This window comes from Kitasatospora sp. NPDC088783 (genome assembly GCF_044750705.1).
In the GTDB taxonomy this organism is placed as follows: domain Bacteria; phylum Actinomycetota; class Actinomycetes; order Streptomycetales; family Streptomycetaceae; genus Kitasatospora; species Kitasatospora fiedleri.
This window is the reverse complement of the sequence record NZ_JBIVKJ010000001.1, coordinates 637,968-750,946: the sequence shown is the minus strand read 5'-3', so window position 1 is coordinate 750,946 and position 112,979 is coordinate 637,968. Positions and strand designations below refer to the sequence as shown.

At 74.8% G+C, this 112,979-nt stretch carries 104 protein-coding genes, 3 tRNA genes, 2 pseudogenes and 1 riboswitch (1 of these 110 only partly in view); of the genes and pseudogenes, 58 read left to right on the top strand and 51 right to left on the bottom strand.

Features of this window, described 5'->3' with window-relative positions; all coding sequences use genetic code 11:
• Positions 1-364 carry the 3' portion of an SDR family NAD(P)-dependent oxidoreductase gene (locus ACIP60_RS03280; protein WP_111551992.1) on the top strand. It extends 398 nt beyond the left edge of the window, so the window shows 364 of its 762 coding nt (coding positions 399-762); its start codon lies beyond the left edge, outside the window; it ends in the stop codon at positions 362-364.
• Between the two features lies 1 nt (position 365).
• Here ACIP60_RS03280 and ACIP60_RS03275 read toward each other — a convergent pair whose 3' ends face one another.
• The 5 genes from ACIP60_RS03275 to ACIP60_RS03255 form a co-directional block, all read right to left on the bottom strand.
• Positions 366-1,556 (bottom strand): ribonuclease inhibitor, encoded by a 1,191-nt coding sequence (locus ACIP60_RS03275; protein ID WP_400679445.1) that lies wholly within the window; start codon positions 1,554-1,556, stop codon positions 366-368.
• 98 nt (positions 1,557-1,654) lie between these two features.
• A tRNA-Cys gene (locus ACIP60_RS03270) sits at positions 1,655-1,727 on the bottom strand.
• Between the two features lie 11 nt (positions 1,728-1,738).
• Positions 1,739-1,811, bottom strand: a tRNA-Trp gene (locus ACIP60_RS03265).
• A gap of 25 nt (positions 1,812-1,836) precedes the next feature.
• Positions 1,837-3,267 (bottom strand): SDR family oxidoreductase, encoded by a 1,431-nt coding sequence (locus ACIP60_RS03260; protein WP_400679443.1) that lies wholly within the window; start codon positions 3,265-3,267, stop codon positions 1,837-1,839.
• Positions 3,268-3,390: 123 nt separating this feature from the next.
• Positions 3,391-3,465, bottom strand: a tRNA-Val gene (locus ACIP60_RS03255).
• 234 nt (positions 3,466-3,699) lie between these two features.
• Between ACIP60_RS03255 and ACIP60_RS03250 the strand changes: the two genes are divergently transcribed.
• Positions 3,700-4,713, top strand: coding sequence for an SDR family oxidoreductase (locus ACIP60_RS03250; RefSeq protein WP_400679440.1), 1,014 nt, complete (start codon positions 3,700-3,702; stop codon positions 4,711-4,713).
• 37 nt (positions 4,714-4,750) lie between these two features.
• A complete protein-coding gene (locus ACIP60_RS03245) occupies positions 4,751-5,122 on the top strand; it encodes a low affinity iron permease family protein (protein WP_100839363.1) in 372 nt (123 codons plus the stop codon).
• 107 nt (positions 5,123-5,229) lie between these two features.
• On the opposite strand, the gene ACIP60_RS03240 is transcribed toward ACIP60_RS03245, so the two are convergent.
• Entirely contained in the window at positions 5,230-6,876 is a 1,647-nt protein-coding gene (locus tag ACIP60_RS03240; protein WP_400679437.1) for an alpha-amylase family protein, read from the bottom strand.
• Complete coding sequence (locus ACIP60_RS03235; protein WP_400679434.1) at positions 6,873-8,702, bottom strand: alpha-glucosidase; 1,830 nt, start codon at positions 8,700-8,702, stop codon at positions 6,873-6,875. Before ACIP60_RS03235 ends, ACIP60_RS03240 begins: the two co-directional genes overlap by 4 nt.
• Positions 8,703-8,993: 291 nt before the next feature.
• Here ACIP60_RS03235 and ACIP60_RS03230 point away from each other — a divergent pair, with 291 nt between their 5' ends.
• Positions 8,994-9,143 carry a hypothetical protein gene (locus tag ACIP60_RS03230; protein WP_400679950.1) on the top strand — a complete coding sequence of 50 codons (150 nt, stop codon included), beginning with the start codon at positions 8,994-8,996 and terminating at the stop codon, positions 9,141-9,143.
• 99 nt (positions 9,144-9,242) lie between these two features.
• Here the strand turns inward: ACIP60_RS03230 and ACIP60_RS03225 are convergent, their stop codons facing one another.
• The 4 genes and pseudogenes from ACIP60_RS03225 to ACIP60_RS03210 all read right to left on the bottom strand — a co-directional run bounded on the left by ACIP60_RS03225 (position 9,243) and on the right by ACIP60_RS03210 (position 12,848).
• Entirely contained in the window at positions 9,243-10,061 is an 819-nt protein-coding gene (locus ACIP60_RS03225) for an SDR family NAD(P)-dependent oxidoreductase (RefSeq protein ID WP_400679432.1), read from the bottom strand.
• A 308-nt stretch (positions 10,062-10,369) separates the two neighbouring features.
• Positions 10,370-11,209, bottom strand: coding sequence for an alpha/beta fold hydrolase (locus tag ACIP60_RS03220; RefSeq protein ID WP_400679430.1), 840 nt, complete (start codon positions 11,207-11,209; stop codon positions 10,370-10,372).
• Between the two features lie 131 nt (positions 11,210-11,340).
• A pseudogene (locus tag ACIP60_RS03215) lies at positions 11,341-11,688 on the bottom strand (hypothetical protein); the annotation flags it as partial.
• Between the two features lie 329 nt (positions 11,689-12,017).
• A complete protein-coding gene (locus tag ACIP60_RS03210) occupies positions 12,018-12,848 on the bottom strand; it encodes a GDSL-type esterase/lipase family protein (protein ID WP_400679429.1) in 831 nt (276 codons plus the stop codon).
• 410 nt (positions 12,849-13,258) lie between these two features.
• Between ACIP60_RS03210 and ACIP60_RS03205 the strand changes: the two genes are divergently transcribed.
• From ACIP60_RS03205 to ACIP60_RS03180, 6 genes are all read left to right on the top strand, one after another.
• The gene (locus tag ACIP60_RS03205) at positions 13,259-15,031 is read left to right on the top strand and encodes an AMP-binding protein (protein WP_400679427.1); all 1,773 of its coding nucleotides are present in this window, start codon (positions 13,259-13,261) and stop codon (positions 15,029-15,031) included.
• A gap of 921 nt (positions 15,032-15,952) precedes the next feature.
• Positions 15,953-16,315 carry a hypothetical protein gene (locus ACIP60_RS03200; protein ID WP_400679425.1) on the top strand — a complete coding sequence of 121 codons (363 nt, stop codon included), beginning with the start codon at positions 15,953-15,955 and terminating at the stop codon, positions 16,313-16,315.
• Positions 16,316-16,469: 154 nt separating this feature from the next.
• On the top strand, positions 16,470-16,868 hold the full coding sequence (locus tag ACIP60_RS03195; RefSeq protein ID WP_400679424.1) for a hypothetical protein: 399 nt from the start codon (positions 16,470-16,472) through the stop codon (positions 16,866-16,868).
• Between the two features lie 1,158 nt (positions 16,869-18,026).
• Entirely contained in the window at positions 18,027-19,394 is a 1,368-nt protein-coding gene (locus ACIP60_RS03190) for a DUF4331 domain-containing protein (RefSeq protein ID WP_400679422.1), read from the top strand.
• A 97-nt stretch (positions 19,395-19,491) separates the two neighbouring features.
• On the top strand, positions 19,492-20,808 hold the full coding sequence (locus ACIP60_RS03185; RefSeq protein WP_400679420.1) for a hypothetical protein: 1,317 nt from the start codon (positions 19,492-19,494) through the stop codon (positions 20,806-20,808).
• A gap of 125 nt (positions 20,809-20,933) precedes the next feature.
• Complete coding sequence (locus ACIP60_RS03180) at positions 20,934-21,176, top strand: chaplin (RefSeq protein WP_400679418.1); 243 nt, start codon at positions 20,934-20,936, stop codon at positions 21,174-21,176.
• Between the two features lie 193 nt (positions 21,177-21,369).
• On the opposite strand, the gene ACIP60_RS03175 is transcribed toward ACIP60_RS03180, so the two are convergent.
• Entirely contained in the window at positions 21,370-21,825 is a 456-nt protein-coding gene (locus tag ACIP60_RS03175) for a hypothetical protein (protein ID WP_400679417.1), read from the bottom strand.
• A gap of 246 nt (positions 21,826-22,071) precedes the next feature.
• On the opposite strand from ACIP60_RS03175, the gene ACIP60_RS03170 reads away from it, so the two are divergent.
• Positions 22,072-24,144: a SpoIIE family protein phosphatase gene (locus tag ACIP60_RS03170; protein WP_400679414.1), complete on the top strand. Its 2,073-nt coding sequence runs from the start codon at positions 22,072-22,074 to the stop codon at positions 24,142-24,144.
• Positions 24,145-24,212: 68 nt separating this feature from the next.
• Here ACIP60_RS03170 and murQ read toward each other — a convergent pair whose 3' ends face one another.
• The 4 genes and pseudogenes from murQ to ACIP60_RS03150 all read right to left on the bottom strand — a co-directional run bounded on the left by murQ (position 24,213) and on the right by ACIP60_RS03150 (position 26,959).
• Complete coding sequence (murQ, locus tag ACIP60_RS03165; protein ID WP_400679413.1) at positions 24,213-25,211, bottom strand: N-acetylmuramic acid 6-phosphate etherase; 999 nt, start codon at positions 25,209-25,211, stop codon at positions 24,213-24,215.
• A 78-nt stretch (positions 25,212-25,289) separates the two neighbouring features.
• A pseudogene (locus ACIP60_RS03160) lies at positions 25,290-25,445 on the bottom strand (IS5/IS1182 family transposase); the annotation flags it as partial.
• A gap of 539 nt (positions 25,446-25,984) precedes the next feature.
• Complete coding sequence (locus ACIP60_RS03155; protein ID WP_400679411.1) at positions 25,985-26,401, bottom strand: hypothetical protein; 417 nt, start codon at positions 26,399-26,401, stop codon at positions 25,985-25,987.
• A 99-nt stretch (positions 26,402-26,500) separates the two neighbouring features.
• Complete coding sequence (locus tag ACIP60_RS03150) at positions 26,501-26,959, bottom strand: hypothetical protein (RefSeq protein ID WP_282203523.1); 459 nt, start codon at positions 26,957-26,959, stop codon at positions 26,501-26,503.
• A gap of 363 nt (positions 26,960-27,322) precedes the next feature.
• Here ACIP60_RS03150 and ACIP60_RS03145 point away from each other — a divergent pair, with 363 nt between their 5' ends.
• On the top strand, positions 27,323-28,219 hold the full coding sequence (locus ACIP60_RS03145) for a hypothetical protein (RefSeq protein ID WP_400679409.1): 897 nt from the start codon (positions 27,323-27,325) through the stop codon (positions 28,217-28,219).
• A gap of 191 nt (positions 28,220-28,410) precedes the next feature.
• Complete coding sequence (locus ACIP60_RS03140) at positions 28,411-29,955, top strand: ArnT family glycosyltransferase (protein ID WP_400679407.1); 1,545 nt, start codon at positions 28,411-28,413, stop codon at positions 29,953-29,955.
• A 3-nt stretch (positions 29,956-29,958) separates the two neighbouring features.
• Here ACIP60_RS03140 and ACIP60_RS03135 read toward each other — a convergent pair whose 3' ends face one another.
• Both ACIP60_RS03135 and ACIP60_RS03130 read right to left on the bottom strand, forming a co-directional pair.
• On the bottom strand, positions 29,959-30,903 hold the full coding sequence (locus ACIP60_RS03135; RefSeq protein ID WP_400679405.1) for a DUF5996 family protein: 945 nt from the start codon (positions 30,901-30,903) through the stop codon (positions 29,959-29,961).
• Positions 30,904-31,026: 123 nt separating this feature from the next.
• A complete protein-coding gene (locus ACIP60_RS03130; protein WP_400679403.1) occupies positions 31,027-32,130 on the bottom strand; it encodes a tyrosine-protein phosphatase in 1,104 nt (367 codons plus the stop codon).
• Positions 32,131-32,666: 536 nt separating this feature from the next.
• Between ACIP60_RS03130 and ACIP60_RS03125 the strand changes: the two genes are divergently transcribed.
• Positions 32,667-33,137, top strand: coding sequence for a hypothetical protein (locus ACIP60_RS03125; RefSeq protein ID WP_400679400.1), 471 nt, complete (start codon positions 32,667-32,669; stop codon positions 33,135-33,137).
• A gap of 57 nt (positions 33,138-33,194) precedes the next feature.
• Here ACIP60_RS03125 and ACIP60_RS03120 read toward each other — a convergent pair whose 3' ends face one another.
• The 5 genes from ACIP60_RS03120 to ACIP60_RS03100 are packed head-to-tail and all read right to left on the bottom strand — an operon-like array spanning position 33,195 to position 39,325.
• Entirely contained in the window at positions 33,195-33,806 is a 612-nt protein-coding gene (locus ACIP60_RS03120; RefSeq protein WP_400679398.1) for a hypothetical protein, read from the bottom strand.
• Positions 33,803-34,864, bottom strand: coding sequence for a TniB family NTP-binding protein (locus ACIP60_RS03115; RefSeq protein ID WP_400679395.1), 1,062 nt, complete (start codon positions 34,862-34,864; stop codon positions 33,803-33,805). The genes ACIP60_RS03120 and ACIP60_RS03115 overlap by 4 nt, the downstream gene beginning before the upstream one ends.
• Positions 34,861-36,936 carry a Mu transposase C-terminal domain-containing protein gene (locus ACIP60_RS03110; RefSeq protein ID WP_400679393.1) on the bottom strand — a complete coding sequence of 692 codons (2,076 nt, stop codon included), beginning with the start codon at positions 36,934-36,936 and terminating at the stop codon, positions 34,861-34,863. Before ACIP60_RS03110 ends, ACIP60_RS03115 begins: the two co-directional genes overlap by 4 nt.
• The gene (locus ACIP60_RS03105) at positions 36,933-37,550 is read right to left on the bottom strand and encodes a TnsA-like heteromeric transposase endonuclease subunit (protein WP_400679390.1); all 618 of its coding nucleotides are present in this window, start codon (positions 37,548-37,550) and stop codon (positions 36,933-36,935) included. Before ACIP60_RS03105 ends, ACIP60_RS03110 begins: the two co-directional genes overlap by 4 nt.
• On the bottom strand, positions 37,439-39,325 hold the full coding sequence (locus ACIP60_RS03100; RefSeq protein ID WP_400679388.1) for an MFS transporter: 1,887 nt from the start codon (positions 39,323-39,325) through the stop codon (positions 37,439-37,441). Before ACIP60_RS03100 ends, ACIP60_RS03105 begins: the two co-directional genes overlap by 112 nt.
• A 118-nt stretch (positions 39,326-39,443) precedes the next feature.
• On the opposite strand from ACIP60_RS03100, the gene ACIP60_RS03095 reads away from it, so the two are divergent.
• Positions 39,444-39,974: a MarR family winged helix-turn-helix transcriptional regulator gene (locus tag ACIP60_RS03095; protein ID WP_400679387.1), complete on the top strand. Its 531-nt coding sequence runs from the start codon at positions 39,444-39,446 to the stop codon at positions 39,972-39,974.
• Between the two features lie 191 nt (positions 39,975-40,165).
• Here the strand turns inward: ACIP60_RS03095 and ACIP60_RS03090 are convergent, their stop codons facing one another.
• The 6 genes from ACIP60_RS03090 to ACIP60_RS03065 all read right to left on the bottom strand — a co-directional run bounded on the left by ACIP60_RS03090 (position 40,166) and on the right by ACIP60_RS03065 (position 45,899).
• Entirely contained in the window at positions 40,166-41,836 is a 1,671-nt protein-coding gene (locus ACIP60_RS03090) for a condensation domain-containing protein (protein ID WP_400679386.1), read from the bottom strand.
• Positions 41,837-41,840: 4 nt separating this feature from the next.
• Positions 41,841-42,722, bottom strand: coding sequence for a hypothetical protein (locus tag ACIP60_RS03085; RefSeq protein ID WP_400679385.1), 882 nt, complete (start codon positions 42,720-42,722; stop codon positions 41,841-41,843).
• A gap of 9 nt (positions 42,723-42,731) precedes the next feature.
• Positions 42,732-43,484: a 4'-phosphopantetheinyl transferase family protein gene (locus tag ACIP60_RS03080; RefSeq protein WP_400679382.1), complete on the bottom strand. Its 753-nt coding sequence runs from the start codon at positions 43,482-43,484 to the stop codon at positions 42,732-42,734.
• Positions 43,481-44,404, bottom strand: a complete 924-nt coding sequence (locus ACIP60_RS03075; RefSeq protein ID WP_400679380.1) for a hypothetical protein — start codon at positions 44,402-44,404, stop codon at positions 43,481-43,483. Before ACIP60_RS03075 ends, ACIP60_RS03080 begins: the two co-directional genes overlap by 4 nt.
• A gap of 5 nt (positions 44,405-44,409) precedes the next feature.
• Positions 44,410-44,811 (bottom strand): acyl carrier protein, encoded by a 402-nt coding sequence (locus ACIP60_RS03070; RefSeq protein WP_400679379.1) that lies wholly within the window; start codon positions 44,809-44,811, stop codon positions 44,410-44,412.
• Between the two features lie 155 nt (positions 44,812-44,966).
• Entirely contained in the window at positions 44,967-45,899 is a 933-nt protein-coding gene (locus tag ACIP60_RS03065) for a 3-oxoacyl-[acyl-carrier-protein] synthase III C-terminal domain-containing protein (protein WP_400679377.1), read from the bottom strand.
• 243 nt (positions 45,900-46,142) lie between these two features.
• Between ACIP60_RS03065 and ACIP60_RS03060 the strand changes: the two genes are divergently transcribed.
• The 3 genes from ACIP60_RS03060 to ACIP60_RS03050 all read left to right on the top strand — a co-directional run bounded on the left by ACIP60_RS03060 (position 46,143) and on the right by ACIP60_RS03050 (position 49,430).
• Complete coding sequence (locus ACIP60_RS03060; protein WP_400679375.1) at positions 46,143-47,486, top strand: glycosyltransferase; 1,344 nt, start codon at positions 46,143-46,145, stop codon at positions 47,484-47,486.
• 163 nt (positions 47,487-47,649) lie between these two features.
• A complete protein-coding gene (locus ACIP60_RS03055) occupies positions 47,650-48,603 on the top strand; it encodes an ATP-binding cassette domain-containing protein (protein WP_400679922.1) in 954 nt (317 codons plus the stop codon).
• A 62-nt stretch (positions 48,604-48,665) separates the two neighbouring features.
• Complete coding sequence (locus tag ACIP60_RS03050; RefSeq protein ID WP_111551969.1) at positions 48,666-49,430, top strand: ABC transporter permease; 765 nt, start codon at positions 48,666-48,668, stop codon at positions 49,428-49,430.
• A gap of 108 nt (positions 49,431-49,538) precedes the next feature.
• Here ACIP60_RS03050 and ACIP60_RS03045 read toward each other — a convergent pair whose 3' ends face one another.
• The 4 genes from ACIP60_RS03045 to ACIP60_RS03030 form a co-directional block, all read right to left on the bottom strand.
• Positions 49,539-50,966 (bottom strand): PLP-dependent aminotransferase family protein, encoded by a 1,428-nt coding sequence (locus ACIP60_RS03045; protein ID WP_400679373.1) that lies wholly within the window; start codon positions 50,964-50,966, stop codon positions 49,539-49,541.
• Entirely contained in the window at positions 50,963-51,922 is a 960-nt protein-coding gene (locus ACIP60_RS03040) for an alpha/beta hydrolase (RefSeq protein WP_400679370.1), read from the bottom strand. Before ACIP60_RS03040 ends, ACIP60_RS03045 begins: the two co-directional genes overlap by 4 nt.
• On the bottom strand, positions 51,922-52,821 hold the full coding sequence (locus ACIP60_RS03035; RefSeq protein ID WP_400679368.1) for a class I SAM-dependent methyltransferase: 900 nt from the start codon (positions 52,819-52,821) through the stop codon (positions 51,922-51,924). The genes ACIP60_RS03040 and ACIP60_RS03035 overlap by 1 nt, the downstream gene beginning before the upstream one ends.
• Before the next feature lie 79 nt (positions 52,822-52,900).
• The gene (locus tag ACIP60_RS03030) at positions 52,901-54,007 is read right to left on the bottom strand and encodes an alpha-hydroxy acid oxidase (RefSeq protein WP_400679367.1); all 1,107 of its coding nucleotides are present in this window, start codon (positions 54,005-54,007) and stop codon (positions 52,901-52,903) included.
• A gap of 188 nt (positions 54,008-54,195) precedes the next feature.
• Between ACIP60_RS03030 and ACIP60_RS03025 the strand changes: the two genes are divergently transcribed.
• From ACIP60_RS03025 to ACIP60_RS02945, 17 genes are all read left to right on the top strand, one after another.
• Positions 54,196-55,602, top strand: a complete 1,407-nt coding sequence (locus tag ACIP60_RS03025) for a class I adenylate-forming enzyme family protein (protein ID WP_400679364.1) — start codon at positions 54,196-54,198, stop codon at positions 55,600-55,602.
• 157 nt (positions 55,603-55,759) lie between these two features.
• Entirely contained in the window at positions 55,760-56,026 is a 267-nt protein-coding gene (locus tag ACIP60_RS03020; protein ID WP_100839394.1) for an acyl carrier protein, read from the top strand.
• On the top strand, positions 56,026-56,367 hold the full coding sequence (locus tag ACIP60_RS03015; RefSeq protein WP_400679361.1) for an acyl carrier protein: 342 nt from the start codon (positions 56,026-56,028) through the stop codon (positions 56,365-56,367). Before ACIP60_RS03020 ends, ACIP60_RS03015 begins: the two co-directional genes overlap by 1 nt.
• A gap of 26 nt (positions 56,368-56,393) precedes the next feature.
• The gene (locus ACIP60_RS03010) at positions 56,394-57,518 is read left to right on the top strand and encodes a beta-ketoacyl synthase N-terminal-like domain-containing protein (protein WP_400679358.1); all 1,125 of its coding nucleotides are present in this window, start codon (positions 56,394-56,396) and stop codon (positions 57,516-57,518) included.
• 124 nt (positions 57,519-57,642) lie between these two features.
• Positions 57,643-58,269 (top strand): hypothetical protein, encoded by a 627-nt coding sequence (locus ACIP60_RS03005; RefSeq protein ID WP_400679355.1) that lies wholly within the window; start codon positions 57,643-57,645, stop codon positions 58,267-58,269.
• Positions 58,270-58,354: 85 nt separating this feature from the next.
• Positions 58,355-60,028: a class I adenylate-forming enzyme family protein gene (locus tag ACIP60_RS03000; protein ID WP_400679353.1), complete on the top strand. Its 1,674-nt coding sequence runs from the start codon at positions 58,355-58,357 to the stop codon at positions 60,026-60,028.
• Positions 60,025-61,338 carry a beta-ketoacyl-[acyl-carrier-protein] synthase family protein gene (locus ACIP60_RS02995; protein WP_400679351.1) on the top strand — a complete coding sequence of 438 codons (1,314 nt, stop codon included), beginning with the start codon at positions 60,025-60,027 and terminating at the stop codon, positions 61,336-61,338. The genes ACIP60_RS03000 and ACIP60_RS02995 overlap by 4 nt, the downstream gene beginning before the upstream one ends.
• On the top strand, positions 61,335-62,411 hold the full coding sequence (locus ACIP60_RS02990; protein ID WP_400679348.1) for a VOC family protein: 1,077 nt from the start codon (positions 61,335-61,337) through the stop codon (positions 62,409-62,411). Before ACIP60_RS02995 ends, ACIP60_RS02990 begins: the two co-directional genes overlap by 4 nt.
• A 16-nt stretch (positions 62,412-62,427) precedes the next feature.
• Positions 62,428-63,345 carry a phytanoyl-CoA dioxygenase family protein gene (locus ACIP60_RS02985; protein ID WP_400679346.1) on the top strand — a complete coding sequence of 306 codons (918 nt, stop codon included), beginning with the start codon at positions 62,428-62,430 and terminating at the stop codon, positions 63,343-63,345.
• Entirely contained in the window at positions 63,342-64,316 is a 975-nt protein-coding gene (locus tag ACIP60_RS02980) for a thiamine pyrophosphate-dependent dehydrogenase E1 component subunit alpha (protein ID WP_199527965.1), read from the top strand. The genes ACIP60_RS02985 and ACIP60_RS02980 overlap by 4 nt, the downstream gene beginning before the upstream one ends.
• Positions 64,313-65,275 carry an alpha-ketoacid dehydrogenase subunit beta gene (locus ACIP60_RS02975; protein WP_400679343.1) on the top strand — a complete coding sequence of 321 codons (963 nt, stop codon included), beginning with the start codon at positions 64,313-64,315 and terminating at the stop codon, positions 65,273-65,275. The genes ACIP60_RS02980 and ACIP60_RS02975 overlap by 4 nt, the downstream gene beginning before the upstream one ends.
• A 154-nt stretch (positions 65,276-65,429) precedes the next feature.
• A complete protein-coding gene (locus tag ACIP60_RS02970) occupies positions 65,430-66,212 on the top strand; it encodes a DUF3050 domain-containing protein (RefSeq protein ID WP_100839400.1) in 783 nt (260 codons plus the stop codon).
• 263 nt (positions 66,213-66,475) lie between these two features.
• Positions 66,476-67,993, top strand: coding sequence for a carboxyl transferase domain-containing protein (locus ACIP60_RS02965; RefSeq protein ID WP_400679340.1), 1,518 nt, complete (start codon positions 66,476-66,478; stop codon positions 67,991-67,993).
• Positions 67,994-68,377: 384 nt separating this feature from the next.
• A complete protein-coding gene (locus tag ACIP60_RS02960) occupies positions 68,378-68,908 on the top strand; it encodes a DUF6879 family protein (RefSeq protein ID WP_400679338.1) in 531 nt (176 codons plus the stop codon).
• A 30-nt stretch (positions 68,909-68,938) separates the two neighbouring features.
• Positions 68,939-69,787, top strand: coding sequence for a helix-turn-helix domain-containing protein (locus tag ACIP60_RS02955; RefSeq protein WP_400679334.1), 849 nt, complete (start codon positions 68,939-68,941; stop codon positions 69,785-69,787).
• 203 nt (positions 69,788-69,990) lie between these two features.
• Complete coding sequence (locus tag ACIP60_RS02950; protein WP_400679332.1) at positions 69,991-70,134, top strand: hypothetical protein; 144 nt, start codon at positions 69,991-69,993, stop codon at positions 70,132-70,134.
• A gap of 20 nt (positions 70,135-70,154) precedes the next feature.
• Entirely contained in the window at positions 70,155-71,309 is a 1,155-nt protein-coding gene (locus tag ACIP60_RS02945) for a methyltransferase domain-containing protein (protein WP_400679331.1), read from the top strand.
• A gap of 17 nt (positions 71,310-71,326) precedes the next feature.
• Here the strand turns inward: ACIP60_RS02945 and ACIP60_RS02940 are convergent, their stop codons facing one another.
• The 4 genes from ACIP60_RS02940 to ACIP60_RS02925 form a co-directional block, all read right to left on the bottom strand.
• On the bottom strand, positions 71,327-71,842 hold the full coding sequence (locus ACIP60_RS02940) for a hypothetical protein (RefSeq protein ID WP_400679329.1): 516 nt from the start codon (positions 71,840-71,842) through the stop codon (positions 71,327-71,329).
• A 75-nt stretch (positions 71,843-71,917) separates the two neighbouring features.
• Positions 71,918-72,268, bottom strand: coding sequence for a hypothetical protein (locus ACIP60_RS02935; protein WP_400679327.1), 351 nt, complete (start codon positions 72,266-72,268; stop codon positions 71,918-71,920).
• A gap of 94 nt (positions 72,269-72,362) precedes the next feature.
• Entirely contained in the window at positions 72,363-73,502 is a 1,140-nt protein-coding gene (locus ACIP60_RS02930; RefSeq protein ID WP_400679325.1) for an alpha/beta hydrolase family protein, read from the bottom strand.
• Positions 73,503-73,712: 210 nt separating this feature from the next.
• Positions 73,713-74,375 carry a hypothetical protein gene (locus ACIP60_RS02925; RefSeq protein WP_400679324.1) on the bottom strand — a complete coding sequence of 221 codons (663 nt, stop codon included), beginning with the start codon at positions 74,373-74,375 and terminating at the stop codon, positions 73,713-73,715.
• A gap of 263 nt (positions 74,376-74,638) precedes the next feature.
• Here ACIP60_RS02925 and cbiE point away from each other — a divergent pair, with 263 nt between their 5' ends.
• Together cbiE and cobM are read left to right on the top strand one after the other, a co-directional pair.
• Positions 74,639-75,958 carry a precorrin-6y C5,15-methyltransferase (decarboxylating) subunit CbiE gene (gene cbiE / locus ACIP60_RS02920; RefSeq protein ID WP_400679321.1) on the top strand — a complete coding sequence of 440 codons (1,320 nt, stop codon included), beginning with the start codon at positions 74,639-74,641 and terminating at the stop codon, positions 75,956-75,958.
• Positions 75,955-76,695, top strand: coding sequence for a precorrin-4 C(11)-methyltransferase (cobM, locus tag ACIP60_RS02915; RefSeq protein WP_100839405.1), 741 nt, complete (start codon positions 75,955-75,957; stop codon positions 76,693-76,695). Before cbiE ends, cobM begins: the two co-directional genes overlap by 4 nt.
• A gap of 61 nt (positions 76,696-76,756) precedes the next feature.
• Here cobM and ACIP60_RS02910 read toward each other — a convergent pair whose 3' ends face one another.
• Complete coding sequence (locus ACIP60_RS02910) at positions 76,757-77,983, bottom strand: FAD-dependent oxidoreductase (protein WP_400679318.1); 1,227 nt, start codon at positions 77,981-77,983, stop codon at positions 76,757-76,759.
• Between the two features lie 252 nt (positions 77,984-78,235).
• Here ACIP60_RS02910 and ACIP60_RS02905 point away from each other — a divergent pair, with 252 nt between their 5' ends.
• Positions 78,236-78,838 (top strand): TetR/AcrR family transcriptional regulator, encoded by a 603-nt coding sequence (locus tag ACIP60_RS02905; RefSeq protein WP_400679317.1) that lies wholly within the window; start codon positions 78,236-78,238, stop codon positions 78,836-78,838.
• Positions 78,839-78,879: 41 nt separating this feature from the next.
• Here the strand turns inward: ACIP60_RS02905 and ACIP60_RS02900 are convergent, their stop codons facing one another.
• Positions 78,880-79,506, bottom strand: a complete 627-nt coding sequence (locus ACIP60_RS02900; protein ID WP_400679314.1) for a TetR/AcrR family transcriptional regulator — start codon at positions 79,504-79,506, stop codon at positions 78,880-78,882.
• A 65-nt stretch (positions 79,507-79,571) separates the two neighbouring features.
• Here ACIP60_RS02900 and ACIP60_RS02895 point away from each other — a divergent pair, with 65 nt between their 5' ends.
• A complete protein-coding gene (locus tag ACIP60_RS02895) occupies positions 79,572-80,192 on the top strand; it encodes a peroxiredoxin-like family protein (RefSeq protein WP_400679312.1) in 621 nt (206 codons plus the stop codon).
• A 6-nt stretch (positions 80,193-80,198) separates the two neighbouring features.
• On the opposite strand, the gene ACIP60_RS02890 is transcribed toward ACIP60_RS02895, so the two are convergent.
• From ACIP60_RS02890 to ACIP60_RS02880, 3 genes are all read right to left on the bottom strand, one after another.
• Positions 80,199-80,828: a bifunctional 4-hydroxy-2-oxoglutarate aldolase/2-dehydro-3-deoxy-phosphogluconate aldolase gene (locus ACIP60_RS02890; RefSeq protein WP_400679310.1), complete on the bottom strand. Its 630-nt coding sequence runs from the start codon at positions 80,826-80,828 to the stop codon at positions 80,199-80,201.
• Between the two features lie 81 nt (positions 80,829-80,909).
• Entirely contained in the window at positions 80,910-82,532 is a 1,623-nt protein-coding gene (locus ACIP60_RS02885; RefSeq protein ID WP_400679307.1) for an amidohydrolase family protein, read from the bottom strand.
• Entirely contained in the window at positions 82,532-83,977 is a 1,446-nt protein-coding gene (locus ACIP60_RS02880) for an alanine racemase (protein WP_400679304.1), read from the bottom strand. The genes ACIP60_RS02885 and ACIP60_RS02880 overlap by 1 nt, the downstream gene beginning before the upstream one ends.
• A 246-nt stretch (positions 83,978-84,223) precedes the next feature.
• Here ACIP60_RS02880 and ACIP60_RS02875 point away from each other — a divergent pair, with 246 nt between their 5' ends.
• From ACIP60_RS02875 to ACIP60_RS02865, 3 genes are all read left to right on the top strand, one after another.
• A complete protein-coding gene (locus ACIP60_RS02875) occupies positions 84,224-85,300 on the top strand; it encodes a sugar kinase (protein WP_400679302.1) in 1,077 nt (358 codons plus the stop codon).
• Between the two features lie 96 nt (positions 85,301-85,396).
• Positions 85,397-86,155, top strand: coding sequence for an IclR family transcriptional regulator (locus ACIP60_RS02870; RefSeq protein WP_400679293.1), 759 nt, complete (start codon positions 85,397-85,399; stop codon positions 86,153-86,155).
• A 32-nt stretch (positions 86,156-86,187) separates the two neighbouring features.
• Positions 86,188-86,598, top strand: coding sequence for a RidA family protein (locus ACIP60_RS02865; RefSeq protein ID WP_400679291.1), 411 nt, complete (start codon positions 86,188-86,190; stop codon positions 86,596-86,598).
• A 105-nt stretch (positions 86,599-86,703) separates the two neighbouring features.
• Here ACIP60_RS02865 and ACIP60_RS02860 read toward each other — a convergent pair whose 3' ends face one another.
• Positions 86,704-87,864 carry a cobalt-precorrin-5B (C(1))-methyltransferase gene (locus ACIP60_RS02860; RefSeq protein WP_400679288.1) on the bottom strand — a complete coding sequence of 387 codons (1,161 nt, stop codon included), beginning with the start codon at positions 87,862-87,864 and terminating at the stop codon, positions 86,704-86,706.
• Between the two features lie 127 nt (positions 87,865-87,991).
• Here ACIP60_RS02860 and ACIP60_RS02855 point away from each other — a divergent pair, with 127 nt between their 5' ends.
• Positions 87,992-88,750: a cobalt-precorrin-6A reductase gene (locus tag ACIP60_RS02855; protein ID WP_400679286.1), complete on the top strand. Its 759-nt coding sequence runs from the start codon at positions 87,992-87,994 to the stop codon at positions 88,748-88,750.
• A gap of 25 nt (positions 88,751-88,775) precedes the next feature.
• Here the strand turns inward: ACIP60_RS02855 and ACIP60_RS02850 are convergent, their stop codons facing one another.
• Genes ACIP60_RS02850 through ACIP60_RS02840 form a run of 3 tightly spaced genes read right to left on the bottom strand, consistent with a single transcriptional unit; the run spans position 88,776 to position 92,283 of the window.
• Positions 88,776-90,371, bottom strand: a complete 1,596-nt coding sequence (locus ACIP60_RS02850; protein WP_400679283.1) for a precorrin-2 C(20)-methyltransferase — start codon at positions 90,369-90,371, stop codon at positions 88,776-88,778.
• Positions 90,368-90,994: a precorrin-8X methylmutase gene (locus ACIP60_RS02845; RefSeq protein WP_400679920.1), complete on the bottom strand. Its 627-nt coding sequence runs from the start codon at positions 90,992-90,994 to the stop codon at positions 90,368-90,370. The genes ACIP60_RS02850 and ACIP60_RS02845 overlap by 4 nt, the downstream gene beginning before the upstream one ends.
• Positions 90,991-92,283, bottom strand: a complete 1,293-nt coding sequence (locus ACIP60_RS02840; protein ID WP_400679281.1) for a hypothetical protein — start codon at positions 92,281-92,283, stop codon at positions 90,991-90,993. Before ACIP60_RS02840 ends, ACIP60_RS02845 begins: the two co-directional genes overlap by 4 nt.
• A gap of 259 nt (positions 92,284-92,542) precedes the next feature.
• A riboswitch (cobalamin riboswitch) is annotated at positions 92,543-92,607 on the top strand.
• A 64-nt stretch (positions 92,608-92,671) separates the two neighbouring features.
• Here ACIP60_RS02840 and ACIP60_RS02835 point away from each other — a divergent pair.
• From ACIP60_RS02835 to lnt, 3 genes are all read left to right on the top strand, one after another.
• Positions 92,672-92,806 carry a hypothetical protein gene (locus ACIP60_RS02835; protein WP_400679280.1) on the top strand — a complete coding sequence of 45 codons (135 nt, stop codon included), beginning with the start codon at positions 92,672-92,674 and terminating at the stop codon, positions 92,804-92,806.
• A complete protein-coding gene (gene cobN, locus ACIP60_RS02830) occupies positions 92,803-96,411 on the top strand; it encodes a cobaltochelatase subunit CobN (protein WP_400679278.1) in 3,609 nt (1,202 codons plus the stop codon). Before ACIP60_RS02835 ends, cobN begins: the two co-directional genes overlap by 4 nt.
• A gap of 92 nt (positions 96,412-96,503) precedes the next feature.
• Positions 96,504-98,063 carry an apolipoprotein N-acyltransferase gene (gene lnt / locus ACIP60_RS02825; protein ID WP_400679276.1) on the top strand — a complete coding sequence of 520 codons (1,560 nt, stop codon included), beginning with the start codon at positions 96,504-96,506 and terminating at the stop codon, positions 98,061-98,063.
• Between the two features lie 15 nt (positions 98,064-98,078).
• Here lnt and ACIP60_RS02820 read toward each other — a convergent pair whose 3' ends face one another.
• On the bottom strand, positions 98,079-98,849 hold the full coding sequence (locus ACIP60_RS02820; RefSeq protein ID WP_400679274.1) for a VOC family protein: 771 nt from the start codon (positions 98,847-98,849) through the stop codon (positions 98,079-98,081).
• 322 nt (positions 98,850-99,171) lie between these two features.
• Here ACIP60_RS02820 and ribA point away from each other — a divergent pair, with 322 nt between their 5' ends.
• The 11 genes from ribA (at position 99,172) to ACIP60_RS02765 (ending at position 106,535) form a co-directional block, all read left to right on the top strand.
• Positions 99,172-99,828, top strand: a complete 657-nt coding sequence (gene ribA, locus ACIP60_RS02815; protein ID WP_400679272.1) for a GTP cyclohydrolase II — start codon at positions 99,172-99,174, stop codon at positions 99,826-99,828.
• Positions 99,829-99,893: 65 nt separating this feature from the next.
• Positions 99,894-100,448: a hypothetical protein gene (locus ACIP60_RS02810; protein WP_400679269.1), complete on the top strand. Its 555-nt coding sequence runs from the start codon at positions 99,894-99,896 to the stop codon at positions 100,446-100,448.
• Positions 100,449-100,479: 31 nt separating this feature from the next.
• Positions 100,480-100,734 (top strand): hypothetical protein, encoded by a 255-nt coding sequence (locus ACIP60_RS02805; RefSeq protein ID WP_400679267.1) that lies wholly within the window; start codon positions 100,480-100,482, stop codon positions 100,732-100,734.
• On the top strand, positions 100,706-101,230 hold the full coding sequence (locus ACIP60_RS02800; protein WP_400679265.1) for a DUF6879 family protein: 525 nt from the start codon (positions 100,706-100,708) through the stop codon (positions 101,228-101,230). Before ACIP60_RS02805 ends, ACIP60_RS02800 begins: the two co-directional genes overlap by 29 nt.
• Positions 101,231-101,243: 13 nt before the next feature.
• Positions 101,244-102,095, top strand: a complete 852-nt coding sequence (locus ACIP60_RS02795; protein ID WP_400679263.1) for a helix-turn-helix domain-containing protein — start codon at positions 101,244-101,246, stop codon at positions 102,093-102,095.
• A 790-nt stretch (positions 102,096-102,885) separates the two neighbouring features.
• Positions 102,886-103,143, top strand: coding sequence for a hypothetical protein (locus tag ACIP60_RS02790; RefSeq protein ID WP_400679260.1), 258 nt, complete (start codon positions 102,886-102,888; stop codon positions 103,141-103,143).
• Between the two features lie 3 nt (positions 103,144-103,146).
• Entirely contained in the window at positions 103,147-103,326 is a 180-nt protein-coding gene (locus ACIP60_RS02785) for a hypothetical protein (RefSeq protein WP_400679258.1), read from the top strand.
• A gap of 269 nt (positions 103,327-103,595) precedes the next feature.
• On the top strand, positions 103,596-103,841 hold the full coding sequence (locus ACIP60_RS02780; protein WP_400679256.1) for a hypothetical protein: 246 nt from the start codon (positions 103,596-103,598) through the stop codon (positions 103,839-103,841).
• A gap of 352 nt (positions 103,842-104,193) precedes the next feature.
• Complete coding sequence (locus ACIP60_RS02775) at positions 104,194-104,391, top strand: hypothetical protein (protein ID WP_400679253.1); 198 nt, start codon at positions 104,194-104,196, stop codon at positions 104,389-104,391.
• Positions 104,392-104,427: 36 nt separating this feature from the next.
• Positions 104,428-105,645: a tetratricopeptide repeat protein gene (locus ACIP60_RS02770; RefSeq protein ID WP_400679251.1), complete on the top strand. Its 1,218-nt coding sequence runs from the start codon at positions 104,428-104,430 to the stop codon at positions 105,643-105,645.
• Between the two features lie 362 nt (positions 105,646-106,007).
• Positions 106,008-106,535, top strand: a complete 528-nt coding sequence (locus ACIP60_RS02765) for a protein kinase (protein WP_400679248.1) — start codon at positions 106,008-106,010, stop codon at positions 106,533-106,535.
• 133 nt (positions 106,536-106,668) lie between these two features.
• Here the strand turns inward: ACIP60_RS02765 and ACIP60_RS02760 are convergent, their stop codons facing one another.
• Positions 106,669-107,169 (bottom strand): DoxX family protein, encoded by a 501-nt coding sequence (locus ACIP60_RS02760; protein ID WP_400679245.1) that lies wholly within the window; start codon positions 107,167-107,169, stop codon positions 106,669-106,671.
• Between the two features lie 990 nt (positions 107,170-108,159).
• On the opposite strand from ACIP60_RS02760, the gene ACIP60_RS02755 reads away from it, so the two are divergent.
• Positions 108,160-109,245, top strand: a complete 1,086-nt coding sequence (locus ACIP60_RS02755; RefSeq protein ID WP_400679243.1) for an aminoglycoside phosphotransferase family protein — start codon at positions 108,160-108,162, stop codon at positions 109,243-109,245.
• On the opposite strand, the gene ACIP60_RS02750 is transcribed toward ACIP60_RS02755, so the two are convergent.
• From ACIP60_RS02750 to ACIP60_RS02740, 3 genes are all read right to left on the bottom strand, one after another.
• Entirely contained in the window at positions 109,204-111,492 is a 2,289-nt protein-coding gene (locus ACIP60_RS02750) for a putative bifunctional diguanylate cyclase/phosphodiesterase (RefSeq protein WP_400679241.1), read from the bottom strand. The two genes, ACIP60_RS02755 and ACIP60_RS02750, sit on opposite strands and share 42 nt — an antisense overlap.
• Positions 111,489-112,295, bottom strand: a complete 807-nt coding sequence (locus tag ACIP60_RS02745) for an SAM-dependent methyltransferase (RefSeq protein WP_400679238.1) — start codon at positions 112,293-112,295, stop codon at positions 111,489-111,491. The genes ACIP60_RS02750 and ACIP60_RS02745 overlap by 4 nt, the downstream gene beginning before the upstream one ends.
• A gap of 333 nt (positions 112,296-112,628) precedes the next feature.
• Positions 112,629-112,979: cellulose binding domain-containing protein (locus ACIP60_RS02740; protein ID WP_400679236.1), on the bottom strand; the 351-nt coding region annotated here is incomplete at its 5' end.

Here is a 112,979-nt window from a genome sequence, read left to right as displayed (position 1 = left end):
CGGGGCCGGGCAGCGCGGGCTGGTGGTCAACACCGCGTCGATCGCCGCCTTCGAGGGCCAGGTCGGGCAGATCGCCTACGCCGCGTCCAAGGCGGGCGTGGCCGGGATGACCATCACCGCGGCCCGCGACCTGGCCCAGTACGGCATCCGGGTGGTCACCATCGCCCCCGGCATCGTCGACACCCCGATGATGGCGGGCTTCTCCGAGGAGGTGCGCTCCGGCCTCGCCGCCACCGTCACCTTCCCGCAGCGACTGGCCCGCCCCGAGGAGTACGCCCGCCTGGTCGCGATGATCGCCGAGCACGACTACCTGAACGGCGAGACCATCCGGATGGACGGCGCGCTGCGGATGGCCGCCCGCTGAGTCACCGCTCCGCGGGCGTGGCCGCGGTGCGGTGCACGCTCTGCACCGCGGCCACGTCCGGGGCCGGGACGGGCGGCGGGACGGCCGCGCTGAGCGCGTTCAGGCGGTGCCGGACGCTGCCCGCGACGCCCTTGCCCAGCAGGTAGCGGGTGGGGGTGGCGGCACCGACCGCGTGGTCGAGCAGCCGGTGGGCCTCCCGGCTGCGGACGCCGGTGTGGGTGAGCACCAGGTGGTCGAGGCGGTGCGGGGCGGCGGCCAGCGCGGCCCCGATCCGGTCGGCGGCGGCCTGGTCGAGCCGGTTGTCGACGGCCCCCAGCACGTGGGCCGCCGGGACCCGCCCGAGGTCCAGCAGCTCCACCCCGGCGGCGGCCGACGCGGCCGTCAACTCGGCCGCCGCGTCCGGCCCGAGGCCCGAACTGGCCAGCGAGAGGCGGCGCAGCCGCCCGTGCGGGGCGGTGCGCAGCGCGGCTGCCAGGGTGCGCGCTCCGACGTCGCCGAGGCCGGCGGCGGAGGCGTACAGCTCGTCGGCGGCTCCGGCGGCGATCAGCCGGGCGAGCGGTTCGGCCGCGGCCGGGCCGAGCGGGTTGCCGCCGACGTAGAGCCGCTCGAAGCGGCGCCCGCCGGTGAGCAGGGCGTCGGCGAGGACGGCCAGCCCGGTGGCGTCCAGGCCGGTCTGCACCAGGTCGAGGGTGCGCAACCGCTCGACGGCGGCGATCAGTTCGGCGGCGGCCTGCCCGGCGCGGATGCCGAGCGGGTTGCGCTTGAGCCAGAGCGCGCGGACGGTCTGCGGCGAGGCGCGCAGCCGGTCGGCGATCCGGCAGGCGCCGGCGGCGGTGATGCCGTTGCAGCCCAGGTAGAGCGTACGGACGGGGGTTTCGGCGGCCCGGGCGGCGAACGCGACCGCGCCGTCGTCGCCGAGGCCGTCGGTGCCGAGCAGCAGGTGCCGGACGGGGGCCTCGCCGTCCTCCCCGCTGCGGGCCGATCCGGCGAGCGCGTCGGCGACCAACCGGGCGCCCTGCGGGCCGAGTTGCTGCTTGCACAGGTCGAGCCGACCGTCCGGGAGGGCGGTGCCGGCCGGGAAGTCGATCCGCCGGTCGGTGCCGCTGCCGCTGCGCAACCAGGCCAGCAGCGGGGCGAGTTCGGCCACCGGGCGGGGCGCCACCGACGGGACTCCGGCGAACTCCTGGGCCATTCCCGCTCCTTGCCGCTCCGCGCCGCCCTCGTCGGGCCGCTCCGCCGGGCTTCCCCTCGGACTCCCCCTCGGGATTCCCCGTCGGGCTTCTCCGGGTGTGGGACCGGCCGGATTCGAACCGGCGTCCTTCGGCTGTGCAGGCCGACGCATCTGCCGCTGTGCTACGGCCCCGCTCCGGGTGACGGGGTCGGTCGGATTCGAACCGACGTCCTCCGGTTCTGGAGACCGGCGCATCGACCGCTGTGCTACGGCCCCGTCGCGGTGATCCTAGGGGCCGCGCTCACCACTCCGCCACCCGGTAATCCTTCAGGAAGACGCCCACGAACGGCTCCCCCGCCTCGCCGCGCACGATCGGGTCGTACACCCGGGCCGCGCCGTCCACGACGTCCAGCGGGGTGCGGAAGCCCGCACCGGCCAGGCGGGACTTCTTGGGCGCCGGGTTCTCGTCGGTGATCCAGCCGGTGTCGACGGCGCACATGTGGACGCCGCGCTCGGCGAGTTCGGCGGCGCTGGTGCGGGTGAGCATGTTGAGGGCGGCCTTGGCCATGTTGGTGTGCGGGTGGCCGGCCGTCTTGTTGCGGACCGCGAACCGGCCCTCCACCGCCGTCACGTTGACGATGTAGCGGGACGGGTGCGGGGAGGCTTCCAGCAGCGGCAGCAGCCGGTCGCAGAGCAGCGCCGGGGCGAGCGCGTTGACCAGCTGGGTCTCCAGCACCTCCGCCGGGTCGAGCCCGCCGAGGGTGGCCGACCAGGAGTTGTGCGGCGCGGTGTCGGGCAGCAGCCCGGCCTCGTCCACCGCCCCGGCGTCGACCCGGCTCGCCGCCAACGCGGTCTCGTCGGCGGCGAGTTCGGCGGCGGGCCAGGCGGCGGTGAGCGCGGGCATCGGGCGGAACCCGGGCGCGTACCCGACCCGGGCCGGGACCGCGCCGGTCGCACCGGCCTCGCCGAGCTCACGGGTCTCACCGGTCTCGCCGGCCGCCAGCAGGGCGTACGACTCGGGCGGGCGGCGCAGGGTCTGCGCCGCATTGTTCACCAGGATGTCCAACGGCCGCCCCTCGGAACGCAGTTGCTCGCACAGGCCGAGCACCTGGCGCGGGTCGCGCAGGTCGATGCCGACGATCCGCAGCCGGTCCAGCCAGCGGTCGCTGCCCTCGGCGGCCCGGAAGCGGCGCAGGGTGTCGTGCGGGAAACGGCTGGTGACGACGAGTTCGGCGCCGTCGCGGAGCATCATCAGGGCCAGCTGGAAGCCGATCTTGACGCGTCCGCCGGTGAGCAGCACCCGTCGGCCGGTCAGGTCGGTGCTGAGCGCGCGGCGGGCGGTGTGGTCGGCGGCGCAGGCGGGGCACAGCCGGTGGTAGAAGCCGTCGACCTGCCGGTAGGGCTGCTTGCAGACGTAGCAGCGCTGCGGGCGGGCGAGGTCGCCGATCGGGGTGTGCCCGGCGGCGGTGGGCAGCGGGGCGTCCTCCCGGCGGGCGGTGCCGCCGGTGGCGGTGGCGCCGACCAGGTCGGCGTCGGCCCGGGCGGTCTCGGTGCGGCGGGCCCGGCGGCGGGTGTGCCGGCCGTCCCGGACGAAGGACTCGGCGCCGCGTTCGGCCCGCAGCCGCACCGGGTGGTCGGCGGGCAGCAGCCACAGGCGGCCCAGCGTCCGCTCGAAGGCGGCGAGTTCGGCCTCGTCCGGCTCCTCCCCGGGGCGGGGCGGGGTCGTGCTCATCGGACGGTCCTCCGGAGGGGGTGCGGCGGGGCGGCGGACGGTGGGCCCGAGCGGAGGGCGGACCGGCGCGCTCCGCACGGGCGGTGCGGCGCGTCCGCCGCTGCGCCACGGGGCCCTCGGGCCTCCCGGGGGCCGGATTCGAACCGGCGTGGTCCGCCATGTCGTAGCGGTGCGACTGCCTCTGCGCGCACGCCCGGGAGGTGACAGCGATGCTAGCGGCACGCCCGGGACGTGCGGAAACCCTTTTGCGCGGCCCGGCCGTCGCGGTGGCGGTCGCCGTCGCGGTGGCCGTCGCCGTCGCCGTCGCGGTGGCCGTCACGGTCACGGTCGCGGTCGGCCGGAACGGCGGCGCGGTCGGCCGGAGCGGCGGCGCGGGCGGCGGCTCCCGGCCCGGGCGGTTTGCCGGGCGAACTACCGGACACACCACAGGGCATGACCGCACCCACTTCACGCATCGTGGTGATCACCGGTGCCAGCGCAGGAATCGGACGGGCGTGCGTCGAGGCGTTCGCCGGGCGCGGCGACCGCCTCGCCCTGATCGCCCGTGGCCGCGCGGGGCTGGAGGCAGCCGCCGCCGAGGCCCGGAAGGCGGGCACGACCGCCCTCGTGATCGAGGCCGACGTCAGCGATCCGCGGGCCGTCGAGGCCGCCGCCGAGCACGTCGAGCGCGAACTCGGGCCGATCGACGTGTGGGTGAACGACGCGTTCACCTCCGTCTTCGCGCCCTTCACCGAGATCTCGGCGGAGGAGTTCCGCCGGGTCACCGAGGTGAGCTACCTCGGCTACGTGTACGCCACCCAGGCCGCGCTGCGCCGCATGCTGCCGCGCGACCGCGGGACGCTGGTGCACGTCGGCTCGGCCCTCGCCTACCGGGGCATCCCCTACCAGAGCGCCTACAGCGGGGCCAAGCACGCCCTGCAGGGCTGGCACGAGGCGCTGCGCTGCGAGTTGCTGGCCGCCGGTTCGGGGGTGCGCACCACGATGGTGCAGATGCCGGCCGTGAACACCCCGCAGTTCGACTGGGTGCTCTCCCGGCTGCCGAACCGCGCGCAGCCCGTCCCGCCGATCTACCAGCCCGAGGTGGCGGCCCGCGCGGTCCTCCGCGCGGCGGACCGTCCGGGGCGGCGCGAGTACTGGGTGGGCGGCAGCACGGTCGCCACCCTGGTCGCCAACGCGGTGGTGCCGGGGCTGCTGGACCGCTACCTGGCCCGGACCGGGCTCGACTCCCAGCAGACCGACCAGCCCCGCCGCGACACCGATCCCGGCAACCTGTGGAAGCCCGTGGACGGCCGGGAGGACCACGGCGCGCGCGGCCGGTTCACCGGCCGCTCCAGCGGCCGGAGCCCGCAGCTGTGGGCCACCACCCACCGGGCCGCCGTCGCCGGGGCGTGCGCCGCCACGGCCGCGGCCGTGGCCCTCGGCTGCTACGCCGGGCGGCGGCGGTGACGGGCGCGGCGGCGCGCGCCGGGGCGGGGAGGGCGGCATGACGGTCTTCCCGCACCCCGCCGAGCGCACCGACGGCGGGCGGGGCCGGTTCGAGCGGCTGGCCGAGTCCGCGTCCAACCTGACCGGCTCGCCGGTGTTCTCGGTGTTCTGCCTGCTGCTGGTGGCGGGCTTCTTCGTGGTGCACGCGCTGGGCCTGTCGACCGAGTGGCAGATCCTGGCGGGGGACGTGATGACCGCCGTGACGCTGGTGCTGCTGGCCCTGCTGAAGAACGCGGAGCGCCGCGCGGAGCACGCCCTGCAGCGCAAGCTGGACGCCATCGCCGCCGCCCTGCTGGAGCAGCACGCGGGCAGCGGCGACCGGGCCCACCGGGACCTGCGCGAGGCGATCCGCCTGGAGGAGCGGCTCTGAGGAGCGGCGCCGGGCAACGGCGCCGGGCAACGGCTGATCGGAGCGGCTGACCGGAGCACTGGTCAGCCGCTCCGATCAGCCGTTCCGGTGTCGGCCCGGCGCTCCGGTCAGGGCTCGCCGACCCGCAGCCAGCGGTGGCCGTACGGCGGCAGCTCGACGCGCGGCGCGCCGGTCCGTTCGACGGCGGCCCCGGTGAGGACGTCGGTCAGTCGGCCGTCGGGCACCCCGGCGGGGGTGGCGGTGGCGGGCCGGTCGGCGAAGTTGTGCAGCACCAGGACGGCCCCGTCCCGGGTGGAGCTGAGGTGGGCGAGGACGGCGGGGTCGCCCGCGTCGAGGATCTCGCAGTGGCCCCAGGCCAGTTCGGGGGCCTCGCGGTAGCCCTGGGCGAAGGAGCGCATCCGGGTCAGCAGCGAGTGCGGGTCGTGGGCCTGGTCGCGGACGTTGACGTGCTCGGGGCCGTAGGCGCCCCGGGTCAGCGGCCGGGGGTAGCGGTCCGGGTTTGCGTCGGAGAAGCCCGCGGTCGGCTCCGGGGTCCACTGCATGGGGGTGCGGACGGCGAGCCGTCCGTCGGCGGCGAGGTTCTCGCCCATGCCGATCTCCTCGCCGTAGAAGAGCACGGGCGTGCCGGGCAGGGTGAACAGCAGGCTGTAGGCGAGGTCGATCCGGCGGCGGTCGCCGCCGACCATGGGGGGCAGTCGGCGGCGCAGGCCGCGGCCGTACAGCTGCATGTCGGCCTCGGGGCCGAACGCCGCGAAGACCTCGTCGCGTTCGGTCGTGGAGAGCTTGTCGAGGGTGAGTTCGTCGTGGTTGCGCACGAAGGTGGCCCAGTGCGCGTCGCGCGGCGGCCGGGGGCGTTCGCGCAGTGCGTCGGCCAGCGGGGCGGCCTGCTGCCGGGCCATCGCCAGGTACATCCGCTGCATGCCGATGAAGTCGAAGCACATCGTCAGCTCGTCGCCGCCCGAGGCGGGGTCGCCGAAGAACCCGAGCGTCTCCTCGTAGGGCAGGTTGACCTCGCCCAGCAGCATCGCCTCGCCGTTGCGGCGGCCGAGGAAGGCCCGCAGGTCGGCCAGGTACGCGTGCGGGTCGGGCAGGTCGTCGGCGTCCACCTGTCCGGCGGTCTCCAGCAGGAACGGCACCGCGTCGACCCGGAAGCCGGACAGGCCCAGCTGCGTCCAGAAGCCCATGATCCGGGCTATCTCGTCGCGGACCTCGGCGTTGGTGACGTTGAGGTCGGGCTGTTCCTTGTAGAAGCGGTGGAAGTAGTACTGGCCGGTGGGTTCGTGGTACTGCCACAGGCTCTGCTCGGCGTCGGGGAAGGTGACGCCCTGCGGGCCGTCCGCGGGCGGGGTGTCGCACCACACGTACCAGTCGCGCCGGCGGGCGTCCCGGCCGGAGCAGGCGTCCCGGAACCACGGGTGGTGGTCGGAGGTGTGGTTGACGACCAGGTCGGCGATGACCCGCAGGCCCCGGTCGCGGGCGGTGCGGACGAACTCGGTGAACTCGCCGAGGGTGCCCAGCCGGGGGTCGACGGCGTAGTAGTCGGTGATGTCGTAGCCGTCGTCGCGCTCGCGGGTCGGGTGGAAGGGCATCAGCCACAGGCAGGTCACGCCGAGCCGGACCAGGTGGTCGATCCGCTGGGTGAGGCCGACGAAGTCGCCGACGCCGTCGCCGTTCCCGTCCTGGAAGGTCTCGACGTCCAGGCAGTACACGACGGCGTTCTTCCACCACAGGTCGGAGGTCTCGGTCAGTCTCATCGGGCGTTCTTCCCTCCGGTTTCGGTGAGTCGGTGCACGCGGGCCTCCCAGGGCGCGAGGACGGTGGGGGCGCCGGGCTGCGGGGTGGCGCCGAACTGCGGGGCGTCGGCGGCGGGCAGGTTTCCGAGGAGCAGTTCGGCGTCCCGCCAGCGCGGCGGCAGGTCGACCGGCACGTGCTCGCCGGTGAAGTTGCCGAGGACGAGCAGGGTGGTGCCGCGGTGGTGGCGGGTGAAGGCGTACACTCGCTCGTCCTCGGGCAGCAGCGGGGTGAAGTCGCCGTGCACGACGGCCGGTTCGCGGTGGCGCAGGGCGATCAGCCGACGGTAGTGGTGGTAGACCGAGTCGGGGTCGCGCCGGGCGTCGGCGGCGTTGACGGTGGTGTGGTTCGGGTTGACCGCGATCCACGGGGTGCCGGTGCTGAACCCGGCGCCGGGCGAGGCGTCCCACTGCATCGGCGTCCTGGCGTTGTCCCGGCCCATGGCCCGCAGTCCGCGCAGCACCCGCTCCGGGTCCTGCCCGGCCGCGAGCGCCTGCGCGTAGTGGTTGAGCGACTCGATGTCGCGGAAGTCGTCGATCGAGGCGAACGGGGCGTTGGTCATGCCCAGTTCCTCGCCCTGGTAGACGTACGGGGTGCCGCGGTGCAGGTGCAGGACGGTGGCGAGCATGGTGGCCGAGCGCGCCCGGTGGCGGGGGCCGTCGTCGCCGAACCGGGAGACGATCCGGGGCTGGTCGTGGTTGCTCCAGTACAGGCTGTTCCAGCCGGTGTCGGCCAGGCCCCGCTGCCAGCGGGCCAGGGACGCCTTCAGGTCGGTGAGCCGCAGCGGCTTCGGGTCGAACTTCCCGCCGGGGCCGTGGTCCAGGCTGACGTGCTCGAACTGGAAGACCATGTCGACCTCGGCCCGCACCGGGTCGGTGAACAGCCGCGCCTGCTCGACCGTCACCCCCGGCATCTCCCCCACCGTCAGCAGCCGGCCCGGGTGGCGGGCGAACACCTCGCGGTGCATCTCCCGGAGGTACTCGTGCACCCTCGGCCCGCAGAGGTAGGACGGCGAGCCGTCGCCGTACGGGCCGTCGCCGCGCAGCGGGCCGTCCGGCAGGGCCGGGTCCTTGGAGATCAGGTTGACGACGTCCATCCGGAAGCCGTCCACGCCCCGCTCCAGCCACCAGCGCATCATCGCGTACACCGCCTGCCGCATCGCCGGTTCCTCCCAGTTGAGGTCCGGCTGCCCGGGGGCGAACAGGTGCAGGTAGTACGCGCCGGACGCCCCGTCGTACGTCCAGGCCGGGCCGGAGAAGAACGAGCCCCAGTTGTTCGGTTCGGGGGCGTGCGGTCCGCCCGTGCGCGGTCCGCCGGTGCCCGGTCCGGCGTCCGCGCGGGGCGGGCGCCACCAGTACCAGGAGCGTTTGGGGCTCGCCGGGTCGCGGGACTCCTGGAACCACGGGTGCCGGTCCGAGGTGTGGTTCACCACCAGGTCCATCACCAGCCGCATGCCGCGCGCGTGCACGGCCGCCAGCAGCCGGTCGAACGCCGCCAGGTCGCCGAAGAGCGGGTCGACGTCCTGGTAGTCGCTGATGTCGTAGCCGTTGTCGGCCTGCGGCGACGGGTACACCGGCGACAGCCACAGCACGTCGACGCCCAGTTCGGCGAGGTGGTCGAGCCGCCCCGTGATGCCGTCCAGGTCGCCGATCCCGTCGCCGTCGGAGTCGGCGAAGCTGCGGGGGTAGACCTGGTAGACGACCGCCGACCGCCACCACGCCCCGTCCGGCTCCGCCGTGCTCCCCTCGTCCTCCCGGCCCACCGGACCGTCCCTCCCGTCCTCGGTCACCGCACCGTCCTCCTCCCGCTCGCCGCACCGTCCACGGCCCCCTCCTTCCCCCTGGCGCCGGATCCACCGGACCGGTTCCGGCCGATCGGGAGCGGGGGCGGCGGCCGGGCGGATCGTGGGCGTGCGGGGTCGGGCGGACGGCCGGGTGAACCGGGGGCGGCCCGGTCCGAAGGACCTGTTCGGCCGGCGGGCCAACGCCTCGCCGGGCCGCCCACCCCGCCGCTCCTGCGCGACCTGCGCGACCTGTGCGACCTGCACCCGGCCGCGTGCGAGAACTCGCTGCACTGGGAGATGCTCGCCCAGCTCGCCCAGCTCGCCCGGGCCACCGGCGACCGCCGCCTCCTCGACCTCTCCCCCGCCTGCCACCCGCAGCCACCGCGTCAGATCCGCTGGACCGACACCGTGATCAGGACGCAAGGACGCAGTCACCCCAGTCGCTGACCAGCCTGTGAGCCGTGGCGACCATTTCCCGGGCCGGGACCGTTCCCCGGGCCGGGACCGTTCCCCGGCCCGGCCCGGGAAGCGGCGCGGTCAGTCCGGTCAGTCCTCGTCGCCGCCCGAACCGGGTTCGGCGAGCTTGCGGTGGGCCCTGGCCTTGAGGCTGTCGGGCAGCACCTTGCTCGCCAGGCCCTGCGCCTTCGTCTTCGCGGAGCCCGCGACGACCTTGTCCCGGCCGGCCATGAGGGCCTCGAAGCCCTGCCGGGCGACCAGGGCCGGGTCGTCCTTGTCCTGCCGGCCGATCCGGGTGTCCTCCATGTCCGCGCGGCGGAAGAAGTCGGTGTCGGTCGGTCCGGGCATGAGCGCGGTGACGGTGACCCCGGTGCCCTCGAGTTCGTCACCGACCGCCTGGGCGAAGGACTGGAGGAAAGACTTCGAGGCGTTGTAGACGGCCTGGAACGAGCCCGGCGTCATCGAGGCGACGGAGGAGGTGATCAGCAGCCGGCCCTCGCCCCGGGCTGCCATCCCCCCGAGCAGGTGCTTCGCCAGGCGGACGGTGGCGGTGACGTTGAGGTCGATGATGTCGGTCTCGTCCTCGATGTCGGTGTCGAGGAACGCGCCGCCCCGGCCGATGCCCGCGTTGAGCGCGGCGGCCGCGACGGGGCGCCCGGTGGCGGTGATCGCCGCGCGGAGTTCCTCCACCCCTCGCCGGCGGCGCAGGTCGGCCCGGACGGCCTCGACGGACGTGCCGGTGGCGCGCAGCCGGTCGGCGGCGGCGGACAGTCCGTCGTCCTCCGCGTTCACCAGCAGGTCGAAGCCGTGTTGGGCGAACTGCCAGGCCAGTTCGTAGCCGATGCCGCTGGACGCGCCGGTCACCACGGCGAACGGCTGGCCGGACGGGGTCGGATGAGAAGTGCCCATGCGGGGCGCATGCCCGGCTCCCCGCGGCGGAACCGTCGGAGGCGGGCCGGACGCCCGGCGGTTCGGGGCCCCGGCGGAGCGCACCGGCCGCGTCGGCGGGGACCGCCGGAGCCGCGCCGCCCGCACCGCCCTGCGCGCCACCTCGGAAAGCCCCCCGCCGTCCCCGGCCCCCCTCCGCCCACCGCCCACCGCCCACCGCCCACCGCGCCGATGACCCGCGCGCCCGTCCCCTGGCCCGCACCAGCGCGGGCGTCGTCACCGAGGGGGGAGGGGGATCGGCCGGGGCCGGGCGCGGGGGTGCGCGGGCCTCAGCGGGCCAGGAACTCCAGCAGCGCCCGGTTCCACTCCGCGGCGTGGCTCACGTTGACGCCGTGCGGGCCGCCCGGGAGCAGGTGGACCCGGCTGCCGGGCAGCGCCGCACGGGTGCGGGCACCGGAGCCCTCGAACGGGACGGTGGCGTCGCTGTCGCCGTGTAGCACCAGGGTCGGCAGCGGCCCGAACTTCTCCAGGTCGGCACGGAAGTCGGTGGCGCCGAAGATCGTCATGCACTCCAGGGCGGCCTTCTTGTCCGCCTGGTCGCACAGGGCGCGGGCCTCGCGGAGCTGCTCCTCGGTGACCTTCAGCTCGCCGTCCGCGGAGAAGAACTCCCGCATGAACCCGTCGTAGAAGGCGTCCTGGTCCTCGGCGAGCGAAGCGGCCGTCCCGGCCGCCGCCTCCTCGGTCAGCGGGCCCTGCGGGTTGTCGCGGGTCCGCAGCATGAAGGGCGTCACGGCGGAGGCGAGCACGACGCCGCGCAGCCGCTCCGTGCCGTACGAGGAGACGTAGCGCGCGACCTCGCCGCCGCCCATCGAGAAGCCGACCAGCGTGACGTCGCGCAGGTCCAGCTCGGTGAGCAGGGCGTTCAGGTCGTCGGCCAGGGTGTCGTACGTGTAGCCCAGGAAGGGCTTGTCGCTGCGGCCGAACCCCCGGCGGTCGTAGGTGACGACGCGGTACCCGGCCTCGGCGAGGGCCGGCACCTGGTACTTCCACGACTCGCCCGACAGCGGCCAGCCGTGGATCAGGACGACCGGGCGGCCCGGCCCGCCGGTGTCGTCCACGTGCAGCGCGGTGTCGCGGAACAGCCCGTGGTGGGCGGTGACCTCGGACATGGGTGCTTCCTCCTGGACCTGGACGCGGTGGGGTAACCGCGACTACCCGCGCTCCGCCGTCCGACGCGCCCACCGCCCGCCGTTCCCCCGAACGGGACCGCCCGGCGGCTCCCCACGCGCCGGCCGCCGGCTCAGGTCGTGCGGCGGCGGCGTTTCATCTCCGCCTCCGCCAGGTGCCGCCGTTCCCCGGCGAGCGCCCGGCGCACCCGCTCCTCCACCTCCGCGAAGCGCCGGTGGTAGCCGTCCTCGTACGCCTCGACCACCTCGAAGGTCCACATCCCGGGCAGCACGTCGGCCCCCTGCACCTCGCGCTCGACCAGGTCCGCCTGCTCGTGGTGGCCGGCCGCCCGCAGCGCCCGCACCGCCTCGCCCAGCAGCCGGTCGGCGCCGCCGGTCAGCTGGTGGAAGTCGTACAGCCGCCCGCGCGCCCGCTGCGTCGTCTCGAACGCCTCCGACAGCAGGCCCAGCGCCTCGACCGTGGCCCGGTCCGGCCCCCGGTCGCCGCCTCCGCCGGTCTCCCGGCCCGCTTTCCGCACACCCATGGACAGCTCCCTCGTCGCGACCCCGGAACGGACACCACGTCCGGCGGCTGCCCACTCCCGCCCCGCCGACACCGGCCGTCCGGCCCGGTCACCCCTGCGCCGGACAGCGCTTCGCCTTCCGGACCGGCCGGGAGCGGAACGGTTCGTCCACCGTGCCGCGGACCCGGGCCCGGGCGGCGCAGGCCGACCGGGTGCCCGCTCGGGTGCTCGCTCGGGGCGCCGACGCGTGACCGTGCGACCGGTGGCTCACCGGGCGTTTCGTCCCCCTACAGGGCCCGGGTCCCGCGCGGGTCGTCGTGTCCGGTGAGCCCGGCGTCGTGGGCGGTGTCGACGTGCACCGGGGCCTTGGCCTCGGGGCGGACGGCGTCGAGCACCGGGTAGGGGCGGGGGAAGGGCGTGCCGATCCGGAAGCGGTGGGCGAGGACGTCGGCGAACGCGGCCGCGATCCGGATCTCGCCGTTGGGGTTGGGGTGGGTGTCGTCCCAGGTGTGTTCGGCCGCGGTGAACTCGACGGCGGTGTCCGCGACTTCGATGGGCGACAGGGGGCGCCGCAGTTCGGCGGCGACGGCCCGGATGCGGTCGTTGCACTTGGCGACCCGCCGGGCGAAGGCGAAGTCGGCGGTGGCCCTGGCGGTCTCCAGGACGGTGCCCAGGACGAGGCGCACCGCGTGGTGCCCGGCCCGGGCGTTGGCGATGAACTCCCGCAGGTGGGCTTCGAGTTCGTCCGGGGTGGCGTCGTACCAGACGATGTCGTTGATCCCGAGCAGGACGAGCACGAAGTCGGGCCGGTGGGCGGCGACCTGCTCCCGGACCAGGGTCTTGGCCACCACGTAGGGCTGCCCCCACTTGGCGGCGTGGTCCTTGTCGAAGGCCGCATCCGCGTAGGTGTCGTCGCCGTCGCCGGTCTCTTCGGTGCGGATGTTGTCCAGGGTCTTGTACGGCCCGACGAAGTCGACCTCGACCCCGCACGCGCGCAGGTGCTTCCAGAGCCGGTAGCGCCAGGTCCAGTCCCCGCTGCTGCCGTGGCTGATCGAGTCCCCCACGATCATCAGCGAGACCTCCACCCGTTCGGGGACGTCGTAGTCGACAGGTGCCACGGTGCACTCCCTCGGTCGGACCGGCCCGCGAGGAGCGGGGCTCCCGCCATCGTCGGACCGCCACCGACCGGACGGGCCCGGAACGGCCACCGACCAGCCCAACGGGTGAACCCGCGCCGGTGCCGGCAGCGTCTCCTGCGGCCCCGGCCTGACGGGCCGCCGAGCCCACCGCTCCGGAGCCGTCCTCACCGGCTCGGGTTGCCAGGTGGGGCGGACAACCCCGGGGTCCCGTCGCTCCGCCCGGAGGTAGCCGCCTGACCTGGACGGACGGCGGGATCCGGCCTCCGGGGCCCGGCTCCTCGGTTCCGTGCCGCCCTTGACCGATGATCACAGGAGCTGGCAGCGTGCCGGTATGCCCGCGGCCGGGCAACGAGGCGGCGGCCGGGGCCGGGAGACGCAGGGACGGACAGATGGCACCGGACACGGCCGCTCGACGGGATTCCGCCGCTCACCTCGACTTTCGCGCTGCGCGGGACCACCTGCTGCGCACCCGCGACGACCTGGACGCCGCCCGCGGCTTCCCGCGCCCGACGGGCGAGCACTTCAACTGGGCGCTGGACTGGTTCGACGTCCTGGCGGAGGGCAACGGGGCGGTCGCGCTGCGGGTGGTCGACCTGGACGCGGACGGGGCGCAGCTGGGCGAGAGCGCGCTGAGCTTCGCCGAGCTGAGCGAGCGCTCGGACCGCACCGCGGGCTGGCTGCGCGAGCAGGGCGTGGCGCGCGGGGACCGCATCCTGCTGCTGCTGGGCAACCAGGTGGCGCTGTGGGAGGTGATGCTCGCGGCGATCAAGCTGGGCGCGGTGGTCATCCCGGCCAGCACCCTGCTGACCGCGGACGACCTGGCCGACCGGCTCTCCCGCGGCCGGGTGCGGCACGTGATCGCCGAGTCCGCGCTCACCGGGGGCTTCGCCGAACAGGACGGCGACCGGACCAGGATCGCGGTCGGCGCGCCCGTCCCCGGCTGGCTGCCCTACGCCGAGGCGGCCGGCTTCGACGGCGGCTTCACCCCGGACGGGCCGACCCGGGCCGAGGACCCGCTGCTGCTGTACTTCACCTCCGGCACCACCAGCAGCCCCAAGCTGGTGCAGCACACCCACCGCTCCTACCCGGTGGGGCACCTGTCGACGATGTACTGGATCGGCCTGCGCCCCGGCGACGTCCACCTGAACGTGTCCTCGCCCGGCTGGGCCAAGCACGCCTGGAGCAACTTCTTCGCCCCGTGGAACGCCGGCGCGGAGATCCTGATCGTCAACCAGCCCCGCTTCTCGGCCCGCCCGCTGCTGGACGCCCTCGTCCGCCACCAGGTCACCTCGTTCTGCGCGCCGCCCACCGTGTGGCGGATGCTGCTGCTGGAGGACCTGGGCCGGTGGCAGCCGCCGCTGCGCGAACTCGTCGGCGCGGGCGAACCGCTCAACCCCGAGGTGGTCGAGCAGATCGAACGCGCCTGGGGCGTCGCCCTGCGCGACGGCTACGGCCAGACCGAGACTACCGCCCAGATCGGCAACACCCCGGGGCAGCCGGTCAAGCCCGGCTCGATGGGCCGCCCGCTGCCCGGCTACCAGGTCGTCCTGGTCGACCCGGTCACCGGGGAGGAGATCACCGGCGAGGGCGTCGACGGCGAACTCTGCCTGCCCCTGGCCTCCGCGCCGCTCGGCCTGATGACGGGCTACCAGGACGACCCCGAACGGCACGCCCGGTCCACGGCCGGCGGCCGCTACCACACCGGCGACGTCGCGCAACGCGACGCAGACGGCTACTACACCTTCGTCGGCCGGGCCGACGACGTCTTCAAGAGCAGCGACTACCGGCTGTCGCCGTTCGAGCTGGAGAGCGTGCTGATCGAGCACCCGGCGGTGGCCGAGGCCGCGGTCGTCCCCTCCCCCGACCCGCTGCGGCTCTCGGTGCCCAAGGCGTACGTCATCCTGGCCCCCGGCCACGAACCCGACGCCGAGACCGCCCGCTCCATCCTCGCCTTCACCCGCAAGCGGCTCGCCCCCTACAAGCGCATCCGCCGCCTGGAGTTCGCCGACCTCCCCAAGACCATCTCCGGCAAGATCCGCCGCATCGAACTGCGCCACCTCGAAGAGGCCCGGCACGCCGGCGCCGAGCAACCCGACGCCGTCCCGGCCCGCGGCGAGCGCGAGTTCTGGGAGGAGGACTTCCCCGGCCTCAAGGACGCCTGACCCGCCGGCGCGTCCCGGCCCAGCCGACCGGGCGGCCCCGGTGGAGGGCGAAGGAGGGGACCAGGAACTCGGTCGGCAGTTCCTCGCGGTCCAGCAGCCGCTTCATGGCCGGACTGGTCCCCTCCCCGAGAACCGCTGCCGGCACCGCGCCCGTCGCCTCCGGATCCACCGGCCCGCCGTACGTCCCGCCGGGAGCGAGCGGACGGGCTGAACGCGGCCGGACTGGTCGACCGGACGCGCGCCTGCGTGGCCGCCTCCCCCGTACGCGCCCCGACGCCCTGCTCGGCGACAAGGGCCATGGCAGCAACCCCACCGTCGGGAACCGCGCAAACGCCCGATCCCGCCCGTCATCTCCCGCCGCGGTCAGCCCGACATCATCGGCCTTGGCAAGCTCCGCTATGCCTTCGTCCCACTCACCTGCGCACTCATCCACCGGCGACGCCTCGACCGACAGGCACAGTGCTCGTGTGACGAGTTCTTCGCACACACGCCCGGCGACGAGAGTCCGCGCGAATAAAATTTGAGGTTCATCTGAGCTTCACGGTCGGCTCCGTAGAGATTTGTCCAATATTGGATCAAAAAGAAGCAAAAGACCTTCTTGATTTTCTCGCTCTTGATGTGGCGTCAGGACCGCCTGCGGGGGTATGTTCTTGGCCATCGACCACCAGGGTCGCACGCAGGGCCGATTGGGCTGGTCCGGAATTTTCCGTGCAGCAACCCCGGGCCTGGAAATCCTGCATGCAGCAGAATTCCCCCAGAGGGCTTTTCGAGAAGCCCGGCCCGCCCGGCCAGTCGGAGGCCCCTGCAGCGGTGAGGGCGGAAATGCAATTGCGTCCACCCTCGCCATCCTTTCCTTGAAATCGGGGGTTTCACATGTCGAAGAAGGTTTTTGCCAGGCTGGCGACCGTCCTCGCAGTTCCCGTGCTCGTCGTGGGGGTCACCAGCAGCCCCGCCTTCGCCACGGACCAGAACGTCTACCTCTACTCCGGCAACACCATCGTCGGCGGCCTGAAGTTCATCGACGACGGCGACGACTGGGAGCTCTGGGACCACTACGCGGACGGCCACGGCGTCCGGGCGTACATTCAGGTGCGCGCCACCGGGAACTGGTACGACTGGGACAACGGCTCCTGGTACAACGGCAAGGGCGCGGGGACGATGGTCAAGAAGACCGACGGGAACCTCTACTCGATAAACGACTACCGCGCCCAGGTGTGCACGGTTGACGGCGCCAACGACAAGACCCCGGTCCGGTGCTCCGCCTGGATGTACGTCAACGAGTGAATTTCACCGATGCGGCGGACGGGGTGAACAGAAAAACGGCCGCCCATTGACCAACCACCGGCGCATCCGGATCGCAGATCCGCGCCGCTCTCCAGCAATACGGAGAGACAGCCGGAAGCGCCAAAGATTCCATGACTCACACAGGGGGAATTCCGTGTCCAAGAATATGGTCGCCCGAGCGGCGGCTCTCCTCGCCGTTCCCGCCCTGATCCTCGGCATCAGCAGCCCGGCCTCGGCTACGGACCAGTCCGTATCTCTCAAGGTCGACGGCCACACCGTCGCCAGTCTGAAGTTCATCGACGACGGCGACGACTTCGAGCTCTGGGACCGCTATGCCGACGGCCACGGCGTGCGGGCGTTCATCGAGGTCAACAACGGAACCTGGCAGGAATGGGGCTCCTTCTACAACGGCAAGGGAGCCGACACGTACGTCAGGAAAACCGATGGCAACCTCTACTCCTGGAACAAGTACCGGGCCCAGGTGTGCACCGTGGACGGCGCGGGGGACACGAGCCCGGTCCGCTGCTCGGCCTGGATGAGCATCAGCGAGTAGCTCCCGGCGCGAGCGCCGGATCGGCCGAAGAGCGCCCGCTGCCCGTGGCGAGGCAGCGGGCGCGTTCCACCGCGGCAAGCCGGTGCGTGTGTCGTGAAGGAGTTCGCCCCTCCGTCGGACGGTACGGCGAACGTTCCGCCGGCGCCGGTGTGGGCCGTGTCGGCCAGGGCGGGGGCCCGGAGCCGGACGCGGGTCTTCACGATCCGGTGGGTGCGGGCGGCGGTCTCCCTCGCGGGTGACGGTCAGCAGTGACCAATGAGGCTTCCTGGCTGGTTGCTTGAGACGCGAGACGTCTCACTCGACCGCTAGGGAGCCTCGTTCGTTCTGCCCTCTTCCCGACCACCCGGCCGCCACCCGATCGGCGGCCGTCCGGAAAAGGCCCACGGGCAGGTGGTGCGGAGCCGGTCGAGCCAGGTGCGGATGTCCTTGGCCGTGAGAGGGGCGATCTCCTTCCGGGCCCGGGGGCGGGCATGCCTCTTCCGCCCGGCCGCAGGGCGTACCGGCGCGCTGCCGGCGCCTGTGATCACCGGCCAAGAGCGCCGCCGCAGGTGAACCGCCCGCCCCCGGCCCTCCGGCCCGTGTCCGCCGTCTGGAGTTCGCCGGCCTCGAGGACGCCTGAGCCGAGGGGGACGGGACCCGTGGTGCCAGCCGAGGAGTCCCGTCCCCGTGGTGTGCGCGGCGGCCGACCCTGGCTCCGCGCACACCTGTCCTTCGTGGGGCGGGGGCCGTCGGCTTGGTGCCGGTCCCGGAGGTTCACCCGATCGGCCCAGTGCGGGGCGCGTCGGTCCCGGTCAGGGGCGGGTGGGTCCGGGACGGAGGGGGCGGGGCCGCCGTCGGGGCGGAGGGGGGGCGGGGTCGGGACGGACGGGGCCGGGCGGTGCGGCCGGACGGTTCGGCCGGACGGGTGAGGGGGCTGGGCCGCGAGGGTGATCGGGGCACGCCGGAAGCCGGGTCGGGACGAACCGGGGGCGGCGGCGGAGGACAGTACGTGTCGGCCGACCCGCCGCACGACATCCCCACGGCCCGCATCCGGTACGGATGCGGACGACCGTTCCCGAACCGGAAATCGGAGACTCCTTGATGAGCCTTCTTCGTCGATCCACGGGTCGCAGCTCCGCTGCCCGAGGAGCCGCGGTCCTCACCGCGCTCGCCCTCGGCATGGCAGGCACCGCCCTGCTCGGCACCGGCGCCGGCACCTCCTCGGCGTCCAGCCACCGCGAGGCTCCGCTGATCGCCGCCGACCCGCAGGTCGACAACACCGACGTGTACGCCTTCACCAGCCCGGACAACCCGGACACGGTCACGCTGATCGCCAACTGGCTCCCGTTCCAGGAGCCCAACGGCGGCCCGAACTTCTACCCGTGGGCCGACGGCGCGCACTACGACATCAACATCGACTCGCAGGGCACCGGGCAGCCGGACGTCACCTACCGGTGGACCTTCCACACCGAGGACCTGCGCGGCACCGACACCTTCCTCTACGACAAGGGGCCGGTGAACAACCTCGACGACGACACGCTGCGCTTCCGCCAGTACTACACGCTCCAGGAACTGCACCCGAACTGCGCCCCGGTGACGCTGGTCGAGCACGGCCAGGCGGCCCCGTCCGACACCGGCCGGGCCTCGATGCCCGACTACGGGCGGCTGCGGCAGCAGGCCACCGTCCAACTCCCCGGCGGCGGGCAGACGGTGGCCACCCAGGCCGCCGACCCGTTCTTCCTCGACCTGCGGGTCTTCGACCTGCTGTACGGCGGCGACCTCTCCGAGGTCGGCCAGAACACCCTGGCCGGGTACAACGTCAACTCCGTGGCGCTGCAGATCCCCAAGAGCCGCCTCGCCTACAAGGGCGACCCGACCCGCAACCCGGTCATCGGCGTCTGGTCGAGCACCGAGAAGCAGAGCATGAAGCTCAGCCCGGGCAAGTCCGACCCGGTCGGCCCGTACGTCCAGGTCTCGCGGCTGGGCAACCCGCTGGTCAACGAGGTCGTCGTCCCGGCCGGGCTCAAGGACGCCTTCAACGCGCTGCCCCCGTCCGAGGACCACAACCAGCCCGCCGTGGTGGCCAAGGTCCTCGACCCCGAGGTGCCCAAGCTCGTCCAGGCGATCTACGGCCTGCCCGCGCCCGCCACGCCGCGTACCGACCTGCAGGAGATCTTCCTGACCGGCATCGCCAAGGCCGCGGACGGGCCGCTCGCCGTCGACCTCAACTCGCAGCTGATGAACCAGGACATCGACCCGAACCGGTTCGTCCCCGCGGAGGAGCTGCGGCTGAACCTGACCACTCCGGTGACGCCGAAGCCGGACCGCCTCGGCGTCCTGAACGGCGACTTCCAGGGCTTCCCCAACGGCCGTCGCCTCGGCGACGACGTCGTCGACATCGCCCTGCAGGTCGTCGAGGGCGCCACCCCCGGCAAGTTCGTCCAGGCCCTGGCCGCCGGCGACAAGGTCAACGGGCCCGACCGGCCGTTCGCCGCGACCTTCCCGTACCTCGCCCTGCCGTACGACAAGGCCGTCAACCAGAAGTGACCATCCGCGCGGCGGCCCCGGCCCGGGGCCGCCGCCGGCCACTCCGCCGACCACGCCGACCACGCCGACCACGCCGCCGATCGAGGACCGAACTCCCGTGCGCCGTCTCCCCCTTGTGCTCGCCACCGTCCTGGTGTGCGGCGGCCTCGCCGCGGCCGGCGGCCTGACCGACCCGCCGCGGTCGGCCACCGCCGCGCCCGCCGCCCAGGCCGCACCCGCGCACCCGGCCGCGCCGCCGCCGGGCGGCGCGCTCGCCGCCGCGATCGGCGCCGACCAGCGGCACCTGCGCGCCCGCCCCGACGACGCCGCGGTCTGGGCCCGGCTCGGCGGCGAGTACGTCGAACAGGCCCGGCTGACCGCCGACGCCTCCTACTACCCGAAGGCCGACGAGGCACTGCACCGCTCGCTCACCCTCGCCCCCACCGGCAACACCGACGCGCTCACCGGCCTCGGCGCCCTCGCCAACGCCCGCCACCTGTTCGCCGAGGCCGCCGACCACGCCCGGCAGGCCCTGGACGGAGCCCCGCTGCACTGGCAGGCGTGGGCGGTCCTCACCGACGCCCGCACCCAGCTCGGCGACGACACCGGCGCCACCGAGGCCGCCCAGCACCTGCTCGACCTGCACCCCGGCACCGCGTCCTTCACCCGCGCCGCCTACGACCTCGAACAGCACGGCCGGCCCGAGGACGCCGCCGACGCCCTGCGCCGCGCCCTCGACGGCGCCTACGACCCCGGCGACAAGGCGTTCTGCCTCCACCAGCTCGCCGAACTCGACCGCACCGCCGGCCGCACCGACGCCGCCCTGGACGGCTACCGCCGCGCCCTGGCCGCCGACCCGACGTACACCGCCGCCCTCGCCGGACAGGCCCGCGCCGAAGCCGCCCTCGGCCGCACCGACGACGCGCTCGCCCACTACGCGCAGGCCGCCGCCGCGGTGCCGCTGCCCCAGTACCTGCTCGAACTCGGCGAACTCCACGAGTCCCTCGGCCACCCCGGACAGGCCGCCGAGCAGTACCGGCTGCTGCGCGCCGAAGCCGACCTCGCCGCCGCGGGCGGCGTCGTCGACGACCTGACGCTCGGCCAGTTCGAGGCCGACCACGGCGACCCGGCCACCGCCGTCCGGCTGCTGCGCGCCGAATGGGACCGGCGCCACCACGTGCTGGTCGCCGACGCCCTCGCCTGGGCCCTGCACCGCACCGGCGCCGACCGCGAGGCGCTCGGCTACGCCGACCTCGCCCTCGCCCACGGCTGGCACAACGCCCTCTTCCGCTACCACCGCGGCGAGATCGAACGCGCCCTCGGCCGGACCGACCAGGCCCGCGCCGACCTCGCCGGGGCACTGGCCACCGACCCGCGGTTCGACCCGCTCCAGGCGCCCCTGGCCCGCTCGGACCTGGCGGCGCTCACCCCCTGATCTTGTGCCGGGACGCACCCGACCGGGTGAACCACCGCCCCTCGGCCACGCCGCCGGCACGAGCACCCCGAATGACCGGTGCCGCCCCGTCCGGGGCGGCACCCGACCGAAACCAAGGAGCAGACATGTCCCGTACCCGCACGTACTTCGCCGTCGTCGCGCTGGCCGCCACCGCGGTGCTCGGCACCGCCGGCGCGGCCTCGGCGTCCGCCGGCGCCGAGGGCGTGGCCGTCGGCTCGCCCGGCGTCCTCTCCGGCAACGTGATCCAGATCCCCGTGCACATCCCGGTCAACCTGTGCGGCAACAGCATCAGCCTGATCGGCGCGCTGAACCCGGCGTTCGGCAACTCCTGCGCCAACATCGGCTGACCCAGCCTCTGCCGATAGACCGGGAGACCGGAAAACCGGGAGACCGGAAGGCCGGAAGACCGGAAGACCGGAAGGCCGACCCGGGCCGGGAGACCGGCTCCGGGTCGGCGCCGTTCTCGCCGACGGCCGCCGCCCCGTGTCCCCGCCCCGCGCCCGTGCCCCGTGTCCCCGACAGGACGGGGCGGGCCGGGGATCAGGGTTTGCCGTCGGCGAGGTCGGCGATCCGGCCGACCAGCAGGTGGTACGACTCCTGGGCCGGGATGACCTCGCTGAGCTTGGCGCCGCCGGTGAGCGCGTCGGTGTTCCGGGTGCAGTTGGTGGCGGCGGTCTCCATCTGGTCGAGGGCCTGCTGCCAGTAGGTCTGGGCGGTTGCGTCGGGGATGGCCCGGTGGTCCCGGGCCTTCTTGATGTCGTCGAGGACCTGTTGGCAGTGCCTGGTGTTGTCGGCCGAGGTGCCGTTGGCGTTGAGCAGGACCTTGAGGTCCTCGCCGATCACCCGGGTCTGTTCCTTGCCGCCGTCCTTGGACCAACTCGCCGTCGTGTCTACCCCGTCGGAGGAGCAGGCCGCCAGGACGGTGGCCAGCAGGACGGCGGGGAGCAGGGCGAACGCCCCGCGGCGGAGCGAACGCTGGTGCTGCTGCAGGGGCATGGACACGTCCTTCGTCCGGGGTGGTGGTGGTCGAGCTGTCGAGCTGTCGAGCTGGAGCCTGCCAGGGTGCTCTGACATCCCGTCAGGACGCTGCCCGTCGGTGACGCGCCCAGCGGGGACGCACCGGTCGGGGGCGGGCGGCAAGTGGCGGGGTCTTCCGGCGTGGCGCGTTGGGGCGGTCACGTCGGGCCGCGATGCTGGGCAGGACGGCCTGGCGGTTGCTGCTTCCAAGGGGGATGGACGGACATGGCGACTCGGGTGACCGGCCGGGCGGCGACCGCGACGGTCGACGGCGGCGGGGTGGTGACGGGCTGGTCGGCGGCGGCCGAGCGGCTGACCGGGTTCGGGGCGGGGCAGGCGCTCGGGCGGAGCGCGGTGGGGCTGTTGGCGGGTGGAGTGCCGGTCGCCCTGCTGCGGGCGGCGGTCCGGCACGAGCCGTTCACCGGGATGGTGCGGTTGTGCCGGGCCGAGGACGAGCCGGTGGCGGTCGAGCTGGGGGTGGTGCCGGTGCGGACGGCGCGCGGGGAGCCGACCTGGGTGGTGTCGGCCCAGGCGTTGCAGCCGTTGACCCCGGGGGCCGCCGCGCGGCCGGCGGCGGTGCCCTCGGTGCTGTCCGGGTCCTCCGAGGAGCGGGCCCGGCACCGTCTGGCGCTGCTCGGGGAGGCCGGTCTGCGGATCGGTTCGACCCTCGAAGTGGACCGCACCGCGCAGGAGTTGGCGGAGGTGGCGACCGGTTCGTTCGCCGATTTCGTGGCGGTCGACCTGCTCGATTCGGTGTTCGGCGGCGGCCCGCCGTCGAGCGCGGGGCTGGTGTTCTACCGGGTGGCGCAGCAGTCGGTGCTGCCGGGCTGCCCGGAGTCCACGGTCGCGTCCGGCGCCGGGGACGTGATCGCTCCGGACTCCCCGATGGCCCGGGTGCTCGCCTCGGGTCGGCCGATGTGCGTCGACTACCGCGATCCGGAGGTCCGGTCCTGGATCGCCCAGGAGCCCGAACGGGAGCGGTTGGCCGAGGAGTTCGGCATCCACTCCGGGCTGATGGCGCCGCTGACCGCCCGCGGGGTGACGCTGGGCGTGGCGATCTTCCTGCGGCACCGCTCGCCGGAGCCGTTCGACGAGGACGACCTGCTGCTGGCCACCGAGCTGACGTCGCGCGCCGCGCTCTCCGTCGACAACGCCCGCCAGTACACCCAACAGCGGGACACCGCACTGGCGTTGCAGCGTTCCCTGCTGCCCAGCCGGACGCCCCGGCAGGCCGCGGTCGAGGTCGCCTTCCGGTACCTCCCGGCGGGCGGGCGGGAGGGCGTCGGCGGCGACTGGTTCGACGTGATCCCGCTGTCCGGCGCCCGGGTGGCCCTGGTGGTGGGCGACGTGGTCGGCCACGGCGTGCCCGCCTCCGCCGCGATGGGGCGGCTGCGGACGGCGGTGCGCACCCTGGCCGACATCGACATGCCGCCGGACGAACTCCTCACCCACCTGGACGACCTGGTGCTCCGGGTGGACCTGGACGAGCAGCCGGAGGGCGGCACCGCCTGGGCGGGCGGCAGCGTCGGCGCGAGCTGCCTGTACGCGGTGTACGACCCGGTGGCCCGGTCCTGTTCGCTGGCCCGGGCCGGGCACCCCGGGCCGGCCCTGGTCGGCCCGGACAACACCGTGACCTTCCCCGAGCTGCCGCCGGGGCCGCCGCTCGGCCTGGGCGGACTCCCGTTCGAGGCAGTCGAGTTGGAGGTCCCGGAGGGGAGCGTACTGGCGCTGTACACCGACGGCCTGCTGCGCGCCTCCGAGCTGCACGGCGATCCCGGGCTCGGCCTCGACCGGCTCGGCTCGGCCCTCACCGCCCGGGCCGGCTCGCTGGAGGACCTGTGCGACCAGGTACTGTCCACCACCCTCGGCCCGGACGCCCCGACCGACGACGTCGCCCTGCTGCTGGCCCGCACCCGGGCCCTGCACACCCAGGACGTGGCCGAGTGGCCGCTGCGCCGCGACCCGTCCGAGGTGGCCCGGGCCCGGAAGGTGGCGGCCGCGAAGCTCGCCGAGTGGGGGCTCGAAGAGGCGTCCTTCGTCACCGAGTTGGTGGTCAGCGAGCTGATCACCAACGCCGTCCGCTACGGCCTGCCCCCGATCGGGCTGCGGCTGATCCGGGACGGCTCCATGCTGCTCTGCGAGGTCTCCGACGGCAGCAGCACCGCCCCGCACCTGCGCCGGGCCCACAACGACGACGAGGGCGGACGCGGCCTGCTGCTGGTGGCGCAGCTGTGCCGCAACTGGGGCACCCGGCACACTCCGCGCGGCAAGACCATCTGGGCGGAGCAAGAAATCTGACGGACCGTCAGTGCCGTGACGTCGGTGCCGTGCCGTCGGTGCGGTGACGTCAGTGCGGTGACGTCAGTTCAGTGCGGTCGGTCCAGTGCCGCGTGCAGGGCCTCGCGGAGCCGTCCGCCGCTGTGCTCCAGCAGTTCGGCCGCGCGGGCCGGGTCCACGTCGGCGAGCAGCAGCAGGACGGCGTCCTTGACCCGTCCGCCGGTGGCGGCCAACGCGGCGTCCACGGCGGCGGGTTCGGCCCCGGTGGCGAGGGCGGTGATCCGGCGGCTGCGGGCGCGCAGCTTGTCGTTGCTCGCGCGGAGGTCGACCATCAGGTCGCCGTAGGTCTTGCCGAGCCGGACCATGGTGAGGGTCGAGACCATGTTGAGCACCAGCTTCTGCGCCGTCCCGGCCTTCAACCGGGTGGACCCGGCCAGTAGTTCGGGCCCGGTGACCACCTCGATCCGGTGCTCGGCGGCGGCCCCGAGCGCGGAGCCCCGGTTGGCCGCCAGCGCGACGGTGAGCGCCCCGCGGGCCCGGGCGTGCTCGACGGCGGCCAGCGCGTACGGGGTGCGGCCGGAGGCGGAGACGCCGACCACGGTGTCGGCGGGGGTCAGGCCCAGCGCGTCCAGGTCCGCGACGGCGGCGGCCCGGTCGTCCTCGGCGTCCTCGACGGCGGCGGTGATCGCGCCGGGGCCGCCCGCGATCAGCCCGACCACCTGGCCGGGCGCGGTGCCGAACGTCGGCGGGCACTCGCTGGCGTCCAGCACCCCCAGCCGCCCGGCCGTCCCCGCCCCGGCGTACACCAGCCGCCCGCCGCGCCGCATCCGCGCCACGATCGCGTCCACCGCCGCCGCGATCGCGTCCAGCTCCTCCGCCACCGCGGCCGGCACCGTCCGGTCCTCGGCGTTCATCACCCGGGCGAGCTCCGCCGTCGTCAGCAGGTCGATCCCGGCGCCCCCGTCCCGCCGCCCCTCGGTCACCAGCCCCTCCAGCGGCGGCGAGCCGTCGCCGCGCTCCGGCGCGGACGGGACGGCGGGGACGGAAGGGCCGGACGGCGGGTGCGGGGTGTGCGGGGTGTCTGCCACGGCGCCCACCCTAAGGGCTGTCCCGCTCTCGGTCTTCGGCCGTCTCGGGCGCGGGTCGTTGCCCGGTGATCGCCCGCCTCACGCGGCCTGGAGGAGGTGGTGGAGGTGGGCGACGCCGGGCACGGTGTGGTGGACGCCGCTGCCTTCGAGGCGGCGGTCGCGGAGGATCTTCCGGGTCTTCATCCGGGTGAAGACGTGCTCGACGCGGGCGCGCACTTGCTCGTGTGCGCGGCTTGCCACTCGGTGAGCTCGCCGCCGGCCTCAACCCGGTGAACGGGCTTGTCCAGGAGTGTTCCGACGCGGTGGTCACCCGAGCCACGGCAAGATCACGGCACCGGTGCGTTCGGGCCTTCGGGCCGGTCGAGGGCGGTGATGCGGAGGTCGCGGCGAGCACGGTGGCGCCGAGGTGACGGGCGCAGGGGGTTTCATCGGCGTCGAGCCGGACGTCGGTCCGACCCCGGTCGCCCGTGTCGTAGCCCTCGTGGGCCCCGGCCCGGTCAACCACCAGGCACCGGTGCGCTCCGCTCGTCGCGCGGGTGGAGACGCCACGGTCGTCGACCGGCCACAGCTCGACCGGCGTGACGTCTCTCCGGCCCTCGTACCCGTGCCAGGCTGCCTTCACGGGACAGCCCTCAGGGCGTCTTCCAAGATGACCGGTCGGTGAGAGACCGTGTCGGGCGTGATACGCCGTCATGAGCCGAAGCCCCGCCACCGGGCCGGACCGCTGTGGGGGCGGGATCCGGGTCCGGTGGCGGGGCTGCCGCGTCGGCGGGTCAGCCGCAGTGGCTCCAGGGGCTCTCGTACGCGCTCTGGTCGAAGTCGCTGAACCAGCCGCCCCACTTGACGCACTTGCCCGCGGCGTAGGCGTAGACCGGGCCGGCGTAGGACCCGTAGTAGCCGGTGTCGGTCTTCTGGGCGCTGCCCTGGACCGTGAGGTCGGCCGACATGTGCACCGGGTCGCCCCCGTTCCCGCGGATGGTGACCACGCAGTTGTAGCCGTTGGAGCTGTTGTAGGTCAGGTAGACCCACACGGTGCGGTTGATGAGCTGCTCGGAGTCGATGACCTTGTAGCCGGGACCGCAGACCTCCGTCGGCGAGGCGGTGAGGGCCGAGGCCTCGGGCGCGGTCATCACGGTGGCGGCTCCGGCCATCGCGAGGGCACCGAGGACGGAGACGATCTTCTTGCGCACGGACATACCTCTCTTGCGCCGAACGTCCAGCGGTTCGGCACGGTTGGAAATGCGGATCCGTCGGGCTCCGGTCGGCCCGTCGGGGGCGGGTCGTGGGGCTCAGCAGCCCCGGGTCCCGCTCGACACGGAGTACTCGTGGCCGGCCCAGTTGACGTAGCCGTAGGCGTAGACGCAGTAGTTCGCCGTGCCGGTCACGCCGACCGGTCCGGCGTTGTACGCGTACGATCCCTTGTCGACGCGCGACGAGACGTCGACGGTGCAGCCTCCGCCCGTACCGGACTTCTGGAGGCACCGGTAGATCTCGACGCTGGTCGTCGCCGCAACGCCGTAGGACGCTCCACGGTGGTAGAAGCAGGCGCTGTTGGTGCCGCCGTTGCTGCTGTTGTAGTAGATGACCAACTCACCGATGGCACTGCCGTCGTGCGAGACGGTCTGGTCGTACGTGACGGTGCCGGAGCAGGAGGTGGCGGCCTGCGCGGCGGAGGACGCGAACAGGCTGACGCCGGCGAGCAGCGCCACACTGGCGACCACGGCGAGGACTCGGCGGAGGACGTGCATACGGAACCCTGTCTGCGGTGGATCATCGATGATCGATCGAACGCCGACCATGCTGGCGCAGCCGCGTAACGCCGCCGTATCGCGCGGAACCCCCGCACCGCCGGCCGGGGTTCCGGGGATCGCCGCGGCCGGTCCTTCCCGGCCAAGCAGTGTTCGGTCTTTGAAGACAGACCCTGGGTCCTCGGGGTCTCCCGCGCCGGGACCGGCGGGGCGACCGTTCGAACGGGCTTGCGGGGCAAGGGTGTTGTCCGTCGGGAGTCGGCCTCCGGGTGGTGGCTTCGGCACCGCTGCGGCGGTTACGCTGCGCGCGTCGGCGCGGGAGTGACGGGACGGGGTGCCGCGCCCTTCGACTCGGGGGTTCCCATGGCGCGGCGCGTCATCCGTGCGGCGGTGCTGCTGGCCGTCTCGCTGCTGTTCCCGGCGCTGTGCGTCGCCGTTCCGGCCTCCGCGGTGACCGGCAACGGGTCGGTGGTGACCCGGATCGGCGGTGTGCCCCCGCGGGTGGCGGGCGGGGGCGGGTTCACGGCCGTCTTCACGGTCGAGTCGACGTCGCGGTACCGGATGCTGGTGGACTCGCTGTTCCTGCGGGTGTCCGCGCCGGACGACCCGTCCGGGCCGCCGGACGGCGTCTCGGTCACGTGGCAGGACCCGGCCACCGGGGCCTGGCGGAGTTCCGACACCCGCAGTGGGACGGGGTGGGGGCTCACCCTGGACCCGCCGCTCACCGTCGAGCCGCACGGAACGCTGACCTTCCGGGCCCGGATCGGGCTGGACGCCGCACTGCCCGGCGGCACGTACGCGGTGGCGACGAACGGGGTCTCGGGCTACCGGCTGGTCGACCCCTCCGGGCGCGGCGCGGGCCTGCTGGAGGGGCGCAACCAGCCGCGGGCCGTGTTCCGCTACGCCGGGCCCGGGCCGTCCGGCCCCGCGACGGCCTCGGTCTCGGCACCGGCACCGGTCTCGGCGTCGGCCTCCGCAGTGGCGTCCGCGACGGCTGGGCCGACCAGGGCGCCGTCACCGTCCGATCCACCGTCCGCCACCGGTACGCCGTCCGCTGCGGCAGCGTCGGCCGACTCCCCCGCGCCGACCGCGCTCTCCGCCCTGGCCGGTCCGGAGCCGGGCGGCGGGGCCGGGACCGGCGGTGGTCCGGGGCCCGGGTCGGTGAGCGGGACGCTGCTGCTGGGCCTGGGGTCGATCGCCGCCGGTTTCGCCCTGGGCGCCGCCGCGCTGCTGATCCGCCGCCGCCAGTCGTACCCGTGAGCCGGCGGCCCGGCAGCCGCGTCCAGGACCCGCGCCGGGTTCCCGATCATCAGGGTTTTCCCGGGGCGGTCTCCGGGTTCTCCCGGGTGGGCGGGCCGGGTCCGCTCTGCCACGCTCGCGGCATGGGTAGGCGGGGGAACGGGTCGGCTCCGGCCGACGGCTCGGAACAGGTGGGGGAGGCCGCAACGGGCTTGGCGCGCTTCGCGGCCGGTCCGGTGCTCGGGGTCGCGGGCGCGGTCGTGGCGGTGCAGGCGGCGCTGGCCGGGCGGTACGGGTTCCACCGGGACGAGTTGTACTTCCTGGCGGCGGGACGGCACTTGGCCTGGGGGTACGTCGACCAGCCGCCGCTGACACCGCTGTTGGCCCGGCTGTCCACGGCGGTGTTCGGCGACGGCCCGGCCGGGCTGCGGATGGCCGCGGTGCTGCTGTGCGCGGCGACGATCGTGCTGACGGCCTTCGCCGCACGGGAGTTGGGGGCGCTCCGGGCCGGGCAGGTGTTGGCGGCGGCGGGGGCGGCGGTCTCCGCGATGGTGCTGGCCCTCGGGCACGTGCTGAGCACGGCGAGCTTCGACCTGTTCGCCTGGACGCTGCTCGGCGTCCTGGTGCTGCGCCTGCTGCGCACCGGGGAGCGCCGCTGGTGGCTGGCGATCGGCGCGGCGGCCGGAGTCGCCCTGCTGAACAAGGACCTGGTGCTGCTGCTCGCGCTCGTCCTGCTGCCCGCCATCGCCTGCTGCGGCCCCGGTGGCGGCACCGCTCCCGGCCCGCGGGCGGTGCTGCGCGGCTGGTGGCTGCCGGCGGGGGCGCTGCTGGCGCTGCTGGTGGCGGCGCCGAACCTGTACTGGCAGGCGGTGCACGGCTGGCCGCAGCTCACCGTCGCCTCGGGGATCAGCGGCCAGGACGGTCCGGCCAACCGGTTGACCTTCGTCCCGATGCAGCTGGTCTACCTCTCCCCCGTGCTGGTCCCGATCTGGCTGGCCGGGTTCCGCCGCCTGCGCGAGGACCGACGGGTGCGCTGGGCGAGGCCGTTGGGGTACGCGTACCTGGCGCTGTGCGGGCTGGTGCTGGCCCTCGGCGGCAAGCCGTACTACGCGCTGCCGCCGCTGCTGCTGGTGCTGGCGGCCGGGTGCGGACCGGTCGCGGAGCGGCTGTGGGGACGCCCGCCGGAGGAGGGCGGAGACGGGGGCGGAGACAGGGGCGGAGGCGCGACGCGGCGCGACCGGGTCCGGGCGGTGGGGCTGCTGCTGGTGGCCGCGCTGGTCAACTCGCTGATCACGCTGCCGGTGCTGCCCGCCGACCGGCTGTCGGCCGTCTCCTGGCTCTACCCGGAGTCGGCCGAGCAGGTGGGCTGGCCCGAGCTGACGGCGGCGGTCGCCGCGGGGTGGGCGCAGGTCCCGCCGGAGCAGCGCGGGCGGGCGGTGGTGTTCGCCGCCGACTACGGCGAGGCGGGGGCGCTGGTGCGCTACGGGGGCGGCCGCGGCCTGCCCGCCGTGTACTCGGGCCACATGTCCTTCTACGACTGGGGCCCGCCGCCGGACTCCGCGACCGGCCCCGTGCTGGTGGTCCACCCGGCGCCGTACCCGGAGGTCGAGCGGGCCTTCACCGGGTGCCGGCGGGTCGCCGAGGTGGACGACGGCCGGGGCGTGGCGAACGAGGAGCAGCACGCGCCGGTGCTGCTCTGCGCGGGGACGGTCGCCCCGTGGTCGCGGCTGTGGCCCCGGCTGCGCCACTTCTACTGAGTCTCAGCCCCCGTCGGGCGGCGTGCGCAGTTCGGTGTCGGTGATCCCGCCGGGGCACTCGCGGGCGCGTCCCCAGCCGGCCAGGTCGGCCCCGGCACGGTAGGCGGAGTCGAGGAACTGCCGGGCGGTGGCCCACGGGTCCTCGGCGGCGCGCACCTCGTCGTACCTCAGCAGGGCGAGGTGGCCGCCCCGGTTCGGGGTCCAGCGGGCGGCGGCGGGGTGCAGCGGGCGGGTGTCCAGGCCGGCGGGTTCGGGGGCGGTGTAGGAGTAGAAGGTGGGGGCGGGCACGTCGGCGTCGCCGAACCAGAACCCGGCGCTGATCACCTCGCGGGAGTACGCCTCGCGGGTGACGCCGTCGGCGGCGGGCTGGGCGACCTCGCGGTCGGAGAAGCGGGTGACGGCGAGGTCGAAGGTGTGCCAGAAGTGGTGGACGGGGCTGGTCTTGCCCGCGTACCCGGCGGCGTACTCCTCCAGTAGCAGGGCGACCTGGCTGAGGATGTGCCAGTAGGTGGTGACGGCGGCCGGGTCGTAGCTGCGGTGCTCGTGGTCGTCGGCGAACGGGCGGTGCGCGTCGGGCAGGTCGTAGGGGTAGGGGTGGTCGGGGAGCACGTCGATGTCGAGGTGGACGAGGGCGCGCAGGGTGTCGCGGTAGAAGTCGGCGACGGAGCGTCCGGCCAGCGGGAAGGAGTCCTCGGCGCCGTCGAGGGTGCGGACGTACAGGCGGTGGTCGGTGAAGTCGAAGTCGATGGTGAACGCGTCGCCGCCCCGGGTGGGGCCGGTGGGGCGGGTGGTGATGCCGCGTCCGGTCAGGTGGAAGGGGACGTTCCACCAGTGGTTGCGGCGGGGGCTGCCGGCCAGGCGGATCTTGCCGATGACCTGGGTGAAGCGGTGCAGTGTCTCCTTGGTGTCCCGCCAGGACTCCAGGGGCAGGGGCGGGAACAGCTCCATGGTGCGCTCCGGCGTGAGGGGGGTCGGGGGCCGCTGACCATCCTCACCGCAGGGGCGGGCCGCCCCGGGCCGACGCGCCCGGGCGGGCGGGGGTGCTGCTCCGCCCGGGTGCGGGGCGGGGGTTCAGACCAGGAGCCGGGCGCGGAGGGCGGCGATGTCGGCGTCGGTGAGGTTCAGGCCCTGGTGCAGGTAGGCGTCGAAGCTGCCGTAGACGTGGTTCACCTCGGCGAACGCGGCGTCCAGCCAGGAGAGTTCGACCGCGTCGGGGCGGCCGGTGTAGGTGTTGCTGGCCAGGAAGTCCGCGTTGACGGTGGCCCGGTCCACGCCGAGCAGGGTGAGCAGGACGGCGGTGGCCCAGCCGGTGCGGTCCTTGCCGGCGGTGCAGTGGTAGACCAGCGCGCCCTGCTCGGCCTCGATGGCGGTCAGGGTGTCGTGGAAGGCCCGGTCGGAGCCGGTGAAGTCCACCATGAAGGGGTAGCCGATGGACTGGCCGAGGTCCGAGGAGCCGTTGAACAGGCCCGCGGCGAGCGCGCCCAGCAGCGTGGTGACGGCGTTGCCGTGGAAGCCGATGCCGTGGGCGAGCGAGGTCACGTCGGCCACCTGGTAGGCGAGGCCGGCCGGGATCGCGTCGGGGGCGCTGCCGCGCTCGCTCGCGTTGCGCAGGTCCACGTCCCGGGTGATCCCGGCGGCGGTGAGCTGCTGCTGCTCGGCGGGGGTCAGGCCGCTGAGCTTGCCGGAGCGGTGGACCCGGCCCATCCGCACCCAGTGGCCGTCGGTGGTGCGGTAGCCGCCCGCGTCCCGGAAGTTGGCGGCGTCGGCCAGGTGCAGCGAGCGGTCCGCGACGGTCAGCGCGGCGCCGGAGTCCGGGGTGAGGCGGAAGAACCAGCGGGTGCCGGCCGCGAGCGCGCCCGCCGGGACGGTCAGCGTGCCGGTGCCCGCGCCCTGCCCGACCACCGTTCCGGTGGCGGCGTCGGCGTCCGCGGAGGCCACGGCGGTGACGGTGACGGCGGTGGCGGGCGAGGCCCAGGCCACGGTGTGGCTGCCGTCGGCGTTCAGGGTGACCGCGGCGGCGGTGAACGGCACGGCGGCGGGCAGGACGGCGGCGGTCACCGGTGCGGCCTGCCCGGCCGACGCGGCCTGCGCGGGCAGGGCCGCGAGCGGCACCGTGGCGCCGACGGCGAGAACGGCGACGGCGAGGCGGACGGCGGTGCTGCGGGACAGGTTCAACGGGGCCTCCGGGGAACGCTGGCGGTCGGCCTCCCCCGCGACGGGACGGGACGGGGTGCGGCCGGACGGGCGGGCACCATGAAGCCCGAGCCACGTGAGACCGACGCGGCCCCCGGATGGCCCGCAGACGACCGTCGCCCGAACTCCGGCCCCCGGTCCGGCATTTGCCGCCCGCACCGGATCAGCCGGAGCCGCCCGGGCAGGCCGCCCGGCCCACCCCTGAGTGCCGGGAAGGCCCTCCGGCGAGCGTCCTGCCCGGGCGGGCCTCACACCGCGAGTGTCCCGTGTCAGACGATCTTGACCGATTGTCAAACGATCTTGACTGAATGTGGGGTCGGGTATTGCCAGTGGATGCGAGACCGGGCCTCTTCGAGGTATCCCGGCCGACTGGATGCAAGTTGAACATGTTCAATAATCATGCCATGGTGTGTGCGCCCAAGGCTCGCCTGCACCGGTAGCCAGGCGCGTGGCGATCGGGAGGGCTTGCAGTGGGGCGGACGAGATCACGAAGGTGGGCCGTAGGAGGCGCGGCGGTCATGCTGTCTGTGCTGTGTGCCTGCGCCGGCCCCTACCAGTACTACGAAGGCACTGGACTTCATGATGCAGCCGTAGCCGAGGCGGCCGGGGTCTGGGAGGGAGCGGAGCAGACGCGGTTGACGCTCAACCAGGACGGGACGGCTGTCGTTGAGCGACTTGATGGCGCCGACTTCGACTTCGACGACGGCTGGCGAATCTCCGGCGCGGGGACCTGGGAGCTCACAGATCGTGCCGGCGGACAGAACGTCGTCGTCACCGTGACCACTCGGACTGGGGTAGATGCGCGTGAAGCCTCACCGCCGGTAGAGAAATCGGTCGCCGCGCCCCTGACGTACACGTGGCGCTTCTATGTGCGCCGCGATGCGCACAGGGGCCTGGAACTGTTCTTCTTCTTCGGTGATCCCGACGTCGGGAACTTGTACCTACTGCGACACGCCAGCGCTTCGAGCTCCGCCGCCGCCACGAGTTGATCGCCTGCATGTCACCGCCATGGGTGGCCCAGCGCGATCGGATCCGGCAAATCGCCGTCAGCGGTGTGTGGCGGATCGCCCCGCCCGTAGGAAGGCGTTGATGGCGCTGTAGGTCAGCGGTATGTCGTGGTCGTCCATCATCCGCGCCCAGATCTGCGCGGTCGACCGGCCGGCCCCGGCCAGGGCGCGGATGCGGCGGCGCTGGGTGTCGTCGGCGGGCATGGCCCGGGCCAGCCGTCGGACCGGTTGCTGCTGGAGGGCCCGGCGCAGGTCCTTACGACGTAGTCCGTGGCGCCGGGCGACCAGTCGCCAGGGGACGCCGTTGCGCGGCTGCGCCAACGCGAGAAGCAGGTCGATTCCGCGGAAGAGCTCACTCTGCCCGGCCTCGCGCAGGTCGGCGGGCTTGTGCTGTTCGGACTGCGGCCTGCCGGGAGCATCGGATAGAGCACGCCGCAGAGCGGCCGGCCGGCGTCCGGCGAGCTGGGCGAGGAGAGTGATGTCGGGCTTGCCGATGTTGGACCCCGGACTTGTAAGGGCGTTGAGGTAGCTGGGTTTGAGGTGATTGGCCCGTGCGAGGCGGCGGAGGTAGCTGTCGGTGCCCTCGCCGAGCCGGGGAGGGACACGGACCGGCAGGGGCCGCAGCGGCGGCCGGGCGCTCGGCTCGGTCATCGGCGGCGGCCGGAGGGCGTGGCGCGGGCGCTGGTCTGGGCGGCGTGGTCGAGGGGGATGGCGTCCAGGCCGTCCTTGGTGATCTTCTCGGTGCCGGTGAGGATCGCGTCGATGGCCGCGCCGCGGATCTGGTGGGAGAGGGCGCCGATCATACCGCCGGTGCGGTGATGGAGGTGGCGGTCGAGTGCGACGAGGGTGCCGGGCCGGTGGTCGTGGAGCAGGAGGTGCTGCTCCAGGGTGGCGACGAGGCCGGTCCACTCCTCGCCGTAGGGGAAGGGGCGGGTGGGCAGCAGGGTGAAGCGGCCGGCGATCTGGGCGCCGCGGGTGCCGGACAGCAGGTTGCTGCGTTCGATGTCGATGCCTGCGTAGACGAAGGTGGCGGGGATGCGCTCGGAGAAGTATTTGAGGGTGTCGGCGACCTCGGCGCCGGAGCGGCTGGTCAGGGAGATGTTGTGGAGTTCGTCGACCAGGACGAGGCCGGTGCGGGTGTCGGTGCAGACGCCGACGACGGCCTCGGTGATGTCGGTGATGTTTGCGCTCCGGGTGACTGGCAGGCCGAGGAAGCGGGCGAACTCGGCGGCGATCATGCGGGGTGTGGCGGCGGGCGGGACGGTGATGTAGACGACCGGGATCCGGTCGGCGCGGCTGGGGTGGCGGGCTTGGTCGAGGAGTTCGTGGGCGCGGCCGAGCTGGGTGATGGCGATGGTCTTGCCGGTGCCAGCCGGGCCGGAGAGGATCAGCCCTCGCCGGGCGCTGACGGCGTGCCGGTTCATCAGGACCAGGCGTCGTCCGCAGGTGACCGCGTGCCGGACTGTCGAGGTGGCGACGACCCGCAGGCGGGCGTGGTGGTCGAGGCGGGCCTCGTCGTAGAGCGTCCGCTCCAGATCGCCGAGCCCCTCGTGCCGCTGACGTGGCAGCAGCGTCGGCGGCGGGGGCGGGTCGGTGGTGAACTGCCGCCAGCCCTCCAGCGTGGTCAGGTGCCGCCCGGCCGCTTCGTCGCCGGCCGCTTCGTCGCCGTCCGGGTCGGCGGGGTCGGTGGTGGTGGGGCGGGCGGTCACGTGCGTCTCCAGGGGTCTTCCAGGGGGTCGAACAGGCCGAGAGGGATGACCTTGGCCAGCGGTCGGCCGCCGTCCGCGGGCTCGGGCCCCGAGGCCGGTGCGGGCGGGGTGGGGGAGTCCTTCGGCGGGACGGCGGCCGCGGTGGTGGTCGCGCGGGTGCGGGCGGCGACCCGCCGGTCGCGGCGGCCGGGCTTGCCCGCGGCGGGCCGGTCGGGTCCGGCGTGGGCGCGGGTGAGCAGGGCGGCGACCGCGTCGGCGATCTCGCTCTCGGTGGCGCCGGGGCGCTGGTGGCGGACGTGGTCCCAGGCGAGTTCGCCGAAGGGGACCGGGGCCCGGTGCAGGTGCTTCCAGGTCGCTTCGATCCAGGGCCGGCCTTCGGTGCGGTGGTCGCGTACCCAGATCCGGGAGACGTCGTAGGGGTCGCGGTGGATCTCCCACAGGCCTCGCTTGGCGGTGATGCCGGAGTCCTGGCGGCGCAGCGGATCGAGTTCGGGGCTGTCGTAGAGGCGGTGCTTGAACTTGATGCCGTAGTCGTTGACCGCGCGCCACTCGGCGGGCAGCAGCTCGATGTAGTCGTCGCCGGCGAGCGCGACGGGGACGTAGCCGCAGGCCTCGACGAGGGTCGCGTACTTCTCGTTCGGGGTGAACATCCGGCTCGGGTGCGCGGGGTCGCGCAGGCTGTCGTGGGGCCGGTTCTGCCAGTGCGCGACGATCCACTCGTCCAGGAGCTCCTGGAGCTCGATCAGCGACCAGAGCCGGTCGCGCTCGGGGTGGCGGCCGCGGTGGTCGGTGCTGCGGCCCAGATGGCCGGGCAGGAACTGCACGAACAGCGATGCGATCGAGGCCAGCATCTTCTCGATGTGGCCCTTCTCGAAGCCGGAGCCCTTGTGCGCGGGCTGGAAGTCGATCTCCAGGAAACGGCAGGACGACTTGAAGTTGCGGGAGATGAACGCCTTCCCGTGGTCGCAGACGATCATCTCCGGGACGATCACCGGCCGGGCGGCGGCGTGCTCCAGGCGCTCGTCCAGGCTCAGCAGTCGGCGGTGCGGCAGCACCGAGCGCGACATCCGCAGGGCCTCCGCCCAGCCCGGCCGCTGCGGCTCCGGTGTGACGGTGCGGGCCAGCAGCACGCTCGCGTCGACCGCCTTCGTGGTCGGCCGCAGCACCGCCGCGGTGAGCGTGCGCGTCGCCACGTCGATCATCGCGGTCAGCTCGATCCGGCCCGGGACGCCGTCGTCCAGCAGGACCATCACGTCCATCGGCGTCGAGTCGATCTGCATCACCTCGCCCGGTGCGAACGCCGGCAGCTCGCCGAACGGGGTCTGAGCGCCGTGGGCCCGGGAGCGGCGGGTGCTCGCGGCACCGAAGGTGTGGGTGCCGCGGGTCAGCTTCGCCAGCAGCCGGTAGAGCGTGCTCCGCGAGGGCAGCTCGACGCCCTGGGCCTCGGGCGTTTGCCGCAGGATCTCCCCGGTCCGCCAGATCAGGTACGACCCGGTGCGGGTGGAGGCGTCGACGCCCTCGCTGATCGCCGCGCGCATCGCTGCGACTACTCGCACATCGACCGTGGTGAACTCCGGGGTTCTGGGGGCGGCGCGGCGGTCGACCAGGCCGAGCACGCCGTCGGCCTGGTACTTGCGCCGCAGGTTGGCGATCGCGCTGGCGGACACCTCGTGGCCGGCCGCCGTCAGCTCGGCGGCCTTCGCCCGCTGCCGGGCCGTCAACGATGTCCCCAGCCCGTAGCCCGGGCGCGGCGCAGTGTCCGAGACGGCGTCCGGGCGGTAGCCGTGCAGGACTTCGAGGATGTGGCCCTCCCACCACAGCGCCTTCTCGATCGCCTGCGGCGGGAACGTCTCCAGCCGGGACTGCGCCGGCAGCGGCGTGCGGACCGGCAGGTCGACCACGGCGAAGTCGGGGTCGGCCGTCAGCTCGCCGATCGGCACCTCGACCTGGCCGCCGTTGGCGTCCGACAGCGTCGCCGACCTCGCAGTGACGCCCACGATCGCCCGGACCTGCCCGGCGAAGCGCACCCACGCGCCGACCACGATCCGGGCCGGCCGCTGCATCCCGCTCATCGCGCCCGCCTCCCGGCGCCGACCGACGTGGTCGACGACAGCGGCGCGCCCTCCAGGTCCGCGGCCAAGTCGCCGTGCCACAGCAGGTGGAACAGCACGGGCAGCACCACCAGCGGATCGCCCGCCCGCGCTGCCCCGGCCCGAAGCGGCGTCCCGACCGCGAACACGTCGAGCAGCCGCGCGGCGATCTCCGGATCGGCGCACCGGCGCCGGCGGTAACGCGACAGCCAGCGCACGTTCTCCATCAACACCGGCTCCGGCTCGCCGACCCGGACGAACTCCCAGCCCACAGCCCGGCAGGCCCGCTCCGTCGCGGCAAACGCCTCCGCGTCCGCCCGTTCGATCCGGTCGGCGGCCCTCACGTCCACCACCCGGCCCTGGCCGTCGGCCAGCCGCACGAAGTAGTCCGGAGCATGTCGGCGCTGCCGCTGCCCGTCATGCCAACGCAGCCAGAACGGCTGCGACGCGATCCCCACGACCGCGGGCTCGCGGTCGAGCAGGATCAGCCGGTCACGCTCCAGCCACGACTCGTAGCCCACGTGGTCGCCCACGGTGGCGGAGAAGTACGAGCCCGCGAAGCCCTGCCCGCCCTTGGCCCACCGGAACTCACGCACCGGATCGACCGACTCGAACCGCCGGTTCCAGACCTGCCCGAGCGCCATCCGGCAGCGCTCGCCGCCCTCGACGAAGTCCAGCTCGAACGCGGACAGCGCCGGGTCGTCGTACACCAACGAGGCAACTGCCACCTGGACCCCCGCCACCGATCAAGATCGAATGACAGAAACCTATCGTCCGCCAAGATCATTTGACAAACGGTCAAGATCATTTGAGACGGGACAGCGAGGTGCCGCTCCGGATCGGTATCGCCGACGGGTCCGGCGCCGGCGTCGGGTTCGACGTCGGGTTCGGTGTCGGGTTCGACGTCGATGCCGTGCTGTTCGTCGTCGGGGCGGCCCTTCCGGGGCAGGAGGAAGGTGATGGCCAGGAACGCCGCCAGCAGGACGGCCTGGACGATCAGGGCGCGGTGGAATCCGCCGACGAAGTCGCCGGTTTCGGCCAGGGCGAAGAAGACCGAGCCGAAGACCGCGACGCCGGTGGAGCCGCCGACGGCCTGGACGGCGGACAGCACGCCGGAGGCGGAGCCGATCTCGTCGTCGTCGACCGCGGCGAGGATGAAGCTGAACAGGGCGGCGATCACCATGCCCGCTCCGATGCCCGCCAGGGCCACGCCGGGGGCGATGTCCCAGATCGAGAACGAGTCCGGGGCGAGGCCGTCGAGTTCGCACCAGAGCACGGCCGCACCGGCCAGTTGGACCAGCGGGCCGAGCTGGAGCACCTTGCGGCCGATCCGGTCGGCGAGGAACGCGCCGCTGACGGCTCCGCCGACGGCCGTGCCGACGGCGAGCGGCAGGTTGCCGAGCCCCGCGTCCCCGGCGGTGAAGTGCCGGCCGATCTGGAGGAACAGGGTCAGGACGAGCTGGGCGCCGACCAGTCCGCCGAAGAACAGGGCGATGCCGCCGAGTCCGACGGTGAAGGCGGGCTTGCGGAGCAGGCCGGGGGTGATCAGCGGTTCGCGGCCCGTGGCGGCGGTACGCCGCTGCTGGACGGCGAACAGGGCGAACCCGGCCACCGAGGCGGCCATGCACAGCCAGGTCCACAGCGGCCAGCCGTCCTCCTGCCCCTGGTTCAGCGGGAGCACCAGCAGGGCGCAGGAGGCCGCGACCAGGGCGGCGCCGGTCACGTCGACCCGGACGGTGCGGTCGCCGGGTTTCCTGGGCACGAACCTGGCGGCGACGACCAGGGCCGCGGCGCCGACGGGCAGGTTGACCAGGAAGACCGAGCGCCAGCCCAGGCCGAAGAAGTCGCCCTCGACGAGGAAGCCGCCGAGCACGGGGCCGATGATGCCGCCCAGGCCGAGGACGGGGCCGAAGACCGCGAAGACCTTCGTGAGTTCGGGCCCGGAGAAGTTCTCCCGCAGCAGGCCGAGGCCCTGGGGCAGGAGCATCGCCCCGGCGGCGCCCTGGAGCAGTCGGAAGACGATCAGCGTCTCGATGGTGGGCGCGAGGGCGCACAGCAGCGAGGCGGCGGTGAACGCGGCCAGGCCGATCAGGAACATCCGGCGGCGGCCGTGGCGGTCGCCGAGCCGGCCGCCGAGCACCAGCCCGGCGCCCAGGGTGAGGGCGTAGCCGCCGATCACCCACTGGAGGCCGGCGGAGGTGGCGCCGAGGGCGTCCTCCAGGGCCGGTCCGGCGACGTTGACGATCGAGGCGTCCAGGAGGTCCATGATCTCGGCGACGAGCATCGCGACCAGGATCAGCCACCGCCACCGGTAGGGCTCGGCGGCGGGGCCACCGGCGTGCCGGCCGGTGGTCGGGGACGGGTCGCGCATGCCAGATACCTCCACGGTGAAGTAGTTTCACCATGAAGGTAAATTGGTGGCGGTAGGTTGTCAAAGCGGGCCGCGCGGCTGGACGCCCGGCCGGAGAGAGGAAAGGTGGCGGGCCCGGATGGCGGAGGCGATGGGCGACGAGGTCGCGGCGCGGCGCGAGCGGCTGATGGAGGGGCTGCGGATCTACGGCGGCCACTACGCCGAACTCAGCCGGCGCTTCGCGGCCTGGCTGGGCCTGCACTCCACCGACGCGACCGCGGTGCTGGAGATCGCCGCCGCCGAGGAACGCGGCACCCCGCTGTCGCCGGCCCGGCTGAGCGAGCGCATCTCGCTGTCCACGGGCGCCACCACCGCGCTGCTGAACCGCCTCGAGGCGGCCGGGCACCTCACCCGGACCCGCGAGCACTCCGACCGGCGGATCGTCACCCTGCGCAGCGGCCCGCACGTCCAGGAACGGGCGGACGAGTTCTTCGGCCCGCTCGCCCGGCGCCTCGACGCCGCGATGTCCCCCTACCCGCCCCGGCTGCTGGAGCAGTTCGAGCAGTTCGTGGCCGAGCTGAACTCCACCATGGACGCCCACCTCGCCGAGCGGCCCCCGCTGCCGCCGGGCAGCGGGGACGGCGGCAGCAACGGGGGCAGCGGGGCCTAGGGCCCGTCCGGCCGGTCTTGCCGGGCGCGCGACGCCGGGCATCCCTCCCCCAGCCCCCAGGGGGGCTCGGAGATGCCCCCTCGGAAGCACCGGCGAAACACCCGAGTACGCCCAACGAGGGCGTTCCGCCGGTACTCCCGGCCAGGCCTCCGACGCCGCGCGCCGATCCGACAAGATCGACCGGACCGGGCCTAGCCGCGCCCGGTGCCGGCGCCGTGCGGCAGGACGTAGTGGTGCGGGGCCATCGCGGTGTCGTGGCCGGGGAGGGCGGCCATCACCGCGGCGTGCGCCTGCTCGGGGGTGAGCGGGTCCGGTCCGGTGTCGGCGATGGCGGTCAACTCGCCCTCCTCCCAGGTGACTTCGACGTCCCGCAGGGTGGGCAGGGCGGTGCGCAGCAGGTCGGCGACGGCGTCCAGGTCGACCCAGTTGCTGCCGACCTGCCGCCAGCGGGCCTTCTCCCGGCGGCCGGTGGGCAGGCCGCTGAGGGCGGCGATCTCGCCGCCGGGGCCGAGCGCCACGGTACGGGTACCGGCGAGGTCGAGCAGGCGGAGCAGGGCGTGGGCGAAGAGTTCGGTCTCCTCGCGGTCGAGGACGTCCGGGTGGGTGTGCAGGGTGAATTCGAGGCAGCCGGCGGTGCGCCAGATGTTGAGCATCAGCCGGGTGGGGGTGGGTTCGGCGGGGTACCAGGCGAGGTCGGGCTCGCTGGGCGGCAGCGGGCGGGCGGCGGCGATCTCGGCGGGGACGGTGGCGCTCAGGTCGTTGACCACGACGTGCCGGGCGAACCGGGCGCCGCGCCGGACGGCGACGTCCTCGATGAGCTGCCAGATCCGTTCGGCGTCGAAGGTGGCGTGCCAGTAGCCGGACAGGGCGTGGGCCTGGGTGCGGCCGATCAGGGTGTCCAGGTCGGAGCAGTCGGTGTCGACGGCGAGCAGCGCGTCCTGGGCGAGGGTGCCGATGTGCTCGGCGAGGCCGGGGCGGTGCCGGTTGGCGGAGAGCGCGGCCATCACCACGGTGGTGCGGGCCGCCCGGTGGGCCGCGAGGACGGCGTAACAGGCCAGCAGGACGGCCGAGTTGGAGGCTCCGGTACGGGCGGTGGCGCGTTCCAGGGCGGCCGCGCCGGCGGTGGAGCGGACGCCGAGGGTGGGCAGCAGGGTGTCGTTGGGGCCGATCCGGTCGTCGGCGAACACCGAGGTGGGCTGCTCGGCCAGGATGTGCTCCCAGTGCCGGAGCGCGGCCTTGGTGCGGCGCTGTCCGGAGGAGGAGTGCTCCTGTGCGGCGACCTCGACGGGGGTGGGCGCGGCGGGCGCGGGCAGGGTGCCGCCGGCCGCCAGGGTCAGCCACTCCTGGAACAGCAACCCGGTCGCGACACCGTCGAGTTGGGCGTGGCAGATGACCACGGCGAGCAGCACGGGCCGGCCGTGCCGGGTGAGCAGGGCGAAGCGGAGCGGGAACTCCTCGGCCAGGTCGAACGCCTGCCGCCGCCCGTCCCAGCAGTACTCCTCGGCCCGGGCGGCCGGGTCCTCGCCGTCCGCGAGGGCGATCACCCGGACGGTGAACTCGCCTTCGGCGCGCACCCGCTGGCGTTCCGGCTGGCGGTCGGCGGGGCCGGGGAAGACGGTGCGCAGCGCGGCGTGGCGCTCGGCGAGGGTGCGCAGCGCGTCGAGGCAGGCGGGGAGTTCGGCGCCGGGCGGGACGTACCAGGTGGCCTGCTTGTTCATGTGCGAGGGCTCGTCGTGGCGCAGGCAGCGGATCATGTTGTCCTGGCCGAGGGTCAGCGGGCCCTCGGCCTCGGGCGCGTCGGCGCGGTAGTGCAGGGTGAGGGTGGTGGGCTCCGGGTTGCTTCCGGATGGTGCGGCTGACATGCCGTCAGTCTCCGTTCAGGGCGGTGCCGAGGTGCGGGGGCCAGTCCACGGGTCGGGGTCCGTGGGTGTGCAGCAGGGCGAGGGCGATCCGGTCGAGGCCGAAGGCGGTGCAGGCGGTGTTCCCGGTCTCGCCGTCGGCGGTGAAGTCGAAGGCTTCGCCGAAGTGGTCCTTGTGGATGTTGGCGGAGGCGATCGCCTGCGGCAGGCCGTCGGCCACCGGGACGCGCAGTTCGAACTTCAACTCCTGGGCGCGCTGGGCGGCTTGGTAGAGCTTGCGGCCGCCGCCGAAGAACGGGTCGTCGGCGAGTTCGACCGCGGGCTTGAGGCCGAGCCCCTCCAGCCAGTCGGCGACCCTGCCCAGCCACTGCTCGCGCCACTCCTGGCAGTGCGCGGGGGTGCCGGCGGTGACCAGTTCGGCCATCCGGAAGCTGCGCAGCCGGCCGGGCTCAGCGGTGGCCTCCTGCCGGAAGCACTGCGCCTCGACGCTGTAGCGGACGGGTTCGCGCAGGTCACGGCCGGTGAGGGTGGCGTAGACGGGGTAGCAGGCGGCGGGCAGCAGCACCAGGTCGGAGATGTCCTGCCGGGCGTGCCAGGGGCCGGACCCGGCGATCAGCGGGGCGAGCCCGCGCCACTCGGCGGCGCTGCCGGTGTAGCTGTGCACGGTGCCGAGCAGGTGCGGGAAGGAGGCGGCGAAACCGGCCCGCTCGATGGTGGCGCGGGAGATCACCGGCGGCACGACCAGGCGCTCGAACGGCTCCTCGGCGGCCAGCCGGGCGATCGACCCGCGCAGCGCGTCGAGCAGCTTCTCGTAGGCGGCGGGCTGGAGTTGGACGCCGGGCGCGGCGGTGGGCAGCGGGGTGGCGTCGTCGGGGTGGCGGGTGCTCATGGCTCTGCCTCAGGGTCGGGGCCGACGGGCGGCGGGGGTGCGGTGGTCGTCGTCGCGCGCGGCGGGCGCGTCCGGTGCGGCGGGTGCTCCCGGGCGCGCGGACGGCTCCGGCTCCGGGTAGCTGCGCAGACGCGGTCGGACGGGGCGGGTGCCGGTGCGGGCGACGGCGGCCCGGTGGCCGGGGGGCGCGGGCAGGTCGTGGACGGTGCACGGGCCGAGCGGGCCGTGCAGCCGGTGCGGGCCGGGCGTGTCACCGGGCGGTCCGGCGTGGGTGCGCAGCCCGTCGGCGAGGCGTCCGCCGTACGCCTTGGTGTACGCCTCCTTGCGGGTCCAGCGGCGGGTGAACTCCTCGGCGTCGGGCGCGGGTTCGTCCGCCGGGTAGTAGCGGGCGGCGAGCCGGGCGGCGGCCCGGCCGTCCGGGACGGGTTCCAGGTCGACGCCGATGCCGCCCCCGTCCGCCTCGTGGCAGTGCTCCACGGCGAACAGCGCCCACGGGCCGGCGGTGCTCAGGTTGACGCTCAACTCGCCCTGGAGGCCGTCGGGTTCGGGGCGGCCGTGCGGGCCGCGGCGCCAACGGACGCGGTCGGGCGGCAGGCCGGCCGCGGCGGCGGTGAGCAGCCGGGCGGCGGCGTGCGCGGTGACGAAGCGGTGGCGGGCGGGGCCGTCGGGGTGGCGGGCGGCGCGGGCGCGTTCGTCCGCGTCGAGCAGGGCGAGGGCGCCGGGGAGGGCGGCGTCGGTGCGGATCAGCCAGATGTCGGTCACCGGACGGGCTCCGTTCCCGTGCCCGTACCCGGGCCCGGCGCCGGGGCTGCTCCGGGGGACGGTGCCCAGTGGGCGAGGTCGAGGCGGCCGGTCTCCGGTTCGTGGTCGGCGAGCGCGAGCGGCCGTCCGGCGAGCCGGGGGTCGACGAGCGCCGCGCCGAGCGCGGCCCAGCCGCCGGTGTACGGGTTGCCGGGGCGGGCCGTCCGGGTCTCCAGGCCGCCCGGCGGTTCGGTTCCGGCCAGGCCGGGGCCGAGCAGCAGCAGGGCCTGTTCCGGCAGGTCGGCGCACCACTCCTTGAGCGTGTCCTCGATCTGACGGACCGTCACTTCATGTGCGCTGCGCAGCTCTTGCAGGGGGCGGCCGGGTTCCGGTTCGGCCTCCCAGAGCAGGGCGGCGGCGGAGTGCCGGTCCGGGAGCCGGGCGGGCCGGTGCGGGCGGTGGTGCAGATCGGCCTGTTCGACGGCGATCAGCAGGGCGCGCCGGGCCCCGGCGGTGCGGGCGTAGGCGTCGGCGATCCGCAGCGCGCTGAACCCGGCGCCGGCGCCCTCGTCGCAGAGCGCGAAGGACAGCGGCGCGCCCGGGCAGACCCCGGCGAGGTGCAGGGCCACGGCCTGTCCGGGCCGGACGTCGGGCGTGGCGTACACCAGCAGCAGCAGGTCGACCGGGCGGGTCGGGTCCACCAGGGCGCCGATGGCGCGTTCGGCCAGCGCGGCGTACGACTGGCCGCGCGCCCCGGCCAGCGCGTCCTCGTCGAGGGCCACGCCGTACGGGCGGGCCAGGTCGGCGGTGAAGACGCGCAGGTCGGGGTCGGCGGCGAGCGGGGAGTCGCCGGGCAGGTCGAGAGCGTGGGCGGCGGTCAGGCGCAGCGGGGAGGCGGCGCGCGGCAGGGTGGTGGCGGGGAGCGGTCCGCGGACGCGCACGGTCGTCAGTCCTCGGCGATCACGTGCCCGGCGACGAAGCCCGCGAGGGTGCCGACCGAGCGCAGGTCGTCCTGGTCGATGCCCTCGACGTCGATCTGCACGTCGAGGTGGTCCTCCAGCTCCAGGATGAGTTCCAGGGTGGCGGCGGAGGTCAGGCCGACCTCGTCGAACAGGCAGGCGTTCTCGCCGATCTCGGGCAGCTCGCGCTTGAGCACCCGGGGCAGCAGCAGCAGGATGCCGTCGAGGGCCCGGCCGCGCAGCTCGGGGTCCACGGCGGCGTCGGCGGCATCGGCGATACCCACGGCGTCGGCGGCGTCGGTGGTACCCACAGCGTCGGTGGCGTCGGTGGTACCCCCGGCATCGGTGGCGGTTTCGGGCACGGCGAGGTCGGTGGCGGAGTCGGTCATGGCGATCCCCTGATCTGGCCGGCACTCCGGCGGGACGGCCGGGTGCGGGCGGGTGGACTGGGTGGCGTGGGCGCGCGGCGGCGGCGGGGCGCCGTGCCGCCGGGCCCGGGCGTCCGACCGTCCCGGGGTGCCGGGGCGGTGCGGGTCGGCGCGGGTCAGTGCTGGAGCACCATGGCGGCGAAGGTCGCGCCGATCCCGGACGCGGCGACCAGGTAGCGGTCGCCGCGGCGGAGCAGGCCGCGGGTGGTGGCGGTGTGGTGGTTGAGCAGGATGTCGGCGGCGAAGCTGTGCCCCACCGCCGGGACGTTGTCCAGCACCACGCGCTCGGGCGGGTACCCGGTCGTGCGGCAGATCCGCTTCCAGGAGATCTGGTTGACGTTGTGCGGCAGCAGCAGCCGGATCGAGTCCCAGCTCTCGCCGGCCTCCTCCAGTGCCGCTTCCATCACGGCCACCATCAGCTCCGGGTAGCTGCGCTGGTAGTCCAGCATCAGCTCCGGATCGTCGGCGAGCCGCCCGTCGAACTCGCCGTGCTGGTCGACCGCGTAGGACAGCACGCGGTCGCGTTCACCTCCGGCCCGCACCAGGCAGGCGGCCGACCCTTCGCCGAACAGGGCGGTGTCCGGGACGATGCGGGCGTCCCGGGTGAAGGTCTTCTCGCCCGCCAGGATCAACGCCAGCGCCTCGGGGTCGGGATCTGCCGCCAGCAGCCGACCGGCCACGTCCAGGGCCAGCAGGGAGCCGGCGCAGGCGTGGTGGGTGATGGTGAAGGCACGGGCGTGCGTCAGCCCCAGACGGCCGAGCACGTCGTGCAGCGGGTTGTGCGGGTAGGGTGCCGCGATCGGCAGGCTGCGCGCGTGCAGCACGTACCTCACGCGGTGTTCGTTGCCGCGCAGCGGGGCCAGGGCCGTCGCTGCGGCGGTGAGCAGATCGGTCAGGTCGCCGTCGGGGTCCACCCTGACCTGGTCCAGGCCGTGGAACCGGCGGAACAGTCGGATCTGACGGTCCGTCAGCCCAAGGCGTTCCCCGACCAGTTCGATCGGTTCGGCGACGGGCGGCAGGTGGACGGCGACTGCCTCCAGAGCGGTCACGCGGGCTAGTATTCCGTCGCCTCACCGGCCCGCACAAGAGATCGCCGACGCTTCCTTCCCGGCCTCCCCCTGTGGTCTGTACCAGTTCCCCCTCGTCCGCACACGACTCGTACGGGATTCCCGCCGGTGCCGCCGATCCCGCGCCGGTTCCGGCCCCGCCGGGCCGCCCCGCGCCCCCTTCCCGCCTGCCCTCGCGCCCCCTTCCAGCAAGCTCCCGATCCGCCGCTCCGAGGAGAACCGCCCGTGCCCGCCGCCACGCCCCCGCTCCCCCCGCTTCCCCCGATCCCCCCGCTGCGCCTGCTGATCGTGGTGCCCCCGCTGGCCGGGCACCTGCTGCCGGCCCGGGCACTGGCCCTGGCCTGGGCCGCGCGCGGGCACCGAGTGGCCTGGGTGGGGCCGGAGTCGGCCCTGCGCCCGCTGCTCGGGCCGGACGCGGTGGTGCACCCGACCGGTGCCCGGGTGTTCCGCGAGCAGGCGGTGGGCGGGGCGGCGGCGGTGCGTTCGCTGTGGGAGGGCTTCGTGGTGCCGCACACCCGGTTCACCCTGAGCGCGGTCCGGCGGGCCGTCGAGCAGTGGCGGCCGGACGTGGTGCTGGCCGACCAGCACAGCCCGGCGGGCGCGCTGGCCGCGCACGGCGCGGGCGTGCCGTGGGCGAGCTTCGCACCGTCCTCGCTGGAGATCGGCGACCCGCTGGACGGCGACCTGCTGGACGACGACCTGCCGGACGGCGACGGTCGCGGTGACCGCGGTGGTGACGGTGACGGTGACGGTGGCAGCGGCGACAGCGGTGGCGGTGGCCTGGCCGCCTGGCGGGACGGGGTGCTGCGCGGTCTGTGGGAGCGGGCCGGGCTGCCCGCCGCGGAGTACACCGACCCGCGCTTCTCCCCCGGACTGGTGCTGGCCGCGAGCAGCGCCGCCCTGCTCGGCCTGGACGCCGCGACCGTCCCGGACACGTACGCGCTGGTCGGCCCGCTGCTCGCGGAGCGTCCCGAACCGCCGTTCCCCTGGGAGCGGTTGGACCCGGCGCGGCGCCGGGTGCTGGTCACCATGGGCACGCTGTCCGCCGAGGTCGCGGGCGGTTTCCTGGGCCGGGCGGCGACCGCGCTGGCCGGACTCCCGGACGTGCAGGCGGTGGTGGCCGCCCCCGGGGACGTCCCGCTGCCGCCGGGCGCGATCGGGTGTGCGCGCGTTCCGGTGCTGGAACTGCTTGAGCGCGGGGCGGTCGACGCCGTACTGTGCCACGGCGGGATGAACACCGTCGGCGAATCCCTCGTCCACGGCAGGCCGTTGCTCCTCGCCCCGATCCGGCACGACCAGCCGGTGACCGCCGGGCGGCTGGCCGCGCTGGGCGCGGCCGTCCGGGTCGACTTCGCCACCGCCGGGCCCGAGCGGCTGCGGGCGGCGCTGCGCGCCGTCCTCGACGATCCCGCGTTCCGCTCCGCCGCCCAACTGCTGGGGCGTCAACTGCGCGCGGGGGGCGGCGCGGTGGCCGCCGCCGAACGGCTGGAGCGGTTCGCGCGCGCACCGCACCGGCACCGCCCCGCCACCTGGTCCAGACCATTGTCGGGGAGCCCGGTCGGGGCCTAGGGTCTGCTCCGGCATCCGCCCCTCACCCCGCTTCCCCGGAACGTCCGCCTCCCTCGGAGCATCCGTTCCTCCGACGCACCCGCTTCCCTCGAAGCACCCGCTTCCCTCGAAGCACCCGACCGCACCCAACCGCACCCACCGACCACAGGAGTCCGGGTTGATCGTGACCAAGGGGCTGCGCAAGTCCTTCCGGCCCCGCCGCGGCGCCGCCACCGTCGACGCGGTGCGCGGCATCGACCTGAACGTCGCGGAGGGCGAGATCTACGGCCTCCTCGGCCCGAACGGCGCAGGCAAGACCACCACGCTGCGCATGCTCGCCACCCTGCTCGTCCCCGACGGCGGCGCGGCCACCGTGGCCGGCGCCGACCTGCGCGCCGAGCCCGGCGAGGTCCGCCGCCGGATCGGCTACGTCGCCCAGGGCGGCGGCACCACCGACCAGGCCACCGCCCGCGAGGAACTCGTCATGCAGGCCCGGATGTACGGCATCCGCAAGGCCGAGGCGGTGCGGCGCGCCGAGCAGGGCCTGGCCGCCTTCGACCTCGCCGAGTTCGGCGACCGGGTCTGCAAGACGTACTCGGGCGGCCAGCGCCGCCGCCTCGACCTGGCGCTCGGCGTCATCCACCGGCCCGGGGTGCTGTTCCTGGACGAGCCGACCGTCGGGCTCGACCCGCGCAGCCGCTCCCAGGTGTGGGCCGAGGTCCGCCGCCTGCGCGAGCAGGGCATGACGGTGCTGCTGACCACCCACTACCTGGACGAGGCCGACGCCCTGTGCGACCGGATCGGCATCGTCGACAACGGCGGCATCGTCACCGAGGGCACCCCCGAGGAGCTCAAGCAGAAGATCGCCGGCGACTCCGTCACCATCGGCCTGCCCGACCCGGAGGCCACCGCCGGCGCCGAGCGCGCCCTGGCCGAACTCCCCTGCGTGCAGCGCCTGGAGGCCCTGCCCGGCGAGGACGGGCTGCGCCTGCACGTGGACTCCGCGGCCACCGCGATCCCGCAGCTGCTGCGCGCCCTGGCCGCCGCCGACATCGAGCCCGAGCACGTCCAGTTGCAGCGCCCCAGCCTGGACGACGTGTTCCTGGCCCTGACCGGCCGCGCGCTGGTCCACAGCTGATCCCCCGTTCTCGGAACCGCCGCCCCGAACCGCCGTCCCGAACCGACGCCCCGAGGTCCCCGTTGAAGCTCGCCCGCGACACCTGGCTGGTCTACCAGCGCCAACTGCTCCTGATGGCCCGCTCCCCCGTGTGGATCGCCGTCGGACTGCTCCAACCCCTGTGCTACCTGCTGCTGTTCGCCCCGCTGCTGACCTCCGCGCTGGCCGCGTCCGGCGCGCACAGCACCGCCGACGCCTACCGGGTGTACGTGCCCGGCCTGCTGTCCGCGCTGGCCGTCATGGGCGGCCTGTTCACCGGCTTCACCCTGCTCGGCGAGCTGCACGCGGGCGTGATCGAGCGCTCCCGGGTGACGCCCGTCAGCCGGGTCGCCCTGCTGCTCGGCCGGGCGCTGCGGGAGACCACCGCGCTGCTCATCCAGGCGGTGCTGATCTCCGTGCTGGCCATCCCGTTCGGCCTGACCGTGGGCTTCACCGACCTGCTGCTGGCGCTGGCGCTGCTCGCGCTGATGGCGCTGATGGCGTCCTCGGTCTCCTACGGCCTGGCCCTGCTGGTGCCCACCGACGCGGCGCTCGGCCCGGTGGTCAACACCATCGCGCAGCCGCTGGCCCTGCTCTCCGGCACCCTGCTGCCGATCGCGCTGGCCCCCGCCTGGCTGCGCACCGCCGCGTCCTGGAACCCCTGCTACTGGGCCGTGGAGGGCATGCGGGCGCTGTTCGCCGGGCACCTGGACGCCCCCGAGGTGTGGCGCGGCCTGCTGCTGACCGGCCTGATGACGGCCCTCGCGGTGGCCTGGTCGGCCCGGCTGTTCGCCCAGCGCATCCGCTGACCCCCGTCCCACCTCGGACCGCCCGGACCCGCCCGGACGGTCCGGGGCGGGACGCACCGGAGCGGGGCCCGGCACTCCCGTGCCGCCGGGCCCCGCTCGGTGCTGCGCTCAGCCGTTCCCCGGGCCGCCCTCCGCGAGCGGTTCCGCGCGCTCCGCCGCACGCTCCGCGGACCCCGCGGGCTCGGCGTCGTACTCGACGTACTCGGCGTACTCGGCGTACTCGGCGTACTCGGCCACGAAGGCGGCCAGCCGCCGCACGCCGTCAGCGATCTCCTCCGGCGTCAGGTAGGAGCAGGAGAGCCGCAGTTGGCGCTCCCCGCCGCCGCCCGGGTGGAAGCCGTCCATCGGGGTCCACAGCACGCCGTGCTTGCGGGCGCACGCGTCCAGGGCCTGCGCGTCGGCCCGGAAGGGCACCGTGACGACGGCGAAGAAGCCGCCGTCGGGGTGGTTCCAGGAGACGCCGGGAACGCCCCGGAAGGCCGTCTCCAGCGCGTCCAGCAGGGTGTCCATGTTGCGGGCGTAGAAGCGCCGGGCGGGCTCGTTGGCGTCCCGCAGGCGCAGTCCGCCGTCGAGCAGCATGCCGCCGATGACGGCCTGGCTGAGCGCCGAGGTGTTCACGGTGGTCATGCTCTTGAGCTTGGCCAGCTCGTCGGCGAGCAGCCCGGCGGGCGCGCCGGCGGACGCCCCGGCGGCGGTGCCACCCGCGACCCGCTGGTCGGCGACCACGTAGCCGACCCGGGCGCCGGGGAAGCAGGTCTTGGCGAACGAGCCGAGGTAGACCACGTTGCCGCGGTCGCCGTCCAGGGCCTTGAGGGTGGGGCGGGCGGCGGCGGTGCGGCCGAAGAAGCCGTAGGGGTTGTCCTCGATCAGCAGGACGCCGGTCTCCTCGGCCACCTCCAGCAGCCGGCGGCGGGCCGCCTCGTCCATGCTGGCGCCGCTGGGGTTGGCGAAGTCGGGGACGACGTAGCAGGCCCGGGGGCGCTTCCCGGCGGCCCGCAGGGCGTGGACGGCCGCGGCCAGCGCGGCGGGGTCGAGGCCGCCGTCCCGCCCGGCCTCCGGGACGGGGTGGACGGTCAGGTCGAGCAGCCGGGCCGCGCCGGTGACGCCGACGTAGCAGGGCGCGGAGACCAGCAGCACGTCGTCCGGCCCGGCGCACAGGGCGCGCAGCACCAGCAGCATGCCCTCCTGGGCGCCGACGGTGACCACCAGCGCCTCGGGGTCGGTGTCGATCCCCTCGTCGGCGGCCAGCGCGCGGGCGATCAGCGGGGCGATCAGGCCCTTGGTGCGCCCGTACTGGAACACCTCCCGGCGGACCTGGCCGTCGGTCAGGCCGCGTTCCTCGCGCAGGTGGCGCAGGTAGGTCTCCAGGTGGCGGGGGACGTCCGCCGGGTCGAAGAACTCCTCGTACGGGCGGCCGGGGGCGAAGGAGACGGCCTCGGGGTAGCGGGCGGTGACCTCGTTGAGGAAGGTCATCGCGTCCAGCAGCGGGTCGGACAGCGAGCCGTGCAGGTCGGCGAGGTGCAGCACCCTGGTCATCGGGCGCCCTCCGCCGCGCCGGTCCGGTAGGCCGCCACCAGTCGTTCGGCGGCGAAGAGCTGGGCGCGGCGGCCGTCGTCCAGCAGGCCGGGCATGGCGAAGAAGCCGTGCGGCATGCCGTCGTAGCGGCGCAGTTCGACGGGGACGCCGGCGGCGCGCAGGGCCTCGGCGTACTCCTCGCCCTCCTCGCGCAGCGGGTCGTACTCGGCGGTGATCACGGTGGCGGGCGGCAGGCCGGCCAGCGAGGGGGCGCGCAGCGGGGAGGCCAGCGGGTTCGCGCCGTCGGCCGGGTCGGCGAGGTAGTGCGACCAGTACCAGGCCACCGAGTGCCGGTTGAACAGCGCCGGGTCGGCCTCGCCGTCGGCGGGGACGCGGTGGTCGGTGTTGGGGTAGACCAGCAGCTGGTGCAGGATCGCGGGACCGCCGCGTTCGCGGGCCAGCAGGGTGAGGGCGGCGGCCAGGTTGCCGCCGGCGCTGTCGCCGCCGACCGCGATCCGGGCCGGGTCGAGGCCCCACTGCGGGGCCTGGCGGGCGATCCGGTCGAGGGCGGCCCAGCAGTCGTGGAGGGCGGCGGGGAAGCGGTGCTCGGGGGCGTGCCGGTAGCCGACGGCGAACACGTCGGCGCCGGTGGCGTTGGCCAGCGCGCGGCAGACCGGGTCGCCGGTCTCCAGCGAGCCGAGCACCCAGCCGCCGCCGTACAGGTAGAGCAGGGCCGGGCCGGGCGGGGCGTCCTGCGGGCGCGGCGCGGGCCGGTAGCGGCGCAGCGCGAGCGGGCCGCCGGGGCCCTCGACGGTGGACTCCTCGACCCGGTGGACGGGTTCGCCGACGCCGGTGGCGGCGCGCAGGTCGGCGAGGTCGGCGGCGCGGGCCTCGGCCAGGGTGCGGGTGTACAGCGGCGGGGTGCCGGCGGCGGCGCGGCGGGCCCGCACCGCCTCGGCCTGGGGGTGCAGCGGCATCAGCGCGGTCCTCCGGGGGCGACGGCCTCCAGGTAGATCGACTCGTCCTTGCGGAAGGCGGTGTCGAGGGCGGCGACGTCCGGTCGGGCGCCGGTCTGGAACTCCTGCCGCACGACGGTGAACGCGCCGTAGCCGGCCCGGTCCAGGACGTACCGCAGCTCGGCCTCGTCGTAGATCCAGCGGTGGCCGAAGTGGTAGAAGATCTGGTTCAGCATGAAGGCCCGCCGCTCCGGCATCGGCGGCCCGACCCGCATGGTGCGCAGGCGGCGGCGGTGGCGGCGGAAGAACTGCTCGCGGTCGTCGAGGTAGCCCTCGACGTACCGGGCCAGGTCGGGGGTGGTGAGGCGGAGCAGGCCGCCGGGGCGCAGGACGCGGCGCACCTCGGCGAGCCAGCGCACGGCGGTGTCGAGCGGGACGTGCTCGATCAGGTGCTCGGCGTACACCCAGTCGACGCTGTGGTCGGCGAACGGGAGCGGCGCGCCGATGTCCAGCCGGGTGTACAGGCTGGTGCCGTCGATCCGGTAGACCGGGCCGGGGCGGGTCTCCTCGGTGTCGGTGTGCAGGCCGACCAGGTCGGTGCCGAGGCCCTGCGGGTGGCGGGTGCGGAACGCGGCGAACTCGACGCCCGTGACGCCGAGGTCCCGGAAGTCCTGGTGCGTGTGCGGTACTTCGGGGCGGACCAGCTCGATCGCGGCGCACCGGGCGAGGTCCTCGGTGAAGGAGTCGGTGCGGGCGGCCAGGCCGTCGGGGTCCTCCCAGTCCCAGTCCGCGAACAGCTTCGCGGCGGGCGCGGCGGACGTCGTGGTCGGGGCGGGCGCGGCGGTCCCGGAGGGGGTGCCGACCGGTCCGGGAGCGGTACTGGCGGGGGTGTCGGAGGCGCGGGGTTCGGTGTGCGTCACGGGGGGTTCTTCCGTTCTCTTTCACATGATTTGTCGGTGCTCCGTCACGGCCCCTATATATAAGGAGAGGGACGCGCGCTCAGCGGTACGTCCGCGGGGCCGCCGGCCAGGGCGCGAGCGCGCCGCGGTCGAGGTCCGCGAGGGTGGGCCGACCGGCCAGCACCATGGTGTCGAGCAGTTCCTCGCGCAGCAGGTCGAGCACCGCCCGGGCGCCGTCCGCGCCGCCGTGCGCCAGGCCCCACAGCACGGGTCGGCCGACCAGCGCGGCGCGGGCGCCCAGGGCCAGCGCCTTGGCGAGGTCGGAGCCGTGCCGCAGGCCGCCGTCGACCAGCACCGGGTGGTCGGCCGGGACGGCGTCCACCACCTCGGCCAGGGCGTCCAGCGCGGGCGGGGTGCCGTCGAGCTGGCGGCCGCCGTGGTTGGAGACGACCAGGCCGTCCACGCCGTGCTCCACGGCGAGCCTGGCGTCCTCGGCGGTGAGCACGCCTTTGAGCAGCAGCGGCAGCTCGGTGCGCCGCCGCAGCCAGGCCAGGTCGGCCCAGGTGACCGTCGGGTCGAACTGCTGCCGGGAGTGCTCCTCGATGCCGGAGCGGCCGGGCGGGGCCTGCCCGGCGGCGCTGGTGAGCCGGGGCGCCAGGTTGGCGGCGGTCATGCCGGGCGGCAGCGCGAAGCCGTTGCGCAGGTCGCGCAGCCGGCGGCCGACCTTGGGCGCGTCGACGGTGAGCACCAGGGCCCGGTAGCCGGCCCGTTCGGCCCGCCGGACGATCCCGGCCAGCGCCTCGCGGTCGCGCAGCCAGTACAGCTGGAGCCAGCGCGGCGCGCCGGGGGCGGCCTCGGCGATCCGCTCCAGGGTGCACCCGGCGAAGATGCTGGTGACCAGCAGCGCCCCGGCCCCGGCGGCGGCCCGGGCGGTGGCGCACTCGGCGTCGGGGTGGGCGAGCCCGTGGTAGGCCATCGGGGCGACGCCGTACGGGGCGGCCAGCCGGTCGCCGAACAGCTCGGTGCCGCAGTCGGGGGCCGAGACGTCCACCAGGACGCGCGGGCGCAGCACGTACCGGCGCCAGGCGTCCAGGTTGGCCTCGGCGGTCCACTCGGACCCGGCCGCTCCGTCGAAGAAGTCCCAGATCACGGCGGGCAGCCGGGCCTTGGCCAGCGCGCCGTGCTCCGCCAGGGTGAGCGGAACCATCGCGTCCGAACCTCCTGATGTTCCGTCAACTCGTGCGAAAACGAGGGACAGCGTAGGGGGCAGTCCGCCACTGGTATAGACCTTGACCCTTGATGCGCTCCCGTGCAAAGGTCGGCACCGACGGGGGTTCCACACTGAAGCATCACAACTTCCGAACCTTGCTTCCCACACGAGCGCGTGGAGTTGCGTTGACGCTTACCCCAACCCCGGTGCGCGGCGGCACGGTCGCCGCGGACTGGGTGGACGAGCAGTTACTCGCCGGACCGGACGGCGAACCGTGCCTGCGCTTCGGCGCTCCGGTGAACAGGGGCACCCTGCGGGCCCTGGTGGCCGAACGGCAGCGGCAGTTGGCCGCCGCCGGGCTCGGCGAACGCGGGACGGTGGCGCTGCGGATGCCGCCGTCGGCGGAGTTCGTCGCCGTCCTGCTGGCCGTCTGGCGCTCCGGCGCCCAGGCGATCCTGCTGGACCACCGGCTGACCGCCGTCGAGGTGGACCGCGCGGTGGACCGGCTGCACCCCCGGGTGCTGGCCGAACTCGCTGACGGCCGACCGCAGTTCCGGTCGCTGCCGGGGGGTGCCGAAGCCGCGACCGAGCACGCCCTGGTGCAGCTCAGTTCGGGCTCGACCGGCCCGTCCAAGGTGATCGCCCGGACGGCCGCCGACCTGCTGCGCGAACTCGACCGCTACGCCCGGCTCCCGGAGTTCCCGACCCGCGGCGAGCGCACCGTGCTGCTGTCCTCGACGGTGCACGTGCTCGGCCTGGTCGGCGGACTGCTGCACGCCCTGCACGCGGGCGTGGAGCTGGTGGTGCCGCAGCGGATGACCCCGACCGGCATCCTGGCCGCGATCGCCGAGGGCGGCGCCCCGACCACCGTGATCGGGGTACCGTTCCACGCCGAGCTGCTGGCCTCGGCCGCCGCGCCGCCCGAACTGCCGCAGCTGCGGCGGATGGTGGTGGCCGGCGAACTCGTCCGCCCGCAGCTGCCCGCGGCGTTCCGGGCCAGGTTCGGAGTCCCGCTGGGCACCATGTACGGGATGACCGAGACCGGCGTGATCGCCACCGACCTGAACGGCCACCACCACCCCGCGGTGGCACCCGTCCACGGCATGGAACTGTCCGTCGCGGGCGGCGAGCTGCACATCGCCCGGGAGCGGTCCCCGTACCTGGGCCCGACCGACCCGACCCGCTGGTCGGACGGCCTGCTGCACACCCGCGACGCCGCGCTGATCGAGGACGGCACCGGCCTGGTGACCGTGCTCGGACGGCGCGACTCACAGATTTCCATCGGCGGCCTCAAGGTCGACCTGAACGAGGTCGAGCAGGCCCTCACCGGGCTCCCCGGTGTGGTCGAGGCCGTGGTGCTGTTCGCCGACGGCGCGATCGAGGCGTACGCCGCGACCGCCGAGGGCGTCACCTCCGCGCCGTCCGAACGGGGCGGCCCCGCCGAGCAGTTGCGCGAACTGCTGGGCAAGGAGCTGGCGGGCTACAAGCTGCCCCGCCGGCTGCACCTGATGCCGCGGCTGCCCCGGACCGCCACCGGGAAGCTGCTGCGGGACGCCGCCGCCCTGCGCCGACAGGCCGACGCCGCCCGCTGATCCACCCCTCCCGCTCGTCCCGCGTTCCTCCCTCCCCTTCCGGTGCGGCCGTCACCGGCCGGGTGGACGGCTCCAGACACCGTCCGCCCGTCCGTCGGCGTGCCCTGCCCGGAAACCACTCCCCTTCCCTCCCCGACGCACTGGAGAGAGTCCGTCCATGCAGGAACAGATCCGCACGTTCGTCCTGACCGCCCTGGCCGGGATGAACTACGACGTCTCGCAGGTCACTTCGGAGACCGACCTCGGCCCGGCCGGCCTCGACCTGGAGTCGCTGGCGCTGGCCGACCTCGCGGTGCAGGTCGAGGAGGAGTTCGGCATCCGCTTCGAGCTGGACGACATGGAGTCCACCGCGCTGATGACCATCGACGAGTTCAGCGCCGAGGTCGCCGCCCGGGTCGCCAAGTCCACGGTGAGCACCGCCTGATGAGCACGGACGCCCGCACGCGCTTCGGCCGGGCCGAGGCGCTGGCCATGCTCGCCCGCTACGGCGACCGCTCCCCCGAGCAGGTCGACGAGCACCTGGGCTCGCTGGAACTGGCCTGGCTGATCGCCCAGGCCGAACAGACCTACGGCGTGCAGGTCGACCTGGACGACGAACGGCTGGACGCCATCCGCACGGTGGACGACGCCGTCGCCGCGCTCGACGCGCAGCTCGCCGCCGCCCCGGCCGGGGCCACGGCCGGTGTCGGCGCCACGGCCGGTGCCGGTGTCGGTGCCACGGCCGGTGCCGAGGCCGCCACGGAGGCGGGGGCCGCCGCGCCATGACCCCGTCCGCCTCCGCGACCACGTCCGTGAGCGCGGCCACGTCCGCGACCGCGCTCCGGAACGGTCCGCCGCGGCGCGCCGTCCTGGTCGGCGGCATCGGCGTGCGCTCGGCGTTCGGCGCCGGGCTCGCGGCGCTCACCGACGGCGTGCTCGCCGGACGGCCGGCCTTCACCCCGGTGGAACGCTTCGGCACCGCCGCGCACCGCACCGACCGGGCCGCCACCGGGCCGGGCTCGCCCCGGCTGGCCGACCAGCTGGTCGCGGTGCTCGCCGAGGCGGGTGCGCTCTCCGGCCCGGTCGACCTCGAACAGCCGCCTGCGGACGAGGAGTTGCTGCTCGCCCTGCACGGCGACCGGCGGGCCGGTCCGGTCGCGGCGGAGGTCGCCGAACGGACCGGGTTGCGGCCCCGGGTCTACACCGGGGCGTGCGTCGCGGCGTCCAGCGCCGTCGCCGACGCCGCCGCGCTGATCGCCTCCGGGCGCCGCGAACGGGTGCTGGTCGCGGCCGGGTACCTGGTCGAGCCGGACACCTTCGCGGTGTTCGACGCCGGCCGGGCGCTGGCCGGGGACGGTGCCGTCCGCCCGTTCAGCCTGGGCCGCCGGGGCATGCTGCTCGGCGACGCGGCGGTCGCCGTGGTCCTGGAGTCCGCACCGGCCCTGCGCCGGCGCGGCGGCCGGGCGCTCGCCCGGATCGCCGGCTGGGCCCGGACCGGGGACGCCTTCCACGTCTGCCGACCGCACCCCGACGGCACCGGCCTGGCCCGGGCGGTGCACGGCGCGCTCGACCGGGCGGGCGCCGCACCGGAGGCGATCGGCTACGTCAACGCCAACGGCGCGGGCTCCAAGCTCGGCGACCTGGCCGAGGCCGCCGCGCTGCGCGCCGTCTTCCCGGCCGGCACCCCGCCGGTCAGCTCCACCAAGTCCGTGCACGGCCACGCCCTGGAGGCTTCCGCCCTGCTCGAACTCGCCGTCACCGTAGGCGTGTTGGGCGCCGGGTCGCTGCCGGTGAACGCCGGCTGGCAGGCCCCCGACCCGGGCTGCCCGCTGGACCTGGTGCTCGACCGACCCCGCCCGGCCGCCCCCGGCCTGGCGCTGACCGTCAACGCCGCGTTCGGCGGCGCCAACACCGCGCTGCTGGTGGCCCCCGCATGACCCCGCGCCCCGGCCGCCCGCACCGCCCGCACCGCCCGCACCGCCCGCACCGCCCGCACCGACGCGCCCTCCCCGTCCGTTCCCGTCCGGCCGCCGCCCGGCCCGCACCCCTGGTGACTCCCGCATGACCGCCCCGAGACCCGCCGTCCTCCCCGACCACGTCCCCGACCCCGTGTCCGTTGCCGTCTCCGTTCCCGGCCACCCGCACCCGGCGTCCCCGCCCCCGTCCCCGTCGCCGTCCCCGTCGGCGGCGCCGCGCGTTCTCGCCGGGCCGCTGCGGGTGCTGGCCGCCGCCCGCTGGCCGGACCGGCCGGGGGACGAACTGCCCGCCATCGCGGGCTTCGTGGAGTCCTCGTTCAGCCCGCTGGTGGCCGAGACCGCCGAGCGCTGCCTGCGCACCCGTTACGGCCCGCCCCCGGCCGCCGGGGCGCCGCGCACCGCGCTGCTGCTGGCCAGCCCGAGCGGCGACACCGGCACGGCGGACGCGCTGGCCCGGGCCACCGCCGCCGGGGAGCGGGTCGCCCCGCTGCTGTTCTTCCAGTCCAACCCGAACGCGGTGCTCGGCCACCTGGCCGCCCGCTGGCAGCTGGACGGCCCGGTCGTCGCGCTCGGCCCCGGCTTCCAGGAGGAGCGCGAACTGCACGAGCGGGCCGCCCTGTTGATCGAGGACGGCGACGCCGAGCAGGTGCTCGCCATCACCGCCGTCCAGGGCCCGCCCGACCGCGCCACCGCCGTCCTGCTCGCCCCCTGACACCCGCACCCGCCCCTCGCGGCACCGCGGCCCCCGCCGGGGGAGCCCGCCCCCTTTCCCGCACCACGAGAAGAGAACGGGAACGATGAGCCTCCGCACCCTTCGCGCCGTGCTGTCCGCCGACAGCTCCGTCGGCGCCGGCAACGTCCTGACCACCCGGGTCGAGCAGGGCCTCGGCCTGGACTCGCCGACCCTGACCTTCGACACCCCCGTCGACGGCCACCCGGCGGGCACCGCCCTGACGCTCCGTCAACTCGACCTCGCGGTACGGTCCCGGGCCGCCGCCCTGCACGCCCGGGGGGTGCGCCGCCGCGACCCGGTCGCCGTGCAGGCGTCCGCCGCGGCCGAACAGGTGCTGTGCTTCCTCGCGCTGAGCCGGCTCGGCGCGATCCCGGCCCTGCTCAACCCGGCGCTGGACGCGGACACCTCGACCCGCTACCTGCGCCGGTTGAACGCGGTCGGGCTGCTCGCGGACGCCGCCCACGCCAAGGCCCTGGCCGACGTGGACTTCGGCGCACCCGTCCTCGCCGACACCGCCGAACTCGCCGACGGCGACCCGGAGTCGGCGCCCGAACCGTACCGGCACTGGCCCACCGACCCGGTCGCGATCACCCACTCCTCGGGCACCACCGGCCTGCCCAAGGCGGTGCTGCACTCGCACCAGAGCCTGTACGCGGCGATCCGCCACCGCCTGCTGCTGCCCCGGCCGCAGGGCATCGACCGGGTGCTCAGCGCGCTGCCCGCCGCGCACGCCGCCACCCTGATCGCGGTCAACCTGGCGCTCAGCTTCGACGCCCAACTGCACCTGATCTCCCAGCAGTCGGGCCCGGCGGTGCTGGAGGCGATCGAGCGCTGGCAGCCGCTGGGCGTGTACGGCTTCGCCACCACCTGGGCCGACCTGGCCCGGCAGGACCTGTCCGCCCGCGACCTCTCCTCGGTCGGCCTGTGGTGGAACACCGGCGACTGCGCGCACGAGGCGCACATCCGCCGCCTGGTCGCCCAGGGCTCGCGCGAGACCGCCACCCGGCAGGGCCGGGTCCGCACCGCCGGGTCGGTGTTCATCGACGGCCTGGGCTCCTCCGAGATGGGCCACTCGCACTTCTTCATCACCCACACCGTCGACTCCGAGCGCTACGGCCGCTGCGTGGGCCGCCCGCACGCCTTCGTCGACTGCGCGGTCCTCGACCCGGACGGCAACGAGCTCGGCCCGGGCCGGGTCGGCGAGCTGGGCACCCGCTCGCCCACCCTGTCCCCCGGCTACTGGAACGACTCGGTGACCACCCACCGCACCCGGGTCCGCGACTACTTCCTCACCGGCGACCTGGTGTACCGCGACGAGGACGGCTACTACTACCACGTGGACCGGGCCGTCGACACCGTCGACCTGGGCGACGGCCGCCGCCTGCACACCGCCGCCAGCGAGGAGCGCGTCCTGGCCGCCTGCCCGGACGTGCACGACTGCACCGTGGTCGCCTTCCGCGACGGCGGGCGGACCGTCGCCGACGTGCTGCTCCAGCTCGACCCGGCCGCCGACCAGGACGCCGACCGCACCGCCGAGGTGCTCGCCGCCCTGGAGCCGCACGTGGCCGCCGCGGTCCGCACCGTGCTGGCCGTCCCGGACGGGCGCATCCCGCTCGGCCCGACCGGCAAGGTCCGCAAGGTGCTGCTGCGCCAGCGCCACCTGGCCGAAGCAGGGGCCGGGACCGGGGCCGGGACCGGGACCGGGATCGCCACCGGGGCCGGGACCGGCGCGCCGTGAACGCCCCCGACGCCGCCACCGCCACCGCCACCGCCGCCAGCCCCGCCGCCGTCACCGCACAGGTCACCGGGATCGGCTGGGTGACGCCGCTGGGCCGCGCCGTGCCGGAGGTCTACCGGGCGCTCGCGGCCGGCCGCTCCGGGCTGGTCGCCCCGCCGCCGGACCACCCGGCGGCGGGCTGGCTGCGGGTGGCGGGCATCGCCCCGCACGTCCCGGCCACCGAGGTGCTGCCGCCGACCGAGACCCGGGTCGCCGACCGCTTCCTGCTGCTCGCGCTGGCCGCCGCCGAGGACGCCCTCGCCGACGCCGAGCTGACGGTCCGTCAGGACACCGACCCGGAGCGGGTCGCGGTGGTGCTGGCCACCGGCGGCGGCGGGCTGGAGAGCTACGAGCAGCAGGCCGCCGGGCGGCGCGAGCGCGGCCGGGCCGCCGTCAGCCCGTACCTGCTGCCGGGGATGCTGTCGAACATGGCGGCCGCCCGGATCGCCATCGCGCACGGCATCCGCGGCTACAGCTCGGCCGTGATCACCGCCTGCGCGGCGGGCGCCCAGGCGGTCGCCGAGGGCCTGCGGCTGATCCGCGGCGGCGAGGCGGACGTGGTGGTGTGCGGCGGCGCGGAGGCCCCGCTGCACCCGACGATCGCCGCCGCCTTCGACAACTCCCGTGCGCTGGCCGCCGGCTGGGACGACCCGACGCAGGCGTCCCGGCCGTTCGACGCCCGCCGCAACGGCTTCGTGCTGGGCGAGGGCAGCGCCGTCCTGGTACTGGAGCGCGCCGAGCACGCGGCGGCCCGCGGCGCCTCCGCGTACGCCGCGCTGGCCGGCTGGGGCGCGGCCACCGACGCCCACCACCCGACCATGCCGCGTCCGGACGGCGCGGGTGCGGTCTCCTCGATGCGGGCCGCGCTGCGCTCGGCGGGCCTGGCGCCGTCGGCGGTGGACTACGTCAACGCGCACGGCACCGGCACCAAGTTGGGCGACCGGGCCGAGGCGGCGGCGCTGCGCGAGGTGTTCGGCGACCACCAGCCGTGGGTCAGCTCGACCAAGGGCGCCACCGGCCACCTGCTGGGCGCGGGCGGGGCGGTGGAGGCGGCGGTGTCGGCGCTGGCCGTCGCCGAGGGCCTGATCCCGCCCACCCTGAACCTCGAACAGCCGGACGAAGCCTGCGCGTTGCGGCACGTCCGCGGCGCGGCCGAGCACGGTGTCGTGCGCCACGCCCTGTCCAACTCGATCGCCTTCGGCGGCCACAACCTGAGCCTGCTGTTCGGCCCGCCGAGCATCACGGCCAAGCACCTCGGAGGGGACTCATGACCGTGCCGGGCATCGCGTACACCGAACTGTACGTGGAGGACGCCCACAAGTACGCCGCGCGGCTGCGCGACGACTGGGGCTTCACGCTGAGCGAGCCGGACCGGGCCGCTCCGGGCACCGCGCAGGTGGTGGCGCACCAGGGCTCGATCCGGGTGCTGCTGACCTCGGCGGTGGAGGCCGACCACCCGGTGGCCGCCTGGGTGCGACGGCACGGCGACGGCGTCGCGGTGATCGCGCTGCGGCACGCCGACCGGGCGTCGGCGGTCGCGGCGGCCGAACGGGCGCTGGCGGCGGGCGGTGAACGGCTGGACGGTGAGCGGGCGGACGGTGAGCGGGCGGACGGTGAGCGGGCGGACGGGGCGGGGGCGCACGGAGCCGGGCCGGACGGGGCGGGCACGGTCTCCGGCTTCGGCGACCTGGCGCTGCGCTTCGTCGGCCCGGACGACCTGCTGCCGGCGGGCGAACTCCCCGGCGACGGCGCGCTGTTGTCGCTGGACCACGTGGCGGTGGTGGTGCCGGGCGGGCAGCTGGACGGCTCGGTGCGGTGGGCGGTAGACGGGCTGGGCTTCCGGGAGGTGTTCCGGGAGTACGTGGAGGTCGGCGACCAGGCGATGGACTCCCGGGTGGTGCAGAGCCCGTGCGGGACGGTCACCTTCACCCTGCTGGAGCCGGACACCTCGCGGGCCTCCGGCCAGATCGACGGCTTCCTGGCGGCCCACGGCGGCGCGGGCGTCCAGCACCTGGCGTACGCGACGGAGTCGATCACCGCCGCGGTGCGGGAGTTGGGCGGGCGCGGGGTGGCGTTCCTGAGCACTCCGGGCGCGTACTACGAGGCGTTGGAGTCCCGGCTCGGCCCGACGGCCATCCCGGTGGCCGAACTCCGGGACACCCACGTGCTGGTGGACCGGGACCACGGCGGCGAGCTGTTCCAGATCTTCGCCCGCTCCACCCACCCGCGCCGGACCTTCTTCCTGGAGCTGGTGGAGCGGCGCGGCGCCGGCAGTTTCGGCACCGCCAACATCAAGGCCCTGTACGAGGCGGTGGAGCGCGAGCGCGCCACCGCGGACAGCTGAGCAGAGGAGAGCCCACGTGACCACCGCGATCGACCGGTTCGAGCTGACCGAGGAGGAGTCGGCGCTGCTGCCGACCGTCGAGGAGGTGCTGGAGTACGCGGAGCGCGGCTGGTACCTGTCGCGGCGGCTGTTCTCCGACGCCGAGCTGGACGCGCTGCAGGCCGCCACCGAGCGCTACTACGCGGGCGAACGGGACCGCGAACTCCCGGCCCGGCCGCCGCACCTGGCGTCCTGGCGGCCGTCGGACGGGCCGGTGCAGCGGCACAACGACTACGTGCACTACGAGCACGCGGAGATCGGCCGCATCCTGCGCAAGCCGCTGCTGGGCGCGGTCGCGGCGCGGCTGGCGCAGGCGGAGGAGATCCGGCTGTTCCAGGCCACGCTGATCTACAAGCCGCCGGTGCCGGGCGAGCCGAGCAACGTGGTGCCGTGGCACTTCGACAAGCACTACTGGCAGACCTCCACCTCGCAGCGGATGCTGACCGCGTTCCTGCCGTTCCACGACTGCACCGAGGAGATGGGCACCATCACCATGGTGGACGGCAGCCACCGCTGGGAGGAGCGCCCCGGCGGCGACGACTCGACCCGGCACTTCGCCGCCCGGGACCGCTCCGAGCTGGAGCAACTGCTGCACGAGAACGCCGAGTTCAACGGCACCGAGGTCCGTACCGTGCCGATCGAGATCCCGCGCGGGCACGTCTCCTTCCACCACTGCCGCACCTACCACGGCTCGGGCCCGAACCGGTCCGCGCAGCCGCGCCGGGCGGTGTCGCTGCACCTGCAGGACGGCTCGAACCGCTACCGCTCGTACCTGCGGCCGGACGGCTCGCCGGTGGTGTACAACCACGACGCGGTGGTGCGGCGGGACGCGGACGGCCGACCGGACTACGCGGACCCGGAGTTCTGCCCGGTGCTGTGGCGGTCGGGCCGGTGAGCCTGCCGCACCTGGCGGACCCGGCGGGCCGGTACCGGACGATGCGGCTGATCCGCTCGTTCGAGGAGCTGGCGCTGGAGTGGGTGCGCGCCGGGCTGGTGGTCGGCGGCACCCACCCGTACATCGGGCAGGAGGCGGTGGCGGTCGGCGTGTGCGCCGCGCTGGAGCCGGCCGACCGGCTGACCTCCACCCACCGCGGGCACGGGCACGTGCTGGCGAAGGGCGCCGACCCGGCCCGGCTGCTGGCCGAACTGCTGGGCCGGGTCGGCGGGTTGAACGGCGGCCGGGGCGGTTCGATGCACGCCGCGGACTTCTCGCTGGGCATCCTGGGCGCCAACGGCATCGTCGGCGCGGGCGCGCCGATCGCGGTCGGCGCGGCCTGGGCGGCCCGGCGGCGCGGCGAACCCACCGTGGTGGCCTCGTTCTTCGGCGACGGCGCGCTCAACCAGGGCGTGCTGCTGGAGTCGTTGAACCTGGCGTCGATCTGGCGGGCGCCGGTGGTGTTCGTCTGCGAGAACAACGGCTACGCGACGACGCTGCCGGCCGGCGCGGCGGTGGGCGGTTCGGCCTGCGGCCGGGCCGAGGCGTTCGGCATCCCGGCCGAGACGGTGGACGGGATGGACGTGGAGGCGGTCCGGGCGGCGGCCGGGCGGGCGGTGGAGCGGGCGCGCGCGGGGGGCGGGCCGTCGTTCCTGGAGTGCCTGACGTACCGGTTCGAGGCGCACCACACCATGGAGCGGCGCTTCCGGCTGTCGTACCGCACGGCCGAGGAGGTGGCGTCCTGGCGGGAGCGCGACCCGCTGGCGACCGCGCTGCCCGCCGGGGAGGCCGCCGCGATCGACCGGGAGATTGTCGAACTCCTTTCCAGGGCGGCGCGGTTCGCGCTAGCTTCGGCGGAGCCGGATCCGGTGACGGCCAATGACCACCTGTACGCGAGCGGGCTGCGGCCCCGGTCGGGAGCGGCACTGTGACGCTGTTGTCGTACGCCAAGGCGATGAACCGGGCGCTGGCGGACGCGCTGGAGGCCGATCCGGCGGTGTGCGTGTTCGGCGAGGACGTCGGCGCGGGCCTGGCCGGTCTGACGCTGGGCCTGCAGAAGCGCTTCGGCGCCGAGCGGGTGGTGGACGTGCCGCTGTCGGAGCAGGCGTTCACCTCGGCGGGCATCGGGGCGGCGCTGACCGGGATGCGGCCGGTGATCGAGTTGCAGATCCCGTCGCTGCTGTTCCTGGTGTTCGAGCAACTCGCCAACCAGGCGCACAAGTTCTCGCTGATGACGGGTGGGCAGGCCCGGGTGCCGCTGACCGTGGTGGTGCCGGGCTCGGGCTCGCGCAGCGGCTGGGCGGGCCAGCACTCCGACCACCCGTACGGCCTGTTCGCGCACGTCGGCATCAAGACGCTGGTGCCCGCGACGCCCACCGACGCGTACGGGCTGCTGAGTTCGGCGATCGCGGACGACGACCCGGTGGTGCTGTTCGCCCCGGCGGGCGCGCTGGGCGTCCGGGAGGACGTGACGGCGCCGCTGGCCCCGCTGCCGCTGGGCGAGGCCCGGACGGCCCGGCGTGGCTCGGACGTGACGGTGCTGGCGGTCGGCCACCTGGTCCAGCAGGCGCTGGCGGTGGCCGAGGAGTTGGCGGACGAGGTGTCGGTGGAGGTGCTCGACCCGCGCACCCTGTACCCGCTGGACCGGGCGGCCCTGGTGGAGTCGCTGGACCGCACCGGGCGGCTGGTGGTGGCCGACGACTCCAACCGTTTCGCCGGTTTCGCCGCCGAGGTGCTGGCGGTCGCCGCCGAGGAGTGCCGGCTGCTCGCCCCGCCCCGCCGGGTCACCCGCCCCGACGGCGCGGTCCTCCCGTTCGCCCTCGCCCTGGACCGGGCCCTGCAGCCGAGCGCCGAGCAGTTGCGGGACGCGATCCGCGCCGTCCTGAAGTGACCCCTCCCGCCACGACCGTTCCCGCGTAACCGCCGCCTCCGGGCGGTCGTTGTCCACCACCGGACCACCGCAACGTCCACCCGCGTTGCCTCCGCCGCATCCCGCCGTACCCCCGCCGTACCCCCGTTGCACCACACCACAGAGGAGAGCAGCCATGAGCGACCGTTACCACTGGGACCGCAGCCACCCCGGCCTGACCGCCCTGCGCGAGTCGATCGAGGAGGTCCGCCACGAGGTGGTGTCCCACCCGATGTACCTGTCGCTGGACAGCCTGGAGAAGGTGCGGACCTTCCAGCAGACCCACGTGTTCGCCGTCTGGGACTTCATGTCCCTGCTCAAGTGCCTCCAGCGGCAGCTCACCTGTGTGACCCTGCCGTGGCTGCCGGACGGTCCGACCGCGAGCCGCCGGCTGATCAACGAGATCGTGCTGGTCGAGGAGAGCGACGAGCTCGGCGACGGCTACATCAGCCACTTCGAGCTGTACCTGGACGGCATGGCCAGGGCGGGCGCGGACACCGCCCCGGTCGAGGCGTTCCTGGACGCGATCCGGGCCGGCCGGTCGGTGGCGGAGGCCGCGAAGACGGCCGAGATCCCGGAGGCGGCGGCCGAGTTCGCGGCCGTCACGTTCCGGATCATCGAGGACGCGCCGGTGCACTGCCAGGCCGCGGCGTTCGCGTTCGGCCGGGAGGACCTGATTCCGGAGATGTTCGAGCAGGTGGTCCGGATCGACGACGCCGAGGGCCGGCTGAGCGTCTTCAAGGACTACCTGGCCCGGCACATCGAGGTGGACGGCGAGCAGCACACCCCGATGGCGATGCAGATGCTGATCGACCTGTGCGGCGACGACACCGAGCGCTGGGAGGAGTGCGCGGCGACGGTCCGCACCGCGCTGCGGGCCCGGGTCGGGCTGTGGGACGCGATCACGGCCGCGCTGTGACCGGCGGGGCCCGGCTCCGGACGCGTCCGGAGCCGGGCCCACGGGAAGGGGCGTCCGGCCGGTCCCGGCCGAGCCGCAGGACGGGGCCGAACACCTCGTGGTGGACGTCGGCGGCGAGCCTGCCCGCGGCATCCCGCCGCACGGCCCGGTGATCCTGCTCACCACCGTGCGGCGCACCCGCCGACGGCCCCGCCGCCCCGCTAGCCTCGGTGGCGCGGCCCGCCCCCGCGCCCTGCCCGATTCGCCCGTGACGGAGGCTCCCGGTGACGGCACGTCAGCTCCTCGACCTGCTGGTCGACCCCGGCAGTCTGCACAGCTGGGACGAGCCGGTCACCGCCGAGTACGCCGACCCCGCCTACCGGGACGCGCTGGCCCGGGCCCGCGAGCGCACCGGCCTGGACGAGGCCGTGCTCACCGGGCGGGCCCTGCTGGACGGGCGGCCGATCGCGCTGGTCGCCGGCGAGTTCGGGTTCCTCGGCGGCTCGATCGGCGTGGCCACCGCCGAACGGATCACCCGCGCCGTGGAGCGCGCCACCGCCGAACGCCTGCCGCTGCTCGCCCTGCCGGTCTCCGGCGGCACCCGGATGCAGGAGGGCTCGGCCGCGTTCCTGTGCATGGTCCGGGTCACCGCCGCCGTCCACGCGCACCGCGCCGCCGGGCTCCCCTACCTGACCTACCTGCGCAACCCCACCATGGGCGGGGTGTTCGCCTCCTGGGGCACCCTCGGCCACCTGGTGCTCGCCGAGCCGGGCGCCCGGCTCGGCTTCCTCGGCCCCCGGGTGTACGAGGAACTGCGCGGCGAACCGCTGCCGCCGACCGTCCAGCGCGCCGAGACGCTCGCCGCCCACGGCCGGCTGGACGCCATCGTCCCGCCCGAACGGCTGCGCGTCTTCCTCTCCCGCGCCCTCACCGTCCTCACCGCCCGCCCGACCTCCCGGCCCGCTCCCTCCCCCTCCCCCTCCCCCTCCCCCGCAGCCCCTCCCACCGTTCCCACCGTTCCGACCGCCCCCGCCGCGCCGTCGGACGCCTGGGAGTCGGTGCTGCTCAGCCGCCGCCCCGACCGCCTCTCCGCGCTCGAACTCCTGCACCACACCGCCGACCTGTTCCTCCCGCTGGACGGGGACAGCGCGCTGGTCCGGGGCCTGGCACTGATCGGCGGACGGCCCGTCATGGTGGTCGCCCAGCAGCGCCGGGGCCCCGACCGGCCCGAACTCCCCGTCACCGCCGCCGATCTGCGCGCGGTGCGGCGCCAGGCCCGGATCGCCGAGGAACTGGGGCTGCCGCTGCTCACCGTGGTCGACACCACCGGCGCGGAACTCTCCGTCGAGGCCGAACTCGACGGCGTGGCACTGGAGATCGCTCACTGCCTGACCACCCTGGTCGGGCTGCGCACCCCCGTCCTCGCCGTCCTGCTCGGCCAGGGCAGCGGCGGCGGCGCACTCGCCCTGCTGCCCGCGGACCGGGTCCTCGCCGCCCAGCACGCCTGGCTGGCCCCCCTGCCCCCCGAGGGCGCCTCCGCGATCGTCCACCGCGACGGCGACCACGCCCCCCGACTCGCCCGCGCCCAGGGCATCACCGCCACCGACCTGACCGCCACCGGCCTGGTCGACCAGGTGATCCCCGAAACCCCCGACCCCACCGACCTGCGCGACCGCCTCGCCACCGCGATCACCACCACCCTCACCGAACTCGCCGCCCTCCCCACCCCCGCCCGCCTCACCGCCCGCGCCACCCGCAACCGCCACCTCGGCGGCCCCACCCCGGGCGACACCCCGCGATGACCGCATCTGGCCTTCGGCGGCCGAGGGCTGCCCCACTGTCGGGGTGTCAGGAAGCGAGATGCCTGACAACTCGGCCTTGGACACTGGATGCTGAGGTCACGGCGGCGCCCGGCCCGACAACGGGCCGGCAACGTGACAGGAGACGTGTCCATGGGCCTGGAGTTCTTCGGAATCGACCCTGAGACCAACGAGGAGGGCTCCCCCACGGTCTGGGCGGACCTGACTCGACGCCGGCTCGTGGTCCAGGGCGACACCCTCACGGGGCCGAGTTCGTGGAGGTCAGCGAGACCGAGTGGGTGGCCGGTCACCGGGTCGGCGTACCTGCCCACGAGTCCGTGATCGGCATCCCCGAGCAGATGATCCCCTTCATCAGGAAGGCTTGCGATGCAATCGAACGCGCCGGACTTCAGAACCCTGCTCCGGGAGACGGAGAAGTCGGCCGTGCACCTGGAGATGCGTGATCAGTACAGCATCGCCGACGAGGTCGAGCAGTTCGCCGCGTGGAAGGCCGGGCACCGGTACTCGATGGAGAACCGGTCCGAGTGGTGGCATCCGTTCCACGACTTCGTGGTGGAAACCATCGCCCGCGGGGTGACGATCCGGCGTGCCCGGATCGTGTCGGAGCCCGTCACCGAGTACATCCGCTACGAGCACTCCCACACGTTCACCAACATCGCGGCCGGTGAGCAGATCCGATGGCTGCCTCGGATCCGGGCGCTCGACCTGGCACTGCCAGGTGCCGACTTCTGGCTGTTCGACAGCCGGATCGTGCGGTTCAACCTGTTCACCGGCGACGGCGCGTGGGCTCACCCCCGCCACGTGATGACGGAGGAGCCGGCCACCGCGGGCCTGTGCGCGAAGGCGTTCGAAGCCGTGTGGGAACGGGCGGTCCCCCACGCGGACTTCGAGGTCTGAGCCGGCTCCGAACCACCGGGTGGACAGCACATGCCATCGTCGCCTTCGTCCAGCGTCGTCGCAGCACGGAAGGCCATCGCGGAACAGCTGGCCGAGATCCGCAAGGATGCCGGGCTCAAGGGGGGTGAGCTGTCCGCCCGGTGCGGTTGGCACCCCGCGAAGACGTCTCGCATCCAGTCCGGCAAGTCCGCTCCGTCGGAGGAGGACATCAGGGCTTGGTGCACCGCCTGCGGAGCCCCCGGCCGAATCCCGGACCTGATCGCCGCGTCCCGTGCTGCCGACTCGATGTACCAGGAGTGGAGACGCCGGAACCGATCCGGCCTGAGGCTCGCTCAGGAGAAGGTGATCGGCGACTACGAGCGCACGAGACGCTTCCGCATCTACGTCTCGAACGTGTTGCCCGGTTTCTTCCAGACGGCCGGGTACGCAACGGCGCTGATGCAAGCCATCACGGACTTCCAGGGGACCCCGAACGACGTTGCGGCGGCCGTTCCGGCACGGCTGGCACGAGCGCGGCTCATGTACACGGGGGGACGTCGGTTCTCCGTGCTGATCGAAGAGTGCGTGCTGCGGACCAGGATCGGTAGCGCGGAGGACATGTCCGCCCAACTCGGCCACCTGCTCACCCTGATGTCGCTTCCGGCCGTCTCCATCGGCATCATCCCGGCCGGCTGCGCCCGTGCCATCTGGCCGCTGGAAGCCTTCTACCTGTTCGACGACCGCCGAGTGGTGGTGGAGACCCTGACGGCGAAGGTGAACGTGCTCCAACCCAGCGAGGTCGCGGACTACGCCCGGGCCTTCGCCGGACTGTCCGGCATGGCCGTGCACGGGGTGAAAGCCAGGGCATTGATCGCTGCTGCCGCCGCCTCCTTGGAGTGATGGCGCCGCAATCGGGCGCAACTCCGTTGAACGCGGCGCACCGAGGTCCCTACGGTCTGTCACGTACCCGCGTCACTCGGGCGGAGGAGAACGGACCGGTGGCGAGAGGACAGGGAGTGTGCCCCCAGGGGATGGCCGGGTTCCTCAGTCCTCACCCCGGCGGGCAACCGCCCGCCGGGCACGACCAGCACGGAGGCAGCGGCATGGGCAAGCACGGAGGCGGCACCGGTTCCGGTGACGGCGGCAAGCAGCAGGACGACAGCAACAAGGGCTCCGGGCACGGCGGAGGCGGCTCGGACGAGGGCGGCAACACCTCGGACGGCCGGAACCCGGCGGGCGGCAGGTGAACGGCGAGGCACCCGAGGAGGTGGGCCCCCGGGGGCTCGCCTCCGCGCTGGTGACCGGCGGCGCGCTGCGATCGGACTGGCTTCCCTCGTTCGAGGCCGTGCCCCGGGAACTGTTCGTCCCGGACCGCATCTGGCCCGGCATCGCGAACGGAACGAAGCAGAACCCGGTCGTCCACCGGTCGAAAGATCCCGAGGCGTGGTGGAACGCGGTCTACTCGGACATCCCGCTGACCACGCAGTGGGACGACGGCCGGCACGAGGGCGACGGCCTCGGCAGCGTCCCCAGCTCGTCCAGCTCCATGCCGACCATGGTGGTCTCGATGCTCCGGGACCTGAGCGTTCGCCCGGGTGACCGGGTGCTGGAGATCGGCACGGGCACGGGATGGAACGCGGGTCTGCTCGCCCACCGCCTCGGCGGCCCGAACGTGGTGAGCATCGAATTCGACCCGGACGTCGCGCGCGGCGCGCGGGAGAACCTTCGCCGGGCCGGACTCGCGCCGACCGTGGTCGAGGCCGACGGACGGGCCGGATGGCCGACGGGCGCCCCCTACGACCGGATCATCGCCACGTGCTCGCTGCTGGAGATCCCTGCGGCGTGGCTGGAACAGTCGGCCCCCGGCGCGGTGATCGTCGCTCCGTTCGGCACGGAGTACGGCGGCGAACAGATCGTCCGCCTGACCGTGAACGGGGAAGGGACCCGGGCGGTCGGCGGCTTCACCGGCGGCTCCGCGTTCATGAGGATCCGTCAGCAGCGCACCGAACGACCGCCGTTCGATGAGTACCTGCACGGGGTGCCATGGCCGGCGGACGGCGTGAGGAGCACGACCACGCTGTCGCCGCGGGACACCGGCGAGTGGTTCCGGCAGTTCGTCATCGGCCTGGGCGTCCCGGGGGCGTTCTGGCGGGCGGAGCGCTACGACCGGGATGCGTACACGCTGTGGATCTACAGTCGCGACAAGCAGTCATGGGCCTCGGTCGACCACGAGCGGGACCGCACCGAGTACGAGGTGTACCAGTCCGGACCGCGCCGTCTGTGGGACGAGGTGGAGGCCGCCTACCGCTGGTGGGACGACCAGGGCCGGCCCGAACACAACCGCTTCGGCCTCACCGTCACCCCCGACGCCCACACCGCCTGGCTCGACCGCCCCGACAACCCCGTCCCCGGCCGCGACTGACCCACGGCCCCCACCGCTCAGGTCGGGGCGCGCAGCCAGTCGTCCAGGGTGGTGAGGTCGTCGTCCGTCAGGCCCGTCCGGGGGTCGACCCGGAGGAGGAGGGCGGGGCCGGGGTGGCGGGTGGCCAGCCAGGCACGGTCGGGCGGGCCGATCTCGTCGTCGACCCAGGCGAACGCCGCGCCGGCCGCGTGGGCCAGCAGGAGCGGCGTCTTCCAGTGCACTCCCGGCGGGAGGTCCGGCCGGTCCGGGTCGTCCGACTCCTCCAGGACGGGCCAGGGCGGCAGGCCGAGCAGCGGGGCGACGCAGTCGTTGGCCGCGTGCTCCCAGGTGGTGGCCCACACCGGGCGGCAGGGCAGCGCCGCGAGCCGCGCGCCGACCCGGGGGTCGAGCCGGGCCAGCAGCGGGTGTCCCGCCGCCGTCCCCAGCACGTCGCGGATCCGGCGCTCCGTCAGGTGCTCCGGGTGCCACCCGGCCGGCCCGCCGAACGGGATCAGCGGGCCGTCGACGTCGAGGTACAGCAGCGGTGGCTCCATCCCCCGCATTCTGCCGACTCCCCCGCCCCGCCCGGCGGATCGGGCACCGGGACGGACGCGCGACCCGGGTGGCGGTCAGTCCGGTTCCCCGCCGGACCGCCCCCGGCGCCGGTGCAGGACGTGCCGCCAGTCGTCCTCCCCGAGGACCGGGTCGGGCGCGGGCGCGGCGGGCGGCGGGCCGGGTGCCGTCTCGATGAGGTGCAGCAGCGTTCGGGCGACGCCGCAGCAGTCGTCCGGGCCGGAGCAGGCCGCCGGCGCGGTCGCCTCCTCGGCCGTGACCGGCCGGGGGATGTCCTCCAGTTGCCGACCGCGCCGGTCGAGCTCCTCCGGGTCCTCGTCCGTCTCCGGGTCCGGGTCCGGGTCCGGGTCAGCGTCCGTGGCCGGGAGCGGGCCCGCCGCGACGAAGGTCCGCACCTCGTTCCGCATCCCCTCGTGCTCGCACCCCGACCGGGGCCCGGGAGGCCGGGCCTGGAGAGCGCCGGGGCGGAGGCGCCACGCCGTCCGTGCGGTCGGGGGCGGTTCAGCGCTTCGCCGTCAGGGCGTCCGCCAGCCAGTCGGCCGTGTCGGGGAGCCAGTCCGGCAGGGCGTTGCCGAGGAGGTGGTTGCCGTGCGGGACGTGGAGCAGTTCGGCGTGCGGGAGGTCGGCGGTGAGGGCCTCGGCGTTGGTGACGCCCGGGATGCGGTCCTGGCCGCCGTCGACCAACAGCAGTGGCAGGTCGCGCAGTCGGGGGGCCAGCGCGGCCAGGTCGAGCTGCTCGACGAAGGCGCGGGCGGCGGACGTGCCGCCGCAGCGCCGGGAGAGGGTGGCGACGACGAACGGGACCAGCGCGTCCCAGTCCAGCCGGTACGGGCCGCTGACCAGCGCCGCCGTTCGGACCCGCGGGTCGTGGGCGGCGACGGCGGCGGCCAGGTAGCCGCCGAGGCTGAACCCGAGCACCGCGATCCGCTCCGGGTCGATCAGGCCGCTGTCGCCGGGCCCGTCCGGGACCGCCGGGTCCGCCAGGTCCGCCAGGTCCGCCGGGTCAGCGGCGGCGGTGGCCAGGGCGTGGTCCAGGGCCCGGCCGATCGCGTGCCGGTGGTCCGGGCCGAGCACGGGGCCGTCGGCCAGCACGCCCTGGCCTGGGCCGTCGACGGCCAGCACGGCCAGCCCGCGGGCGAGCAGCGCGTCGGCCGGGCCGTGGAACTCCTCCTTCGAGGAGTCCATCCCCGGCACCAGGACCACCAGCGGGACGCGTTCACCGTCCGCTGCCGGCGGCAGGCGCAGCCACCCCGCGTAGCCCTCGCCCTCGATCCGGCGGGCCCGGGGTTCGAGCAGCGCGAGGGCGTCGCCCATCGAACGGTCCGCCTCCGCGGCGACGGCGGCGGCCCGCTCCCGGTCCGGGTCGGGCAGCATGGCGGCGAGCTGGAACCAGCGGGCCGCCGAGCGGTGGTGCTGCCCGGCGGTGCGGACCCGGCCGCGCCCGGCGGCCCGTTCGGCCCGGGCGCGGTGGGCGAGGGCGGCGGCCCGGCAGGCGTCCGGCCAGTGCAGCAGCGAGTCGATCGGCGCGGTGACCCGGTCGTACTCGTAGGGGTCGATGCCCGCGCCGTGGGCACGCGGGCGGGTCTCGGCGATGAACCCTGCCGCCATGCCGGGGGCGGTGAGGAAGGAGAGTCCGGTCATGGGTGCTGCGGTCCTCCGGAGTGGGGCGGCCTCGGTGAGCCGACAGATCGACAAATCGACGGAACGGGTCGCGGGCGGCACCGCTGGCGGGCGCGCCGCCCCGGTCCGGCGGCCGTGCGCGGTGCGGAGCGGAACGGTGCGGGGCGGGGCAGTGCGGGGCGGGGCAGTGCGGGGCGGGGCAGTGCGGGGCGGGGCAGTGCGGGGCGGGGCTCAGGCGTCGGGGTTCTTGCCCTGGGCCACCTTGGCCACGCGATCCGCCGCCACCGTGGCGAGCCCTTGGATGAGCTCGAAGTTGGGCATGTCGTAGCCGGTGAGCAGGACGACCACCCCGCCGATCCGCATCATCACCTTGGCGTCGTGGATCTCGATGTCCTGCCCGCTGGAGTAGTCGTGCGAGGGCGGGAGGCCGTAGGCGTCGAGTTCGTCCGCGTCCGCGGAGACCTCCAGCGGCTGCGGGTCGGACGACGCTTCCTCCTCCCGCTTGCCGGCGGCCATGGCCTTCCAGGCCACCTGCGCGTCCTCGGGGGTGTCGAAGGAGAAGGCGTCCCAGAAGACGTCGCCGTCCCCCGGGCGGGTGGTGTATCCGCTCAGGCCCGCCGCCACCAGCCCGGAGCAGGCGGTGCCGGTCTCCGAGCCGCACCGGTCGGCGGCCTTCTGGCCCTCGAAGATGTCCGTGCCGCCCATCCCCCCGCCCAGCCCGTCGGGCAGGGCGTCGCCGAGGGGCGCGGCCACCCGGAGCTGCTCCGCCGAGAGGACGACCGCCGCTTTCCCGCGCCCCACGGCCGGGTCGCCGTTCCGGCCCGGTGAGTCCGCACCGCTGCCGCCGCCACCGCAGCCGGCCAGCAATGTCGCGCAGGCGACCGCGAGGGCCACCCCTCCCGCTCTTGTCCGCACGCGGAGTCCCCCGTCAGGTCTCTTGGATTCGATCACCCCCCACCCAACCCTAGAACCGCCCGTTGCTCCAACAGGCTTTTCGGGCAGCGGACTTCCGCGCGCACGCCCGCGCCCGCGCCGGTGGCCCGCCCCGCCCGGTGTGGCCAATGTCGCACGGTGGATCTCCGCAGCTCGCGGGGGGTACGGCGGCCGGTTGCGGGTAGGCTGCGGCTGCCCCGTCCCCGAGCCCTGAGGAGTTGCGCGTGTCTGCGATCACCGTCGTCGGGGTGGGTGCGGACGGCTGGGCGGGGCTCTCGGCGGCGGCGCGGGAGGCGTTGGGCGCGGCGGAGGTGGTGCTCGGCGGGGGGCGCCAGTTGGGGCTGCTGCCGGAGGGGGTGGCGGCGGAGCGGGTGCCGTGGCCGTCGCCGTTGCGGGCGGCGGTGCCGGGGCTGTTGGAGCGGTTCGCGGGGCGGCGGCTGGCGGTGCTGGCCAGCGGTGACCCGATGTTCCACGGGATCGGGCGGACGCTGCTGGAGTGCGGTGTCCCGGCGGAGTCGCTGCGGGTGCTGCCGCATCCGTCCTCGGTGTCGCTGGCGTGCGCCCGGTTGGGGTGGCCGGTGGAGGAGACCGAGGTGGTGACGCTGGTCGGCCGGCCGGTCGCGTCCCTGCACGCGGCGCTGTACCCGGGGCGTCGGCTGCTGGTGCTGAGCGCGGACGCGTCGACGCCCGCGCGGGTGGCGCGGGTGCTGGCGGAGCGCGGGTTCGGACCGAGCCGGGTGCGGGTGCTGGAGCAGTTGGGCGGTCCGGCGGAGGCGGTGCGCGAGGGGGTGGCGGCGGGCTGGTCGCTGCCGCCGGGCGATCCGCTGAACGTGCTGGCGGTGGAGTGCGTCCTCGATCCGGCCGTTGCGGCGGACGCCCCCCGGCAGCAGCTGGTTCCCGGACTGCGGGACGAACTCTTCGAGTCGGACGGGCAGTTGACGAAGCGTCACGTCCGGGCCGCGACGCTGGCGGCGCTCGCCCCGGCACCGGGCGAGCTGCTGTGGGACGTCGGCGGTGGTTCGGGGTCGATCGGCATCGAGTGGCTGCGGGCGCACCGCACCTGCCGGGCGGTGAGCGTGGAACGGGACCGGGCGCGGGCGGAGCGGATCGTCCGCAACGCGGCGGCGCTCGGCGTGCCCCGGCTGCGGGTCGTGACGGGGGCCGCGCCGCGGGCGCTGGCCGGGCTGGAGACCGAACCGGGCCGTCCGGACGCGGTGTTCATCGGCGGCGGGCTGACGGTGCCGGGGTTGCTGGAGGCGTGCTGGTCGGCGCTCGGGCCCGGTGGGCGGCTGGTGGCGAACACGGTGACGCTGGAGTCGGAGGCGCTGCTGACGCAGTGGTACCGGCGCCACGGCGGCGAGTTGGTGAAGCTGGGCGTGGCGCACGCGGTGCCGGTGGGCGGGTTCACGGGGTGGCGGCAGGCGATGCCGGTGACCCAGTGGAGCGTCGTCAAGGGCGGCGGGGGCGCGGGTCCGGACGCAGGCGAATCCGGTGCGGACGCCGGTGCGGACGAGGTTGTCGGAGTTCTCGGAGGAGCGAAGTGACGGTCTATTTCATCGGTGCCGGTCCGGGCGCGGCCGATCTGATCACAGTGCGCGGCCAGCGCACCCTGGCCCGCTGCGGGGTGTGCCTGTACGCGGGGAGCCTGGTGCCGCCGGAGCTGCTGGCGGACTGCCCGCCGGACGCCCGGCTGGTCGACACCGCGAACCTGGACCTGGACCAGATCCTGGCCGAGATCGTCAGCGCGCACCGCGCGGGCCAGGACGTGGCCCGGCTGCACTCCGGCGACCCGTCGGTGTTCTCGGCGATGGCCGAGCAGATGCGCCGCCTGGACGCGGCGGACATCCCGTACGAGGTGGTGCCGGGGGTGCCCGCGTTCGCGGCGGCGGCCGCCGCGCTGAAGCGCGAGCTGACGGTGCCGACGGTCGGCCAGACGGTGATCCTGACCCGGGTGGCCCGGCAGGCGACGCCGATGCCGCCCGGCGAGGAACTCTCCGTGCTGGGCAGGAGCGGCGCGCTGCTGGTGCTGCACCTGGCGGCCCGCTACGTGGACAGCGTGGTCGAGGAGCTGCTGCCGCACTACGGGCCGGACTGCCCGGCGGCGGTGGTCGCCATGGCCAGCCGCCCGGACGAACTGGTGCTGCGCGGCACGCTCGGCGACATCGCCGTCCAGGTCAAGGCCGCGGGCGTGCTGCGCACCGCGGTGATCATCGTCGGCCGGACACTGGCCGCGACGGAGTTCCGCGACAGCCACCTGTACTCGACCACCCGGGCCCGCTGAACAGGGCCGCTCCCCGCCCGGCGGGGGCTCGACGGGGGCTCGACGGGGGCTCGGCGACGCCTCAGCGAACGCCGGACGGTTCGGACGCGCCGCCGGACGGCCGCGGCTCCGGCTCCCCCCGGTGCGGCTCACCCTCCTGCGGCTCCTCCTGGTGCGGTTCGTCGGACAGCAGGCCGTCGGCGGCGCCGTCGAGGAGGCGCTGCATGTCGGCGGAGCGGGGCAGCATGGTCGCCTCGTAGGCGCGGACGGCCTCGGCGAGGGTGTCGTGTCCGGCGATCGCGAGGGCGAGTTCGCAGGCGTCGAGCATGGCGAGGTTGACGCCGACGCCGAGCGGGGGCATGAGGTGGGCGGCGTCGCCGAGCAGGGTGACGGCGGGGTCGGGCGTCCAGGTGTGCGGGACGGGCAGGGCGTGGATCGGGCGGTCGACGTAGGGGCCGTCGTTGTCGGTGAGGAGTCGGCGCAGGGCGGGCGACCAGCGGCGGTAGCGGTCCAGGAGGAGGGCGCGCAGGGCGTCGGTGTCCTGGACGGTGTGGCCGGCCTGCGCGATCCAGTCGGCGGGGGCGCGCTGGATGACGTAGACCCGGATGTGGTCGCCGCTGTTGCGCTGGGCGAACAGTCCGCGTTCGCCGTCGGCCGCCGAGGCGCTGCCGGGGCCGACCAGCGCGGCGAGTTCGGGGTGGCGGCGGTCGACGTCGTGGAACCAGGCTTCGAGGAAGCTGATCCCGGTGTGGCGGGGGGTGGCCGGGGAGAGCGCGCGGCGGACCGTGGACCAGGCCCCGTCCGCGCCGATCACCAGGTCGGCCTCGACGGTGGTGCCGTCGGCGAAGTGCAGGCGGCGGGGGCCGCCGGCGGGGCCCTCGACCGAGCGCAGGGTGCGGCCCCAGCGGACGGTGTCCGGGGCGAGCGAGCGCAGCAGGAGGTCGCGCAGCTGGCCCCGGTCGATCTCGGGCTTGAACCGTTCGCCGTCCTCGGGGACGTGGTGGAAGCCGATCTCCCCGGTCAGGGCGTCGAGTTGGCGCATCTCCTGCCCTTCGGCGCGGGCGAGGCGGAAGAAGTCGTCGAGCAGTCCGGCTTCGCGCAGGGCGAGTTGGCCGTTGTCCTCGTGCAGGTCGAGGGTGCCGCCCTGGTCGCGGGCGTCGGGGCCGCGGTCGTGGTCGTACACAGTGACGGCGATGCCGTGGCGCTGCAGGATGCGGGCGCAGGTCAGGCCGCCGGGCCCGGCGCCGACGACGGCGATGCGGGGGACGGGCGGGCCGGACGGGGTGGTGGAGGCGGGTGCGGTGGTCATGGTGGTGCTCCTTCCGGACGGGCGCACGGCGGTGCCGGGCGACCGGGCAGGGGGTGTGGGGGCGGCCGGGGCGTTGACGCTCCACGGGGCCGCAGCTCCAGCAGACCACACCGGGTACAAAAGTGCAACGGCTCAACTTTTGAACCGAGTGAACCCGGCGGGTAGGATGTCCCCATGCCCGACACCCCGCCGCCTCCGCCACCCCCACCGAGCCCCGAGCCCCCGCCGAGCCCCGGCCCCCCGCCGAGCCCCGTGTCCCCCCCGCCAGCACCCCCGCCCCCAGCCCCGCCGGGGCGCCGCGAGCGCAAGAAGGCCGCCACCCGCCAGGCCATCGCGGACGCCGCGCTGCGCCTGTTCCTGGAGCGCGGCTACGACGACGTCGGCATCCGCGAGATCGCGGACGCCGCGGACGTCTCCACCACCACGCTGTTCAAGCACTTCCCGGTCAAGGAGGCGCTGGTCTTCGACGAGGAGGCCGACCTGGAGGCCGACCTGCTCGCCGCCGTGCGCGAGCGGCCCCCCGGCCGGTCGATCCCGGCCGCCCTGTGCGACCACGCTCTGCGCCACCGCCGGGCCGGCGCCGGCGGCGACCCGCGCTTCCCGTCGTTCGCCGCCCTGGTGGACTCCACCCCGGCCCTGCGCGACTACCAGCAGGCCATGTGGCTGCGCCACACCGCCGCGCTCGCCGCGGTCATCGCCGAGCAGAGCGGCCGCCCCGCCGACGACCCGGCCTGTACCGCCCTGGCCCATTTCGCCCTGGAGGCACCCCGGGCCGTCCAGTCCCACCCCGACGTCCGGGGCGCCATCGTCCGCGCCTTCGACCTCCTCGACCACGGCTGGAGCGCCCTCGACTGAGACACCCGCCCGCGACGGAGAACCGCCACCAGGGCGCAGGATCAGCGGATGCCGAGGCCGTCGAGGACGGTGCGGGCGCCGTCGGTGAAGGCCCGGGCGGGGTCGGTGGCGGCGCGGGCGGCCAGGGCGGCGGAGAGCAGGGGGAAGGTCTCGGGGACGAGCGGGCCGCCGGGGTCGGCCGCAGAGGCCGCGGCTGCGGCGGCCTGGTGCTCCAGTTCGAGTTCGCCGATCACGTAGGCGACCAGGGCGTGCAGGGCCGCGGCGCGGCGCGGCGCGTCGAGTCCGGCGTCGGCCAGGGCCTCCAGCAGCCATTCGCGCCAGCGCAGCGCGGGCAGGCAGCCGCCGTGGTGCCGGACGGCCAGCGGCAGGACGCCGGGGTGGGCGCCGACGGCCTCGCGCATGAGGTCCAGCAGGGCGAGCAGCCGGGCCCGCGGGGAGGGCGCCGCGGGTTCGCGGGCGGCGCGGTCGAGGACGGGGCCGAGGGCGAGGTCGACGACCAGGCACTCCAGCTCCTCGCGGTCCTCGACGTAGCGGTAGAGGGCCATGGTGCGGCGGTCGAGTTCGGCGGCGACGGTGCGCATGGAGAGGGCGGGCAGGCCGTCGCGGTCGATCACGGCGAGGGCGGCGGCGGCGATCTGGCGGGTGGTCAGGGAGCGCGGGCGGGGCACGGGTTGACAGCGTACGGCATACGCCTACAGTTTTGGCGTACGGTCTACACCTACGAGGAGCCCACGTGTCCCGACTTCGGACCGGTACCGCCGCCCCCGCCCTGCCCGCCACCGACGCCGCCGACACGCCCCTGCCGCCGGTGCCGGCGGGCGGCCTGACGCACCTGCAGTTCCGCCGTTTCGCGGGCTGCCCGATCTGCAACCTGCACCTGCGCGGTTTCGCTGTCCGCCACCCGGAGCTGCGCGCGGCGGAGGTGCGGGAGGTGGTCGCGTTCCACTCGCCCGCCGCCGAACTGCGGCCGTACGCCGACGGGTTGCCGTTCCCGCTGCTGGCCGATCCGGAGCGGCGGCTGTACCGCGCGTACGGGGTCGAGCGCGGGGCGCGGGCGCTGCTCGACCCCCGGGCGTGGCCGTCGATGGCGCGGGGGGTGGCCCGCAGCGTGCCGCTGGTGCTGCGCGGGCGGGAGCGGCCGCCGTCCTCCCGCCCGGTCGGCGGGCGGCTGGGCCTGCCCGCCGACTTCCTGATCGCCGCCGACGGCCTGGTCCTGGCCGCGCACTACGGCACCCACGCGGCCGACCACTGGTCCGTGGATCGCGTTCTCGCCCTGGCCGCCGAGCACCGTCCGGCGACCGCCCCGGCCACCGCCCCGACGGCGGCACCCGCCGCCTCCGCCGACCGCGAGTGACCCCGCTCAGCCGAGCGAGGCGGTGAACTCCTTGGCGCGGCGGGTGATCCCGGCCCAGTCGCCGTCCGCGACGGCCTGCGGCGGGACGACGTCGGTCCCGGCGCAGACGGCGAGCGCGCCGTGGTCGAGGAAGGCCCTGGCGTTGCCGGCGTTGACGCCGCCGGAGGCGACCAGCGGGACGTCGGGGTAGGGGCCGCGCAGGTCCTTGAAGTAGCCGGGGCCGAACGCCTTCGCGGGGAATATCTTGACCGCGGCGGCGCCGAGGTCGACGGCGTCGGCGACCTCGCTGGGCGTCAACGCGCCCATCACGACCGGGACTCCGGCCGCGCGAGCGGTGTCGGCGACGGCCGGGCGCAGGCCGGGGGTGACCAGGAAGCCGGCCCCGGCGGCGATCCCGGCCCGGGCCTGGTCGGCGGTGAGCACGGTGCCGACGCCGATCCGGCAGCCGGCCCCGGCGGCCCGGGCCAGGTGGCGGGTCACGTCCGGTGTGGTGAAGGTGAGTTCGGTCCAGGCGATGCCGCCCTCGGCGAGCGCCTCGCAGAGCGCGACCGCGTCGGGGATCACGGGGGCCCGCACCACGGCGATCACCGGTTGCCGGGCCAGGGCCGCGCGCAGTTCGGTCGTTTCGGTTCCCATCCTGGCCATTCCTCTTTCCGTGCTGGTCGTTGGGGGGTGGCGGGGCCGAAGGGGCATCCCACCGGTGGAAGTGACGGTGCGTCAGGTCGCCGCCCGGACCTTCCGGTCGGCGCCGCGCCGCAGGGCCCGGCCGGCCAGATCGCCGGTGGGCTCGCCGTCGGTGAGCGCGGGGACGCCGTTGACCAGGACGTGCCGGATGCCCTCGGCGGGCTGCCGGGGCCGGTCGAAGGTGGCGGTGTCGCGGACGGTGTCCGGGTCGAACAGGACCAGGTCGGCGTGGTGGCCGGGGCGGATCAGGCCGCGCCGGTCGAGGCCGAGGCGGCGGGCGGGACGGCCGGTCATCCGGGCGACGGCCTGTTCGAGCGTGAGGACGCCCAACTCGCGTCCGTAGCGGGCCAGGTAGCGGGGGAAGGTGCCCCAGGCCCGGGGGTGCGGGCGGGCGCCGACCAGCAGTCCGTCGCTGCCGACGGTGTGCGCGGGGTGGCGCATGATGGCGCGGACGTTCTCCTCGTGGCCGACGTGCTGGAGGATCGTGGTGCCCAACCGGTCGGCGCGCAGCAGTCCGAAGAAGACCTCGGTGCCGGTGCGGCCCTGCTCGGCGGCGAGTTCGGAGACCTTCCGGCCGACGACGGCGGACAGCGCGCTGTGCCGGACGCCGGAGACCTGGATGGTGTCCCAGTCGGTGACGACGCCGTGGCAGCCGTCGCTGCCGCGCTCCTCGACGTCGGCGCGGATGCGCTCGCGGGCGGCGGGGTCGGCGAGCCGGGCGAGGGTGGCCTCGGGGCCGCCCTCGGTGGACCAACTGGGCAGCAGGGCGGCCAGGGTGGTGGAGCCGGGCAGGTAGGGGTAGCTGTCGAGGGTGAGGTCGACGCCGTCGGCGAGGGCGGCGTCGACCAGGGCGAGGAACTGGCCGGCCCGGCCCTCGTTGACGCCGAAGTTCATGGTGGCGTGGGTGAGGTGCAGCGGGCAGCCGGAGCGGCGGGAGATCTCCACCATCTCCGCGTAGCCCTCCAACGCGCCCGCCCCGTAGGAGCGTTGGTGCGGGGCGTGGAAGCCGCCGCGGGCGGCGACGACGGTGCACAGCGCGACGAGTTCGGCGGTGTCGGCGTACATGCCGGGGGTGTAGGTGAGGCCGGTGGACATGCCGACCGCGCCGTCGGCCAGCGCCCGGTCCACCAGTTCGCTCATCCGGGCGAGTTCGGGCCCGGTGGGGGGCCGGTTGTCCCAGCCCATGGCGAGCATCCGGACGGTGCCGTGCGGGACGAGGTAGCAGGTGTTGACGGCGGCCCCGGCGTCGAGGCGGTCGAGGTACTGGGCGACGGTGCGCCAGTTCCAGTCGAACTCACCGTCGGCGGGGTCGCCGTTCCAGCCCGCGAGCTGGCGGCGCAGCGCGGCGAGGGTGGTGTCGTCGACGGGGGCGTAGGAGAGGCCGTCCTGGCCGAGGACCTCGAGGGTGACGCCCTGGGTGATCCGGGAGGGGTGGTCGGGTTCGAGCAGCAGCCGCAGGTCGGAGTGGGCGTGCATGTCGATGAAGCCGGGGGCGAGCACCAGCCCGTCGGCGTCGATCACCTGACGTCCCGTCAGCTCCTTCCCCGCGCGGCCGATCTCCGCGATGCGGCCGTCGGTGACGGTGACGTCGGCGCGGTAGCGGTCGGCGCCGGTGCCGTCGACCACGGTGGCGGCGCGCAGCAGCAGGTCGGCCATCAGAAGTACGTCCGGACCAGGTCGACGACGCGGGGGTGTTCGGCGTCGGCGTGGTCGAGGACGGGGATGAGGCTCCACTTGTCGAAGGCGGTGCAGGGGTGGGACAGGCCCAGCCGCAGGACGGCACCGACGGGGGCGGCCGGTCCGGCGTCGCGCAGGAAGGCGTGCTGGTCGTTGAGGGCGGTGACGGCGGCCGCGGCGGCCAGCGGGCCGCCGCCGCGGACGAGTTGGGGTTCGGGCAGGCCCTCGTCGAAGGGGAGGTCGCGCTTCCCGGCGTCGAGCAGGGCGAGTTCTGGTTCGGGGTGGGAGACGACGCGGGCCCAGCCGTGCAGGGCGGAGCGCAGCGGGGTGGCGCCGGTGGCGCGGGCGAGCGGGGAGATGCCGCGGTAGAAGCCGTCGTCGTGGGCGAGGTAGGCGCCGGCCCGGACGACCACGGCGGTGCCGGGGACCTGCTCGGCCAGCGGGGTCAACTCCTCGGCGACGGTGTCGAAGTAGGCGCTGCCGCCGGCGGTGACCACGGGGGTGCGGGTGGGGTAGTCGGGCGCGAGGCGGCGGTGCAGGTCGGCGAGGTCGCGCAGGTAGCCGCGGACGGCGGCGAGGGCGGTGGCGGAGGCGTCGTGGGCGAGGGCGCCCTCGTAGCCGCCGACGCCGGCCAGCCGCAGGGTGGGGGCGGCCAGGACGGCGGCGGCCACGTCGAGGGCGGCGTCGACGCCGCGGGCGCCGGTGCGGCCGCCGGGGCCGCCGAGTTCGACCAGCACCTCGACGGGGTGCCGCGCTCCGGCGGCGCGCAGGGCGGCGTCCATCTGCCGGACGCTGTCGGCGGAGTCGACCCAGGAGGTGAAGGCGAAGCCGGGGTCGCGGTCGAGTTCGGCGGCGATCCAGGCGAGTCCGGCGGGGTCGAGCAGGGTGTTGGCGAGCAGCAGGCGCCGGACGCCGAAGGCGCGGGCGACCCGCAGCTGGGGGAGGTTGGCGAGGGTGACGGCGTGGGCTCCGGCGGCGAGCTGGGCCTGCCAGAGGGCGGGAGCCATGGTGGTCTTGCCGTGCGGGGCGAGCAGCACGCCCGCGTCGCGGCACCAGGCGGCCATGGTGCGCAGGTTGTGGTCGAGGGCGGCGGCGTCGAGGGTGAGCAGGGGGGTGCCGAGGCCGTCGAGGGCGGGGCGGGTGGCGAGCCAGTCGCGGACGGTCAGTCCGTGGGCGGCGGCGGGGACGGCCTTGAAGCGGAAGTCGAGCGTCTCGTCGGCGAGGGCGGCGACGGCGGCGGGGTCGATGCCGGGGCCCTGGGCGGGGTCGGCGAAGTACCGCCGTTCCGCGCCCGCGCGCTGCTCCGCGCCCGCCCGCCGCCCCGCGCCCGCCCGCCGCCCCGCGTCCGCGCGCCGCTCCGCACCCGGCCGCCGTTCCGCGTCCGACTGCCGTTCCGCGTCCGCCCGGTCCACCGTCTCGCCCATCGCCGTGCCTCCGTTCGAACCCCGACCCGCCTGCGAGCTGGGGAGTTGCAACATGCGCAACCTCTATTGCGCATGTTGGTGATACGGTTCTAGCATTCACGCCGGACGGCGGTCAACGGACCGCGACGCGGCTCGTCCACCCCTCCCACCAGGCACGCAGCACCGGGCTCACCGCCGAGCGCCGGTCCGCGCGGGCCCCCGGCGGCGGGAGCGGGGCACGGGCCCGAGGGCGAGGGAGCGGGATTGATGGCGGATCAAGGCGGTGCGGCAGCCGCCGCCCGGGCGGTGTGCCTGGGCGAGTCGATGGCGGTGCTGCTGCCCGACCGGCCGGGGCCGTTCGAGGCCGTCGGCGCGTTCCGCCCCTCGGTGGGCGGCGCCGAGTCCAACGTGGCGGCGGCGCTGGCCGCGCTGGGCGTGCCGACGGCGTGGATCAGCCGGGTCGGCGCGGACGGCTTCGGCCGCCGCCTGACGGGCGACCTGGCCGCGGCGGGCGTGGACGTGTCGGCCGTCGCGGTCGACCCGCACCGCCCCACCGGCGTGTACCTGAAGGAGACCGGCGGCTCCGGCCTGCCGCACGACCTCGGCCCGGGCCGCTCCCGCCTGCACTACTACCGCACCGGCTCGGCCGCCTCCGCGCTCTGCCCCGCGCTGCTGGACGACCCGGCCGCCGCCGCGCTGCTGGACGCCGCGCCGCTGCTGCACCTGACCGGCATCACGCCCGCGCTGTCGGACGGCTGCCTGGCCCTGGTGCGCGCCCTGCTGGCCCGCCGCCGCCCGGGCCGGCTGGTCTCCTTCGACCTCAACTGGCGCCCCGCGCTGTGGCGCCTGCGCGACCCGGCGGTGCTGCCGGAGCTGCTGGACGCCGCGGACGTGCTGCTGCTCGGCGCGGACGAGGCCGAGGACGCGTTCGGCGCCGGCGACCCGCGGGCGCTGCGCCGCCGCTTCCCCTCCCCCGCCACCCTGGTGGTCAAGGACTCCGGGCACCTGGTCACCGCGCTCGACCGGGACGGCGGCGCGGTCACCGAACCGGCGCTGCGCGTCGAGGTGGTGGAGCCCACCGGCGCGGGCGACGCGTTCGCGGCCGGCTACCTGGCGGGCACCCTGCGCGGCCTCGACCAGCGCTCCCGGCTGCGGCTGGGCCACCTGGCGGCGGCCGGCGCGCTGACCGCGCCCACCGACCACGGCGCGCTGCCGGACGCCCGGACGGTGGCCGCGCTGCTGGCAGCCGACGAGCGGGACTGGGCGGCGACCCGGGTCTCCGCGTCCGGCATCGACTCCCCCGCCCTGCCCGCCCCGGCCGCCCGGCCCGTCCCCGCACCCTGACCCCGCCGACCCGCCGACCCGCCGACCCGCCGACCCGCCGACCCGCCGACCGCCCGAACCCCCTCCCGGCACCCTCGAAGAACACTCGGGACACCCATGAGCCAGACCGTCACCCGCGCCCTGCGCCTGCTCGCCGAACTCGGCGAGGGCGAACGCTCCCTCGACCAGCTGGCCGACCTGATCGGCGTGCACAAGACCACCGTGCTGCGGCTGCTGCAGAGCCTGGAGGAGGAGCGCTTCGTCCACCGCGACGCGCAGTACCGCTACCACCTCGGCGCGGGCCTGTTCGCGCTCTCCAGCCTCGCCCTGGAGCAGCGCGGCATCCGGCGCACCGCCGCCCCGCACCTCGCCGAGCTGAACGCGGCGACCGGCCAGACCGTGCACCTGGCCGCGTACGAGGGCGGCGAGGTGGTGTACATCGACAAGTACGACTCCCGGCACCCGGTGCGGATGTACTCGCGGATCGGGCTGCGGGCGGCGCTGCACAACACGGCGGTGGCCAAGGTGCTGCTGGCCGACCTGCCGCCGGTCGAGCGCCGCCGGGTGGTCGACGGCATCGAGTTCACCGTGCACACCCCGCGCACGATCACCAGCCCGCACGCGCTGCTGGCCGAGCTGGACCAGGTCGCCGCGCAGGGCTGGGCGCAGGACCACGCCGAGCACGAGGCGTTCATCAACTGCGTGGCCGCGCCGATCCGGGACGCCTCGGGCCGGGTGGTGGCCGCCGCGTCGATCTCGGTGCCGGACGTGGTCCTCCGCTACGAGCAGGTGCTCGACCTGCTCCCCCAGCTGCTCGCCTGCACCCGGGCGATCTCCGCCGACGCGGGCCTCCCGGCCCGCGGCACCGTCCACTGACGATCCGTCACCAACCTTCTGGAGCAAGACGCATGAGCGACAAGATCGAGGTCCGTACCGACGGCGCGCCCGCCCCGGCCTGGATGTTCTCCCAGGGCGTGCGCAAGGGCCCGATCCTGCAGGTCTCCGGCCAGGGCCCGCAGGACCCGGCGACCGGCGAGTACCTGTACCACGGCGACGTGAAGGCGCAGACCCGGCGCACGCTGGAGAACGTCAAGGCGATCGTCGAGGCCGGCGGCGCGAGCATCGAGGACGTGGTGATGTTCCGCGTCTACCTGACCAAGCGGGCCGACTTCCCGCTGATGAACGAGGTGTACGCCCAGTTCATCGAGGAGAACATCGCGCCGGGCGGCGTGAAGCCCTGCCGCACCACGATCTTCGTCGAACTCCCGCAGGAGCCGATGCTGGTGGAGATCGACGCCCAGGCCGTCGTCACCGGCTGACCCCGGCGCCGCGACGGCCCCCGGCCCCGCGCGGACGGGGGGCCTTCGCGCGGCGGTACGCGGGCAGCGTGCGCCGAACGGGAACCGACGGCCCGCCGGGTTCGCTCAGGGCCCGGCGGGGGCGGCCCGGCCGACGATCGTGCCCGCGCGGTCGATGCAGATCACGTCGACCGTGACGGGCGCGCCGAGCAGCACGCCGAGGGCGGTGGCGCGGGCCCGCTCGGCCACCAGGTCGCCGAGCGGGACGCCCGCCGCCGCGCACGACTGCACCGCCTCCAGGGCGGTGTTGGCGGCGGCGACCCGCGCGACCAGCTCCTCGGTCGCGCCGCCCTCCCGGGCCAGCGCGGCGAGCCGGCCCTTGTCGACCTGGGAGCGGCCGGAGTGCAGGTCGAGGTGGCCGTCGGCGAGCTTGGAGAGCTTGGCGAAGCCGCCGCAGACCGTCAGCCGCGGCACCGGGTGGCGGCGCAGGTACTTCAGGACCGCCCCGGCGAAGTCGCCCATGTCGAGCAGCGCGTCCTCGGGCAGGCCGTACTCGGCGACCACCACCTTCTCCGAGGTCGAGCCGGTCGCGCCCGCGACGTGGGTGTGCCCGGCGGCCCGGGCCACGTCGATGCCCCGGCGGATCGAGTCGATCCAGGCCGAGCACGAGTAGGGGACGACGACGCCGGTGGTGCCGAGGATGGACAGGCCGCCGAGGATGCCCAGCCGCGGGTTCCAGGTGTGCCGGGCGATCTCCTCGCCGCGGTCGACGGACAGCTCCACCTCCACGTCGCCGGACGCCCCGAACTCCCGGGCCACCTCGGCGACCACCTCGCGGATCAGCTGCCGGGGCACCGGGTTGACGGCCGGCTCGCCGACCGCCAGCGGCAGGCCCGGCTTGGTGACCGTCCCCACCCCCGGACCGGCCCGGAACACCACCCCGCTGCCCGCCGGGCCCGGCCGCACCGTGGCGCGCACCAGCGCGCCGTGCGTCACGTCCGGGTCGTCGCCCGCGTCCTTCACCACCCCGGCGCTGGCCCGGCCCGCCGCGACCTCCTCCACCGCCAGCGCGAACGCGGGCCGCTCCCCCTTCGGCAGCGTGATCACCACCGGGTCCGGGAAGCCGCCGCCGAGCAGGGCCGTGTACGCCGCCTTGGTCGCCGCCGTCGCGCACGCCCCCGTGGTCCAGCCGGGCCGCAGCCCGCTGCTGCGCAACTGGCCCCGGCGCCCGCCCTCGGCCGCTCCGCCACCGGCCGCCGGAGCGCCGTCCCGCACCTCACCGCTCACCGCTCTGTCCGCCCTCGTCGACTCGTCCACCCTGCCCCGCTCCCACCGTCCCACCGTCCCACGCCGCCCGTCCCGACCGCCCGGTTAGGGTGGTGTGTCCTGACCACAGCGGCCCCGGGAGCCCGTCATGCACGTCCTGATCCTCGGCGGCACCAGCGAGGCCCGCCGGCTGGCGGACGTCCTGGCGGCCGACCCGGCGCTGCGGGTGACCAGCTCGCTGGCCGGGCGGGTGGCCCGGCCCCGGCTGCCCGTCGGGGAGGTCCGGATCGGCGGCTTCGGCGGCCCGTCCGGCCTGGCCGCCTGGCTGCGCGCGCACGCCGTGGACGCGCTGCTGGACGCCACCCACCCGTTCGCCGAGCGGATCAGCCGCAACGCGGCGCTGGCCGCCGCCGGGACCGGCACCCCGCTGCTGGCGCTGCGCCGCCCCGGCTGGGCCCCGCAGGACGGCGACCGCTGGCACCCGGTGCCGAGCCTGGCCGCCGCCGCGCAGGCGCTGCCCGCGCTCGGCACCCGGGTGTTCCTGACCACCGGGCGCCAGGGCATCGCCGCCTTCGCGCACCTGGACGGCCTGACCTTCCTGGCCCGCTCGGTCGAGCCGCCCGAGCCGCCGATGCCCGCCGCCACCGAAGTGCTGCTGGAGCGCGGCCCGTTCACCCTGGACGGGGAGCGCGCGCTGCTGCGCGCGCACCGCATCGAGGTGCTGGTGACCAAGGACAGCGGCAGCGCCGCCACCGCCCCCAAGCTGACCGCCGCCCGCGAACTGGGCCTGCCGGTGGTCGTGGTGCAGCGCCCGGCCGCCCCGGAGGGCGTGCGCACCGCCCCGGACGTCGCCGGGGCGGCCGACTGGGTCCGGCAGTTGGACCGCTGCCGGGCCCGCCCCGCCTGACGCGCCGCCGACCACCCCGCCCCCGCTACCCCTCGGGGTAGCGGCGCGGCGTCCACACCACCTCGGCCCCGCCGCCGCGCCGCACCCACCGGGTCTGGGTGGAGCCGACCAGCAGCAGGGTGCGCATGTCGACGTCCGCCGGGTCGAGCGCGGCGAGTTCGACGGTGCGGACCCGCTCGGTGGGGCCGCCGACGTCCCGGGCCAGCACCACCGGGGTCTCCGGGGAGCGGTACTCCAGCAGCAGGTCACGGGCCGAACCGACCTGCGTGGTACGGGACTTGGAGCCGGGGTTGTACAGCGCGAGGACCAGGTCGGCCTCGGCGGCGGCGCGCAGCCGGCGGGCGATCACCTCCCAGGGCTTGAGCCGGTCGGAGAGCGAGATCACCGCGTAGTCGTGGCCGAGCGGCGCCCCGGCCCGGGAGGCGGCGGCGTGCGCGGCGGTCATGCCGGGCAGGACCCGCACGGGGACGTCCCGGTAGGGGTCCTCGCAGGCGGCTTCGAGGACGGCGGTGGCCATCGCGAAGACGCCGGGGTCGCCGGAGGAGACCACGGCGACCCGGCGGCCCCGGCGGGCCAGCTCCAGGGCGAACTCGGCGCGGACGCCCTCGACCTTGTTGTCGGAGCCGTGCCGGACCTGCCCAGCGCGGACGGGCACCCGGTCCAGGTAGGTGGTGTAGCCGACCAGGTCGGTGGCGTTCGCGAGGACGCCGCGCGCCTCGGGGGTGAGCCAGAGCGGCCCGGCGGGACCGGTCCCGACCACCACCACCTCGCCGACCGCCTCCGAGTCGTCCTGCGTCGAGGCATGCCGGGCCGAGGCGTCCCGGGCCGAGGCGTCCTGGGCCGGGGCCGCGAAGGGCCGCCCCGCGGAGTCGAGCGCGGCGACCTTGCTGGGCAGCACGGCGACCGAGAAGTACGGCACGCTCTCCGGGTCGATCTCGGCGAGCGCCCCGGTGCGTTCGCCGTCCATGGTGGCGCGCTCGACGTAGCGGGCGTCCGCCAGTCGGCCGGTGCGCTCCAGGGCGCGGCGGACGGCGGGGAAGGTCCGGCCGAGCTTCATGACGACGGCGGAGTCGGTGGCGGCGAGGCGGGCGGCGAGTTCCTCCTCGGGGAGGGTGCCGGGGATGATCGTGAGGATCTCCTCGGCCTCGACCAGCGGGGTGCCCAGCCGGGCGGCGGCGGCGCTGATCGAGGTGACGCCGGGGACGACCTCGGTCGGGTAGCGGTGCGCGAGCCGCTTGTGCATGTGCTGGTAGGAGCCGTAGAACAGCGGGTCGCCCTCGGCGAGGACGACGACGTCGCGTCCGGCGTCGAGGTGGGCGGCGAGCCGGGCGGCGGCCTCCTGGTAGAAGTCGTCGAGCGCGCCGCGGTAGCCGCCGGGGTGGTCGGTGGTCTCCACCGTGACGGGGTACATCAGCCGTTCTTCGAGCTGACTTCCCGTCAGGTACCGTTCGGCGATGGCGCGGGCGTGCGAGCGGCCGTGCCGGGCGCAGTGGTAGGCGATGACGTCGGCCTTGCCGATGAGTTCGGCGGCGCGCACGGTGACCAGCGAGGGGTCGCCCGGTCCGACGCCGACGCCGTACAGCCGGCCGACGCCGCGGCCGCCTTGCTGACTGTCAGTCATTCTTCTTCGCTCGCAATCGCGTTGATGGCGGCGGCGGCGATCGCGCTGCCGCCGCGGCGGCCCCGGACCACCAGGTGCTCCAGGGCGGAGGGGTGGTCGGCGAGGGCCTGCTTGGACTCGGCGGCGCCGATGAAGCCGACCGGGACGCCGATCACGGCGGCGGGCCGGGGCGCGCCCGCCTCGACCAGCTCCAGCAGGCGGAACAGCGAGGTGGGGGCGTTGCCGACGGCGACGACCGCACCCTCCAGCCGGGGCAGCCACAGTTCCATCGCGGCGGCGCTGCGGGTGGTGCCCATGGCGCGGGCGAGTTCCGGGACGGCGGGGTCGGTGAGGGTGCAGAGCACCTCGTTGTCGGCGGGCAGCCGCTTGCGGGTCACCCCGCTGGCGACCATGTTGACGTCGCACAGGATCGGCGCGCCGTCGAGCAGGGCGCGGCGGGCGTCGGCGACGGCGTTCGGCGACCAGAGCAGGTCGTCGACCAGGTCGGTCATGCCGCAGGCGTGGATCATCCGGACGGCGACCCGGGCGACGTCGGCGGGCAGGTGGGCGAGGTCCGCCTCGGCCCGGATGGTGGCGAAGGACTGGCGGTAGATGGCCGCGCCGTCCTTCTCGTAGTCGATCATTTGGGCCTCCGCCATGGGGTGTTCCGGGCTTCGGCGACTGCCTCGGCCGTTTCGTTCTCTTCGGTGTCGCGCACGGTGCCGTCGACGGTGACGCGGTGTCCGGCCGCGGTGGCCAGCACGTCGACCCAGCGGCCGGCGGGGTGTCCGCAGCGGCGGGCGCAGCCGGACCAGTGGACGGGCAGCCCCTCGGCGGGGACGTCGGCGACGGCCCGGGCGGCCTGGGCGCGGACGTCGGCGAGGGACTTCCCGCAGCCGGGCAGGCCGGTGCAGGCGGTGACGCCCTCCCAGGGGCCGCCGGGGAAGGTGCGGAATCCGGCGTCGGCCAGCCGCGCCAGCCAGGAGCCGTCGGCGCCGGGCAGCACGACGCCGCGCCAGGGGGTGAGCCGGGCGGCCCGCGGGCCCTCACCGTCCCGGGCCCCCCCGCCCGGAGCCCCCTCGTCCGGAGCCCCCTCGCCCAGCGCCGCCGCGAGCAGCCGCCACTGCGCGCTGCTCGCGCGCCCGAACCGCAGGCCGACCGAGAGGCCGCCGACCACCGCGCCCACCGCGCCTGCCGCCCCCACCGCGCCGAGCGCGGGCGGCTCCCCGGCGAACGGGGGCAGCGGGACGTCGCCCTCGGGCAGCTCGGCCTGGAGCTCGCGCGGGTGCCAGGCCCGGCCGGCGGCGAGGTCGAGGAAGCGGCGGGCGGCGTCGAGCGCGGCCGGGACGGGGGCGTCGACGGCGGTGGCGCGGCGGGCCCGGCCGAGGCGGAGCAGGGCGCGGCCGGCGCCGACTGCGATCAAGGTCACATCGGCGTTCAGCGCGGCGACGTCGCCGCGGCCGTCGTCGAGGGCGAACAGGAACTTGCCGGACAGCCCGGCGGCCCACGGCGCGGCGCACAGCGCCCGGTCCAACTCCCGTACCCAGTGTGCGATCTCGCCGCCGCCGACGCCCCGCCCGTCGAGCCCGGCGAGCGGCGAGGCGACCACGTTGCGGACGCGCTCGTGGGTGTCGGAGGGCAACAGGCCGACGGCGCGCAGCCGTCCGGCGAGGTCGGCGGCGCAGCCGTCGGCGAGGCCGCGCAGCTGGACGTTGCCGCGCGAGGTGATCTCGACCTCGCCGTCACCGAGGGCGTCGGTGGCGTCGGCGACCGCGATCAGCTGACGGTGCGTCAGGAACCCGCCGGGCAGCCGGAGTCGGGCGAGGTTGCCGTCCTCGGCGGGGTGCAGGCGGAGCGCGCCGGGGCAGGCGTCGGCGCGGCCTCGGTCGGGCCCGACGGAGGGTGCCTGGGCGGCGTCGGGTGTGGGTGGCATGGCGGCGAGCATACCCATCGGGTGCGGACGCGCCACCGCCTCGTGCGTCACACCCGCGGTCCGCTCGTGGGTCACACCCGCGGTCCGGCCGGGCGGGCGATTGCGCAGCTCAGGGCGGGGCGGTCCGGGGGCGGGGGTGCGGACGGTCGGGTTTCGGTCAGCGTCACAGGTCACACTCCCCCGGGGGCCGATCACCCCGTACGATGCTGCCGGGCGCCTCTCGGGGCGTCCGCTGCCAGCGACGGCACAGCGGAGGAAGTCCGGTGCGAATCCGGGGCGGTCCCGCCACTGTGACCGCGGCTCAGTGAGCCGCGGGAGCCAGGAACTCCGGCCGTCCTCCACCGCCCGGGGCGAGGACCCCGAGGAAGGCTGTTCCATGCGCTGCCGCATGCCCGTGCCCCGGCGGGCGCCCGCCGTCGCCGGGCCGTCCCACGCCGCCCGTGCCGGGCTGCCCCACGCCGTCCGCCCCGCGCTGTCCGAGCTGTCCGAGCTGTCCGAGACGCCCGGGAGGGCCTCCGCATGATCCTGCTGCTGTCCACGTCCGACACCGACCTGCTGAGCGCCCGGGCGTCGAGCGGCCCGGTGCCGTTCCGCTGGGGCAACCCGGCGCGGCTGTCGCCCGAGGAGCTGCCCGCGCTGCTGGAGGGCGTGGAGCTGGTGGTGGTGCGCCTGCTGGGCGGGCGCCGGGCCTGGCAGGAGGGGCTGGACGCGCTGCTGGCGGGGCCGCGCCCGGTGGTGGTGCTGACCGGTGAACAGGCGCCGGACGCGCAGCTGATGGAGCTGTCGACCGTCCCGGCGGGCATCGCGGCGGAGGCGCACGCGTACCTGGCGCACGGCGGTCCGGCGAACCTGGCGGAGCTGGGCGCGTTCCTGTCCGACACGGTGCTGCTGACCGGCCACGGCTTCGCGCCCCCGGCCTCGGCCCCGGCCTGGGGTCCGCTGGAGCGGGAGGCGCGCACCACCGAGGGCCCGGTCGTCGCGGTGCTGTACTACCGGGCGCACCACATGAGCGGCAACACGGCGTTCGTCGAGACGCTCTGCCGGGCGGTCGAGGACCGGGGCGCGCGGGCCAGGGCGTACTTCTGCGCGTCGCTGCGCGGGGCGGAGCCGGAGCTGCTGGCGGAGCTGGGCGCGGCCGACGCGATCGTGACGACCGTGCTGGCGGCGGGCGGCACCCGCCCGGCGGACGCGCAGGCGGGCGGGGACGAAGAAGCCTGGGACGCGGGCGCGTTGGCGGCGCTGGACCGGCCGATCCTGCAGGCGCTCTGCCTGACCTGGTCGCGGGCCCGGTGGGAGGACAGCGACGACGGCCTGTCGCCGCTGGACACGGCGACGCAGGTCGCGGTGCCGGAGTTCGACGGCCGGCTGATCACCGTCCCGTTCTCATTCAAGGAGGTCGACGAGGACGGCCTGACGGTCTACGCGGCGGACCCGGAGCGGGCGGCGCGGGTCGCGGGCATCGCGGTGCGGCACGCCCTGCTGCGGCACACCCCGGCGGCCGAGCGCCGGCTCGCCCTGGTGCTGTCCGCGTACCCGACCAAGCACGCCCGGGTGGGCAACGCGGTGGGCCTGGACACCCCGGCGTCGGCGATCCGGCTGCTGGAGCGGCTGCGCGCGGAGGGCATGGACCTGGGCGACGGCCTGCCCGGCCTGGACACCGGCACCGAGGGCGGCCACGAGGGCGACGCGCTGATCCACGCGCTGATCGAGGCGGGCGGCTACGACCAGGCGTGGCTGACCGAGGACCAGCTCTCGCGCAACCCGGTGCGCATCCCGGCCGCCGACTACCGGCGCTGGTACGCGACCCTCCCGCAGGGGCTGCGCGAGCGGGTGGAGGAGCACTGGGGCCCGGCGCCGGGCGAGCTGTACGTGGACCGTTCGCACAACCCGGACGGCGACATCGTGCTGGCCGCGATCCGCTCGGGCAACCTGCTGGTGCTGATCCAGCCGCCGCGCGGTTTCGGCGAGAACCCGGTGGCGATCTACCACGACCCGGACCTGCCGCCCAGCCACCACTACCTGGCGGCCTACCGGTGGATCGCGGCGGACCGCGCGGACGGCGGCTTCGGCGCGCACGCGGTGGTGCACCTGGGCAAGCACGGCAACCTGGAGTGGCTGCCGGGCAAGACGGCGGCGCTGTCGGCGGAGTGCGGCCCGGACGCGGCGCTCGGCGACCTGCCGCTGGTCTACCCGTTCCTGGTGAACGACCCGGGCGAGGGCACCCAGGCCAAGCGCCGGGCGCACGCCACCCTGGTCGACCACCTGGTGCCGCCGATGGCGCGCGCCGACTCCTACGGCGACATCGCCCGCCTGGAGCAGCTCCTGGACGAGCACTCGAACATCGCGGCGATGGACCCGGCGAAGCTGCCCGCGATCCGGGCGCAGATCTGGACGCTGATCCAGGCCGCCAAGCTCGACCACGACCTGGGCCTGGACGAGCGCCCGGAGGACGACGGCTTCGACGACTTCCTGCTGCACGTCGACGGCTGGCTGTGCGAGGTGAAGGACGCGCAGATCCGCGACGGCCTGCACGTGCTGGGCCAGGCCCCGGCGGGCACCGACCGGGTGAACATCGTGCTGTCGATCCTGCGGGCCCGGCAGATCTGGGGCGGCGTGAGCGCGCTGCCGGGCCTGCGCGAGGCGCTGGGCCTGGACGAGGCGGCGCTGTCGCTGGGCGCGACGGACGCGGCGGAGGCGAAGGCCCGCGCGCTGGTGGAGGCGATGGAGGCGGAGGACTGGAACCCGGCCGCGGTGGAGAAGGTCGCCGCCGGGCTGCCGTCCGCCGTCGCCGACGTCCTGGACTTCGCGGCGGCCCAGCTGGTGCCCCGACTGGCCGCCACCACCGACGAGTTGGACGCGGTGCTGCACGCCCTCCAGGGCGGTTTCGTCCCGGCCGGCCCGTCCGGCTCCCCGCTGCGCGGGCTGGTCAACGTGCTGCCCACCGGCCGCAACTTCTACTCGGTGGACCCGAAGGCCGTCCCGTCCCGGCTGGCCTGGGAGACCGGCCAGGCGCTGGCCGCCTCGCTGGTCGAGCGCTACCGGGCCGACAACGACGGCCGGTTCCCGCCGTCGGTGGGCCTCTCGCTCTGGGGCACCTCGGCGATGCGCACCGCGGGCGACGACATCGCCGAGGCGCTGGCCCTGCTGGGCGTGCGCCCGGTGTGGGACGACGCCTCGCGCCGGGTGACCGGCCTGGAGCCGATCCCGGCGGCCGAGTTGGGCCGGCCGCGGATCGACGTGACGCTGCGCATCTCGGGCTTCTTCCGGGACGCCTTCCCGCACGTGGTGGCGCTGCTGGACGACGCGGTGCGGCTGGCCGCCCGCCAGGAGGAGCCGGACGAGCAGAACTTCGTCCGGGCCCACGTGCAGGCCGACCTGGCCGAGCACGGCGACGAACGCCGGGCCACCGTCCGGGTGTTCGGCTCCCGCCCGGGCACCTATGGCGCGGGCCTGCTCCAGCTGATCGACAGCCGGGACTGGCGCACCGACGCCGACCTGGCCGAGGTGTACACGGTGTGGGGCGGCTACGCGTACGGGCGCGACCTGGACGGGCGGCCCGCGCGCGAGGAGATGGAGACCGCGTACCGGCGGATCACGGTGGCGGCGAAGAACACCGACACCCGCGAGCACGACATCGCCGACTCGGACGACTACTTCCAGTACCACGGCGGCATGGTGGCCACCGTCCGGGCGCTGACCGGCAGCAGCCCGGCCGCGTACATCGGCGACTCGACCCGCCCCGAGACGGTGCGCACCCGCACCCTGACCGAGGAGGCGGCCCGGGTCTTCCGCGCCCGGGTGGTCAACCCGCGCTGGCTGGAGGCGATGCGGCGGCACGGCTACAAGGGCGCGTTCGAGATGGCCGCGACCGTCGACTACCTGTTCGGCTACGACGCGACCACCGGGGTGGTCGCCGACTGGATGTACGAGAAGCTGACCGAGGAGTACGTGCTCGACCCGGTCAACCGCGAGTTCTTCGCCGAGGCCAACCCGTGGGCCCTGCACGGCATCGCCGAGCGCCTGCTGGAGGCCGCGGGGCGCGGCCTGTGGGCGGAGCCGGACGCGGCGCTGCTGGACGAGCTGCGGCAGGTGCTGCTGGAGACGGAAGGTGATCTGGAGGGCGAGTGAGTCCGCGGGACCGGGGCATGAGGGGGGCGTCCCTGACATGCCGATGATCGAATAGGGGTGTCTTCCCGCCCTCCCGGGCGGACAATCTCCGCATGAGCCTGCGAACCGCACTCACCCGACCCGCCCGCTACGGCGCGCTGGCCTCGGGCGCACTGCCCGTCCTGACCTTCCCCGGCGTCGGCCTGGCCTGGCTGGCCTGGGCGGCGCTGGTGCCCGGCCTGCTGCTGATGCGGGCGGCGGACGGGCCGCGCGAGGCGGCGGTGCGCGGCTGGTGGTTCGGCGCCGGGTTCATCCTGACCGGGATGTACTGGCTGATCCCGTCGATCGGCCCGGCGCTGCCCGTCCTGGCGGTGCTGTTCGGCGCGTTGCAGGCGCCGCTGGGCCTGGCCGCGTGGTGGCTGCTGCACGGCGAGCCGGCGCCGCGCCGGGCGGCGGCGGCGCTCGCGGTGCTGCCCGCGGTGTGGGTGAGCGCCGAGTTCGTCCGCTCCTGGGGCGCGCTGGGCGGGCCGTGGGCGCTGCTCGGCGCCACCCAGTGGGAGCACCCGGCGGTGCTCGGCCTGGCCTCGATCGGCGGGGTGTGGCTGGTGAGTTGGGCGCTGGTCGCGGTCAACACGGCGCTGCTGGTGCTGCTGTGCGCGCACGAGCTGCGGCTGCGCGCGGCGGCGGGGGCGGCCGCGCTGGCCGTCGCCTTGGCGGGCCCGCTGGCGTTCGCCGAGCAGGCCGCCCCGGCGACCTCCGGTTCGGCGTCGGTGGCGCTCGTCCAGGTCGGCTCGACCGCGGACGAGCAGGCCCGGCTGGAGGCGAACGTCAAGATCACCCGGAGCCTGGCCGGCAGCCCGGTGGACCTGGTGGTGTGGGGCGAGAGCTCGACCACCGACGACCTGGACCGGGACGCCGCGACGGTGCAGCGGCTGGCGGCGCTCTCGCGCACCACGGGCGCGCAGCTGCTGGTCGGCGAGGACGCCCGGAAGGCCGACGGCCGGATCTCCAAGGACGCGGTGCTGGTGGACGGTTCGGGCCTGGTGGCGCGCTACCGGAAGATCCGGCTGGTGCCGTTCGGCGAGTACATCCCGCTGCGCCCGCTGCTGGGCTGGATCGCCGGGGTGAGCGCGGCGGCGGGCGAGAACCGGGCCCCGGGCAGCTCGGTGCACCTGCTGCCGGTGGCCGACCGGGACGGGCGTCCGCTGCCGGTGGGCGCGCTGATCTGCTTCGAGTCGGCGTTCCCCGACCTGTCGCGCACCAGCGCGCAGCAGGGCGCCGCGCTGATCGTCTACCAGTCGGCGACCTCGACCTTCCAGTCCACCTGGGCCCCGGCCCAGCACGCCTCGCTGGGCGCGCTGCGGGCGGCGGAGACCGGCCGGCCGGTGGTGCAGGCGGCGCTGACCGGCGAGTCGGTGGCGTACGACGCGCAGGGCCGGCGGCTGGTGCGGCTGGGCACCGACGAGACCGGCGCGGCGACGGTCCGGCTGGCGCTGGCCGACCCGGCGGCCCGCACCTGGTACGTCCGGCTGGGCGACTGGGTGCCGCTGACGGCGCTGGCGGTGGTGCTGGCGGCGGCCGCGACCGCCGCCGGGCCGCTGCTGCGCGAGCGCCGTCGCCCGGGCCCGCCGCCGTCCTCGGCGCCCACCGGCGCGCCCCCGGCCCGGGTCTGAGCCGCGCCCGCCGCGCTACTCGCGGTCGCCCGGCTCCACCACGTGGATGCCGAACAGCGCGCCCTGCGGGTCGCGCAGGACGGCCAGCCGCGGCCCGTCGGGGACGTCGGTGGGCGGGAGGGTGACGGTGGCGCCGAGCAGGGCGGCGCGCTCGGCCCCGAGGTCGGCGTCGGCGACCGCGAAGTACGGCATCCAGTAGGGCGGGACCTCGGCCGGGAACTGGTCGGACATGTCCATCATGCCGCCGAAGTCCCGGCCGCCCAGGCCGAACTCGGTGTACATCTCACCGGTGTTGACGCTCCAGCCGAACACCCGGCCGTAGAACTCGGCGGCGGCCCGCGGATCGCGGGTGGCGAGCTCGACCCAGCCGAGCGAGCCGGGCTCGTCGCGCACGTCGACCCCGCGCATCGCGGCGGGCTGCCAGGTGGAGAAGACCGCGCCGGCGGGGTCGGCGGCCACCGCGAACCGGCCCCAGTCCAGGGCGTCCATCGGCCCGGCGATCAGCCTGCCGCCGGCGTCGGCGATCTCGTCGGCGGTGATGTCGGTGTCGGCGGTGTGGAAGCCGATGGTCCACGCGGTGGGCTGGTCGGGCTGCATCAGGCCGCTGAGCCCGGCGACGAGCTGCTCGCCCAGGTAGAGCCGGCTGTAGCCCGCCGCCCCCTCCTCCGGCACCGCCTCGGCGCGCCAGCCGAACAGCTCGTGGTAGAAGGCCCTCGCGGCGGCCGGGTCCTTGGTGGCGAGCTCCACCCAGCAGGGCGCGCCGGGGCTCGGTTGGGTGATCTTCACGGTCGGTTCATCTCCAGGGTCGCTCTGCACCGCTCTGCCGCGGACGGGCCCGCGCTCCGCCCCTCCGCCTCACCCCTCCACCTTGCCGGGATACCGACGGGTAGCCGGGGGCTGGTGGGCCGAACGGGAGGGCGGTGCGTCCGCACGAGCGGCGGGACGGACGGGACGGGGGAATGCGGCCGGGAAAGCCGGTTGTTCAAATTGGAACCACGGTGTAGCGTCGGGCGAGCACGATCCGGTTCGAATTTGAACAACCTGGTGACGGCTCGCACCGGACCGCGAGCGCAGGCGACCACCACCCGCGGCCCCGGAGGGACCCGACATGACGCACCCCGAGACCAGCCGACAGCTCCCCGCCGCCACCGTGCGCTCCCGCGTGCGCGTCCCGCTCGCCTTCGGCGACGGCTACCGCGTCGAGGCCGACGTGCACACCTTCCACGGCCTGGCCGACGGCGCCGAACACCTCGCCCTCGCCCTGGGCGACCCGTCCCCGACCGCCGCCCCGCTGGTGCGCCTGCACTCCGAGTGCCTCACCGGCGACGTCTTCGGCTCCGCCCGCTGCGACTGCGGCCCCCAGCTGCGCGAATCCGTCCAGCGGATCGCCGAGACCGGCGGCTACCTGCTCTACCTCCGCCAGGAGGGCCGCGGCATCGGCCTCTACAACAAGCTCGACGCCTACGCCCTCCAGGACTCCGGCCTCGACACCTACCAGGCCAACGCCGCCCTCGGCCTCCCCGAGGACGGCCGCGACTACACCCCCGCCGCCCAGATGCTCACCACCCTCGCCGCCCCCGCGATCCGCCTGCTCAGCAACAACCCCGACAAGGCCGCCCAACTCACCGCCCTCGGCATCACCATCACCGAACGCGTCCCCACCGGCGTCCACCTCTCCCCCAGCAACCTCCGCTACCTCCGCGCCAAGGCTGACGGAACAGCCTTCTCGCTCGCGCACGACATGTTGCGGGTGAGCATGGCCTGAGCAGAGGTGGGACACGCCGCACGTCGAAGAAACTGCGGAAGGGCAGCCACAAGCACGAGCCGTCCGTGGACGCGCAGGAGAGCCGCGGCCGGGCGTTCGCCGCCCAGGAGGGGTACCGGGTCGGGGTGCCGGACGCCGGAAAGCGGCTGATCTTCGACGTCGTCCTGCTCGACAACGCCACCGCCCTGCTCGCCGAAGCCGAAGCACTCGAAGACCAGGTGCACTGCGACGGCCGGACGATCGACGGCGGCATGCGCACCGGAGTCAAGGTCATCCACCCCGCCATCGCCCAGGCCGAACGCCACCGCACCGCCGCCGACCGCATCCTGCGTCTCCCGCCCCCCGCCGGAAACCGCACCGCGCGGGTACAGCGCCCGCGACGCCACGCCGGCCCGCCACTGGGGACGACACTGACCCGACCGCCGCAGCCCCGAACCGACGGGCACCCCGTGGCCCCGCCCTGCCCCACCCCGGAGGCGGAGCGGGGCTTTTCGCGCATTTGGCACTCCTTGCTCCCAGTCCTGCCGGCGAGCAGCCACAGGCACCATTGGCTGGACGTCAGGAAAGCAGGGCTACTGGACCGGTTGGCATGCCTCGCTTGTGGGTACTCCGTCGGCTGAAACGCGTAGAAGTTCGCGGAACGGACCGCCGATGGAGGCCAGCGCGGAGCTAGTGTTCATTGCCAAGGACCCCCACACGAACGGGGAGAACTGCCCCACCGTTTGGGTGGACCCGGAGACGCGCGACATTGTGATTCAGGGATGGAAGGCCGACGCCGAAACCGAGGCCGCGTGCTTGACGGCGGGGCACATCCCGGAGTCCGAGGCAGTTGTTCGGGTGCCTGCCCGGATGGTGGCTGCTCTCAGGGAGGCTTGCAGTGCCGCAGAAGGTGCCGACGTTCGCTGAGTTGCTGGCGGACAGCCGACACAGCGCCGTTCATCTGGAGATGCGTGACGTGTACGGCGTCGCAGAGGAAGACGCCGACTTCACGGCGCGGAAGGCCGGACATCGGTACGACCCGAACGACCGGGGGTCCTGGTGGAACCCCTTCCTGACAACCGTTTCGGAAGCTGTCGCCCGAGGAGTGGAGTTTCGTCGGGCCCGGGTCGTTTCAGTGCCCGTGACCGACTACATCCGGTACGAGCACTCGTGCACCTTCCAGAACATCGCCGCGGGGGAAGCTGTGCGATGGCTACCCCGCGAACTGGCCTCCGACCTGATGCTGCCGGGAAATGACCTCTGGCTGTTCGACGGCAGGGTGGCGAAGTTTGGTCTGTTCTCCGGCGACGGCGCGTTCCTCGGTAACGTGATGAGCGACGACCCCGAAGTGGTGAAGCGCTGCGTGGACGCCTTCGAAGCAGTGTGGCAACGCGCTGTTCCCCACCAGGACTTCGAGCTTTAACGCGCTCGATCCCATGGCTCGATCCCCTTCGTCCAGCGTTCAGGCAGCCCGTGATGCAGTGGCCGCGCGGCTTCGGGAGTTGTGCCAGGACGCCGGACTCAAGAGGGCGGACATCGCCGCCCGTACCGGCTGGTATCCGTCCAAAGTGTCCCGCATCGCCACAGGCACGACTCCGCCGTCCGATGCGGATATCCAGGCATGGTGTGCGGCATGCGGTGCCGACGACCAGGCTGATGACCTGATCGCGGCATCGCGTGCCGCAGACACGATGTACGTCGAATGGCGTCGGGTCCAACGCGCTGGCCTGCGGCGTGTCCAGGAGTCTCGCGTCCCGCTGTACCAGCGCACTCGTTTCTTCCGTGTCTACTGCTCCAACGTCGTGCCGGGCTTGTTCCAGACCGAGGCGTACGCAACAGCACTGCTGCGTACCATCGCACGGTTTCATCGAACCCCTGACGATGTGGCGGAGGCGGTTGCGGCTCGGGTGGCCCGCTCGGACGGCGTGGTTCGGGAAGGAGACCACCGCTTCGCCGTCCTGGTGGAGGAATCGGTGCTGCGAAACCGGGTGGGCGACTCCGAGACTATGGCAGGCCAACTCGGTTACCTGCTTGCCCTGATGAGCCTTCCTCGGGTGTCCCTCGGCATCGTTCCGTTCACGGCCCGGCGGGAGATGTGGACCTTGGAAGCGTTCAACGTCTTCGATGATCAGCGAGTGCACGTGGAGCTACTGACTGCCGCAGTGACCGTGACCGCGCCCACAGAGGTGGAGCAATACGTCCGAGCATTCGCCGAGTTGGCCTCTCAAGCAGTACACGGGGCTGCCGCGCGGGCCTTGATCGCGGAGGCGATTAACGCCCTGGAGTGATTGGCGTAGAACTCCGTAGAATTTCGTGGCGATGCCCCTTTCACCGTCTCTACCGTCCTGCTGACAGGCAAGCAGATGCCGGTGGACGGGAGGCAGGACGATGCCGGAGGGAAGCAGGGAGCAGCGCGCCGTTCGGCCCGGTGGTAGGGCGACGCGGGCGCAGATGGCGCAGATGGCGGCCGACTACCGGGTAGGGGAGGCGGAGCGGCGGGCGAGGGGGTACCGGTACGTGTGCCCCGGTTGCCCGGCGCACCCCGGTGGGGAGTTGGTGCGCGTTGTTGCGTGAGACCACGGTGGCGGGGCGTCCCGCCGAGAAGCAGGGCAGGAGGACTGTCGCCTCGGTCGGGCCTCGCTGTGCGCGCTGCGCCGAGCTGGCGGTGATGGCGGCGGCGGCGAGGAGAGCGGAGGACTCGGCGGGCAGGTACACCAATGAGTCCCTGCTCCTGGACGTGAAGATCCTCCGGCAACGGCACCGGGGCGAGTGCGGGTTCCCCGGGGGCGGTGGGCGTGGGTGACGACCTTCCCGGGACGGCCCCGCCGACCACGTCGGACGACGGTTCGTCAGCCGCCGGGACGATCGGGTCCGGCCCGGCCCTGGAACCCACCGAATCCGACACCATGCGCCTCCTGAGGGCCCGTGCCCGGGAGTTGCGAGCGAATCGCGCCGCTGACTGGCGCTGGATCTTCGAGTGATTCGAGTGAGGAAACCCGTGTCCGTGAACGACGACTACCCGCGATCCGGGGCTTTCGACAGCGGCGGTACCGGCCACCCGCTTGGGGAGGTGGGCGAGTGAGCACGGGATCGGGGGTGTTCCGGTTCCGGGAATTCAAGGTGGCCCATGACGACGAGAGGTCGACGGTGGGCAGCGCGCGATGCGAGGGCGGGCCGAACGGGGCCTGCGCGTGGACCAGTTCCGACGCGCCGCTGGACATGGTGGCGTTGAACAAGGCGATGGCCCAGCACACCGCCGACACCGCCCACAGGTCGTTCCTGCGGACCACGGGCGACCACGTGCTCGTGACCCCGGGCCGTTGGGACGGGGAGTGATCCGTGAGCGGACACCTACTGTTCCTGGCCGTCCTGGTCCTGCTGGTGGTCGGTGGCGTCGACTTCGACCGGGACGACTGGAAGCCCGGCCGTCTGCGGTGGCTCCGGGTGACCCCGACCCGCACGGTCGAGCTGTGGCGGGAGGGGTTGAGCCTCCGTCTGGTCATCACGTCCCGGAATTGACCCGGCCCACCCGACCCGCTCGACGGACGCCCTGGGCAACCGGAGGATTAGCGCATCGAGTTGGGCCGGAGCAAGAGCACCGGCGGCGGGCGCATCCAGACCGGTGGCCTGCGGACGTGGTCGAGGGCCAGGAGCCGTCCGCTCTGGGGCCACGCTCCCTGACCGCTCGCCGAATCGGCGACGGCTGCTCGGCCGCCACACACCGACCGGCCCCGTCCGCGCGCACCCCCCCGAGGCCCGCGGGCGGGGCCTTCACCTTGGAGGGAAGAATGGACGCGGGGATGAAGGCGTTCACGCTGGCCCAGCGGATCAACGGCATCACGGGGCAGGAGGTGAGGCTGTCCCGGTTGGACGGGGGCGGCTACCGGTTGCATTGGCAGAGCAACGGTGACCGAGACGCCGAGGCAGCCACGCTGCCGGCCATGGCGCTGTCAAACCGCTACGGCTACTCGTCCCGTACAAGGATCGTCTGGATGGAAGTCGACGAGCCCCCGGACGCGACCGGTCCGAGCTGAACCATCATGCCCGCCCTCTGGAACCGGCTACCGGCCACACCTGCCATTCGCCGGAAACCCGCAGCTCAGTGCCCAGGTGTAAGGTCGTCCGCTACGCCAAGGCCCGGCACCACATCCCGCCGAACGCCCTCAGCCCGGAGCCGTCCCCCCCTTCCTGGCGGAGAACCTGCTGCACGAGGGAACGCACCAGTCGATCGCCCTGCACATCAACCAACACCAGGTCTTCGCCGACGGGTTCTCGTCCGAGACCTCACCGAAGATCGACATCGCGTGGTGGGCCGGGCAGGGCGTCGCACGCAACCAGTTCTGGGAGATCGACCGCGCCTTCCACGCGATCTGCGTCGACAACCAGTTGCTGCGCTTCCGCCGTACCGAGCTGGACCGAGACGACCTGACCGCCGACGAGCGTGCGTGCTTCCGCAGCGCCTACGACGAGGGGCTGCCGGCCGCCCGCTACCTCATGCGCGAACTCGAAATCCTGGGGGCGCACTTCACCCCGCACGGGGCAGACCTGCTGACCGGCCTGCGCCAGCAGATCGACCAGCTGTAGTGCCAGGCTGACCGCAACCGAACGAGGGAGGGCCCAGTGCTCCAGCACCTCATCAGACAAGACGCAGACCTGCGGATGGTCCCCACCGACCGGGCCGAGCTGACCACCGCATTGCAGGGGCTTCGAGAGGAACTGGCCACCAGCCCCGATCCCGACCGGATTCGGGTCCTGACCCGGTGGATCGGCATCGCCCAGATGAGCCTCGGGAACTACGACGAGGCACACACGTCCCTCCGACAGTCGCTCGAACTCGCCATCACCAGCGGGAACGTCCGGGCCGTCATCGCCACCGAACTCAACTTCGGCGACGCCCACCGCTACGCGGGCGACATCGAGACCGCGGAGACGTTCTACCGCAGCGCCCTGGACACCGCGCGAGGCACGTGCCCGGAACTCCTCGACTTCGCGCTCCAGCACACCGGCAAGCACCTCACGGAACGCGGCAACCTCACCGGCGCCCGGACGCACCTGCAAGAGGCGCTGCGGCTGCGGATCGCCAAGGGGAACACCGAACTGGTCGAGTCCACGCAAGCCGCACTCGACCGGGTCGACACCCTGCTCGGCAACGCCGCCGCAGCGGCACCGAACAAGTGGAGTCGTCGGTGGACGGCGTGGCTACAGACCCGTACCACCGTCGCCGACGCGTCGCAGTGGCACGCCGGGTTCCCCGCCATTCGAGAGCAGGTGCGGGGTCTCGCCGCCCACCAGCGGGTGCAGCCCCGGCACCTGCGGGACCACCCGTTCCCCGCCGAGCCGGTCGCCGCCATGGCGGCGGAGGCCGAGAAGGCTCTCTTCACCGACGGATACCTGCACAATGGCAAGCGGAACGCGGCCGTCGGCGAGGCCGCGAACCAGTTCGCCACCCAGGTCGACCTGGCCGCGCTCGTAGCGCGGTCCACCGGCCTCGCCGTCGAGCAGCCGCACACCGGTGTCTACATCGGCTACACGGAAGGGCAGTCCCTCGACTTCCACCTGGACGAGTCCGGGTTCGGCGACGCCAACCTGATCATCTGCCTCCAGCGCACCCGCCCCACCCAAGCGGACAAGGCCAGCACCACCGTCTTCATCAGCACCGCCAGCTACCTCGAATGCGACCTCGGAGCGGGCAGCGGTGTCGTCTTCGACGGCGCACTCACGCCACACGGGCGGACGCCGCTCGGGGTCGGCGAGAGCATCACCCTCATCAGCCTCGGCTTCCGCGCACGGGATCAGGCCCGGCGCACCCTCACGAACCTCCCCCCGGCCCCGGCGTAACCCAAGCCGAGCCAACCGCCGCACCGGCCGTCTGAGACGGCATCCAGGACTACGAAACGCATTGACCCATCCCGCACCACCCACGTCGGTCTCCCCCCTCCGGCGGGCTCAGGCCCCGCCCCATGGCCTTCCCCGGCAGCCACGGGGCGGGTCCTCCCTTCTTTCGGGGACCTCATGTGGGCCGGCTACTACCGGGCCTGAGTATCAGACCATGCTGAAGAGGCTGATCCGCACGGCGCTCCCTGGAGTCTCCGCTCGGTACCGCACTGGGCTGGGGCTGGTCGTCCTCGACCAGCTGTACGGCTGCGGCCCGAAGTGGCTGCGAGAGCAGCTGATCGCCTCGGGGGACTTCCTGCACCGCGATGGGCAGTCCGGCCCCCGTGCACGTCGCCCGGGCGGTGGCGGAGTTGCACGGGCGCGGTTGGGTCCACGGCGACCTCCAATCCGCCCACGTCATCCGCACCGTGGACGGCGTACGACTGATCGACTTCGCGTGGGCCCGCCACCTCGGCGAGACGCCCTGGTCGGCGTTCCGGGGAACGATGGTGCACCTCACCGCGCCCGAGCTAGCCGCCGAGATCACGGTCGGCAGCCAGCCCGTGCTCACCAGCTTCGCGTCCGACGTGTACGCCCTCGCCGCCTCCCTGTGGACGGCCGTGACGGGAGACTGGCCGCTGGACTACGAGGCGGTCGGCATCGACCGGAAGTCCGCCGGACCGGTAGCGCTGCTCGAAGCCGTCGGGGAGCGGACCGCGCCGCTCGTCGGCACCGAGGTCTGGCCCGAGTTCCAGCAGGTGCTCAAGGAGGTGCTGCTCGCCGACGCCAGGAACCGTCCGTCGGCCGCCGAACTCGCCGACCGGCTCACCGCCCTGGGCGAACTCGGCCGCTGACCGTCGGGTCACGGGGGTTGCGGCGCGGGGACGCTCCGGTGCTCCCCGGCATCCGCACCACGAGGCTGTCCGCCGCCTGCTCGGCCTGGCTCGACGGCTCGGCTCGTCCCGGGCCACGCGCTCCGGCGGACGTTCAGCGACGGCGGCCGAGGAGGGCGGTCGTGTCGGTGCGGCGGTGCCAGGCGATGACGGCGAGCGGGACCATGAAGAGGAACGGGGTGCCGGCGTTCTCGCCGTGCATCGCGGTCAGCTGGGTGACGAACGCGCAGGCCAGGAAGGCGATCAGCGCCGTCGCGGCGGGCCCGGCCAGGCGGGGCAGCAGGAGGCCGACGGCGCCGGCCAGTTCCACCAGGCCGGTCAGGTACATGAACCAGTCGCCCACCCCGATCGCGTCGAAGACGGTGGCGGCGGCGGGGAGCGCCAGCAGCTTGGGCAGCGCGCTGGCCAGGGCGAAGAACAGTGCGAGCAGGACGCGGAGCGTCCAGACCGTCCGGACGACGGCCTTTCCGGGCTTCGCGGCAGTGTCGGTCGTGGCGGCGGTGTCGGTCGTGGCGGCGGTGTCGGTCGTGGTGGTGGTGGCGGTCGTGGTGGTGGTGGCGGTCGTGGTGGTGGTGGCGGTCGTGGTGGTGGACATCTGAGGTGCTCCCCGGTCGGTGGTCGTCGCTCTCACCGGCTTCGACGGACGCGACCGCCCGGACTCATCGGTGCGGGACGGGAGAGTTTCCGCCCTGCGGCTCGGCCGCCCGGGGCGGGGCCGCTGGAGGCTCAGGGCGCCGGGGTGCGTCCTACCGGCGGTCGGCCGTGGCGCGGGCGAGTTGGGCGTCGTACTACCGGGCGTCGAAGTGGAAGTCGGGCAGGGGCGGTCCGTCGTCCGGAGTCTCCCCCGTCGGACCGGACCACGGGTTCGCCGTACCGCCGGACGGTGGCGGCCGGGTAGCCGCAGCGGCCGCCCCGTGCACCCGGGTTCGCCGAACTCCGCCCGGCGGGCCCGGTCGGTCGCCCGGAGCGGGCCGCGCCCGTCGGCGGGCGGTAACCGCGGGACGTAGCTGCCGAGACCGTCGGACCCGGCCGCGGCCTCCACCAGGTCCTCGCCGTCGACGCGAACCCGCGCCTGGGCGGGTGAGCGGACGGTCGTCCGGATCTCGATCTCCCGTCGGGTGAACACCGCCCCGCCCCGGGGACGGCCCGGCCGGGTGCGGGCAGGACGGCGACGGCGACGGCTGGTGGCCGACCGCGCCCGCCGGTCGACGCGCTGTACCCGCCCGGCCACGCCGGGTCGACCGGGAGCCGGACCCGCCCGGGCCCGCCCGGGCCCGCGTTGCGTTCCGGGCGGGCCGGGCGGACGGTGGAAGCACCCGCGTCCGGTACCCCGTCGCTCCCCGGAGAGCGCCATGACCACAAGGCCGACCAGCTCCGCCAGGCTCACGACCGGACCCGCGACGGGCCGGGCCCGGACCTCGCCCACCCACCCCGTGCACCCGGCGGTCGCGGCGAGCGGGCCCCGGGGCACCGGGGACCATCCCGCCGAGCCGGACCGGCGCGCCGTCGGCCGGGTGGTGTCGGGCGGGTGGTGGGTCGGTCTCCGGACGTCGGGGGTCGGCGCCGGGGGCGGGCGGGGGTGGGGATGAACGTCGGCAGTCGTGTCCCGCTGCACGAGTTGATGGGGGTGCGGGAGGTCGCGGGCGGGCTGTTGCTGGTGCCGCCGGGGGTGGCGGGGCGGGTCGCGGACGGGCTGCGACTGCGCCTGGTGGCACGGGAGTTGGGGCCCGGGAGGTGGGAGGCGGTGACGCCGGGGTCCTCGGACGTGCTGGTGGCGCGGCGGCGTCCGGCCGGCGGCGGGTCGCCGGTGCTGGTGAAGTGCCCGCGCACCCGGGAGGCGGTACGGGCGCTGGTCCGCGAGCGGGACGCGGTCGCGGTGCTGGCCTCGGAGCTGCGGTCGCCCGGGCTGCGCGGTCTGCTGCCGGAGACCGTCGACTCCCGGCTGGGCGGCTGGCCGCCGGTGCTGGTGCAGGGGGTGCTGCCGGGCGTACCGGGCGACGTCCTGCTGTCCCGCCGCCCGGAGCTGGCCGGGCGGCTGGCCGCGTCCGCGTTCGGCGTCCTGGACGAACTGCACGGCGCGACGGGCGGGTTGAGCCGGGACGGGCGGTTGGTGGACGGCTGGCTGGGCCACCGGTTGGCGGTGCTCTCGGACCGGGTGCGCTGGTGCCGGGGCGCGGAGGGCACCGCCGGTCTGCTCGCCCTGCGGTCCTTCCTGCGCCGCGAGTTGACCGGCCGGCCGGTGCAAGTGGCCCGGACGCACGGCGACTTCACCCCGGGCAACCTGCTGCTGCGCTCCCCCGACCCGGACGGACCGCCACCGGCCGTCACCGGACTGGTCGGCTGGGGCGAGTCCCTGGCCGACGGCCCGGCCGTGGTCGACCGCGCGAGTTTCGCCCTGGACCTGGGCCGGCTGCTGGACGGCCGTTCCTGGGGCGAGCAGCTGGTCACCGCCCTGCGCACCGGCGGCCTGCACCGCCCGGAGACCGGTGAACTCCCGCTCTCCGGCGCCCTGTCGGCCTGGCTGTGGCACGTCTCGGGCCGCCTGGAGCAGTCCCGCCGCTTCGCCCGCGACCGCGACCGGCTGCGCGAGGTCCTCGTCCCGGTCCTGCGCGAACTCGCCGGCTCCGGCTCAGACTCCGGCCCCGGACCCGGACCCCGAATCGGTCCCTGAACCAGCCCCGGCCCCGTCCCCGCCCCTGCCCCACGCCTCCGGCGCGTCCTCGAGGTCGGTCTCGGTCTCGGTCTCGGCGATCCGCCGGGCGATCTCGGCGGGGCGCACCGGCCGTCCGAAGTGCCAGCCCTGGGCGAGGTCGCAGCCCATCAGGCGCAGGCGCTCGGCGTCGGCGCGGCTCTCCACGCCCTCCGCGGTGACGGTCAGGCCCAGGGTGTGGGCGAGCGAGACCAGGCCGCTGACGATCCGCCAGCCGAGGTGGGTGTCCTTGGTGGGGTCGTGCAGGTCGCCGACGAAGGACCCGGCGATCTTGAGGTTGGAGACCGGCAGGTCACGCAGGTAGGCGAGGTTGGACCAGCCGGTGCCGAAGTCGTCGACGGCGAGCGAGACGCCCAGGTCGACCAGGGCGTGCAGCGCCTTGAGCGCCTCGTCCTCGGGGCCGACCACGGTCGACTCGGTGATCTCCAGCTGGAGCATCGACGGCTCGAGGCCGGTGGTGCGCAGGGTGCGTTCGACGTCGCCGACCAGTCCGGCGCTGCGGGCCTGCCGGACGGCCAGGTTGACGCTGACCCTGGGTGCCCGGTCGCCGAACCGGGCGACCCAGTCGGCGGCCTGTTCGCAGGCCTGCTCCAGCACCCAGCGGCCGAGCGGCATGATCAGCCCGGTCTCCTCGGCGACGCCGACGAACTCCTCCGGGCCGAGCACCCCGAGCTGCGGGTGCCGCCAGCGCACCAGCGCCTCGACGCCCGTCATCGCGCCGGAGGCCAGGTCGACCATCGGCTGGTAGTCGATGAAGAACTCGCCGCGGTCCAGCGCCGCGGGCATCCGCACGGACACCGCGTACCGGCTGACGGCGCGCGCGTTCTCCTCCGGGTCGAACAGCGTCCACCGGCCGCGCCCGGCCTCCTTGGCCCGGTACAGCGTGAGGTCGGCGGCCCGGACGGCCGCGCCGGGCGTGGTGCTGGCGATCCGCCGCTCCAGCACGCCGACGCTGGCGCCGACGGCCAGCCGGTGGTCGCCGATCACCACGGGCTTGGTGAGCGCGGCGAGGACGGTCTTGGCGGCGGCGACGGCCTCCTGCTCGCCGCGGCAGTTCTCCAGCAGCACCACGAACTCGTCGCCGCCGAGCCGCGCCACCATGTGGCCGAGCGGGCTGAGCGCGTTCTCCAGCCGCCCGGCCACCACGGTCAGCAGCTGGTCGCCCATGTCGTGGCCGAGGCTGTCGTTGACGATCTTGAAGCCGTCCAGGTCGACGTAGCAGAGGCCGAAGCGGGCGTCCGGCTCCGGGTCCTCGAAGAGCTTCTCCAGCCGTTCGAAGAACGCGGCCCGGTTGGGCAGGCCGGTCAGCGGGTCGTGGGTGGCCTGGTGGCGCAGCCGCTCCTGGAGGCGGTAGCGGTCGGTGACGTCCTCCAGCATGGCGACCTGGTAGAGCGGGACGCCGTCGTCGTCGCGGATCAGCGAGACGGTCAGGTGGGTCCACACCACCTCGCCGTCGCGCCGGTAGTACGGCTTGTCGAACTGGAAGTACTCGCGCTTGCCGCTGATCAGCTCCTCGTACGCCTCCCAGACGCCGGGGGTGTCCTCGGGGTGGACCAGGTCGCCGACCCGCACGCCCCGCATGTCCTCGGGGCCGCCGCCGAAGATCTCGCCCAGGGCGCGGTTGACGGCCAGGATCTTGCCGTCGGTGTCGCCGAGGCCGATGCCGATCGCCGCGGACTCGAACAGCGCGCGGAAGCGGGCCTCGGAGGCGCGCAGGGCCTTCTCGACCTCCTGCCGGGCGGTGTCGGCCGCCAGCCGGATCGCCTCCTGCTCGCGCAGCGTGCGCTCGCGCAGGGCGGCCGCCCAGCCGGCCGCGAAGGCGCCCCCGAGCACCGGGCCGCGGTCGTCCGGGACGGGTTGACGCTGGATCAACTGGACGGCTTCGGCGAGAAGTTGCGGGTCGGTGAACTGGTTGTCGATGAGCAGCGCCCCGGCCTGGCCGGCCAGTTCGGGGCGGAACGGCTGCTCCCGGGAGGCCCGGTGCAGCAGCTCGGCGGTGCGGGCGATCAGCGGGTTCAGCACGCCGGGGCGCACCGCGGCGCCGTGCCCGGCCCGCAGCATCGCGGCCCACGCGTCGCGGAACCCGGCGCTCGCCCCCGCACCCGCCGCGCCCGCCGCGCCCGCCTCGCTCGCCGCCGCGCCCGGTGCGTCCGCCGCTCCCCCCGCGGCCGTGCCGGGGGGCTCGTCCGCGCCGGGCGACTGGTTCACGACAGGCGCCCGACGCCGGCCATCCCCGTCATCCGCTCGGGATGCGGGCCGACCGACTCCGCGTCGTCGGGGCGCCACTCGGGCAGGTAGACGATGCCGGGCTCGACCAGTTCGTAGCCCGTGAAGAAGGCGGCGATCTGCTCGCGGCTGCGCATGGTGAGCGGCGTCGGGGTGGAGCGGTACAGGCTCTGGTGGGAGCCGGCCTGATCGGGGCGGCCCTCCAGGGAGGCGTGCGAGAGGATCAGCATGCTGCCGCTGGGCAGGGCCTCGCGGAGCTTGGCGAGGATCCGGTCCGGGTGGTCGTCGTCGGTGACGAAGTGCATGACGGCGTTGAGGATGACCGCGACGGGCTCGCCGGGGGCGAGCAGTTCCTCGACCTCGGGGCGGCCCAGCAGGTCGTCGGTGTTGCGCAGGTCGGCGTCGACGACCGGGCAGAGCGGGTCGTCGGCCAGGATGAGGCGGCTGTGGGCGACCGCGACCGGGTCCATGTCGACGTAGACGACGCGCGCGTCGGGCCGGTACTCGCGGGCCACCTCGTGGACGGCGCCGAAGGTGGGGATGCCGGAGCCGATGTCCAGGAAGCGGCTGATGCCCTCGGCGGCGGCGAACTGGGTGGCGCGGCGCAGGAAGGCCCGGTTGGCCCGCATGATCATCGGGAGGTCCGGCCAGAGCTCGATCGCCTTGCGCGCCATCTTCCGGTCGACCTCGAAGTTGTGCGAACCGCCGAGGTAGTAGTCGTACACCCGGGCCGCGTTCGGCTTGTCGAGGTCGGTCCCTGCAGGCACCCAGTTCGGACGCGCCATGACGGCACTCCTTCCGGCCTTCCGGCCTGGCAGTCGAAAATGGCAAGAGGACACCAAGATCCTCCTACACTTCCGATCCGGGCCGCAAGCGCTGGCAGCCGAACGGCGGCGCGGCGCGGCACGTCCCGCGCGGCGTGCCCCGGGAGGCGTGGGACGCCCGTACGGCACGTCCCGGGCGGCGGCGTCCGCACGGCGGTGGACGGGCGACCGCCCCCGTGCAGACCCTGCACGGGGGCGGTGCCTCCGGGGTGGTGCTTCGCGGTTCTCTCCCGCGTCGGTCGGGTCCGGTGGCGGCTTGCCGCAGGCCCGCCGCGTGCTACCGGCTGCCCGGCGTCAGCTGGTGGCGGTGCAGGTCAGGGTCGGGGTGGCGTTGCTGCCGGAGTAGCTGGCGCCGAAGCCGAAGCTGGTGGAGCCGTTGGCGGCGACCGCGCCGTTGTAGCCGGCGTTGGTGACCGTCACGGACTGGCCGGACTGGCTGACGGTGCCGTTCCACAGGTTGGTGACCTGCTGGTTGCCCGCGTAGGTCCAGGTGACCTTCCAGGACTTGATCGCGGTGTTGCCCGCGGTCACGGTGACGTCGGCGTTGAAGCCGGCGCCCCAGTCGCTGCTGACCTTGTAGGTGGCGGTGCAGCCGGCGCCGCCGGTGCCGGTGCCGACCTGGGTGGTGGCGGTGACGGCCGCGGA

Coding starts and splice junctions, on each gene's coding strand:
- ACIP60_RS03260 (WP_400679443.1), bottom strand. CDS start 3,267: ATGAGCACGACCCCGCCCCGCCCCGGGGAGGAGCCGGACGAGGCCGAA.
- ACIP60_RS03230 (WP_400679950.1), top strand. CDS start 8,994: ATGCTCGCCCAGCTCGCCCAGCTCGCCCGGGCCACCGGCGACCGCCGC.
- ACIP60_RS02970 (WP_100839400.1), top strand. CDS start 65,430: ATGAGCGACCGTTACCACTGGGACCGCAGCCACCCCGGCCTGACCGCC.
- ACIP60_RS03150 (WP_282203523.1), bottom strand. CDS start 26,959: ATGCACGTCCTCCGCCGAGTCCTCGCCGTGGTCGCCAGTGTGGCGCTG.
- ACIP60_RS03250 (WP_400679440.1), top strand. CDS start 3,700: ATGACCGCACCCACTTCACGCATCGTGGTGATCACCGGTGCCAGCGCA.
- ACIP60_RS03220 (WP_400679430.1), bottom strand. CDS start 11,209: ATGTCCGAGGTCACCGCCCACCACGGGCTGTTCCGCGACACCGCGCTG.
- ACIP60_RS02910 (WP_400679318.1), bottom strand. CDS start 77,983: ATGACCACCGCACCCGCCTCCACCACCCCGTCCGGCCCGCCCGTCCCC.
- ACIP60_RS03145 (WP_400679409.1), top strand. CDS start 27,323: ATGGCGCGGCGCGTCATCCGTGCGGCGGTGCTGCTGGCCGTCTCGCTG.
- ACIP60_RS02890 (WP_400679310.1), bottom strand. CDS start 80,828: ATGGGAACCGAAACGACCGAACTGCGCGCGGCCCTGGCCCGGCAACCG.
- ACIP60_RS02845 (WP_400679920.1), bottom strand. CDS start 90,994: ATGATCGACTACGAGAAGGACGGCGCGGCCATCTACCGCCAGTCCTTC.
- ACIP60_RS03000 (WP_400679353.1), top strand. CDS start 58,355: ATGAGCCTCCGCACCCTTCGCGCCGTGCTGTCCGCCGACAGCTCCGTC.
- ACIP60_RS02990 (WP_400679348.1), top strand. CDS start 61,335: ATGACCGTGCCGGGCATCGCGTACACCGAACTGTACGTGGAGGACGCC.
- ACIP60_RS02940 (WP_400679329.1), bottom strand. CDS start 71,842: ATGGAGCCACCGCTGCTGTACCTCGACGTCGACGGCCCGCTGATCCCG.
- ACIP60_RS02765 (WP_400679248.1), top strand. CDS start 106,008: ATGGGCAGTCCGGCCCCCGTGCACGTCGCCCGGGCGGTGGCGGAGTTG.
- ACIP60_RS03190 (WP_400679422.1), top strand. CDS start 18,027: ATGGCAGGCACCGCCCTGCTCGGCACCGGCGCCGGCACCTCCTCGGCG.
- ACIP60_RS02935 (WP_400679327.1), bottom strand. CDS start 72,268: ATGCGGAACGAGGTGCGGACCTTCGTCGCGGCGGGCCCGCTCCCGGCC.
- ACIP60_RS03015 (WP_400679361.1), top strand. CDS start 56,026: ATGAGCACGGACGCCCGCACGCGCTTCGGCCGGGCCGAGGCGCTGGCC.
- ACIP60_RS03005 (WP_400679355.1), top strand. CDS start 57,643: ATGACCGCCCCGAGACCCGCCGTCCTCCCCGACCACGTCCCCGACCCC.
- ACIP60_RS02795 (WP_400679263.1), top strand. CDS start 101,244: ATGGCTCGATCCCCTTCGTCCAGCGTTCAGGCAGCCCGTGATGCAGTG.
- ACIP60_RS02960 (WP_400679338.1), top strand. CDS start 68,378: ATGCAATCGAACGCGCCGGACTTCAGAACCCTGCTCCGGGAGACGGAG.
- ACIP60_RS02885 (WP_400679307.1), bottom strand. CDS start 82,532: ATGGCCGACCTGCTGCTGCGCGCCGCCACCGTGGTCGACGGCACCGGC.
- ACIP60_RS03125 (WP_400679400.1), top strand. CDS start 32,667: ATGCTGTCTGTGCTGTGTGCCTGCGCCGGCCCCTACCAGTACTACGAA.
- ACIP60_RS03090 (WP_400679386.1), bottom strand. CDS start 41,836: ATGTCAGCCGCACCATCCGGAAGCAACCCGGAGCCCACCACCCTCACC.
- ACIP60_RS03170 (WP_400679414.1), top strand. CDS start 22,072: ATGGCGACTCGGGTGACCGGCCGGGCGGCGACCGCGACGGTCGACGGC.
- ACIP60_RS02755 (WP_400679243.1), top strand. CDS start 108,160: ATGAACGTCGGCAGTCGTGTCCCGCTGCACGAGTTGATGGGGGTGCGG.
- ACIP60_RS03205 (WP_400679427.1), top strand. CDS start 13,259: ATGGCACCGGACACGGCCGCTCGACGGGATTCCGCCGCTCACCTCGAC.
- ACIP60_RS03275 (WP_400679445.1), bottom strand. CDS start 1,556: ATGGCCCAGGAGTTCGCCGGAGTCCCGTCGGTGGCGCCCCGCCCGGTG.
- cobN (WP_400679278.1), top strand. CDS start 92,803: ATGATCCTGCTGCTGTCCACGTCCGACACCGACCTGCTGAGCGCCCGG.
- ACIP60_RS02955 (WP_400679334.1), top strand. CDS start 68,939: ATGCCATCGTCGCCTTCGTCCAGCGTCGTCGCAGCACGGAAGGCCATC.
- ACIP60_RS02855 (WP_400679286.1), top strand. CDS start 87,992: ATGCACGTCCTGATCCTCGGCGGCACCAGCGAGGCCCGCCGGCTGGCG.
- ACIP60_RS03110 (WP_400679393.1), bottom strand. CDS start 36,936: ATGAGCGGGATGCAGCGGCCGGCCCGGATCGTGGTCGGCGCGTGGGTG.
- ACIP60_RS02850 (WP_400679283.1), bottom strand. CDS start 90,371: ATGACTGACAGTCAGCAAGGCGGCCGCGGCGTCGGCCGGCTGTACGGC.
- ACIP60_RS02805 (WP_400679267.1), top strand. CDS start 100,480: ATGGAGGCCAGCGCGGAGCTAGTGTTCATTGCCAAGGACCCCCACACG.
- ACIP60_RS03245 (WP_100839363.1), top strand. CDS start 4,751: ATGACGGTCTTCCCGCACCCCGCCGAGCGCACCGACGGCGGGCGGGGC.
- ACIP60_RS02870 (WP_400679293.1), top strand. CDS start 85,397: ATGAGCCAGACCGTCACCCGCGCCCTGCGCCTGCTCGCCGAACTCGGC.
- ACIP60_RS03135 (WP_400679405.1), bottom strand. CDS start 30,903: ATGGAGCTGTTCCCGCCCCTGCCCCTGGAGTCCTGGCGGGACACCAAG.
- ACIP60_RS03040 (WP_400679370.1), bottom strand. CDS start 51,922: ATGCCGCTGCACCCCCAGGCCGAGGCGGTGCGGGCCCGCCGCGCCGCC.
- ACIP60_RS02780 (WP_400679256.1), top strand. CDS start 103,596: ATGGACGCGGGGATGAAGGCGTTCACGCTGGCCCAGCGGATCAACGGC.
- ACIP60_RS02950 (WP_400679332.1), top strand. CDS start 69,991: ATGGGCAAGCACGGAGGCGGCACCGGTTCCGGTGACGGCGGCAAGCAG.
- ACIP60_RS03100 (WP_400679388.1), bottom strand. CDS start 39,325: ATGCGCGACCCGTCCCCGACCACCGGCCGGCACGCCGGTGGCCCCGCC.
- ACIP60_RS02880 (WP_400679304.1), bottom strand. CDS start 83,977: ATGGGCGAGACGGTGGACCGGGCGGACGCGGAACGGCAGTCGGACGCG.
- ACIP60_RS03095 (WP_400679387.1), top strand. CDS start 39,444: ATGGCGGAGGCGATGGGCGACGAGGTCGCGGCGCGGCGCGAGCGGCTG.
- ACIP60_RS03120 (WP_400679398.1), bottom strand. CDS start 33,806: ATGACCGAGCCGAGCGCCCGGCCGCCGCTGCGGCCCCTGCCGGTCCGT.
- lnt (WP_400679276.1), top strand. CDS start 96,504: ATGAGCCTGCGAACCGCACTCACCCGACCCGCCCGCTACGGCGCGCTG.
- ACIP60_RS03180 (WP_400679418.1), top strand. CDS start 20,934: ATGTCCCGTACCCGCACGTACTTCGCCGTCGTCGCGCTGGCCGCCACC.
- ACIP60_RS03175 (WP_400679417.1), bottom strand. CDS start 21,825: ATGCCCCTGCAGCAGCACCAGCGTTCGCTCCGCCGCGGGGCGTTCGCC.
- ACIP60_RS03225 (WP_400679432.1), bottom strand. CDS start 10,061: ATGGGCACTTCTCATCCGACCCCGTCCGGCCAGCCGTTCGCCGTGGTG.
- ACIP60_RS03030 (WP_400679367.1), bottom strand. CDS start 54,007: ATGGTTCCGCTCACCCTGGCGGAGCACGGCGCGCTGGCCAAGGCCCGG.
- ACIP60_RS03085 (WP_400679385.1), bottom strand. CDS start 42,722: ATGAGCACCCGCCACCCCGACGACGCCACCCCGCTGCCCACCGCCGCG.
- ACIP60_RS03070 (WP_400679379.1), bottom strand. CDS start 44,811: ATGACCGACTCCGCCACCGACCTCGCCGTGCCCGAAACCGCCACCGAT.
- ACIP60_RS03240 (WP_400679437.1), bottom strand. CDS start 6,876: ATGAGACTGACCGAGACCTCCGACCTGTGGTGGAAGAACGCCGTCGTG.
- ACIP60_RS02840 (WP_400679281.1), bottom strand. CDS start 92,283: ATGCCACCCACACCCGACGCCGCCCAGGCACCCTCCGTCGGGCCCGAC.
- ribA (WP_400679272.1), top strand. CDS start 99,172: ATGACGCACCCCGAGACCAGCCGACAGCTCCCCGCCGCCACCGTGCGC.
- ACIP60_RS02875 (WP_400679302.1), top strand. CDS start 84,224: ATGGCGGATCAAGGCGGTGCGGCAGCCGCCGCCCGGGCGGTGTGCCTG.
- ACIP60_RS02865 (WP_400679291.1), top strand. CDS start 86,188: ATGAGCGACAAGATCGAGGTCCGTACCGACGGCGCGCCCGCCCCGGCC.
- ACIP60_RS02930 (WP_400679325.1), bottom strand. CDS start 73,502: ATGACCGGACTCTCCTTCCTCACCGCCCCCGGCATGGCGGCAGGGTTC.
- ACIP60_RS02745 (WP_400679238.1), bottom strand. CDS start 112,295: ATGGCGCGTCCGAACTGGGTGCCTGCAGGGACCGACCTCGACAAGCCG.
- ACIP60_RS02760 (WP_400679245.1), bottom strand. CDS start 107,169: ATGTCCACCACCACGACCGCCACCACCACCACGACCGCCACCACCACC.
- ACIP60_RS03045 (WP_400679373.1), bottom strand. CDS start 50,966: ATGACCAGGGTGCTGCACCTCGCCGACCTGCACGGCTCGCTGTCCGAC.
- ACIP60_RS03020 (WP_100839394.1), top strand. CDS start 55,760: ATGCAGGAACAGATCCGCACGTTCGTCCTGACCGCCCTGGCCGGGATG.
- ACIP60_RS02835 (WP_400679280.1), top strand. CDS start 92,672: ATGCCCGTGCCCCGGCGGGCGCCCGCCGTCGCCGGGCCGTCCCACGCC.